Raw genomic sequence first — 89,091 nt, 5'->3', positions numbered from 1 at the left:
TGGCTTCGATCTGGGGCACGCCCCCCACGTCGAACGGTTTGCCCTTCTCGATCCCCTCGAGATAGACCACGACTTCGCGAAACTCGCCGGCCGGTCCGACGTTGAACGGCTGCAGGATACGCCAGCCTTGCCCATCGGAGATGCGGCCGCAATAGAAGGGGTCGGGCAACGTGGTCAGATTGTAGCCCTTCGGCTTGGGGACGGTCCCCTCCAGCTTCACGGTACCCGTGAGGGTGCCTCCCTCAGACACCGCGATTTCTTCATAGGCCCAGGCGGAGGGACTGATTCCGTAAAAGAGTGCGATGAGAGCGATCAGTACAGCGCGCATGGTAAGTCCTCTCAAGACATGAATAGTTGGTACCTGCTATCACGCACCGGCTGTGATGCCCCGGTCGAGCATCATCCGATAACGCGAGGTTGATTATAACGCATTTTCTCCCTCGGGAGGCAATGGCGTGGCTGCTCGCCTTGTCAGCACTCTTGGAGGAATCGTCTCGTGCGGTATCAGCGGCGTGGAGCGAGTTCGAGAACCGCCTGTATTGGAGTTGACGGGTCGGCTGTCACAACATATGTCGCATGCTCCGCTTGTCCGGTTGGACTTGGCGTGGCGACCACTTCCCGGAGTTGTCCGGCACCCGGTCGGTCGAGCAGCGCGGCTTCCTGTCGGCTGACAGGCCCGAAGGGAACGAGAGACACCCGAACAATGAGAGCGGCGGCGTTGTGCTCTGCCGGCAACGGAATGGATTGGCGCTGTCCGGCGGCTACTCTGGCTGAGATCTGACCGCTTCCTTTGGCGGGGAACAGCAGTTGTGTTGTTGAGGGGCCGCTCATCATCCAGACTTGCAGATAGGCATTCTGATTGGTTTGCACGGTCAGGCGCACCGGCTCCGTACCCGCCGCTGTTGCCGCATCCGCTTCCCGGTCCTGCCCGTCGCTCCCGCGCACGACGAAACTACAGCGCAAGCCCAGGGGGGTAGTTGTTGCCGACGCACCGGCGACGTTGCCCAAGGGTGACATCCCTTCCCGCTTCCGCTCGAGCCGGTTGGCTTGGGGGGGCGATTCATCCATGGTCTTTGCGGCCTGTTCTCGTTCTGGGGGCAGGGCTTCTGCGGCCACGCGAGCCGCCAGTCCGCCATAAAACAGCGCACGTGCGCTGATTGTTGGGGCGGCAGCTCCGGCGACCGGGGCCTTGGCCGGGGCTTGCATCGGAACAGGCATCGAAGCCGCAGGTGCGTGAGGGGCTTGCGCGATCTGCTGACCGGTGACGGGGGCCACCTCCTCTGCTGCCTTCCCGCGCATAGTCATTGGGGCTTCGGCTTGGCTGGGGGCTCGGTCTTGCTCGTTGGGTGTGGTCAGGTTTTGACGGCCGGCGTCAGAGGCTCGTGACTCTTTGGAGAGAGGCGGGGCGGGAGGTGCTGGCTTCGCCAACTTGTCGCTCGGGCCATCTTTCTTTGCCGGAGTCACCGCGGGTTCTACCGGCTGCGAGCCTGAGGGTGCCGGAGCCGGTGGTGCCGCAGGTGCGGACTCCTCGTGTGCAATGGACTGAGCAGCCTGTTTGAGGCTGTCTTGATACATCTTCGTGCCGAGCACAATGGCGAAGACCGCCGTGACGAGTCCGCCGGCCAGCGCCAGATTGGGAGGACGGCGGAACCAACCTGTCCAGGAGAGCGAGCCTCCCGCACCTGACGGGCTCGTCTGGTTCAGTGCCTGCAACAGTCTGCGTCGCGCAGCGGGATCGGCCAGCAATTCCTTCAGCGCCTGCTCGTCGGCCAGCGCGTTGAAGAGTTCCTGATCGTGCAGCGCGGCGCTGTAGAGCCGTTGCTTTTCGTCGGGTGTCAGCTGGTCCGCCGCGAAACCGCCGAGGAGATGTTCGAGTTGTGGTTTAGCCATCGTGTATCTCGCGAAATGGTCAGCACCCGGCGCTCAGGACTCAGCGCTTCCCCTCACTCCCATGACCCGCCCATGACGGATAAGAGCTGTTTTCTGCAGCGGAGATCCCACGTATAGATCGTATTGATCGAATGCTGGCCCATCATCTTCTGAATCTCGGGGAAGGTCTTGCCCTCCAGCTTCCATTTGAAGAGTTCCCGGCAGCGTTCGCCGAGTTGGTTCAGGGCGGCGAGCAGCCGGTCGACGCGCTGCTTCTGATCCAGTTGCGTGGCCGGATCGTCGGCCGGATCGGCGATCGGTCTATCCTCGATCGGTTGCTGATTATACTCTCCCCGCCGGAAGGACTTCCGGCGGGCGTCCAGCATCTTGAACCGCAGGACTTGAAAGGCCAAGGGAACAAGTTCGGTCAGGGCTGTGACGTGAGGGTATTTCTCGTGGAGGACTACCAGCACCTCTTGAGTCAGGTCCTCGGCCTGTTCTCTCGATACACGTGAGGTCGCGAAGCCCAGAATCCTTTCGCGGAGCGTTATGAAGACGTGGTTGCGATCCATTAGCGTGAAGTCGATGGAGAACGAGGCAGGAGTCCGGCCAACGAGCGGAAGCCCAGATTCAAACCGGTGCAGACCGCGACCTGCCGGTCGAAGCGGTTCTTCGTGCGGATCATCTTGCGCAAGGTGCCGAGCGCGACGCGTCCCCAGGCGGCGATATGAAAGACGGAGAGGGGATAGTCGGTGCCGAAGAGCAGGCGCTCCTGCACGTCCGGATACTTGCGCAAATGGAAGAGCATCCGGAACCGGTTGGGCAGCGTGAGGGCGGAAATGTCCGCGTAGAAATGCGGATAGCGTTGCACAAGGTCGCGTAGCGTCGGCAGGAACTTCTCGAACAGGATCAGGCCGTAGCTGCAGGCATGGGCGGCGATCACGGTGGCGCCTTCGTCCAGCGCGACTCTCAGCCGGTCGGGCTCGCCGACCGATTGGTCTTTGCCGATCAAGCTGAACTCATAGCCCACGTGGCTCAGAAACGGGAGCTTCCGCTCGGCGAGCGCCCGATAGAACGGCTTGTACTTCGGATCAGCCGGGTCGAACTGCTGCGCGTTCGGCAGCACCTTGACCAGCGTGGCACCGGCGTCTGCGCAGCGGTGGACCTCATCGAGCGCGTCCCGCCGCTGGGGGTTGACGGAGACGCCGGCCAGTAATTCGTTTGGATGGGCCCGGGCGGCCTTGAGCACATAGTCGTTGCTGACGAGGAGGTCGGTATGTTCCAGGCTGAGCGCGCCGCTGGAATCGTAATGCCCGTCCATCCCGAGCAGCACCGCCTTCTGCACGTGACGGGAGGCCCGCAATTCGACGAGCAGGTCTTCGAGATATTTCTCGTTGGCCTCGCGTGGCCGGTCCACTGAGAGCCCATGTTTCCAAAACAGAAAGCGAAACAGCGGGCTCTTCAGCATCCTGGGCGAGATATGGCAGCCGTTGTCTCCCTCCGGCAGCGCGGCCAGATGAACGTGGCAATCGATCAGCGATTTGTCCGTAGGTGCCACTTGTTTTATCCTCGTATCTCGCGCCTCGTCGTTCGTATCTCGCGAGAAACGCTCCACGGGAGATGAGTCACGTGTCGCGTCCCTGCAGCCGCTCCATCGCGATCTGTTTCACCCCGCGCAGATCCAATTTCCCCGTGCCGAGAATCGGGAGGGCCTCGACTTTCACAAACTGATTTTTTGCCGGGAGGAAGAGATTGGGCAACCCGCTGGCGGCCAGCTTGTCGAGCAGCGTCGGGATGGCGGCTTCGTCGATGGTGTAGAGCACGGCCAGCCGTTCGCCTTTTTTCTCATCCGGCAGGCCGGTGACGGCGAAGACCTGCATCTCGGCGCCGGCTGCCTGCTGCAATGCGTCCTCGACTTTGCCGTGGGGGACCATTTCGCCGCCGATTTTGGAAAAGCGGGAGAGCCGGTCGGTGATCGTGAGAAAGCCGTCTTCGTCCAGCGTGGCGATGTCCCCGGTGATGTACCAGCCGTCCTTCACGGCTTTGGCTGTGAGGTCTTCCCGTCCCAGATAGCCGCTCATGACATTGGGGCCCTTCACCAGCAACATGCCGGGCCGGCCCGGCGGGAGAATGGCCCAGGTGTCCGGATCGACGATGCGCACGGACACGCCGGGGAACGGCTGGCCCACGGTGCCGCGTCGCGAAGCGACCTGGTAGAAACCGGAGGCGCGGAAGTCCGGGCAATTGGACGAGATGACCGGCGCGCATTCCGTCACCCCGTAGCCTTCGACCGGCGTGATGCCGAACTTATCCTGGAAGGCCTGCACCAGGCGGAGCGGGAGCTTCTCCGCGCCGGTGAGGACGACGCGCAAATAGCTGAATTGTTCCGGCGTGCAGCGGCGCAGATACAACTGAAGAAACGTCGGCGTCACGACCAACAGGGAGATGCGGTATTTGCTGCAGAGGTCGCCGATGGCCCCGACATCCAGCGGGGATGGATGGAAGACGATGCCGGTGTTATGGCGCGCATAGAACCAGAGCAGCATGTAGCCGAAGGAGTGGAAGAAGGGCAGGATGCCCAGCGCGCGGTCGGCCTTGGTGATGTGAATGACCTGCCCTGCGCCTTCGACGTTCGAATTGATGGCGAAGTGGGAGAGCATGACGCCCTTCGGTTCGCCCGTGCTGCCGCTGCTGAAAATGATGGTGGCGAGGTCGTCCAGGCTGATCGGCGCCGTGCGGCCGCAGGCCCGCTCCAGCAATCCCATCGGTGCGAAGAGGCCCAGCAGCAAAGCCGTCGCTTTGGCCCCGCCTGAAATCGTGTTGGCGATGTCCTCCAAATAGAGCACGGCGACGCCGCCGGGGATGTCGAGCTTGGCCTTTTCAATAAAGAGCCGGCTGGTCAGCACGGTCTTCAGCCCGGCCTGGGTGACCGCGGACTCAAGGCCGGTACGGCCGACGGTGTAGTTCAGGTTCACGCTCGTTTTGCCGGCGAGGGCGGCGGCGACGTTGAGCAGGGCGCCGGGGACACTCGGGGGCAGCAGGAGACCCACATGGCGCTGGCCTTCCCAGTGGGATTTCATGACGCGCGCGAGCGTGATGGTTCCCACCAATGCTGTGAATCCGGTGATGCTGGGGCGAGTGGCGTCGGCCATGGCGAAGGTGAGCGGATGACGGCGCCAGGCCGAGATGACCGGCCGGTGAATCGGCTGCTGGTAGGCTTTGCGCACCCGCCAGGCGGCTTCGCCCAGCTCGCGCACCAGCCGGCGGAGTTCATGCGCCGGGGTCTCGGCCGGTTGCGGCGCGCCGAACGACACGGTGACCGGATAGGGAATCTGCTCCGGGAGCTTCCAGATGAAGCGCCCTTTCACGAAGCTGAACAGGCTGCCCCAGATCCGGTCCAGATGCACCGGAATGATCGGCACGGTCCGGCCTTTGACGATGCGTTCGAACCCGCGCCGAAAGGGGAGGAGCGTGCCGGTCCTGGTAATCTGCCCTTCCGGGAAAATGCAGACGATCTCGCCGTCGTCGAGGGCCTGGCCGGCGCTGCGCAACGCGCGCAGGATCACGCGCGGCCCTCCGGACGAGGAGATGGGGATGACCTGCATGATGTCCATCAGCCACTTCAGCAGGGGATGCGAGGCATACGCGGCGTCCACGACGAAGCGGATCGGCCGGTCGAGGCTGGCGATCAGCAGAAAGCCGTCCACGAGGGACATGTGGTTCGGCACGAGCAGCGCGCCGCCGGTCTGGGGCACATTCGCCTGCCCGAGGATCTTGAGGCGATAGAGGGTCTTGGTCAGCAGGATCAGGACGAGACGAACGAAGGCGCTCGGGACCAGCCACAGCGCCCAGAGCGTTCCAAGAAAGGTGGCCAGAGCCGCCGCGAGGAGAATGCCGGTGGTCGAGAGGCCGAGAGAAGCAAAGACGCCGCCGCTGAGCGATCCCATGAGGACTCCACTATACGTACAAGTGTTGGAGAGGGCAATAACGCTGCCGCGCCGGTCGGCCGGGGCGTGCCACTGGATGAGTGAATTGAGCGGGACGACGAACAGCCCGCAGGACAGGCCGAGGCCCGTCATCAAGATGAGCGTGCCGGCGAGTCCGGGGCTCAGCAGCCCCGGCAGCAGGAGGAAGCAACAGATTCCGAAGGCGCCCAGCGGGATCAGCCCGTATTCGACCCGGTCGCCGGACAGTTTGCCTGCGATCACGGCGCCCGCGCCGATGCCGATTGACAAGAACGCCAGGGGGAGGCCGGAGAGCCCGTCCGAGAGGTGCAGCACCGTTTTTGTAAAGACCAGAATATCCTGCGAGACCAGGCTGGCGACGGTCCAAAAGAACGCGGAGCCAAGCACGGCGAGGAACAGTGTGCGATTGGTCCGTACCGCCTGAACGGCCCCCGCGACGGTCGAGCCCAGGCCGCCTTCCGTTCGTGCGACCGGCACAGACGGGACGGTCAGCGAGGCGCCGAAGCCGATGAGTGACAGGATTGTCAGGACAAGGGGCGCCAGCCATGTGGTCGTTCCCACCCCGTCAAGGAGCAGGCCGCCTATGGCGGTGCCGCCGAGAATCGCGAGAAAGGTGCTGAGTTCGAGAACGCCGTTGCCCTGAGACAAGCGGTCGTGCGGAAGGATCTCCGGGAGAATCCCGTATTTCGCCGGCCCGAACAGCGCGCTGTGCACCCCCAGACAGCCGAGGACGATGAGGGGAAGCCAGCCGCCGGACGGATTGATGAAGAGCGCCAGCGTGCCGGCGGCCATCAGTCCGACTTCCACGGCTTTCATGGCGACAATGACGGTCCGTTTGCTGACGCGGTCGGCCAGCACGCCGGCCACCAGCGAGATCAGCACCAGCGGGAGGGTGAAGATGACGAAGGTCAGGGTGGTCTGTGCTTGTGAGGCGGCTTCCAACTCGGGCCCCGGCGTCATACCGGCCGTCACCTGGCGGATGCCGAGCAGCGCGACCATCAGCTTCCAGGCATTGTCGTTGAAGGCGCCGAAAAACTGTGCGACGAGCAGGCCGCGGAGGGGGTGGGACAGGAGTGTCTTGATCATGTGACAGCGTCTGGGTAAGTGGCAGATGTCCGCATAACTATGGAGGAGGTCCAGGAGAAGGTCAAAGAAAACGTGGCTTGTGACAATGCGGTGAGTCGCGCGGGCGGCAATGATCCGGGGGGCGGTCCCGTGATCAGGGATTCAACGGAGGGCGGGTCGGCAACCCCTCCAACTCCATAATCCGCAGGGCGTTCGTCGTCGGGCAGGGGCCCGGGCGGAGGGTGTAATCGAATTCGAGCGTCCCGGCGGAGACGGTTTCCTGAAAGTGGCTGTTCGTGAGCCCGGGAATCGATTGTTCCAGGTCGGTGAGTTCCAGGTCGTGGGTGGTTACCAGCCCGTACCCGTTGCCTCTTGCCAACCCTTCGATGTACGCCCGGCTCCCGATGAGCCGTTCCCGGTTGTTCGTGCCCTTGAAAATCTCGTCGATCAGGAACAGCGCCGGCGGGGCCGCTTTCTCTTCGGTCGCCGTCAGAATTGTTTTCAGACGCTTCACCTCGGCATAGAAGAACGAGAGCCCCGCGTCCAGGGAGTCGTCCACGCGAATGCAGCAGACGAGGCGGCTCCAGGTCCACTCGAAGTGCGCGGCGCACACCGGTGCGCCGGCCTGGGCGAGGCAGAGGTTGATGCCGATGGTTCGAAGAAAGGTGCTCTTGCCGGACATGTTCGAGCCGGTCACCAGATGGATCGTGCCGAGGCCCGTGAGGGTGACGCTGTTGGTCACACGGTGGCCGGGCTGGATCAGGGGGTGGCCGAGCTCCGTGCCTGAGAGCCTCACGGTCTTTACCGGGGTCGGCCAGGTGTAGGACGGGTGCAGATAGGCAAAGGTCGCCAGCGCCGAGGCGGCTTCGACTTCGGCAAGGCCATCCAGCCACAGCGGGAGCAGCGCCTGCAGCCGATGCTGGAACTGCTGCAGACGGAACGTGAAGAAGAGATCCCATGGACAGAGCGCATTCAAGGCCAGGTGGACGAGCGGATGGGCCTTCACGCTGACTCCATGGAGGACTTGCGCGAGGTGGCGAGTCAGCGCCGACGGAGCGGTGCCGGGTGCTGCGAGGGCGCGACAGGTTTCACCGAGTGCCGATCCGGGCTTCCGGGCACGCTGCTCCAGGAACAGCAGCACCGTCCCCAGTTTCTCGACTTCATGATGGAGGCCGACGGCATGTTCGAGCAATTCCTCTCCCTGGTCGGTCTGCAAAAAAATCAGGGCATACAGCCCGAATGACAGCATCCAATAGGCCGGCAGGAGATTGAGCAAGGCGGCGAAACCGAGCCCCAGCGTGGTGACGGCCAGCAGGGCTTGGACGGGCAGCAGGATGTGAAGATAGGGGAGGTGCACGTGATGCTGCAGGACCGCGGCAATCCGCTGCCCGTTGATCTCCGCTTCGCCCATCCGCAGGGCTTCGACCGTGAGGCGATCCCGGAAGATGGCGAGCCGGGCAAGTTCACGGACGAGGCGTTGCCGGTTGTTCCAGGCCTGTTCCGCCGGGGGCTGTTCCAGCAACCAGGAGGCGAGACGTTCGCGGCCCTGGGTTGAGGTCGATGTATCGAGCAGGTGCATGAGGGAATGCGGGCCAAGCAGGTCGATGTCTCTGGCGTAGAGGTGTCCTTCGGCGGACACGGGGCGGCAGGGAGGGAGTGCCTGCCATTCGAGGCGTAAACGAGTGAGATGGGCGCGTTTCACACCGGTCCACAAACCAAGCCGATGAATCCGCTGTTCGAGCCTGTTATGATACGCGGCGATCGTCAGAAATCCGATGAGGAACAGGACGAGCGACCAGTTACCGGCCGCGTATTCTCCGAGCCGGTAGAGGCTGACCGTCACCAGCAGTCCGATCAGAAACAGCACCCCGCGCCACCGGGACAGTCTTGCGCTGGCTTGTGTTCCCTGCTGATGCAGGCGTTCGCCCCGCCGCAGCAGGCCGGTGAGTGTGCGTTCGCGTTGGAGAGGTGCATGGCCGGTCTTCACGATGAGACCGACCATACTGGGAAGGGCTCGTGCTCGTCAATTGATTGTGAAAGAGGGGCCATGACGCAGGATTGGGTAGACGTCAGCATTCATACTGCGATCGATCCCGGGGAATTGCTCGGGTTGCTGGGCGATCCGCATGTGCAGGGCGCCTGGGAGGATCAGGGGGTGACCCATCTCTATTGGTCTCGCGACCATTGGAGCGGGGAGCAGTTGGGACAGGTCCGCGCGGCGCTCGATCGACTCGATCCGTCCGGGCGGAGCAGCGGGGCCGTACAAGTCGGCGACCTGCCGCACCAGGATTGGAATCGTCAGTGGGCGCAGTCGGTGAAACCATTGCATGTGGGGCGGCGGATCGTGATTCGCCCGAGTTGGGAACCGGTCGCGCTCGAGCCGGATCAGTTTGAGATCATCCTGGACCCTAAACAGGCGTTCGGCACCGGCCACCATGCGACGACGCGCATGTTGCTCGAATGGCTGGAGGACCTGATCCGCGGGGGCGAAACGGTGCTCGATGTCGGAGCGGGCAGCGGGATTCTGGCCATGGCCGCGTTGCGGCTGGGGGCGCGGTCGGCTGTGGGTGTCGAGAATGATCCCGTGGCGGTGGACTGCGCGCGCGATTATGCGCGGGAGAACCGGTTCGGTCCCGAGTTGGAATTGATCTGCGGGACACTTCAAGACCTGGCCGGACGAGTTCGGCCCGATCTGGTGCTGGCTAATCTCGATCGACACACGCTCCTGCTGTTGGCGGATGAACTGGCCGCCTATGGTGCGGAGGGGGCGCGGTTGCTGTTTTCGGGCGTGCTGGTCGATCAAGAAGCCGAAGTGGTGGGGCGCTACTCTGCGCTGGGGCTCTATCCGGCCGGTCGGCGGGAGCAGGACGGGTGGGTGGCGTTGGAATTGTTGAGGGCAGAATCCTGCGAAGGAATCGGTGGATGAGTCCCGCAGGACGACCGCCCTATCCCCATGTGCATCAGGTCAGTGTGTCCGATGGTGGGGTGCCGAAGAAGCCGGTACTCGAAGGCCGCGTGACGGAGCGGGGTGTCGAGGGAGACCGGCAGCGCAATTTAAAATTTCACGGGGGAGCCGACCGCGCCGTCTGTCTGTTCTCGCTCGATCTGATCGAACGGCTGCAGGAGGAAGGCCATGCGATTGAACCGGGCTCGTCAGGAGAGAATCTGACGCTCGCGGGGTTGGATTGGGCGCAGATCAGGCCCGGGGTGCGGTTGGCGATCGGTCCTGACCTTCGACTTGAAGTGACGAGCTACACCGTTCCCTGCGGTCACAATGCCCGGTGGTTTCGTGACGGGGAGTTCAAGCGAATCTCACAGAAGCATCATCCCGGTTGGAGCCGCGTCTACGCCAGGGTGCTGCGGGAGGGCGTGGTCAGAGCGGGAGATCAGGTGACGATAGAAGCGGGGACGGTCAAGGCGAAGGCCAAGCGCGGGGCCCCCTAGCGCTCGGCCTCGACCGTGGAGGGCATGTGTTAGTTGACGGAGTCCTTCAGCGCTTTGCCGGGTTTGAATTTCGGAATCTTGGCGGCTTTGATCTTGATTGCTTTGCCGGTACGGGGGTTGCGACCGGTGCGGGCGGCGCGGCTGCCGACTTTGAACGTGCCGAATCCGACCAGCGACACGTTTTGTTTTTTCTTCAGGCTGGTCTTAATCGCCGACAATGCCCCTTCCAACGCTCTGGTTGCTGAGGCTTTTGAAAGGTCGGCATGTTTGGCGATGGCTTCGATGAGGTCCTGTTTGTTCACGAGATTCCCCTTTCGTTGTGGGTATGAACGTGACGGGAAACGCCTGCAGGCGCTTGTATAGCAAGCTGATGGAGCTTGGTCAAGCAGATAGCAGCGCAGATGGCCGGTGGCGGATAGCCTATGGCCCAACCGCTGCACCGAGGCCTGCTTCAATTTCTCTTGCCTGTTGGCGATACGCCAGCGGTCATCTGCGCTTGTGAGGTGCTGAAATGATGTCGCGCATTTTGGAGCCGGAACTCATGGACGATCCGCTGCAGGCCACGGCCTATGCGGAGGCGGATTTCTCGGCGGAAAACCAGGGATTCGTCGATCGGTTTCGCGAGTACTTTCCTGACTGTACGCAAGGACACATCTTTGATCTGGGTTGCGGGCCGGGAGATATTCCCGTGCGGCTGGCCCTGGCGCTCCCCGAGTGCCGCATTACCGGGGTGGATGCGTCGGCTCCGATGGTGCAACTGGCCGAGCGGACGATTCAGCAAGCCGGGTTGTCCGACCGGGTGCGGGTGCGCTGCGAGCGGTTCCAGGATCTGGCCGGTGTGAATCAGGCCGATGCGGCGGTGTCCAACAGCCTGCTGCATCACATTCCGAATCCCCTCCAGTTCTGGCACAAGCTGCGCTTGATCGTGAAGCCCGGCTCACCGGTCCTGGTCATGGACCTCTTGAGGCCGGAGTCACCGCAGGCAGCGCAAGCCATCGTCGATCAGTACGCAAAGGATGCACCGGATATTCTGCGGCGCGATTTCTACAATTCTCTATTGGCCGCGTTTACCGAAGACGAAATCGCCGCACAATTAGCCCAGATGAATCTGACCAGGCTGCTGATCGATGTGCCGGATGATCGGCATTGGGTGGTTGGCGGCATCATCCATTGAGAAAAATGCTGAAAAAGGCCCCCAACTTTGTTCTCGTCTCGACAAAATCCTCAACGTAGCCCAGAGGCTACGCCTCAGGTTTTCTCTCGCCTGCGGCCGCGTTGGATGGCCTTTTTGAGCATTCTTCTGTTCCTGTCCGGTACGGTCCCTTGTAGCGAGGCGCAGCTTGACCGGCTGAGGCGATCACAGGCTCTGGAACAACTGGCCCCCGCCGAAATGCTGATGGTTGAGATTCCTGAAGGACCGTTCGCCATGGGATCGGACGGGACGCAGGCGCTTGAGGATGAGCGGCCCATGCATCAGGTCTGGCTGCCGGTCTTCTTCATGGATCTGCACGAGGTCACGACGGCCCAGTACGCGGGATTTCTCGCTGCGACCGGTCGCCCGGCCCCCTGGCTGTGGGAGACGGTGAACCTGGCGCAGCATAGTGATAGACCGGTCATTGGCGTGGATTGGCACGATGCCGACGGCTATTGCCGCTGGAAGGGCAAACGTTTACCGACCGAAGCCGAGTGGGAGAAGGCGGCCAGGGGAACGGACGGGCGGCTGTATCCCTGGGGCAATAAGGCGCCCGATAAGGATCTGGCCAATTTCGCCCTGGGGGCGAGGTTCAGCTACAGCCAGGTGCTGATGCCGGTGCAGTCGTATGAGATGGGCCGGAGTCCGTACGGCCTGTTCAATATGGCGGGCAATGTGTGGGAGTGGGTGCAGGACTGGTACGCGACGCACTATTATGACGGCTCACCGGAGCGGAACCCCCAAGGGCCGGAGCAAGGCCAATTCAAAGTGCTGCGCGGCGGGTCCTGGTCGGACCTGCCGAAATATCTGCTGGCCTACGGGCGATTCAAACTGCCGCCGGACACAAAAAATAGTTATACGGGCTTCCGCTGTGTGAAGTCGTGACGGCCGCTTGCTACGCCATGAGTAGGGCGATCAGGAATATGACGGTCAACGAGCCCAGTGTGGTGAAGTAGAGTATCCCCGTCCGGTCGCTCATCCAGTCGCTGGTCCAGGCTTCCGGATACAGCGTCCGATTCTCCATGAAGATGCCTTGTTCGTAGAGCTCCAGCGCCTGTTCCAGGTGAATCAGCACTTGCTTGGCCTGCCGATGGCGGTGCTGCTGCTGCCGGATCAGCGCGCAGGATAATCCACACCAGATCAGGCTTGCGAGACCGACGAGCAGGGTTTCAACCGACGTGAGCCGGTCTTTGTGCTGGTTCAAGGTGAGCGCGACGAGCATCGCGATAAGCCCCGCTGATCCGAAGGCCGTCCAGCGCATCATCTCCTGACGGCGGCGGTAGACTTCTGCTTTGAAGAGGGGATAGAGCGTCAGCAGGGTACTGCGTCGGGCTTCTGCCGTAATCATGTCAGATAGGAGGAGAGCCAGTCCGCGATGAGGGTGGTCATCCGGCGGAAGTCTTCCGCCTTTGTGAATTGATGATCGGCGCCCGGCAACAGTTCCAATCGTTTGGGCGCTTGGAGGGCGTCGTAGAGGTCCCGGCTCTGGTGCAGGGGGACGCATTCATCCTGATCTCCCTGGACGATCAGCGTCGGGGCCGTGATGGTCCGGGCCGGTCCGTAGGCGATCTGCCGCAGGCAGTCGTCATAAAAAGCATACCGGAGCCGGATGCGATCGGGTCCGCCCATGATATTGGGGATGGTGTCGGTGTCCTTCCAGCGGGCCAGTTCCTGTTCGCCGAATGACAGCCGGAGCTCTTCGGCGAAGTCGACGACCGGACACTTGAGGGCCAGGCAGGCCAGATCCTGTCGCTGCGCGGCGGCGAGAATGGCGACGAGGCCGCCGAAGCTGGACCCCATCAGGCCGACTCTGGTGAATCCTTTTTGCCGGACGAGATCGAGCGCGGCCATGGCCTGGCCGACCGCCTGCGTGGTGGTGAGGGCCTCAAACGGACCGTCACTCTCGCCCTGTCCGAAGAAGTCGAACGCGAACGTCGCAACGCCCCGAGCATCCAGCAGACGGCTCAGGGTTGTGTTCGTGGTGCTGCGTTTCCCGGAGAGAAAACCGTGGCAGAACACCGCGATGCGATCGGTGCCGACGTCCGGGGCCGTGAGAACCGATGCGACGCGATGCCCTTGCAGATCGATGAAGGAAAGCGTCTGTTCCGTCATAAGGGAGATTTTATCAGAGTGGTGGCCGTGGTTGTGGAGGCTCCTCAGGTTGTGTGGGGCTGCTCCTCTTCTGGCGACGTGCTCAGCAGGGCGACGAGCTTGACGGAGAAGAGTGTCAGGCTGCCGAGGAGGAGGCCGACGCAGGACCAGGTCGCGACCTGAACGGGCAGCGACGAGAGCGGCATATTCCAGGTGAGGGAGGCGAGGAGCGCGAGCCCCATGGTCCCCAGGCTGAGCCCCCCGATTTGGACCGTTCGCCAGCGGTTGATGATGGTCGTGAGCCGATCAAGATAGGGGCCCCGCTTCTTGTTGCTCTGGACACGTTGTACCGCCAGGGTGATCGGGAGGAGATGCGAGAGCGCCCCGATGATCGTCTGGAACACAAAGCCGATCAGCGCTATATGCGTGTAGGCCATCAGGTGAAGCGAGCCGAACGGCATGACAGGCTGGTCGGAGAGGTTGTTGGCGGCGACCAGGATGCCGAGCACCAGGGTGACCAGCAGAAAAAAGGTGCCGATGAGCAAGTGATCCGAGGCGGCGTTGCCCTTCCGGCTGGAGGCGAGCCAGGTGCGGAACAGATTGATCGCATAGAGCGCGGCCGTGGCCACCAGCACGCCGCCTGCCGCCATTTCGACGATCACGGACGAGTTCAGGAAGCCGCCGATCAAGAGCGCGAGCCCCAGCGGCAGCAGGAGCAACACTGCGCGCGCGAGGGTGGGACTATAGAGCGGCGCATTCAACACGGTCGGGAGCAAGTTGTGCATCGTGCCGACGATGGCCAGCGTGATGAACCCCAGAATGTTGAGATGGATATGGGCCAGCCTGACATATCCGTAGGACTGTTGAGTCAGGTTGAACGCCATGGTTTCCCCGCAGGCGAGCCCGCCGAAGAGGGCGAGGAGGGCGATGGCGTAGAACCACAGGTTCAAGGGCGGCGAGTTCAGGCTCTTCCGGGCCTGAGTCCAGGCGTCCCGCGCGACCCAGAGAAACGACGCGACGACGAGCAGTCCGCCCGCGCCGACCGCCAGGTAGTTGCGAAATCCGAACCCCGCCACCATCCCGAGCGCGCCGCTGTTGATGGCGAGGAAGAGCAGCGGATGGGAGTCCCGCCGTTTCTGCCCGGTCATGAGCAGCGGGGGGATGAAGACCAGAAATCCGCCCAGGATCATTTGCGCGACGCCGCCGACCAGGGCCGCATGCGTGTGGGCCAGGCGCAGCCAGGATGGCAGCGGCGTCCCGCGCACGAGCCCGACCAGAATGGCCGTGCCGACCAGCGACGAAAGCAGGAGCCAGGTAAAGCCTGTCAGGAGAAAGGTAACCGGACGACCAGGGAGCCGCAGCATGCTGTGCCTCTACGATTCAAGAAAGTAAAAGTGATTGGTGGGACCGGTGCCATGCCCGATCGCCAGGCTGTGACGAATGGCTTCAGTGAGATAGGTCTTGGCCGCTTGCACCGCGTCGGGGACTGTCTTGCCCCGGGCGAGTTGCGCGGCCAGCGCCGAGGCAAAGGTGCAGCCCGTGCCGTGCGTGTGCGGGGTGTCGATGAATTCGCCCTTGTAGATGTTGAAGAAGCGGCCGTCGTACAGCAGATCGGTGGCGCGGTCGGCGGGCAGGTGGCCGCCTTTGATCAGGACATATTTGCTGCCGAAGCTGTGAATGATCTTGGCCGCGCGCCGGGCATCGGACAGATTGTTGATGGCGATGCCGGAGAGGAGCTGCGCTTCGTGAATATTGGGGGTGACAACGAGGGCCAGCGGAAACAGGAGCTTCTTCAGCGCCTCGATGGCGTCCGGCTTCAGCAGCGCATGTCCGGTTTTGGAGAGCATTACCGGATCGACCACCAGATTGACGATCTTTTGCGGGGCCAGCATCCTGGCCACGAGTTCAACGATGGCGGTGGACGAGAGCATGCCCGTTTTCACGGCGGCGATGTCGAAGTCGTCGAAGACGGCGTCGATCTGCGCGGCTATGATCGAAGCCGGAAGCTCAAAAACGTCTGTGACTTCTTCCGTGTTCTGCGCCGTCACGGCGGTGATCACCGACAGGGCGAAGACGCCGTTCGCCGACATCGCTTTGAGATCGCCTTGAATGCCTGCGCCGCCGCCGGAATCGGACCCGGCAATAGTCAGAACTTGTTTCATGGTGTTGGTAGTCATCGATGTTCCGTGATGGTTATGGTTAAGGAGTGACGGAGACGGCCGCCGCCGATGGAGTGTCGGCTTTCAATCCTTCAATGAAGAATCCCGCATCCCGTCGGGGTGATTTTTCATGATACGACAGTGTGAAATGCGAGGCAGGGGCCGCGTCGGCCGGGGCGGTGAACGTGAAGACCGTCCGGGCCTTTTCCCGGGGAGACAATTCCAGCCCTCTTGTGCACAGCCCGTCCCGATTATCTTCCACTTGTTGAACCCACTGCGTTCCGTGCTCGTCTTTGAGACTAGTATTTTGCAGAAGGCACAGGATTTTCAAGTCTCCCGGCGAGCGGTTCTCCACCGTGGCCTCAAGGCGGATCTGGTGTCCTTGCGCGGAGAGCGACCGGACCATGAATTCATACAGGTCGTTGCGGTGAAACCCGAGCCCTTCCGGCGCCGGGGGATCTTTCGAAAGCTCGTCCTTGATCGGCGGCGGGGTATTGGCGGCCTTGAGCATGTCGCCCAGCGGGCCGATCTTGGGAATCGCACCCTGTGTCGCGCCGACCGCCTGCCCATTCAAGGGGCTGATGAGTCTGGCCGTGACCAGCACGCTGTCCCGGGACTCCAGGTAGGAACCCACCACAAAGGCATCGGCGCGGATGGCTTTGGCGGCCCCTTTCACCGATTTAGGCGGCGTCGCATCGATCCTCGCAATGTGGAGCTTCTTGAGCGTCGAGTTCACGAGGCGGCGGTCCACCACCGTCAGCTCTCCGGCCACGAGCAATTGTGTGCTGAGTTCCTCCGCCAGAAACCGCCCCACCGGCGTGACCTTTCCCTTGGGGTCAGTGAAGTCCACGATGGCCAGGCGCTCTTTCTTCGCTTTGGCGGACTCGGCCATGATCCCCTCCGCCAATTGCTTGAGACTCTCTTCATAATTGGCGGCAGCCAACCCATAGCCAGGCAGCAACGAACACCATAATAGGAGGCCCGAAATGGCGAGGGAGAATCTCAACATCAGCGTGGCGCCATTATACTCAGGTTGGGCTGGGTGTCCAGACTTCTTGCTGGGGTATGGGAATGCCTCTCACTATACCGGCCACTCTTCTTCCTTCCACGCCATCTCCCAGAACATCCATTCGTAACGGGAGCTGATGATGAACGCTTCTTCCATTCGCCGCTTCTCTTCGGTGCCAGCGGTTTTGGCCCACTGATCGACTTTCTTGCGCATCCAGCGCTGCACTTCGGCGAATTCCGGCGAGGCGTAGAGCATGAGCCAGTCCCGGTAGGGATGGTTGCTCGGCGGCGGGCCTTTCTTGAGGAGATGCTGCCCGACGACGCAGTAGATCCAGGCGCAGGGGAGGGCGACGACGGTGATTTCCGCGGCCGACCCGCTGTGGGCCACGCTGAGCATATGCCTGGTGTAGGCGTAGTTGGTCGGGGCCATGGGTACGGAGGTCATCTGTTTGGCGCTCATCTTCCACTTGGTGCCGTAGCCTTCATGGAGGCTCCGTTCGACCACAATGGTTTCTTCTGCCAGCTTGGCGAAGCGGAGCGCGCTGTCTGAATCCGGAGCCTTGACCGCCCCGGCGGCAAAGACGCGCGAGAGGTCGCCGAGAAACCGGGCGTCCTGCAAAATATAGTATTTGAATTTCCGTTCCGGGAGCGTGCCGTTGCCGAGGGCGACGACGAAGGGATGCGTGAGCTGGGCGTCCCAGGTCGGTTTCGCCAGTGTGCGGAGATGGTGTGAAAACGACATAGGGCTCCTTACTCAAGTACCCGTCGTTCGCAGGATCAGAGCGAAGCGGGATCGCTTGTTTGCGCTTTAGGTTTCACGAACGACGCGTCACGGTCTCACGGGTGCGGCGTCCAGGGTCTGGGCAGCTGATTAATGCCGTCCAGCGCGGCGACTTTATAGCATTCCGCCAGCGTCGGGTAGTTGAACACGGTATCGACGAAGTAGTCGATCTTCCCATGGTAGGCCATGACCGCCTGCCCGATGTGGATCAGTTCCGTCGCGCCTTCGCCGATGGCGTGAACGCCCAGCACTTCCCTGGTCTGCCGGTGGAAGATGAGCTTCAGCATGCCTGTCTCATCGCCGATGAGCTGGCCGCGGGCGATTTCACGATAGCGCGCGATGCCGGTCGCAAAGGGGACCTTGGCGGCGGTGAGTTCTTCCTCGTTGCGGCCGACCATCGAAATTTCAGGAATCGAATAGATGCCGTAGGGCAGCAGGGCGGTGTCGGTGCGGTCCGGCTGGCCGAAGGCGTGACAGGAGGCGTGGCGCCCCTGCTGCATGGAGGTGGAGGCCAGGGCGGGAAAGCCGATGATGTCCCCCGCCGCATAGATGTGCGGCACCGGGGTTTGAAAGTGTTCATTCACCGTCAGCCGTCCGCGGCTGTCCGCGGCGAGGCCCGCCTGCTCAAGGTTCAGCCACCGGGTCGCGCCGACCCGGCCGATGGCATACATCAAGGTCGTGGTGGTGACGGGGCGGGCCTGTTGCAGGGTCACGGTAATGTCCCCGTTCGCGGCCTTCTGGATCCCGACGACTTCTTCGTTGTGATAGAGGGTGACCCCGATGTCTTTCATCTGCCGCTGGAGCGCGGCGATAATTTCCGCATCCACGAATTCAAGCAGCCGGGGACGTTTATCGATGAGGGTGACCGGGACGCCCAGGGTGGCGAGGATGGAGGCGTACTCGGTTCCGATCACGCCTCCGCCCACGATGACGATGGAGGTCGGCACATGGTTGAGGGTGAGCAGCCCGTCGGTATCGATGATGTGGCGATCGTCGAAGGGTATGTGCGCGGGCCGGGCCGGTTCCGTTCCAACGGCGATGACGATGAAGTCGGCGGTATGTTCGACGGCGCCGGCGGCATGGTGAATGCGGAGCCGGTGCGGATCGACAAAGCCCGCCGTGCCAAAGATCATCTCGACGCGATTACGAGCCATCTGGTTCTGGACGATCCGGATTTCGTTCCTGATGACGTGCTGGGAGCGGACGGCAAGGTCTTCGATGGTGATGGTCTGCTTCAGCCGGTAGCCCGCGCCATAGAGGCTGCGCTGACGGAACCCGGAGAGGTAGAGCACGGCTTCGCGCAGGGATTTGCTGGGGATGGTCCCGGTGTTGATGCAGACGCCGCCGACGACTTCATTCCGCTCGATGACCCCGACCTTCTTGCCCAGCTTCGCCGCCTGCACAGCGGCTTTTTGCCCGGCGGGCCCGGTGCCGATCACCAACATGTCGTAATGGGCCATCAGGGTCTCGCTATGAAGATTGAGGCTGAAGGTTAAGGCTGCGGAGAGGCCGGCGTGTCCATCGTACGCTCAAGCGCAGCCTCAACCTCGGCCTTGTGGAAGTCAGCTCGCCGTCACCAGCGAGCGAGCAAATTTGAAAGCGGCATCGAGGTCCGGAAGCTGGGCGAGTTCCGGCGTGATCTGGATGTACCGGATGACATTGTGCGAGTCCACGACCAGGATGGCTCGCGCCAGGAGGTGAGGCTCTTTTAACAGCAGGCCGTGGGATTTCCCGAACTCGGCGCCACGATAGTCGGAGAGAAAGGTGATGTTGCGGATTTTCGCTTCCTCGGCGAAGCGTTTCTGGGCAAAGGGCGTATCGATGCTCACGGTGATGAGTTCGACCATCTTATCCAGGCCATGATTCTTTTCGCTGAGGTGATGGGTTTGTTGCTCGCAGACCTTCGTATCGAGGGAAGGGACGACGCTGATGATCCGCACCTTGCCCTCGCCTTTGGTATGGACGATGTTCATGAGCGAGAGATCGAACTGCGCGAGCTTCACGTCGCGGAGCGTATCGCCCGCTTTGATGCCGGATCCGGACAGGCCCAGGGCGCTTCCCTTGAACAGGACGGAATGGCCCTCCCCTGCGACCGCGCTGCTGGTGGCGACGGGGAGGTTCTGATACATGAAGCCTGTTTCGGTCGAGCCCCCCATGCCGGCGCAGGCAGTCAGAAGGAGGATTGACGTGACGGCGATGATCGGATGCAGGGTCTGAACGGGGTCGCGCATGGTTCGCTCCGGATGGTCGATCGGTATGAGGGTTATTAAAATCCAGTATACTCGGCCCCGTTCCGCCCGCTCAAGGGGCGAGAAACGTCAGAATGGCCTGGTTGACCAGATCCGGGCGTTCCCACTGCGGGATGTGCGCGGCGTTGGGGATGCTCTTGAAGGTGGAACCGGCAATCGTGCGATGGAGCGTTTCGCCGGCCGGGAGGGGGAATACGCGGTCTTCCTCGCCCCAAATGATCAGCGTGCGGTGGGTGATGGCTCCGATACGCGGGGCGAAATCCCGCTCCCACAGCGGAAGGTTGGTGCCCACGGTGAGCAGGGCTCGGAATAGCCCCGGCCGTTGGCGGTTGCGGTTGGACCGGTCCAGCACGGCCGGGGTCAAGAGGGCCGGATCGTGGACGAATTCACGCAACGTGGATTCGAGCATGCGTCCGCCGAAGAGCCAATTGCCGGCTGAAACAAGCCAGGACGGGACATGGGTGGTTAGGGCGCGGCGAAGCGAGGGGCTGCCGAGACACTCCATCACTCCGGGCGGGAGCCCGTCGATGAGGATGAGTGTGGACACGCGCCCGGGGTGGTCGAGCGCCAGGCCGATGGCGATTCCCGCGCCCATCGAATTGCCGACCATAGCGGCCTGCGGAATCTGCAGCGCGTCCATGAAGCCCACGAGAAATTCCAGCAGTTGATCCGGGCGGTATTCGATTTTCGGTTTGTCGGAGAGCCCCGCACCGAGCAGGTCCGGCGTGATGACCCGGAACTGTCCCGCCAGGGCGGCTTGCTGATATTCCCATTGCCACATCGATCCCCCGAAGCCGTGGATGAGGATGACCGGAGGGCCTTGGCCTTGGTCGAGATAGGCGATGCGCTGTCCGTTGACCGTGACGGACTTGAGGGGGAGGCGCTCGATGGAATCGAACCAGGGCGGCAGAGGATCAGGTGCGGCGCAGGACCCGAGCATCATACAAAGGAGCCCACCGATGATGGTTCGAAGGAATTGCGGCACAGAGGACAATGCCCTCGCGGGTGAACGGCCTATTCCAGCTGGATGACGGTTTCGTCGGTTTTGACGTTATCGCCTTCCGCTGCGAGGATGGCCATGACTGTGCCGTCGATCGGGGCCGGTACCCGGCTTTCCATTTTCATGGCTTCGATGATCAACAGCGGATCGCCGGTCTTGACCCGGTCGTCTTTGGCGACCAGGACTTTCACCACGCGGCCCGGCATGGGCGGTGCGACGTCTCCCGGCTTCGACGGCCGCGGCCTTTTGGGCTTCGCGCCGGTGCCGGTCTCCTGGGCTTCCGGAACGCCGGCGAGCACTTCCTGAATCGGCTCGAGCGATACCTCTTCCAGCTTGTCGTTCACCCGGATGTAGTAAGGCTTCCGGCCATCGACCTTGCGGCCCGATCCGGAAAGTTTCACATGATAGGTTTCGCCGTGGACGGTGACGTTGAATTCCACCGGCGCCAGATGCAATTCGCCGGCGACGGCAGGGCCTTTGGGCAACGAGGCTTCCAGCGGTTCCGGCACGAGGTCACCCTTTTCGCGGGCCTCGAAGAAGTCGCGGGCGATCGCGGGGAAGAGCGCAAAGGAGAGCTGGTCTTCCACCGTGGTGGCGTTCCCAGGAAGATCTTTCTTGATGCCTTCCAGTTCCGGTTCCAGACGGTCGGCCGGTCTGGTTTTGATCGGCTCTTCGTTGCCCACCGCGCGCGACAGGACCTCCTGATCGACCTGCCCGGGTGCGCGGCCGTAGAGACCCAGGAAGTAGTTCTTCGTCTCATTGGTGATAACTTTATAGCGCTCTCCCGTGAGGACGTTCAGCGTCGCCTGTGTGCCGACGATTTGGCTGGTCGGGGTCACCAGCGGCGGATAGCCCATATCTCTTCTCACGCGCGGGACTTCGTCGAGCACTTCCCGCATCCGGTCGAGGGCATTCTGTTCCGTCAGCTGGGCGGCGAGGTTCGACAGCATCCCGCCGGGAATCTGGGACGTGAGAATTTCGGCGTCGACCCCGGTGAAATCGCTCTCGAATTGCCGGTACTTCCGGCGCACAGTGCGAAAGTGTTCCGTGATCGGCAGGAACGACGCCAGATCCAGTCCTGTGTCGTACGGCGTATTCTGGAGCGAGGCAACGAGGGTTTCGGTGGCTGGATGGGATGTCCCGCCGGCTAACGGGGACATGGCCGTATCGAGCATGTCGAGCCCGCCGAGGATCGCCATGAGCGAGGCCATCGACGCCATGCCGGAGGTATAGTGCGAGTGGAGGTGGATCGGCACTTTCACGGCGGCTTTCAGGCGGCGGACCAAATGATAGGCGTCCAGGGGAGCGAGCAGTCCGGCCATATCCTTAATGCAGAGGGTGTCTGTGCCCAAATCTTCGAGTCGCTTTGCCATTTCGACGTAGCGGTCGACGTTATGGACGGGGCTGACCGTGTAGCTGATGGCCGCTTCCACATGCTTGCCGCAGGCCTGCACTTCCCGGATTGCGCGATCCATATTGCGCACATCGTTGAGCGCATCGAAAATCCGGAAGACGTCGATGCCGTTGGTGGCGGACCGCTCGATGAAGCGCTCAAGGACATCGTCGGCATAGTGCCGGTAGCCGACCAGATTCTGGCCCCGAAGCAGCATCTGCAAGCGTGTATTGGGCATCGCGGCCCGGAGCGCCCGGAGCCGTTCCCACGGATCCTCTTTGAGAAACCGCAGGCAGGTGTCGAAGGTGGCGCCGCCCCAGACTTCCAGCGACCAGTACCCGACTGCATCCAGTTTCTGGGCGATCGGCAGCATGTCCTCGGTGCGCATGCGCGTGGCAAGGAGCGACTGGTGCCCGTCGCGGAGCGCGACGTCGGTGATGAGAACTTTCCGGCCCGGCGCCGGTTGAAGATGGAGTTCTCCCGCCGCCGCTTTCTTAGTGCGGGATGTCCGTACGACCGGACCCCGGGCTGGTTTCTTGGGCGTTGTCTTTTTCGATCCTGCTGTCCGTCGTGCCGCCATCGTCGTTGCGTGCTCTTTGGTTGAGTGCGTTCGTGATCGGGTGTCCGAGTAACGCCCGGTTAGAGACCTTCGTAGGCGGCAATCGCCGCAGAAATGGCCAGGACCAAGTCCTCAGGCTGTTCGAACTCATCGTAGTTATACAGGTCCTGATGCGTGTCCAGATAGGACGTGTCGAACCGCCCGGCCAGGAAATCGGGATCCTGCATGATCGCCTTCATGAAGGGGATCGTGGTCTTGACGCCGCGCAAGACATATTCCTCCAGCGACCGGCGCATCCGGCTGACGGTTTCTTCCCAGGTCCGCCCGCGCACCGTGAGCTTGGCCAGTAGGGCGTCGTAGTAGGGAGAGACCGTATAGTCCTTGTACACCGCGCCGTCGATGCGGACGCCGATGCCGCCTGGCGACAGGTAGGCGGTGATTGTGCCTGTGCAAGGCCGGAAGTTATTACGCGGGTCTTCGGCATTGATCCGGCATTGAATGGCATGGCCCTGCAGGGTCACGTCAGACTGTTGGATGTCTAATGGTTTGCCGGCCGCGATAGAAATTTGATTGCGCACGATGTCGATCGCGGTGATCTGCTCGGTAACCGTGTGCTCGACCTGAATGCGCGGGTTCATCTCGATAAAGTAGTAGCGGCCTTCTTGATCCAGCAAAAACTCGACGGTGCCGGCGTTGTCGTAGGAGACGGCTCTGGCGATTTTGGTGGCGGCCTCGCCCATTTCGGCCCGCAGGCGAGGGGTCAGGATCAATGAAGGCGCGATTTCGATCAGCTTTTGGTGGCGCCGTTGGATCGAGCAGTCCCGCTCCCCGAGATGGATGATGTTGCCGTGCCTGTCGGCGAGAATCTGAAACTCGATGTGATGCGGCCGCTCGATAAATTTCTCGATGAACACGGCGCCGTCGCCGAAGGCCGCCAGGGCCTCGCGGGAGGCCACTTCCATGTTCTCGCGCAGTTCCGCATCGGTCCGCACGACGCGCAGACCGCGCCCGCCCCCTCCGGCGCTGGCCTTGATCATCACCGGGTATCCGGCGCTCTTCGCAAAGGCGAGGGCTTCTTTGACGTCGGTAACCCCGCCTTCAGTGCCGGGGACGACGGGCACGCCGATGGCTTTGGCCAGGTCGCGCGCTTTGATCTTGCTGCCCATGGCATTGATCGCCTCGGGCGACGGGCCGATGAAGGTAATGCCTGAGTCCTGGCAGAGCTGGGCGAACTCGGCGTTTTCAGACAGAAATCCGTAGCCCGGGTGAATGGCATCAGCGCCGATCCGGAGAGCCAGATCGACGATCTGTTGCTTGTCGAGGAAGCCTTTGACCGGACCCGGGCCGACCAGATAGGCCTCATCGGCCTTTTTGACGTAAATACCGGTCGAGTCGGCCTCGGAATAGATGGCCGCCGTCGCAATATCGAGTTCGCGGCAGGCGCGGATGATCCGCATGGCGATTTCGCCGCGATTGGCAATGAGAATTTTCTTAAACATGAGCCTGTTGGCCTTGGCCACAACAAACCTCGCACAGGGTCAATCCGGCGCAAGGGAGCGGGTAACCTAGCATAGACTCAAAAGTCCTGTCGAGGGAGCGGGAGCCGGAAATGGGCGGATCGCAGGCGATCCGGGGAGAGGCACCGTGCCTCTCCCCGGGAGAAGAGAGTGGGATTACAGCTACTTGGCTTGGACGAGGAATCCTTTTGACCGGGCGTTGCCGCCGCCGGCGACGACATCGATGAACGACATGCCGGGCCGGACATCGGGAACCGTGGCTTCGATGGTCGTTTCGTTCACGAACGTGTAGTCGATTTTGGCCGGTCCCGCTGCGCTGAAGGCCACTCCGTGGAAGCATTCCCTGGTTCCGAAATTCTCGCCTTTGATGGTCACTTTCTGGCCGGGCTTGGCTTCATCCGGCTCGACCTTGAAGATCTTCGGCCGCCTGCTCCGATCGCAGACCGGGTCCCGTTCGACTTTGGCCGAGTCGGATCCCTTGATCGACTCGGTGCCGTAGAGGGTAAAGCCCGCCCCCTCGACGATGGCGCCGGCAGGTTCTTCTGCCTGCACCACTGAGGCAGCAAGAGGGAGCGAAAGGAGCGAACCGATAAGTGCGAATGACCAGAGCGAACGCATGATGACCTCCTTGGATGAGGATCTACTGACCGGGCATGGGAATATAGGTTTCAGCGATGATGGCCTGGCCGGGGGGCGACAGGGCAAACTGGACAAAAGCCTCGATCAACGGGTTTGGTTCCTTCTTCGACAGGATCAAGATCGGCCGGCGGAGAGGATAGCGGCCGTCTCTCACGGTCGGCGCCTGGGGCTCGACGTTGTCGACCGGCAGCAGGCGCACGGCCACCCCGGTTGAGACCACGGAAAGACCGGTGCTCATCGAAATATAGGCGACGGCTGACAAGGGAGGGAGCGTTCCCACAACGGTTTTGACGACTTTTTCGTCTCCTCCGATGACTTTGGCTGAGTCCGGGATTTTCCCGGTGATGCCGAGCTGCGTTTCAAACGCGTCCCGGATGTTCTGATTTCGCGGGCGATTGATGAGAAGGATTTTCGTGTCCGGTCCGCCGAGCTCCGACCATTCTTTCACTGCGCCGGAGAAAATATCCGCCACCTGCTGCTTGGTCAGTTCTTTCGTGAAATTGGACAGGTGCACCAGGATGCCGATGCCGTCCCAGCCGATCTGTCTGGCGGCAAACGCCGGATCTTCCGCCCCGGTAATGGCAATCTGTGCCTGTCCGGACTTCACGAGTTCGAGGGGCTTGGAGCTGTCGTCCCACAGGAGGTCGATATAGGTGCGGGGGTTGGCTTTTTCGAATGCGCGTGCCAGGGATTCCAGCGTGTTGAGCTCCGGTCCGTTTCCGGCAATGACCAGACTTCCTGAAACCTCCGCGTGCGAAGACGGGGGAAGCGAGACCTCACCCATGAGGATGATTCCACACGCGAGCAGCAGTCTGGCGATCATGCTCCATCCTTTCTTGTGAAGCGGTTCCAGAAGAGAGGCGACGAAGAGCGCGGGCGCATCGTTTATGATCCGGTGCCTGTGATGGGGTTTGAGTCGGAGGAGGTGTTGGGCTGCGGCACGTTGCGCTTGGCGTTGAGCGGAGGGAGTTTGGCGAATTTATCCATGCGTTCGTTGATCATGGACTTGGCCTTCAGCTCGGCAAAGCCCGGCTTATGGTCGCCCTTGATTGTGGACGCGAAAGAGGAGAGCAGCCGTGTGGCCTCTTGGGCATGGCAGAAGGGGCATTCGGTATCTTCCGGCCGCGCATGGACGGATTGAGTGGCTTCGAAGTCTTTCGAGCATTTTCCGCAACGATATTCATAGACAGGCATAGCCGCAGTCCCTTTCTCTTCCCGTTCAAGTGACCGGTCTGTTCGGCAAGGCTGCCGACTGCTTCCATAATGGGCGCTCTTGACCGGCCGACAAACTTTGCCTTATTGTAGCATAACCAGATAGTTGAACTGCCAGTGTGATCAGAGGAGGCTGTCGATGTCAGTGTTGATTCGGAAGTACAAAGGGAACAACGGGGTCATGCAGGAAGAGCGGATCGATGAAGAGGACCGGATCGAGCGATACATGCGGCTCTTCGACAAAGACGACGTGAAAAAGCTGGAGACCGGCGTCAAGGTGTTCATCGAAAAAGACGAATGGCAGCTCATTCCTTAGCCTCTGCGCAATCTGTCACGGGATGGGGCGCAGTTGGTTGACGGCCGTCGCGGCGGCGTCTCATCCTCACACCTCTTATTCCCTGATTGGCATTCATGACGTACTGGGTTCATATCGCCCGATCCATTGACCGGGTGACGCTGCACAAGGATCGCTGCTCGGAAGTGCCCTCGAACGTGTCTTCCAGTGATTTCTGGGAGGGAGGATGGTTCGACTATCCCGATAAGGAGCGGGCGCTCCTGGCGATGGAGCAGGCCGGGACGACCTATCAGCGCCGCTGCGCGCTGTGCAAACCGTAGTTCCGTGACCAGTGAGGTGTGATGAGTGACGAGTGGGCGAGATATTTGGTGATCCTTCGGGATCCAGTTCGTCTCGCTCATCACTGATCACCCTTCACCGATCACTCGAAGCCCCCTCCCATGCCACGACTCGCGCTGCTACTCACCACCCTCATCTGGGGTGCGACGTTTCCCGCGACAAAAGCGGTGCTTGAGCAAATCCCTCCCCTCTCGTTCTTATTTTTGAGATTTTTCTTAGGGGCGATGCTGGTCGGGATTTGTCTGCTGCTGATGGCCCGGCCTCTGTCGTGCGATCGGGCGGTGCTGAGGGCCAGTGCCATTGCGACCGGCTGGTTGTTTTTTGGCTATGTGCTCCAGACGGTGGGCTTGCGCTATACAAGCGCCTCCAACTCGGCCTTTATCACTACCCTGTATGTCGTCTTCGTTCCCTTGATCCTCCGCCGGTTCGGGATGCGCTCTTGGCTGGCAACCGGAGTCGCCACCGCGGGGCTCTGGTGTCTCGTGCGGCCGACTGCGGTTCTGAATCTCGGCGATGTTCTGACCCTCGGCTGTGCCATGGCCTTTGCCGCGCATATTGCCTGTCTGGAACGGTTTACCAGGGAGGTGGATGCCACGTCGTTGTTTGCCTGGCAGATGGTGGCGATGTCCGGCCTCATGTTGCTGGCGATGTTGTGGGAGCAACCTCCACTGAGCGCCTTCGTTCCCACGACGGTCCTCTTTATCGGGCTTGCCATCACCGGAGGGCTCGCGACGCTCGCTTTTGCGATTCAGATGTGGGCACAGCAACTGATTCCCGCCCAACAGGTGGCGTTGCTCTTTGCCCTGGAGCCCGCCTATGCGGCCTGGCTTGCGTGGTATTTTCTCGGTGAGTCGCTGGACTGGCAAGGGTGGCTGGGGAGCATGCTGATTTTGACCGGTGTCATTATCGGTTCGCTGGAACCAAACAGGAATGAGGCGGAGCGGGCGGTGGAGGCTTCACCGGCTGCGTAATCGGGAGGCGAGTGGCATGGCGCAAAAATTCGGCAATGGGCGTTGGGTGCAGGAAGGGTTCTTGGACAATCGGGTCGAGGGGACGGTGGTCGGTACGATCACCTTTGCCGCGATCGGGCCGGTCGATGTGTACTTGCGCGGGAACTTCAAGGGCGAGATCGCGGGAAAGGTGATTCAGTTTCGCAACAGCCACTTCGAGGACGAGGATCTGGCCGGGCAGGTGATCGGCGATATGGAAAACCCTCAAGTCGGCGACGTGAATCTGATGTCGTTCGATCCTCACCCCAACCTGGCGCCGCATCCCTACATCGAGTGGTTCTCGACACGTAAGAATCACTATCGAATTGAACTCGATCCTGCGGATGCCTGGATTGTCGGCGATGAACAGGTGTCAGAGTTGGACGGGCAGAGTCAGCGCATCCGCCGGTCATTGGCCGGGCAGGTCGTCACCAAACCTGCCCGCGATGAGTCTGAATGGGTGTGAACAGCGGACACGGAAGCCTGGATTCTTACACCGCGACGGCTTCCTGCTTCGTTTTGCCTTCCCGCACATAGTCGGGCACATCGCGGATATCCCAGACGAGCCCGACCTTCTCCATCAGCTTTAAGCAGTAATACGTCATGTCGATTTCCCACCAGTAGAATCCCTGCCTGGTCGAGGCGGGGTAGTAGTGGTGGTTGTTGTGCCATCCTTCGCCCATGGTGATGAGCGCCAGGATGAAATTGTTGCGGCTGTCGTCGCCGGTGACGTATCGCTGCGAGCCGTAGACGTGCGAGAGTGAATTGATGGTGCATGTGCCGTGAATCAGGGCCACCGTTGAAATAAAGAAGCCCCAAATCAACATCTGCGGGCCGTTGGTGCCCAGGCCCGGCGCATAGGCCTCCAGGAGTTGTCCCAATCCGAACATCCCGAATCCGGCGAGGGTGGGGACAAGGATATCGAACCGGTCGAGGAAACGCAGTTCCGGGTATTTCGCAAAGTCCTGGATGTTCTTGAGGCGCGGTGCAAAATGGGTCTGGGATGTAAACCACCCCATGTGCGACCAGAGAAACCCGCCCTGCCGCGGGGAATGCACATCGTCTGGGGTATCGGAAGCGATATGATGGTGTCGGTGATGGCCGGCCCACCAGAGCGGCCCGCGTTGGGCGCAGGATCCCCCCAGCACGGCAAAGGCGAATTGAACGGCGCGAGAAGTTTTGAACGTGCGATGCGAGAAGTAGCGGTGATACCAGCCGGTGATGGCGAACATGCGCGCAAAATAAAAGGCGACGGCGACGGCGACGGCCGTCCAACTCCATCCCACCCAGATGACCCCGAGGCACATCACATGAACGGCTATGAGAGGAATGCAACGCAGCCAGTCCATCTTGGGCACGCCGTCCGTCTTCATGTGCTCAAGGCCGGCCCAGGAGTCGAACCAGCGCAGGACCGTCAGCCAGAGTTCCTGACCTCGAGTTGGTTGGATGGTGTGTACGTCGGACATTCACTTACCTCCAGGTCAGGGATCGACGCGGCACTTCTTTCAGAAAGAGTGCGCCGGTTTCCCGGTTAACTGCGCAGGAGTGCGGCACTAGGGAAAATCGGGCTCAGGCAGGCCGCAGATGCTGGGTTTCCTCTGTAATGGTTCGTCCAGCGTGGTATTGAGACGTCATTATACATGCCACATTGAAAAAGTAAAACAGTGGTTGCCGATTCCTGTGTGGCAGGCGGTTATTGTATGTGACCGGTGATGCCGCTGTTTTTTACGGGACTGTTCCCCCTAGCCCGGGCGTCACGCACGAGACCGCACCGTCATTTGACACCTCTGCAGTCGCATCCTTAGAATGCGCCGATTATGAATGATCGTTTTCTCAAAGCCTGCCGGCGTGAGCCGGTCGATTGTACGCCGGTCTGGTTCATGCGCCAGGCGGGCCGCTATATGTCTGAATACCGGGCTCTCCGGGCGAAACACTCGATTCTGGAAATGTGCAAGACGCCCGAGTTGGCGACACAGGTCACACTCCAGCCCATCGACCGGTTCCCGCTCGATGCGGCCATTATTTTTGCCGATATCCTGCTCCCGCTCGAGCCGATGGGCATCAGCCTGGAATTTGCCGAGGGGGAAGGTCCGGTCATTCATAACCCGGTTCGCGACCGCGCGGCCGTCGAGCGCCTCAAAGTCGTCGATGGCGATGAGCTGGATTATGTCGCGGAAGCCATCCGGCAAACGCGCCGTGCGCTGAACGGACGCGTGCCCCTCATCGGATTCGCGGGTGCGCCCTTTACGCTCGCGAGCTACGCCATCGAGGGCGGGGGATCGCGGAACTATCAGCACACCAAGCAGATGATGTACGGGGATCCGGCCGCGTGGCACAAGCTGATGGACAAGTTCGCCCGCGTGATCACCGGCTATTTGCGCCGGCAGATCAAAGCGGGGGCGCAGGCGATTCAACTGTTTGACAGCTGGGTCGGCTGTCTCTCGGCGGGCGACTACGCCGAGTATGTGAAGCCGCACGTCCAGCTGATTTTCGACGGACTCAAGCACGAAGGCGTGCCGCTGATTCATTTCGGCACCGGGACCACCGCCATCCTCCGGCAGATGCGCGAGGCCGGCGGGGATGTCATCGGTCTCGATTGGCGGGTCCACCTGGATGAAGGGTGGGCCATGGTCGGGCACGACCGCGCGGTGCAAGGCAATCTGGATCCGCTCGTGCTCTTCGCTCCTCTGCATGAAATCGAACGGCGTGTCGAGGATATCTTGCGGCGGGCCGGTAATCGGCCGGGGCACATCTTCAATCTCGGTCACGGCATTCTGCCTGGCACCCCCGTCGATCATGTCGCGGCTGCTATCGATATGGTCCACAAGCTCAGCCAACGATAGGCAAGTGGCGAGGGGTGAGGGGCGAGAGGTTGAACGTTGGAATGGACGTCTCTTTCCCCTAGCCGCTCGCCTGGTGCCCCTCGCCTAAGGATTGAATATGTCAGGACCCCAGAACATGACCGCAGTGCTGCTCATGGCGATGGGGGGGCCGGACTCCCTGGAAAACGTCGAGCCCTTCTTGAAAGACGTTCGCGGCGGACGTCCGACGCCCCCCGAATTGGTTGAAGAAATTCGAGCGCGCTACCGCGCGACGGGCGGCAAGTCTCCGGCTGTCGGAATCACGCAGGAGCTCGCCAAGAAGCTCGAGGCGAGGCTGAATCAGGACGGCCGGGGCCGCTATCGGGTGTATATGGGACTCCGGCACTGGCATCCCTTTATCAAAGAAACGTATGCGGAATTGCTGCACGAACAGCCGAAGCGCGTGATCGGTTTCTGCATGGCGCCGCAACAGTCGTCGCTGAGCACCGGCGCCTATCAAAAGAAAGTCGAAGAGGCGCGATCCAGCTTGCAGAGCACTTGTCCCGTAAGCTATGTGGGAAGCTGGAACCGCCATCCGCAACTCGTTGCCGCCATTGTGGAAAACATCCGTCAGGGGCTCTTGAAGTTTCCTGCCGATGTGCGAGGCCGAGTCCCTGTTCTCTTTACCGCGCACAGCCTGCCGGAGCGGATCGTGCAGATGGGAGATCCGTATCCTCAGGAGGTGCGCGGAACGGTTGAGGCGGTGACCGCCTTGCTGGGCAGTCAGCCGACCCGGTTTGCCTACCAAAGCCAGGGGCGTTCCGGTGAAGCCTGGCTCGGGCCCACGGTCGAATCGGCCCTCGAAGACCTGCATCGTGAAGGGCGGCGGCATGTGCTGGTCGCGCCCATCGGGTTTCTGTGCGACCATGTCGAGACGCTGTTCGATATCGACATTGAACTCAAACAGCTGGCCGAAACGAAGGGGATGCAGCTGGAGCGGATCCCCATGCTCAATGCGTCGCCGGCGCTGGTCGAGACGCTGGTCTCGGTCATCGATGCGCACGAAGCGGCTCTGACAGACTAACCCGTGGCTATCTCTCGTACAGTGGCGATTGTCGGCGGCGGCATTTCCGGCCTCGCGACCGCGTTTGCCCTTCAGGAGCACGCGGCGGCGGCAGGCCTCTCGCTCCGTTGCACAGTGCTGGAATCCGGCCCGTCCTGGGGCGGAAAGATCGTTACCCACCGCATCGGCGATCTGGTGACCGAAGCAGGGCCGGACTCCTTTCTGTCCCAAAAACCGGCGGGCCTGGAGCTGTGCCGCAAACTTGGTCTGACGGATCAGCTCATCAATACCAATGAGACGGGCAAGAAAGCGTTCGTGCTGCACGGCGGACGGTTGCATGAATTACCCGAGGGGCTCATCACGTTCGTCCCGAAGCAGTTGGGACCCTTTCTGCGCAGCGGCCTGCTCAGCTGGACCGGCCTGGCCCGCATGGGGCTGGATGTGGTGGTGCCGGCGAAGCGGTCGGGCGAAGACGAATCGCTCGCCTCATTTTTCCGCCGCCGGTTCGGGGCGCAGGCGTTTGAGCGGGTGCTGGAACCCTTGATGGCCGGGATTTACGCCGGTGATGCGGAGCAGATGAGCCTCAAGGCGACCTTCCCGCGCTTCCTCGAACTCGAACAGACGCACGGGAGCATCATTCGCGGCATGATGGCGGCGAAACAGCATGCGCCGCCGGTGGCGGCGAAGGGGACCAAGCGGACGATGTTCGTCAGTCTCAAGCACGGGCTCAGCGAGCTTGTTACGGCGCTCGTGGCGCGCTTGGCTCAGCAGGGGGTGGATCTGCGGCTGGGATGTTCGGTGAACGCGCTGCGCGTGCGGTCCCATCAACCGGGACGCTGGATGTATGACCTGATTCTGGACGATGGCTCGGCCTTGTCGTCAGAAAGTCTCGTGCTGGCGACGCCGGCCTATGTCTCGGCCGATCTGCTGCGGCCGCTCACCCCGATCGCCGGCGGTTTGCTGGAGATGATTCCCTACGCCTCCACGGCGACGATCGCGATGGCCTATCCGGCTGCGGCGGTGGCGAAATCCGTGCAGGGGTTCGGCTTCGTCGTGCCGCGCGCGGAGGGTCGTGACTTGATTGCGGCGACCTGGACGTCGCTCAAGTGGCCCCATCGGGCGCCGGGCGATCAGGTCTTGATCCGCTGTTACCTCGGCGGCGTGGGGCGCGAACGGATCCTGGAGATGGATGATGCGGCCTTGGTCAAGATCGTGCGGGGGGAGCTGTCCGCCCTCTGCGGCCTCACGGCGGAGCCGACCTATGTCGAAGTGAATCGCTGGTGGAAGGCGATGCCGCAATACACGATCGGGCATCTTGACCGGCTCACCCAGCTGGATGCGGCGCTCAGCCGGTATGGCGGGTTGGTCCTGACCGGGGCCGGGTATCGCGGCGTCGGCATTCCCGATTGTATCCGCGACGGGGCGGTGGCGGCGGAGAAGGTCGTGCGGTATCTGGCCGGACCGGTCTCCCCGGCCTAGGCTCCCCTCTTGTCATCTTCGGAACCAAACTCCTATAGTACCGCGCATGTGGCAACTGTCTCGTGATCGAATGGATGGTGTCATCGATGGAAGGTAAGCTGACGATTTCCGATGTGAGCGGGCCGTTTCGAGAACCGCGCGAGCCGATCTTTTCCTATGACTATTCTATTCAGCGGCCGACCTGGGCCACGCCGCACGGCGTGCGGGTAAAAGTGTCGATTCCGGATGAACTGGATGTCGTGCGGGAGCAGCTGCTTGGTGCGGTGACCGGGTCGGCTGGGCAGCAGCTCGTGATCGGAAAAATTTTGTCCCGCGCCATTGCCGACGGGAAACTGCGGATCGCCGAAGATGAAGGCATGTTGGCGGAGCGTCGGGATGTGATGCTCGATCCCTTCACCGGCCCCCTGGCCCACCTTTTCCCCAAGCTTCAGCACCTGTTGGCGCAGCAGCAGGCCTCTGTGCGCGACGAGATCAAGAAGCGGGCCGGTTTGTAGCTCGGCGCCGCGCCCTGCCTGCCTCAGAAAATGACGCGATAGTGCTTGGAGTGCACTCCGGACTCGTCTAACAGTCCGAGTGAGCCCTTGTCCGGGGCGCCGGTATCGTTGAGGTCGATACGGTAGTGCCCGCGCACGGCTTCCATCGCGACTTCGAAGGGAATGGCGGAGGGGAGGAGTGTGCCCGGTGCATGGGCGCCGCGAGCCAGTGTTTTGACGGCGTCAGGTCCGGCGAACTGTTGATCTGAAAAAATGTAGATGTCCGCCACGGCATGATCGCCCAGTTTATGGCCGGGGGTCGTGGCGGGCACGTGTTCGCCTAACGTGCCGGCCAGCCGTTCACTCTTCAGCCGTTTGAGAAGGCCGACGACCTGGCTATCCGTTGCCTGCGGCGGGACGACGAGGCTGATGGCATTCATCTCCGGGACGGTGGTCTGGACTTTGAAGATCACCGGGGCGGCTTCCGGATCCTCGACGACCGGGGCGGTCGGCCCCTCGGTGCCGGTCGCCTGCTTGTTTCGCGAACTGGGGACGATCAAGGCCACGAAGAGCCAGAGCCCGAGCAGGATGGCGAAGACCACGAGGAGGGGATGGGCTCCCGCGCGCTTGCCTTCTTCATAGGGATTCTTCTCGTCGCTCATCGTCAGCTCTTCTCCTGGGTCGATGGGGAGGTGCGGGGGTGGGCCTGTTCACGCAGCCGCTGTTTGGCGTTTTCCCAGAGCGCATCCATCTCGGCGAGGGTCATATCGGTGAGCGCTCGATGCTGGGCTGCGGCTTGCGATTCCACCAGCGCAAAGCGCTCGACGAACCGGTCGGTGGACTGGCGGAGCGCGTCCTCCGGATTGACCTTGATGAAGCGGGCCAGATTGACGAGGGAGAAGAGCAGATCGCCTAACTCGCCGGCGATGTCATCGGGACCGGTTGCCGGTGCCGGGGTTGCTGGCGAGTGAGCGAGAGCGGCGCGCAGTTCCCCGATTTCCTCTGTAATCTTCTTGAACACCTCTTCAAGCCCGACGGCATCGTGCGACCAATCGAAGCCCACCCGCGAGGCCCGCGCCTGCACCTGATAGGCGCGCAGCAAGGCGGGGAGCGCCTTGGGGACGCCGTCCAGAGCGGACTGGGGGCCTCCGGCCGCCCGGCGCTCTGCTTTCTTGATTTCTTCCCACTGGCTGAGGACCTGCTCGCCGTTTGCCGGCCTGGCCGCCGCGTTGTCGTCGCCGAAGACATGCGGATGGCGGCGAACCAGTTTGGTCGAAAGCTGATCGACGACATCGTCGATGGTAAACGTGCCGGCTTCGGCGGCGATCTGGCTGTGAAAGATCACTTGCAGCAGCACGTCCCCCAATTCTTCCCGCAATTTGGCATCGTCCTGGTGGTCGATGGTTTCCAGGACTTCATAGGTTTCTTCGAGGAGATAGGGCTTCAGCGACTCATGGGTCTGCTTGCGGTCCCAGGGGCAGCCGTTCGGGGCGCGGAGTGTCGCCATGAGGTCGATCAGTTTTGAAAATCGGTCGGACATGTTGTGCTCCGGAGCCCACTCTATAACGAGGGGAGGCGCGGCTTCAACGGCTGGCTTCGGCTTGCGAGCGAACGAACCCTATGGTAGGGTACCGCGCACGTGAGGTGATACCAGGTGAGTGAGGACGTCATGGCTGCGCAAGAAGAAGGATTTGTCATCCGGGACCGGCGGGGCGGAGGGAGCGAAGCCTCGGCAAGTCCGTCTGCGCCAAACGAACCCAAGCCACCGACCCAATCAGGCGATGCCGGTCCTGCCCGTGAAGCGCCGGCTTTTCCCGTCACGTTTTCCTCGTTTGTCATTTCGCTGGGCTCGTCGTCGCTGATGCTGATGGGCGAGCAGCTCGATCCCCGGCAACAATCCGTGCCCGTGAATCTCCCGCAGGCCAAAGAAATCATCGATCTGCTCTCCGTGCTGGAAGAGAAAACGAAGGGGAACCTGACCGCGGATGAGCAGACGGTGCTGCGCGACATGCTCTATGCCCTGCGCATGAAGTATGTCGCTCTCTCCTCAGGCACCTAATCCAAGGGGGATGCGCCCTCCCCCGGCTGTCATGCCTGCCGGGCTCTCCACACCGGCGTTTTGAGACTCCCCGGTATTTCCGCTATAGTGGTCCCAGCGCCCCTGCAATGTCGCAGCGGGGCGAGGCGAGGGCCATGCCGGACTTAGACCTTCCTCCGCATTCAGATTCTCCTGTTCCGCTTCCGGCGGGGGCCACGCTGCGTCCGGCAGGCCTTCAGTCGAGCGCGCCTGATCGCGACGTGACGCCGGCGTCTGCGGGACCCTCTGAGCCGGAGCGGAAAATGCGTCATCTGCGTCCGGTCTGGATCGTGCTCATCCTTCTGATCCCCTCTCTGGCCCTGACGTTCTACTATTCCCAGATCGTCGTGCCGGGCGGCCAGGAGGCCGACTCTTACCTGCCGACGAAGAGCTACGCGTTCGTGCTCCTGCTGTTGAACCTCGACCTGATCGGCTTTGTCGTGCTGACGCTGCTGCTGTCGCGCAATCTGATCAAAGCGTACTTTGAGCGGCGGCATCGCCTGGTGGGAGCGGGATTCCGGACCAAGCTGATCGCCGCGTTTATCGGATTTTCTCTGATTCCGACCATCCTGCTGGCGATTGTGGCGAGCGGCCTGGTGAATAAAGCGGTCGATGTCTGGTTCAACGAACAGATCGAGCGCGTCATGAAGGACTCCTATGAGGTGGCCAGGATGCAGCACGCCGGGCACATCTCTCTGGCGGTCAACAGCGCGCGAGCCATCGGCCAGGAGCTGTTTCGTGAAGATATGCTGACGCCCGAGCAGCGGGACCTCCTGGTGGCGGCGATGGCGCGGAAACGAATGGAATACGGAGTGGCCGGCATTGAGGTCTTTTCGGCCAAGATGGAGACCTTGACCAAAGCCCTGGATACGGACGTCCCGGCGGGGGTGCTGGACCTGCCCATCAGCCAGCTCGTCTTGCAGGTCATCAACGGGAAGCAGGAATTTACCTCGGTCCAGGAGGCGCAGACCGGTCGGTTGGTGCGGGCCGGTATGCCGGTGGCGTCGGGAAGCAACCGTGGCGTACTTGCCGGCGTGGTGGTGGTGGAAGCCTATGTGCCGGAATCGTTGCTGACCAAGATGGAAGGCATCGGCCGCCAGTACGAAGAATATAAGCAGCTCAAGGCGATGAAAAATCCGATTAAGGCCGGTGCCTACCTCTTCGTCGCCGTCGTGACGGTGATGATTTTGTTCAGCGCCACCTGGTTCGGATTCTACGTGGCACGGAGCATTACGGTGCCCATTCAGCGTCTGGCGGAAGCGACCGAGGCGGTCGCGCAGGGCGATCTCTCGGTGAAGATCGAGGCCAAGGCGACGGATGAAATCGGCACGCTGATCGAGTCGTTCAACCGCATGACGGAGGACCTGCAAGGCAGCAAGTTCAAACTTGAGGAGGCGAACCGGTCTCTCCGGGCGACGAATATCGAACTCGACCGTCGGCGTGCCTATATTGAAACGGTGGTGGATACGATTGCGGCCGGGCTCTTGTCGATCGACCGGAACGGCATCATTACGACCTTCAACCCGTCGGGGGAACAGATCCTGGGCCTCGCCGCGGACCGGGTGCGCAACCGTTCAGCGCACGAGGTGTTCAAGGAATTCGGGCTGGATGTATTTCAAACGGTCGTTGACCGGATGCAGTCCGATGACCGGGACGATTGGTCGCTGGAAGGGCAGATGGACGTGCAGGGCAAGCCGGTGACGATCCGGCTCAACGGCTCGCGCATGCGGGATGACGCGAACAAAGATCTGGGGTTCGTGTTGATTTTCGACGACCTGACGGAATTGATCAAAGCCCAGAAAGTCGCGGCCTGGCAGGAAGTGGCGCGGCGGGTGGCGCATGAGATCAAGAATCCGCTGACACCGATTCAGCTCTCCGCGCAGCGGCTCCGCAAGAAGTTCTTCGAGAAGTCGCCGGACTTCGAGCGGATTTTCGATGAGGCCACGAATGTCATTGTGACCGAAGTGGGCAGCCTCAAACACATGGTCGATGAGTTCTCGAAGTTCGCGCGCCTGCCGGCCCCCCAGATGGCGAGGCAGTCGTTGAACGAGGTCATGCAGGAGGTGCTCACGCTGTATCGATCGGCCCAGAAGGATATCGAGTTCATCGTCGACTTGGATGAAGACCTGCCGCCCTTGAACTTCGATCGCGAGCAGTTGAAGCGGGTGCTGGTCAATCTCTTCGATAACGCCATTCAAGCCATGAACCAGACGGGGCGGCTGTGGGCGAGCACCAGATATGATACCAAGCGCAAGCGGGCGGTCGTGACGGTTGCCGATGAAGGCGTCGGCATCGCGCCGGAAGATCAGGAAAAGCTGTTTGTGCCCTATTTTACGCGGAAGAAGACCGGGACAGGGCTGGGGTTGGCCATTGTGCGGCGGATCATTACGGACCATGACGGGCAGATTCATGCGGGGAACAACCAGCCGAAAGGCGCCGTGTTCACCTTTGATTTGCCGGTGTAGTGGGAAAAGTGATGCGTGATGAGTGACGGGTGATGAGCGGGATGTTGTTTTCCGCTTCACCGATCACACATCATCGATCACACATCACGGGGGACGCATGGCAGCATCGATTTTGATTGTGGATGACGAGGAGCCGATTCGTACGTCGCTGCGCAGCATTCTTGAGGACGAAGGGTACGATGTCGCCGTCGCCGCCAGCGGGACGGAGGCGCTTAAAATTTACACGACGGATCCTCCGGATCTCATGATCCTGGATATCTGGATGCCGGAGCTGGATGGCCTGGAGACGCTGAGGCGGGTCAAGGAGTTCGTGCCCAACGCCCAGGTCATGATGATGTCGGGGCATGGCTCCATTGAGACGGCGGTCAAGGCCATTAAACTCGGGGCCTACGACTACATCGAAAAACCGCTGTCGCTGGAGAATGTCACGCTGCGGGTGAAGCACGCGCTGGATCAATACCGGCTGGAAGAAGAGAACCGTACCCTCAAGACGAAAGTGCAGCGGAAGTTCGAACTGGTGGGGCAGTCGCCCGTCATGCAGCAACTGCGGCAATTGATTGAGACCGCCGGTCCGACCAATAGCCGCGTGCTGATCGGGGGAGAAAACGGAACGGGTAAAGAACTCGTGGCACGGGCGATTCATGCGCATAGTCCTCGGGCGGAGCATCCGTTCATCGCGGTCAATTGCGCGGCCATTCCGGAGACGTTGATTGAGAGCGAGCTGTTCGGGCACGAAAAGGGGTCCTTTACCGGCGCGACCTCGATGAAACGGGGCCAGTTCGAGCAAGCGGACGGGGGGACGCTTTTTCTGGATGAGATCGGGGATATGAGCCTGAGTACGCAGGCCAAGGTGCTGCGTGCCTTGCAGGAACAGCAGTTTACCCGGGTCGGGGGCGCCAAGCTGATGAAAGTGGACGTGCGGGTCCTGGCTGCTTCGAACAAGGACCTTGAAAAGGAAATTGCCAAAGGGCAGTTCCGGGAGGACCTCTACTACCGGCTCAACGTGGTGCCGATCATTGTGCCGCCGTTGCGTGAACGGCGCGAGGACATTCCCGCGTTGGTGCGCCATTTTATGAAGATCCATGCCGAGGAGCAGGGATTGCGTATGAAGGAAGTCACGCCCGAGGCCATGACGGTCTTTCAGCAATATGAGTGGCCGGGGAATATCCGCGAGTTGCGGAATCTCATCGAGCGGTTGATGATCATGGTGCCGGGGCCGGTGATCGAAGGGCCGCAGGCTGCGATGTCCCTGCAGGGGCGTGCCGGAAGCCAGATCGCGCCGGCCGGAGGCCAGGCCGCCAGCCCCCTCCTGAGCAAGTCGTACGATTCCTTGCGGGATGCGCGCAACGCCTTTGAGAAGGAGTATATCGGGCGCAAGCTTCGCGAGCACCATTGGAACATTTCGCGGACGGCCGAAGATCTGCAGATCGAGCGGAGCCATCTCCATCGGAAGATCAAGCTGCTGGAGGTGGAAATGCGGCCGGAGGCCTAAGAGAAGACCGGCCGGTCACCCCTTCGAGCAGTGCGCGCAGAGCAGGTCGTGAAATTTCGAGTCCGGATGGGATGCAACGTAGGTATCGAGGGCGGTTTCAGAGACCTGATCCGTCAGCGCTTTCCTGCAGGCCGGACAGACGGGGATCAGGTGCTGCAGCGTTTCCATATCGTGCAACGCCCGGTCGAGTTCGGTGATGGTTTTCGTCAGTTCCTGCTCCCAATTTTTGCGCGCCTCCGTTTCCTGCTTCAGTCGCAAGGCCGACTTTAACCGTGCGAGCAACTCCATCTGATCGACCGGTTTTCTGATGAAGTCGCTCGCGCCGGCGTCGAAGGCCGCTTGCAGATACTCGTTCTGATTGCGGGCCGTCACCACAATCACCGGGATCTGCTCAAACGCTTCAACGGCCTTGATCCGACGGCAGGCTTCGACCCCGTCCACCTCCGGCATCTTGATATCCATCAGGATCAAGTCCACCTTTGAGGCGCCGGCGCCGGCATGATCGAGATCTAGATAGGTAAACGCATCGCGGGCCGACGCGGCGGAGTGCAGGTCTCGATATCCCGCGCTCTTCAACATGCGATGGAGCAGCAGGCGTTCATCAGGGGAGTCGTCGACGATGAGAATGGCCACCGGAGTATTCCTCGCGCGAAGGGTTGCGTCTGGCTACAGTGCGAGTATAAGGACTTACCAGGAGGAGACAAGAAATTTCGCAGAAGGCCTGATGACGGTCTTAAGGGGTCCGGCGGCCGAAGACTTCTTTCAGGAGGGGTGTGACCCGGGCGGCGGGGTCCTGCCGGATTGCCTGTTCTTCGCGGCCCAGCATCAGGAAGAGTCCCTCCAGGCTCTTCCCCACCACATACTGGTCGATGTCGATCAGCTCGGTCTTGGCAAATGGAATGGCCTTAAATTGGCGGACCAAGTCTTTGTATTGACGGGTAACGCCGACCTCATTCATCGCGCGTGCGACCTGCGGGTGGAACGCCGCGGTCAGCTGAGCGGTTGTCTTGCTTCTGAAGTAGTCGGTCGCGGCGGTCTCTCCCCCTGACAGAATCTGTTGGGCGTCGGCAAACGTCATCGTTGCGATCGCGCCGAGAAAAATATCTTTTGCCTGCGGTGCCGCGCGTTCCGCCGCGCGATTCATACTCAGCACAAACTCATCGACTTGGGGGCCAAACCCAAAGACTCTCAGGCCTTTTTCGAAGGCCTGCAGCTGGTCCGGCATCAGAATCTTGATCGCGGCATTCCGGAAATACCCGTCGGGTTTGCCGGTAAGCGTCGTCGCATTGCCCGTTCCGACCCGGAGCGCTTCCTTGAGACCCGCGGCAGCCTTGTCTTGTGTGAGGGCGGCTGATTGAGGAAGGCCCAAGAGCCGGAGGGACTGATCCAGTTCGGCGCAGCCTGATAAAGCGATCAAGAACAATGCAAGCCATGGACTCAGCTGGCGCACGGCACATCTCCTTTGGCGGGGCAGGGAAAGAAGCAGACGGCCGCAGTATAGTCGAATCGTCGAGAGATTGTCGCGGTCCGGCGCCTGTGCAGCGGGAGGCATGCCGCATAATTGGTGCGTTGACCCCCAGAGGCTGCTCCGTTAAGATGCGCCTTCCGGGTCTGCCGGAGAGCCACCATTCGGCTGCGGTGAGCCATCCGCGGTCGTCCGCGTCGTTCTCGGCCCAAAACAATCCTCGACGTATTGCAGCGAATACGCCTCCGGTTGTGTCGGGCCTGCGGCCCAGCATCCGGCCCCGGTTTCTTAACCTCGCTGCGAAGGTGTGCTCCTCCAGGCTCTTCTTATGACTACCTATCGCGATGCCGGTGTCGACATAGATGCGGGAGACGAATTCGTCGATCGCATCACCCCTCTCGTGCGCTCCACGTTTCGCCCGGAGGTCCTGACGGACCTGGGGGGATTCGGCGGGCTGTTCCGTCTGCAGGCGAAGAAGTACGAGGACCCGGTGCTGGTCTCCGGGACCGATGGGGTGGGCACCAAGCTCAAAGTGGCCTTCATGATGGACCGCCACGATACCGTCGGGATCGACCTGGTGGCGATGTGCGTGAACGATATTGCCGTCAGCGGCGCCGAGCCCTTGTTTTTCCTCGACTACTTCGCGACCGGCAAGTTGTCCGTGCCCAAGGCGCAGGATGTCCTGAAGGGGATTGCCGAAGGCTGTCGCCAGGCGGGCTGTGCCCTCATCGGGGGCGAAACGGCGGAGATGCCCTCTATGTATGCCGATGGGGAATACGATCTGGCAGGATTTGCCGTGGGCGTGGTGGATCGGCCCAAGATCATCGATGGCCGGACTATCCAGCCCGGCGATGCGATTATCGGGCTGGCCTCCTCCGGCTTGCATAGCAACGGCTATTCGCTGGCCCGGCGGGTCTTGTTCGATCAGGCGAAGCTGACGGTGACCAGCCGGGTCCCGGAGCTCACGACGACCGTCGGCGAGGCGCTGCTGGCGCCGACCAGGATTTATGCCAAGCAGATTTTGACGCTCATTCAGGAACAGCCCATCAAGGGCATCGCGCATATTACCGGCGGCGGCATTACCGAGAATCTCCCGCGAGTGTTTCCTGCCGGTGTGCGGGCGCGCATTCACCGTGACCGCTGGACCGTGCCGCCGATCTGCTCGCTGATCGGCCGCCTCGGTTCGGTTGATCGGGAGGAAATGTACCGTGTGTTCAACATGGGGATCGGCCTGATCCTCGTCGTGCCCGCTGCCTCAGCCGATGCGGTGATGGCCAGGGCGCAGGCGCTGGGTGATCGCGGATACCTCATCGGCGAGATCGTGGCATCCCAGGAACATGAGCCGCAGGTGGAGTATGTCGGGTAGTCCCACCACTCCTCTCCGGGTTGCCGTGCTGGCCTCGGGGCGCGGGTCCAACCTCCAGGCCATTATCGATGCGATCGAAGCCGGGCAGGTGCAGGCGACGATCGTCGCCGTCATCAGCAATAAGAAAGATGCCGTGGCGCTGGAACGGGCGCGAAAACACGCCATTAAAGATATTTTCGTCGATCCCAAGCCGTTTGCGGGACAGCCCGACAGCCGGGAAGCGTACGATCGGGCGCTGTTAGCCCTGCTGCAGGAACATAATGTCGAGCTGGTGCTCCTCGCCGGCTATATGAAAATCGTGACAGCGGTCCTGGTCAACGCCTATGCCAATCGGATGATGAATATTCATCCGTCTCTGCTGCCGTCGTTCCCCGGTTTGGACGTCCAGAAGAAGGCGATCGAATGGGGTTGCAAGCTGGCGGGATGCACGGTGCATTTTGTCACGGAGGGCGTGGACGAAGGACCGATCATCGTGCAGGCCGCCGTGCCGATTCTGGATCAGGATACGCCGGAGACGCTGGCGGCAAGGATTCTTGAGCAGGAGCACAAGATCTATCCCCGCGCCGTGCAATTGTTTGCCGAGGGGCGGTTGCGGGTTGATGGACGGCGGGTGTTCATCGACCAGGGAAAGCCGGTTGGTGAGGCGGTTATTAGTCCGTCGTAGCGCTCTCAAAGAGAGAAGTTCCGCTAGAGACTCACGCAGCGGTTGTGTATAATGCGCTCACGTGGGGACGCGAGCCATACTTCCTCCCCGTTCTCTTTCCGCAGCTGACAGTCTGCGCGCTGATGCGCAGCGAACCCTGCGGAGTGTCCGGCTCGCGTATCCCGTTCCCAGGGTGGGGGGCTAGCTCAGTTGGGAGAGCACTACGTTCGCAACGTAGGGGTCGCGGGTTCAACTCCCGTGCCCTCCACCAAACCACACTTCGTGCGTACCGTCCGCTAATTATCGACTTATCGAATTATCGCGGACGGGTAAATCCTTGCAGTGATCCGATCCCAAATATCATGCCCGTTCCGGCGTCTACCCAGGCGAAGCCTTACCTCGTTTAGGTTGCCGGGTGAGCCCCACTTCTGACCTCCACATTAAATTCCCCGTTCAGCTAAAGATTCGGTTGGCAAGCCAATCTTTAGATAAAGGCATTGCTCGGCAATGCCGACGCTAACAGAAGGGGCTTGGTTGGCCTGCCAGCCAAGCCCGTAGCGAAGGTTGTCCCCCGAAGCGCAGTTCTGCGCATCCGCGAAGGGGGACCTTCTCATGAAGTACGTATACCTTCTTCAAAGCCTCTCAGCCCTCAATCAACGGTATGTCGGCATGACCGAGGATCTCGACGCACGGCTTCAAGTCCAGAATGCGGGCGGGTCGCCTCATACTTCCAAGTATCGGCCTTGGAAGGTTGTGATGTATCTCTGTTTTCACGATGATCAGCGCGCGATTGAATTCGAGCGGTATCTCAAGTCAGGATCGGGGCACGCCTTCGCGAAGAAGCGCTTTTGGTAGTCTCCTTTTCAACAGCTTTCTAGAGGAGTTGCTCAGGGGACGGTTTTCATGATCCTGGCTATAGTTTTGGTTAGCAAGCACTTGTCTCTCCGTTGCGATCATCTTCTTACGCATCGCACTTGATGCAGTGATCGGCGCTCCGTACACTCTTGCCCCATGTCTCTCTCCCCCCTCATTCGCTTTGGCACGTCGACCTGGACATACGAAGGCTGGCAGGGCCAGGTCTATACACGCCCCTACGCCAAGACCACGTTTGCCCGGGAGTGTCTCGGAGAGTACTGCCAGTACCAATACAAGGACGAACCCTTGTTCAGAACCGTGTGCAATGATGCCACGTTCTATCGGCCTCCCACGGCCAATCAGCTGCGACGCTACCTCGATCAGATTCCCGAAGACTTTGAGATGTGTTTCAAGGTCTGGGAGGAGATCACAATTCCCCGGTATGCCACACAGGCCCGTTACGGAGCCAAGGCCGGTCAACCGAATCCACGCTTCCTTGATCCGACGCTCTTCAAGGACCTGGTGCTGATTCCCTACCGTGAGGCGCGGTTTGAGCCGCACACGGGACCGTTCCTGTTCGAATTCCAGCGGCATGGTTTGTCTGCTCATGAGTTCTGCGCGAGGCTGGATGAATTCTTTCGGCAGGTTCCGAAGGACTTTCGCTATGCCGTCGAGATTCGCAACGCGGGACTTCTCGGGCCTGACTATCACCAGGTTCTGGAGGCCCATGGCGTGGCCCATGTCTACAATCACTGGTCCTACATGCCCCAGCTCGCGGAGCAGCACAGGAGAATGGGGAGTTTTACGGCCCCGTTTACGGTGCTGCGCCTGCTGACGCCGTTACAGATGCCCTACGAAGCCGCCAAGAAACGGGCGGCACCGTACACGAAGATCGTCGAGGAGTTGCCGGATATGCGGCGCGATACGGTCGAGCTGGTCAAGAAGGCCGTCGTTGAGAAGCGGCAAGCGTATTTATTGGTCAATAACCGTTCCGAGGGGAACGCGCCGCTCACGGTTCAGGCACTGGTGGATCGCTTGTAACGGTGTGCGGTCGGACGAGCTGTCTCGAGAAGAACGACAGGCCGCCGGTCAATGATCCGGCTCGGGGTGCTACCGGAACACGACGGCGACGCGGGCTAAAAAGTCTTCCAGTTGTGAGGTCGATCGCTCAATGGCCGGCTGGTCATGCCGGCCGGCTGCCAGTTCCATGCTTCCTCCGATTTCGCTGATGGCATGGAACCCGTATCCGCCGCCGTCGCCCTTCATCCGATGGCCGAGCATGCCGATCGTTTCAAAGTCTTTTTCAGCTAATGCGGTGCGGATGGTGCGCAGGTCTTTCTGGCGATTCGCCAGGAAGGTGGGGACGAGGTGTTCAAGGTCGCTATCGATGTGGACGGTGATCGGTTCGTTCGCTATCGGCGTCGGTTCGGGGGGTGTCATGTTTGATGCCCTTTGCACGCTTGGATGATCTCGATGAGGGTAGTCTTTTTGACGGGTTTCGTGATGTGCGTATTGCACCCGGCCTCGAAGATCTTGGCGGCTTCTTCTTTGAGGGCAAGGGCTGTCAGGGCGATGATCGGCGTGGGGGGGAGGTCCTGGTCCCGTTCCCATCGGCGAATGGCTTTGGTCGCGGTCAGGCCGTCCATGACCGGCATCTGCATGTCCATGAGGAGCACGTCGTAGTGGCCCTGCTTGAACTTCTCTACGCCGATCGCCCCGTTATCGGCGATCTCCAGCCGATGGGGGCTGTGTTTGAGATAGGAACGAATCAGCAATTGATTGTCGGGTGAGTCCTCAACGAGCAGGACGCGGAGCGAACCGGCGACAGTGGCCCGCCGCGCTTCGGCGATGTCGGATTGCGGCGGGGGCGTTCCTTTCGTGCGTCCCAGCGCAATGCCGATGGTTTGAAAGAGGTCCGATCGACGAAGCGGCTTGACCAGATATCCTCCCAGCCCCAGGTCGTAGGTGCGCGCGATGTCGTCCGCCCAGTGGTCCGACGTCAGCATGATGATCGTGAGCCCCTTTCGCATCGGGGAACCGTTCACGGCTTCTGCCACGGCAAATCCATTCATGCCCGGCATCCGGCAGTCCAACAGCAGCAGCTCGTATGGTGTGCCGGCTTCCGCGGCTCGGCGCAGCTCCGCCAGGCCGGCCGGTCCGCTTTCTGCCTCGGTGACGCAGGAGCCCCAGGCCGCGAGTGTTTCATGAAGGATCAGCCGGTTGGTGGGATGGTCATCCACGACCAGGGTGCGTACGTTGGACAGGTTGATCGCGGGTGCGGGGTTCTCTGCCGGGGAATGCGCCTGAACCTGGAACGCTATGGTGCAATAAAACGTGCTGCCGACACCCACGGTGCTCTCTCCCCAGATGCGGCCCTTCATCCGCTCGACTAGATGCCTGGAGATGGCCAGCCCCAGGCCGGTGCCCCCGTAGCGTCTGGCGGTCGAACTATGGGCTTGCGTGAAGCTTTCAAAGATTGCCGTCAGCTTGTCGGCGGGGATTCCGATGCCGGTGTCACGGACGGCGAATCGGAGCGTCCCGGGCACCGGGGAATCCGGATCGTTGGTGATGCTGACAATGACGGAGCCGGTGTCGGTAAACTTCAGGGCATTCCCGATCAGATTGATCAGGATCTGCGTCAGCCGATGGGGATCGCCGATAAGGGCGCAGGGGACGTCCGGTGCGAGGTGGCAGGCCAGTTCTACTCCCTTTTCACTCGCCCGCATGGCGAGGATTTCGATGGCTCGGTCGAGCACTTCGTTGAGGTCGAAGTCGATGGACTCCAGTTCAAGATGGCCGGATTCAACCTTCGACAGATCAAGAATGTCGTTGATCAGATTCAGCAGATTGCCGCCGGCCCGGCGGAAGATGCGCAGGTACTTGCGCTGTTCCGGTGTCAGCTGGGTTTCCCAGAGCAGATCGGCCATGCCGATGATGGCGTTCATCGGGGTGCGAATTTCATGGCTCATACTCGCAAGAAATTCGCTCTTGGCCTGGCTGGCCACCTCGGCGGCGTCCTTGGCCACACGGAGGGCTTGCTCGACCTTGCGCCGCTCTGCGGTTTCCAGGGCCAGTGTGGCCATGGTCGCCATGGAGCTGGCGAGATGTTCTTCGTACACCGTCCATCGGCGCGGGCCGCCCGCATGTTCGGCGCACAAAATCCCGACGACCCGGCCTTTTTGTATGATGGGGGCGTCGAGCATCGCGCCGATGTTGAGTGGGAGCAGGTAGCTTTCGGTAAACTCTTTGGTTCGCGGGTCCTGCCGGGCATCGTAGGCTGAAATGACCCGTTCCTCGACGGCCAGTGCCTGGAAGTAGGCCGGATAGTCGATGGCTTTCAGGACCATATTCGAGCGATGGCTGCGCGAGCCGGCTTCATAGAGATCCACCAGGCTAATCGCCTGACGGTCCTTGTCGAAAAGCCAGATGCTGGTCCGTTCCACGTTGAGCAAGGTTCCGCAGGATTCGGTAACCGCCCGGCAGGCGAGGGGCCAGTCTCCGCTGGTGAGGGCGTCGCTTTGGGCCAGTTGTCGCAAAGCGTCCTGGTATTGATTGAGGAGCGTCAAGGGGTGGCTGAGGACGGGGTGGAGAGCGTGGCCGGTGGTCGGGCTGCTGGATTCCGGGACCGGTGGTGCTGGGTCGTGAGCCGTTTGGCGAGGGGCGGCAGTCAGCTTCCTTGAGGGCTTTTGCCGTGCGAGGCGGTGATGACGTGGCATATCGGTATATGGGGCTCCACTCCGGAATGTCTAATGTCTATGGGTCGTGTGTATCTTGCACGAGCGACAGGAGAGCGGCCGGCCTGGCCCGGTTGCGCCCTTCCTGTTTTGCTTGATAGAGGGCCTGATCGGCCGCCTTGATTAAATCGGTCGGAGAGGCATGCCGGGTCGGAATCAGGCTGGCATAGCCGACGCTGATGGTCACCTGTGTGCCGTCGGCATGGGTGATCCCCAGCGATTCGACGCGTTGGCGAAGGACTTCCGCTACTTGCGCCGCCCCCTCCAGACCGGTTCCCGGCAGGACAATGACAAATTCATCACCGCCGTAGCGGGCGACAAGATCGCCGGGACGGTTGACGGCGCCGGAGATCGCGGTGGCGATATGTTTGAGGCATTCGTCTCCGGCCGTATGTCCTTTGGCGTCGTTATAGGACTTGAACTGGTCGATGTCGAACATGATGAGCGAGACGGGAGTCGATTCGCGCGTCGCCCGCCGCCACTCCTGGTCGAGAAAGTCGTCGAACTGACGACGGTTGGTGATCCCCGTCAGTCCGTCGAGGCAGGACAGCCGCAACAGCATTTGATTGGCTTCTTGCAACTGCCGCATGACTTCCAGCAGTTCTTGCTCCCGGGCGCGCCGCCGGTCGATCTCGTGGACAAGCCGGAGGACGGATCGGACCCGCGTGAGCAATTCAATTTTGTTGATGGGTTTCGCGACGTAGTCCATGGCGCCGGCGGCAAAGGCCAGCTGGAGCTCGACCGGGTCGGTTTTGACGGTTACCATGATGATGGGGGTATCGCGGAACCGGTCGTTGGCCTTGATCTGGCGGCAGGCTTCGATGCCGCTCATCCCCGGCATGAAAATGTCCATCAGAATCAGATCGACACGGGGGGCGGCCTGGGTGCCGTTGTTGACCCCGATCAATTCGAATGCCTGGGCCGCGGAGTCCGCCGCGAATATCTGCTCGTATCCCGCCGTGGACAGGATCGTTTGGAGCAGCAGGCGGTCGTCTGGTGAATCGTCGACTATAAGGATGCCCATAAATCGGACGCCCTCTCGGTGAATAGCTGAAGAAATCGTATCAGCTAGTCCTGGTAAACACCAGGATAAAGCTTCTTAATGCAGGGGTGGCAGAGGCCGTGGCTGAATTCAGCCTCAGAATGATCACTTAAATATTCTTCCAGCTGTTGCCACAATCCGCCGTCGTTGCGGATTTTCTTGCAGGACGCGCAAATCGGGATGAGCCCGCGGAGGACTTTGACCTCCTTCAGCGCGCGCTGGAGGTCTTCATTGCTGCGGCGAAGCTCGCGCTCCCGTTCTTTGCGGCAATCCATCTCCTGTTTGAGCGCCAGCGCGGAGGAGACCCGCGCGAGCAGTTCGACGCTGTTCACGGGTTTATTGAGGTAATCCATGGCGCCGGCGGCAAAGGCCTCCTTGAGGTTGCCGAGATCGTTGTTGGCCGTGACCATGATGACGGGAATGTCGCGCAGATGTTCAGCCTGTTTCAGTTGCCGGCAGGCCGAGACGCCATCGAGGCCCGGCATCAGGAGATCCATCAGGATGAGGTCGATGTCCTTCGGGGGTTCCGGTCCGGCCAGATTGAGCTGGTCGAAAGCGGCCTGAGCAGAGTCGGCGGTCAGCACGTCGTTGTGTCCGGCTTTGGTCAGCAGCGAGCGAAGCAGGAGGTGTTGGTCGGGGGAGTCATCGACGATAAGGATTGCCATGTCACACTCTTAACGGATACCTGGGAGGAAATCTGAAGCCGAGGGCGCGGTATCTCCGCCGTGCAGATCGAGCAGCAGAATGACGCGCCGGCGCTACTGCAGCTTGGCGCGCACCAGATCGCTGATCTGCTTCCCGTCAGCCGGCTGTCCGGCCAGGCGGGTCATGACCGCTTTCATCACGGCTCCCATGTCTTTGAGCGAGCGGGCGCCCGACTCGGCGACCACGCTATCGACGATCGCCGCCAGTTGCTGGGGAGAGAGGGCCTGCGGCAGGTAGGCTTCGATGATCGTGATTTCCTGGCGCTCTTTGGCGGCCAGCTCGGTGCGCTGGGCCTTCTCAAACTGTTCGACGGATTCCCGCCGCTGCTTGATGAGCGTGGTCATGATCTTGCTCATTTCCGCATCGTCCAGGTCTTTTTTGAGTTCGACTTCTTTATTCAGGATGGCGGCCTTGATCATGCGGATGACGTCCATCCGCAGTTGGTCTCTGGCCTTCATGGCCAGCTTCAGGTCTTCAGTCAGCCGATCGCGTAACGACATGGTCACCTCAATGAAAGAGCCCCGGCACGTGAGAGGAGAATACCCCGCCCTCACGGTTGAGTCAATGAAACGGCGGTCATGGCATTCATCAAGACGGGGGCGTATGATGCGGTCGCTGGCGGGCTGGAGGCCTCTGAGTGAGTACGGGTTTGCTGTTCCACCGCGCTGGTGCGGGCGATTCAGGCTGTGGGGAAGACGGTCGAATGACGGATCATCATGTCTCTGGAGGAGGGACGGAAATGACGGATCGAGTCCGGTGTGCTGCTGTGCGTGAACGAATCCTGTCCGCGGGTATTCTGGCCGTGGTGCTGATAGGGGCGAGCGGCTGTGCCAGCGAGCCACCCAAGCCTGCGCAGACGGTCACGCCGGATCAGGTTCGCGGTCATGCCGACAAAACGTTTGAAAGACTGAAACAGGATGAGCAAGGGCGGTCGGTTGATTCGACGGCGCCCCGCTAGCGGCGGGACTCTTTCAGGCGTTCGAGAGTCCACCGGCTGAGGGGTGCTATCAGCGGAAGCTCGCAGAGAAGTCGCGAGGGAGGTCGGTGTTCGACCTGGCGGGGTTCGCGGAATGTCCTCAGCAGCGCGATCGAGGTCGCGAGCCGCAGGACTCCGGAGATGAAAAAGATAAAGGGCAGATTGGAGGCCGGGTGCAGGCTCAGCGCTCCGAATTCCATGCTTCCCGGGACGGTGCTGATCAACCAGCTGCCGGTCATTGTCCCGATGGCCCATCCGGTCGCATTGACCGTACTGGTCACGGCGACGCCGTTGGCCCGATCCGCCGGACGCACGGCATCAAAGACATAGTTGTTCAACCCGAGCGACAGCCCTGCCCACACGACCCCTCCGAAAAAGTTCAGCGTGATAAGAAAGCACCAGGCCGAGCTGACGAGATAGAGCATCGGCAGAAAGGAAACCAGGAATCCCGTAAAGGTGAGCAGCGCCTTGTTTCCGAAGCGGTCGCTGAACCGGCCCCAGCCGGGGAGCGTGATGAATTGGCCGATGATCGCCGCGGCCAGCCAGGTGCCATATCCCCAATAGGGGAGGTGCAAGTCCTGGAGCAGATACATGACAAAAAAAGGACCGGAAATCAGTACGGCGACATGCATGAGTCCTGAAAAGACGAGAAACCGGCGAAAGTCTCTTGACGTTCCGATCCGGAGAAAGGCCATCAGGTTTTGGTGCGCCGGCTCGTCGTGCTGCACGGGAAGATCTGTGACCTGAGCCAGGGAACGGACGGAGAGACTGCGGAAAAAACCGGCTGTCATGAAGAGCAAGGCGAACCCAATCAGCGGGCGCTGCTGCTCGAAGAGGCTCAGAAGGATGCCGCCCAGGCACAGTGCGGCAAAGCTGGTGACGGCCATGAGTCGGGAACGTCGCGCAAAGTAGGCACCCCGCTCGTTGGCTTCGAGCAGGTCGGTGATAAGGCTGTTCCAGGACGGGGCGGCGAAATGCGCCGAGCCGAAGTAGAGGGCCGCGCCGGCGACGACCAGCCAGGGGGCCCATTCGGGGAACAGCAGCGGAAGGGTAAGAATAGGAATCCAGGCGAGAGATTGTCCGATGATCCCCCAGCGCACCGGAGCGGTGCGGTGGGAAAACCAGTGCGCCACATGGACGGAAAGGAGCTGTGCTCCTGTGCCGAGCAGTTGAGGGAGGGCAGAGAGCAGGCTCAAGTGAAACGGGGTGGCGTGCATCAGGAGTGCAAAGGCGGAGAGGTATTGCTCGCCGGATCCCTGCGTGACGGCTTGGAATACGCCATCACGCAATCCGAAGCGTTTTCCCGATTCGTGGGCCGACACGGCCTGGGGCGGATGACGCGGAGGTTCTTGCAGGCTCATGTGTTGTGAGCGTTCCTGATCGGACAGGAACTCCTGTCGCACTCTACCACAGGCTGTCGTCCGCGATCAGTGACCGGGCGAATGTGCGAAGCGGTTGACCCCTGTCAGGAACTCTCGATACCATGGCGATCATGGGAAAGCGGGTGGCGCAATGACCAGCCAGAGTGGAAACGTTCCGTATCGCCGGGGTGGGACCTTACCTCTCTGGGCCTGTGGTCTGTTTGTGGGTCTGTTGGTTGTTGCGGGGGCCAGTGCGAAAGATTTGATGCCGCAGAAAGAACAGGAAACCACCGAGATCGGCTCGACTCAGAGCCCCTCCTTCGACGATCAGAAAAAAGGTATCCCCCAGTCGCTGTTCACCTGGATCAAGATGGCCAAGGGGTATGAGGTCGAGTGGGATACCTTCGGGCGAAAGGGCTGGTATACGCAGGACCCGCGATTGAAGCCCGTCGATCCGACATCCGAGTTCCCGCCGGAAACGCCCGCCGTCTATATCGTGTTCGAATCAGCTCCATTGGAAGACCCCACGCAGTTCAGCGCGCAGTGGTTTCTTGAGGGAGAGGGTGGAACGCTGCCGTCGAAACCGTTGGGCAAGGACATTCTGGAGTTGCCCGGCTATGAACGGTACGGGTTTCTTGAACTGAAGCGGCCAGGGGAGAAGTGGCCCCTGGGTACCTACCTGGTAAAGCTGTACATTGCCCCGCTCGGACAACAGTCGTTCCATGCTGTCAATCAAGTGGGCACCTTGCGGTTTACCATCACTGACCGGCCGCCTACCCCGCCTCGCCCGTAGCCTCCAATAGAGGACTGACCGGGAAGGCAAGGAAACCAACAAGGAGAGAGCACGACCATGGGAGATCGCATCAAGATCACCGAGCCGGAAAAGTTGACCCTGCTGTTTGAACGGTTCCGGGACGTCTGCCTGGTGGAGAAAGAAGTATGGAAAGAAATCTTTATGCCGCGGGATATCACGCAGGGGCCGGTCAGAACCAACGTGCAGGATCGCTATGAGGTGGAGATCGACGATCCGGCCATCGAAGATACGCTCGACGTCAACATTCCGCGTGGCAGTGCGGCATTAGGCGCAGCGATTCAGGAATACCGCCAGCATATTGCCTTTTACCGCAAAGCGTGACGCCGTCTACCTGACGGCCAATGCCCGTTCCACTTCTTTGACGATCTCGGGCGACGACGGCTTCATCCGGTGAGGGAAGCGGGCCACGACGTTGCCTGACCGATCAACAAGGTATTTCTGGAAGTTCCATTCCACCTCGCCGGGGAAGGGGCTTTGCTCCGTGAGGTAGCGGTAGAGGGGGTGCTTGTCTTCACCCTTCACGCTGATCTTGCTGAACAGGGGGAAGCTGACGCTGTACTTAGTGAGGCAGAAGCCCTTGATTTCCGCGTTCGTGCCCGGTTCCTGCTGGCCGAAGTTGTTGGCGGGGAAGGCCAGCACTTCAAACCCCTTGTCGCGATACTGCTCGTAGATCGACTCCAGATCCGTATATTGCGGGGTGTTGCCGCAGAAACTGGCCGTATTCACCACAAGCAGGACCTTGCCTTTGTATTGGCCGAGGTTGACCGGTCTGCCGTCGATGTCGCTCATCGTGAAATCGTAGAATCCCGTCGTCTTCGCGGCCATCAGTCGTCCTTTCTGTTCGGCCTGTGCGTCCGGGACGGCCATCATGAGACCGCCCGTGAGCGCAACGATTGATGCCGCGGTGAGCAGAGTCTTCATGATGGCCTCCATGCCGGTTACAGCTGCTCCAGCGCCGCGATGCGCTGCTCAATTGGCGGATGAGTGGCGAAGATATGCATGAATCCCGAGGAATTGCCGGAGATCTTCATCGTCGCAAGCGCATCCTGCGTCGAGTATTCGACCTGTGAACGCGTGACCCATCGATCGATCGCGCGCAGCGCAGATATCATCGAGTCTTTGCCGTACACCTTGGCGGAAAAGGCATCGGCGCCGTATTCACGATGGCGTGAGAACCAATTGATCACGACGGAGGCGAGGATGCTGACGACGATCTGCAGCACGATGGACAGCCCAAATCCCAGCGCGGCTTGATCCCGCTCCGCGAAGAAACGGCGTACCCACATGGAGATGTAGTAGACAAACGTGTTCATTAATCCGGCCAACACGGTCGTGGCAAACATGTCCCCGTTGTACACATGGCCCATTTCATGAGCCAGGACCGCCTTGACCTCGTCTTCCTTCAAATTCTGCAGCAGACCGGTTGAGACAGCCACCATCGAGTTGTTCTTGCTGGGGCCTGTGGCGAAGGCGTTGGGATCCGGGGAGTCGTAGATCCACACTTCCGGCATGGTAATGCCCAGCCGTTGGGCAATCTCCTGAACGGAGCCATAGATGACGTGCTCAGCCTGGGAGCGGGGCTGGGTAATTTGCTGGCAGTCGAGCATGGCACGTGCCATTTGTTTGGAGAAGGCCAAACTGATGAAGGCTCCGCCAAATCCGAGGACGAGCGCCCAGACTAACGAACTCAGATCGACCGATCCGCGCAAGTCGATTCCGAACATGGGCAGAATGAAATTTATCAACAGCGGCACGGTGAGCGAGAGCGTCACCATGATCAGAATGTTGGAAGCGAACAGCAGGAACATACCCTTCAACCACTTCATCGAGATCCTCCTTGGAGACATGCACCCGCGTTATACAGGTGGCGAGTGACTGACTGAGTTGCCTTGATTATACACAAACCGCTTGCGTGAAATGCACCGGCGCCGATCTGTTCGGCGCTTGGTGGAACAATAAGGCCGTTCCGGGAAAGGTCAAGACGGCAGAAGCCTTTGATACTGTGAGGCAAAGTTGACCGGTTCTCGGTCTTCCTGTTAGAAGATGCTCATCTTGGGGGATGCGGTATGAGCTCCTTTCGTCTCATGTATCTGGCCGGATTATTGCTGGCGATGCAGCTGTCGAGCGCACTGGCTGCGGATGCCCCCTCATTGGGTCCTCCGTTTGTTGTTCCCGTGGACGCCGACGGGGTGCAACGAGCGACAGTCACCCTCGATAGCTATTCCTATTCGCCTAACCACTTGGTTGTTCAATCCGGAAAGCCGGTGGAACTCACCCTGACCAGTGTCACGACCATTACGCCGCACAATTTTGTGATCAAAGAGTTGTCGGTTGAGCAGGATGTGGGCGCCGGGAAGACGGTGACCATCAAGTTTACGCCGACTCAGCCGGGAGTCTTTCCGATCTACTGCGATAAACGTCTCTGGCCTCTGCCCAGCCATCGCGACAAGGGGATGGAAGGCAGGTTGGAAGTGAAGCCGTAGGCCTGTGACGCGTACCACTTCCTCCAAACGCGAGTTGCTTGGCGAACTCCTCAAGGGAGTCTCCCGTCTGTTCTATACGACGTTGGCCGTCGTGCCAGCCAATGTGCGGGATCAGGTCGGCTTGGCCTATCTGTTCGCCAGAGCCGCCGATACGATTGCGGATACCGAGCTGATCGAGCGATCGCGCCGCCTGGAATTTCTGAGCCAGCTCAAGGGGCAGTTTCTCGACGATCACATCGCTCTGGCGCAGGTGCAGAACATTCAGCGGGCCGTCGGGCCGCTTCAGCAGGATTCAGCGGAGCGCCTGTTGCTCGAACGGCTGGAAGATTGCTTTCGTGTCTTCGAATCATTCTCCCAGGACGACCGTGCCCGGGTGCAGCGGCTCATGAGGACGCTCACGCAGGGGATGGAGATGGATCTCAGTGCGTTTCCTGGGAAGTCCGCTGAAGATCTCGTGGCGCTGAAGACGATCGATGACCTGGACCGCTACACGTACTACGTGGCCGGGTGTGTGGGCGAGTTCTGGACCGATCTCATGTGCGCGCACCGAAGGGCGCTCGCCTCATGGAACGTGCGGCACATGTCCGAGGTCGGCGTGCGATTCGGCAAGGGATTGCAGTTGACGAACATCGTGAAGGATATCGCGCACGATCTGCACAAGGGGCGTTGTTACATTCCGGAGGCGATGCTTGCCGAGGCAGGACTCAAGCCCCGCGACTTGCTGGACCAGCAGAATCTTTCGCGTCTCAGGCCGGTGTTGAACAGGCTTGTGCGCATGGCCACGGAGCACCTTGATCAGGGCTGGCTCTACACGATGTCGATTCCGCGCTACGAAACGCGGTTGCGGCTGTCCTGCATGTGGCCGATCCTCTCTGCCGGCGAGTCCCTCAAGCTGGTGCTTCATTCGCCGGATCTTCTGAATCCCGCCGTGAAAGTGAAAATCCCCCGCAGCAAGGTGTACCAAATCATGGCGGTGACGACCTTTACCGGCGCCTGCGGGTATGTGGGGACGGCCTACTGGGGACGACTCCGGAAGCAATTGATCTAGAGGCGGTTCCACTGCTTCCTGCGGCGTCAGTCCTGAAGTGAAGTTGGCGCGCTCTTCTGCGTTGGGCCGCTTATTGTTATCCCGCGTGACAGGCAAGGTATCTCTCCCTCGTCGCTCATACACCCAGCACAGGCAATTCAAGTTTCCAGATGAAGGCTGGCGCTGGAGACACACTTTCATGAAATGGGAAAGATCGTAAAATGGCGGAGCTTAGCGTGTAGGGGGACGCCTGCACAGTGTCGCTTACTAAAGTGGAAGTGAGAAATAGCCCATAAGAATGCAAGCCTTTGAGCAATATAGCTCATCGTTTGAGCTGTAAAGCGAGTAAGTTGTTCGAATATTGGCCATGTGATTTGCGTAGCGACTAGCTCTTCAGTCGTCGAGGTCACAATGTAAGTTCTCGGCATATGGTCAGGTCGGTCGGATTGTGAACAGATCGGCCGGATCGTGAGATGGTGTCTGAGGTTATCAAAAGAGAGGGCATGCAACATGCGAAAGTACGAGAACTCTTCCAAACCAGTTCTATGGGCGATGGGCGTGGTGCTGACGGGTTTAGTCGCTGGATGCAGCGGCGGTGACGGAGGGGGCGGAGGCGGAGTCACGGCGAATGCGCAACCCGGCACGCTGAGCGTGTCGCTCACGGATGCTCCGGCCTGCGGCTACGATCAGGTGAACGTCACAGTCAGCAGGGTGCGGGTGCATCGAAGCAGCTCAGCTGAGCCTGGAGATGCTGGCTGGACCGACATCCCTCTAGATCCACCGCAGAAGATCAATCTGCTGGACCTGAATGATCCTACTCAGCCCGATCTCGCGCTTCGAAGACTTGGTCAAGAGACCGCGCTTCCAGCGGGTCATTATACGCAAGTGCGTCTTGTGTTGGTTCGCAACGAGAATTCGGTGGTTCTCACAACTACTCCGCCCAATCAGACTGAAATTCCGCTTGATACGCCGAGTGGAGTGCAGTCTGGGATCAAGCTGGTCAACGAATTCGATGTGGAGCCAGACCAGCATGTTGATCTGTTGCTGGATTTTGATGCCTGTAAGTCCATTGTGAAGACGGGGAATGGGCGATACAAACTGAAGCCTGTAATCAAGGTCATCCCGTACGTGCTAAACGGGATCGAGGGATTCATCGATCCAGCCCGGCTGAGCAGCTACGCGGTCGTGTCGGCACAGATCAATGGTGAAATCGTGCGTGCGACGGTGCCGAACGCACAAACCGGCAAATTCTTTCTGGCCCGCCTCCCTGGCTATCCGCTACCCGGGGACTTCCCGGTACATTACGACGTGGTGATCACGGCACAAAACAGCCCGACCAATAATTGTTGCGCGACAGCGGTTATTGCAGGAGTGCCGGTCTCAAGCAGCACGAGGACCACCACAATCAGCACTCAACTCGCGCCGTTCCAGTTGCAGTCTTCCGGATTTCACACGATTGGCGATACGGTGACGTTGATAAACCCGCCTCCTGTTGATGATCGTGATGATGCCACCGTGGCTGTTGCGGCGAAGCAAGCCCTTTCTGGCGGGCCGACTGTAACGGTGAGATCGCAGGTCGCTACGGTCAATGACGGCACGGCGCCAGTTGGCGACTACGGATATGGGTTGGTTCTGCCCACTGCAGCGCCTTCGCGGGCTTCGTACGGGCCTTTGCCGATTGTACCGAGCGCAACGGACCAGGGCTCAGCAGCCGGTATGTATACGGTTCACGGTTCGGCCCAGACGCCCACCGCGACGTACGCAACACAGGCTCCAGTCCCCGCGTCCGTGAATATTTCTGCGGTTGATAGGCTAGGCCAGGACTTTACATTGGCACCGTAGGGCAATGGCTGCCGGCAGCAGGCAATCGTCTGCTGCCAGCCCATCACACCTATTTCTTCTGCGGCTCCAGCAGCTTCTCGCCCTTTTTGAATACACCGAAGATCGCTTGCGAGGGACAGGCGTCCAGGCACAGGCGGCAGCTTTCGAGGCAGCGGGAGGGATCGAACTTGTAGGGCGGCGTCGAGAGCCAGGCGCTGGTCGGGCAGATGGGGATACAGATCCCGTTATGCATGCAGCGGTCGGGATGGCGGACGAGGTGATCGCGAATGACCATCATAGGCTTGACTCCTTCGAAGAGACCTTGGGAAAAGATCTCGAACATGTTTTTATTCGGCAGACTGCTCACTTCCACTCCTTCACGAGTTCCTTCAATCGCTCTTTGAGTTCGGGGATCTGTTCCAGATTGTTCTGAATCGCGCCGACAATCTTTTCCACCCTGGCGGATTTCAGCGCATCCCGGTCTTTCTTCACGAGACGATCATACTCGATGTAGGCGTCTGTGTGCGTCGGTTCAAGGTGGGCGCGAGCGTCGACGAGGGCCTGGCCCAATTCCCAGGGTTCCGGCATGAGCGGGGGCACGACGGTAAATGAACCATCGGTAAACACGACCACCGCGGCACCTTGTTTGCCGGTCAAGGGAATGACGGCCCGGACGGTCTTGCCTTCACAGCCCTTCCAGTCCAGCGTCAGACCGGGAAACTGTTTGGTGAAGGCCACTTTTTCCTGGTTGGCTTTCCATTTTTCTTCAACAGCCATAAGGTCCGTTTGACGCGCTAGCTGGTGAGCGGAGGAAGCTTCGCCGGAGCGGGATGATCAGGCATGATCAGCCGGGTCACGACCTCGCCCTGCAGCACGTGGCGCTCCATGATTTCTTTCACGTCGGCTTCGGTCTTCACGGAGTACCAGACGCCCTCGGGATAAATGACGACGCTCGGCCCCTCGGCGCAGCGGTCGAGACATCCGGCCTTATTGGCCCGGACGGTCCCCTTCAAATTCAGCCGCTTCGTCTCCTGCTTGAAGACCTCATGCAGGGCCTGTGAGCCGAGCTTGGAGCAGCTGCCGCGCGGATCATCTTCCGATCGCTGGTTGGTGCAGACGAAAATATGGCGCTTGAAACCAGGCATGGGTGGATTCCAGGTTAGGCCGGCATGGTGGCCGTATTGAGCCGTTCCATGAGGAGCAGCACCTCACTCTCCGATAGAAACGGGGAACGGCCGGGTTGTGCGTTCAGGATCGTCAGGATCTCCCGGAGGCGCAGGAACGCCCGGCGAAATTCTTCTCCCTTGGACAGCTCGGAAGGCTGCGAGACCGTCAACTTATCGTATTCGGTGCGAATATCGCGGAAGTCCCGCTGCAAGGTCTTGTGCATGGAGCAGGTCTCGCAATACCACTTTGGACTCTGGTCCGCGGAAGGCGAAAGACGGTCGTAGGGACGACCGAACAAATCCTTCCCCAGCGAGTACTTGATAACGGGGCCTGTCGAGTCGTGACAGGCATGACATGATCCAGCCGCGAGGTCCATGTGTGCCTCCTTGGTCGAGACGAAAACATTCAATGGGCGGGCGCATCTTACACCAGGGGTTTTTCGGCTGTCCAGCCGCGCGGATCGCTCTGCTATAGTTAGGGAAGGAACAGGGAGGGATTCGATCATGGAACCCCGACGGTTGTGCGCGGCAGCCGGGCTGATTGCGGTGCTGCTGCTGATAGGAGAGAACGGGTGGGCGGGGCTGTGGAAATGCGCGCAGCCGGACGGCAGCGTCCTCTTCAGCGACGGAGGCGGACCGGGCTGTCGGGAGATCAATGCTCTGCCGGAACTCCAGTCGGCCCGATCTCGATCAGCGCCCGGCCCGGCTGGACTCAGGCCGGATGAAGAGGCCGCGAGTGTCGTGCCTCTCCCGACCAAGCAGGCCGGACCACCGTTGTCCTCACGCCCGTTCGGGCCGACGGTACGGGTGGTCCCTTCGCTGAGTTATCGGGATCTTCCTGCCGGCATGCGCGCGAAGGGGTGGAGTATTCCCAATAAAGGCGATATCACAATGGCTCAGATCGATGTCACGTATCTCCCGGCCGGGAACGGCCCGCAGCTGTCGACCGACCACCATTTCATGGCTGAAGCCAGGGATGCGTTTGGAGCGGCGGTTCTCGCGGCTGCCAGGGCCACGCAGTATGACCCGCGATTTCTCAGCGTTCGCCTGACGATGCCGGTCGGGTCGATTCTTCATGCGGGCGTGCGCGTTGACGGCCCCAGTGCGGGAGTCGCCTGGACCGTCGCCGTCACGTCGGCGCTGCTGGGGGACTCGTTGCGGCAGGATGTCTGTCTTTCCGGAACCATGGACAGCAATCTGCGAGTCGGCTGGGTCGGTGGATTGGAACATAAGATCGAAGGGTGTCATCTGCTGCCCGGCTTCCGTGAGATGCTGCTGCCGGCCGGGCAAAGCACATTTGCTATTACCGACAAGGGAATGGCACGATCCATCAAAGTGACGGAAGTGGCGACGTTCGCTGAGGCGTACGAGATTACCACGGGCCAATCGCTGAGGCCTGCTCCGTAGGAGTGCCATGATTATCGGAGTTCCAAAAGAAGTGAAAGACCATGAATATCGGGTGAGTCTCACGCCGGACGGTGCGGCGGCACTCCGCAAGGCCGGGCATGCGGTCTGGGTCGAGCCGTCTGCCGGAGAGGGGAGCGGGTTCCCGGACGAGGAATACCGGCGGGCGGGGGCGTCGATTGCCTCGTCCAAAGGCGAGGTGTTCCAAAAGGCGGAGTTGATCGTCAAGGTGAAGGAGCCGCTGTTGTCCGAGTGCTCCCTGTTTCGTCCGGGCCAGGTGCTCTTCACCTATCTTCATCTCGCGGCGCTCCCGGAACTGACCAAAACCTTATTGGACACGAAGATCACGGCGATCGCCTACGAAACGACGGTGGCAAAAGACGGCAGCCTGCCCATGCTCAAGCCGATGAGTGAAATTGCGGGACGGATGTCGGTGCAAGTCGGCGCGCACTATCTTGAAAAACTCCAGGGGGGGCGCGGAGTGTTGCTGGCCGGAGTGCCGGGGGTTGAACCGGGCAAGGTCGTGGTGCTGGGGGCCGGAATGGTCGGCGCCGCAGCCACACGGATTGCCGTCGGGCTGGGCGCGCAGGTCACGGTGATCAATTTGGATGTCGATCGGTTGCGTTACCTCGACGATCTGTATCAGGGGCGAGTGGTGACGCGAGCAGTCAGCGAGGCGGCGATTGAACAGGCGGTGTGCGAGGCGGATCTGGTGATCGGCGCCGTGTTGATGCCGGGAGCCAAAGCCCCCACGCTGGTCTCGCGTGCGCTCCTGTCTGGCATGAAGCCGGGGGCTGTGGTCGTGGACGTCTCCGTCGATCAGGGGGGCTGTTTCGAGACCACCAGGGCGACCACGCATTCCGATCCTGTCTATGTGGTCGATGGCGTGCTGCATTACTGCGTGGCGAACATGCCGGGCATTGTGCCGCGGACATCCACGTTCGCGCTGACCAATGCGACGCTGCCCTATCTCATGCGGTTGGCGGCGGAAGGCGTTGATCGGGCGATACAATCCGATCCAGGTTTGGCCAAGGGTGTCAACCTTAAAAATGGCCAAGTCACGTGTCCGGGAGTGGCGGAATCTCATGGCTTGCGTTTTACCCCCATCTTGTAAGACAATCCGGTTCCCGTTTTGATTCTCACGCCATGTCGGGGCGTAGCGCAGCCCGGTAGCGCACTGCGTTCGGGACGCAGGGGTCGGAGGTTCAAATCCTCTCGCCCCGACCAAACAGAGCTTGCTCGTACCGGCGAGCTCATCAGGCGAAGCCTCTCCTCAATAATAGCCGCCGGATAAACACCTCAAGTTCTTTTCTTTGATCTGTAGTCAACCCGGAGCCTCTTTTCTCCTTGCGGCGATGAGAGCGTTCCTCTCAAAAATTTTCCATCACTCGCGATATCCGGCCGGATTCGCTGCGTCGAATGTGAGGCGAGTGGATCGGCCGCGTTGCGGTGTAGGCGCCGGCGTATGTGCGCAGATTTGTAAAACGCGTGACGGGCCTGAGGAGGTGTGAGAGTATGCCCTCGTGTTATGAGGAGTGTTCGAGTCCGGCATGACGGATCGCAGGGCGACATCCCGAGTTCGAGCGCACATCCTGGTGAGCGGGCGGGTGCAGGGTGTGGGGTATCGCGCGTTTGCGGCCCGGGTGGCGACGCAAAGGAAACTTGTCGGTGGTGCGCGCAATCTGGACGACGGGCGAGTCGAGCTGGATGTTGAAGGGGCAAAGGATCTCATCGAGAGCCTGGTGGCCGATCTGCATGTCGGGCCGCCTGCCGCGCGCGTGACGGGTGTGATCGTAGAATGGAATCCGGCAACGGACCGATTCACGGATTTCCAAGTGTGGTACTAGCCGGGCGCCTCAAGGACGACACGCGATATGAGCCGGGGAGAAGACGAACTGCAAGAGATGAATGAAGCCCGCCGGCATGTGGCCGAAGACGGCGATGTGGCGGATGCGGACAGCGCGCCCGATCAGGAAGAGAAAGCTTCGAACCGGTCCGAAGGGCTCGATACGCTGAAGAGCTATCTCCGGGAGGTGCGGCGCTCGACGCTGCTCTCCTTCAAGCAGGAACAGGAACTGGGCAAGCGGGTGTTGGCCGGGGATGAGCAGGCCCGGCAGCAGATGATCGAGTCGAACCTGCGGCTGGTGATCAGCATCGGGAAGCGCTACATCAATCGGGGATTTCCCTTTTCCGATATCGTCGAAGAGGGCAATCTCGGATTGATCAAGGCGGTCGAGAAGTTCAACTACAAGCGCGGCTTCCGGTTCAGCACCTACGCGTCCTGGTGGATTCGTCAGTACATTGAGCGCGCCATCATCAATCAGGGGCGGTTGGTCCGGTTGCCGGTGCATGTGGTGGAACGGCTGAATCGCTACTTGGGGAAGACGGAGCAGTTGGTGCAGGAGCTTGGCCGGGAGCCGTCCGCGCAGGAAGTCGCGCGGAAGATGAAGACCGACGAAGAAGAAGTCATTGATCTGAAACAGCTGGTCAGGACCACCTGTTCGCTGGACAGCCCCATCAACGACGGCACGGATATGTTCCTGCGCGACGTGATCGAGGATCCCCTCTGCCAGTCTCCCGACGAGACGGCGGACGGGGTTCGGCGACGGGCTGATCTCATGAGCTGGGTGCAGGAGTTGCCTGAGAAAGAGCAAACTGTTATTGTCTCGCGGTTCGGGCTCGATGGCGATGAATCCAAGACGCTGGAAGAAATCGGCCGGGAGATGGGGCTGACCCGCGAGCGGGTGCGCCAAATCGAAACCACGGCGCTGGTCCGGCTTCGAGGGACCATCCGGCGAAAGACCATGACGCAAGCCGATTTGCTCTGATGTTGTGACTGGCATTAACTACAAAGCCCTGATCCGTGAAGTGCCGGATTTTCCGAAACCCGGCATCCTCTTCTACGACATCACCACGCTCCTCAAAAATCCGGATGCGTTCCGGAGCCTGACGGAGGAGTTGGCGGCCCGCTATGAGGGGCGTGGCATTGCCAAGGTCGTCGGAATCGAGTCGCGAGGATTTATTTTCGGCGGGGTGCTGGCGGGTCGCCTCGGAGCCGGTTTCGTTCCCGTTCGGAAGCCGGGGAAGCTCCCGGCTGATCGTTTTGAAGTGAAATATAGCCTCGAATATGGATCGAACTCCCTGGCGATCCACCGTGATGCCGTGACGATCGGGGAACGAGTCTTGATCGTCGATGACTTGCTGGCAACGGGGGGAACGGCCGAAGCGACCATCAGCCTTGTCCGCCAACTGGGCGGCGAAATTGTCGGGCTCGATTTTCTGGTCGAACTCAAAGGCCTCCATGGACGGGAGAAGTTGGCCGGGTACGACGTCCATTCGACCATCCTCTATCCGTAGGGCCATCAGGGTCCCTCCCCACAAGCCCTTGTCAAACCCCCCATGCCGTGATATAGATGCCCGACTTTTTTGGCTCCCAGGCTCACCCCAAGGAGTACAGCCCGTATGGCAACCAAAGCATCCGCGAAGAAAAAACCGGTCGCCAAAGCAAAAACAGGATCATCGAGCAATCATATGAAGAAACCTAGTTCCCCTTCTGCACGCGTCGAAAAGCCGGTTTCGGCTGAAATCGAAGTTGAGCCGGTCCGTCCGAAAGAGTCCGCCAAGGAGCGCGAGGAGCGCGAGCGTCGGCAGGAAGTCCTGTATCAGATGCTGATGACCAAGCGGCAGGAAATCCTGAAAGAGATCGAGGGGAATCTCGGCCAATCGCTGACGGAAGACCAGCAGCGCCGGCTGGAATCCGCGCGCGACGTCGGGGACCAGGCGCTGATGGATCTGGATCGAGAACTCGGCATCTCGCTTATGGAGATGCGCAATCGCCGGCGTCAGGCGATCGACGAGGCGCTCAACAGGTTGCGTGACGGCACCTACGGGATGTGCGCCGAATGCGGCGTCGAGATCAGCGAAAAGCGGCTCCAGGCCGTTCCCTTTGCCAAGCTCTGCGTGGAATGCCAGTCGAAGGCCGAGCTCCTGGAAAAGATCGAGAAGGAAGAAGACCGCGACTAGCACCTGTGCCGGCCCTTCTTTTGTATGCCGCCCTGCCAGCGTGGCCGCGCTCACTCACATCCGGTTCTCTGGACCTTGATGCCGTCCTGCGTCCTGCGCAGACGGCGGCGGGAGTCACGTGCTTATGAGTGACGCGGGAGCTTCACCTCAACCTCAGCGTGCCGTCGTGCTGGCCAGTGGAGGCTTGGATTCCACGGTCACCGCGGCGATGGCCAAACAGGACGGGTTCGAGCTGTTCCTCCTGACGATCGCCTACCGGCAGCGGCACGCGATAGAGATCGAGCGGGCCCGGCAGGTCGCGGCCGCGCTAGGGGCGCAGAGCCATCTCGTTGTCGAGGTCGATCTCCGGGCCTTAGGCGGGTCGGCGTTGACCGATGAGCTGGCCGTGCCCAAGAATCGCCCGGACGGTGAGCGGGCAGCCGGCATTCCCATTACCTATGTGCCGGGGCGCAACCTCATCTTCCTGTCCCTCGCGGCCGCGCATGCGGAGGTGGTGGGGGCGGGCGTGATCTATTTCGGCGCCAACGTTCTCGACTATTCCGGCTATCCGGATTGCCGCCCGGAGTTCATTCGAGCGTTCGAGCAGGCGGTCGCGATGGGAACGAAAGCCGGGGTGGAGGGACGACGCATCGAGGTGCGGACGCCGTTGCTCATGCTGTCGAAGGCGGAGATCATTCAAGCCGGAACGAAACTGCACGTGCCCTTTGAACTCACGCACAGCTGTTATGATCCCGTTGGAACCGTCGCGTGCGGGCGCTGTGATAGTTGCCTGATTCGCAGGCAGGGGTTTGCAAAGGCGGGAGTTGAGGACCCCATCGCATATGCGGTAGGGTAGCCCTCGGCAGAAACGGAGTGGGCATGTCTCCTGAAGAGTTTTTCATGTATCTGACCATCGGATTGATCGTGCTGGTTCCGGTCGGCGCGCGAATGTACCGTCGTGTGACCCTGGCGAAGACCCAGGCGATGCTCAAGGAACAGTTCGGCCAGTCGCCGGCGCCACCCGATCAGACGTCTCGCAAAGGATAGACCGCATATGAAGATTTCCCGCTCCGTTGGACTTGCGCTGCTGCTCTTCTCCGTAGGCGTCGCGCCGGCCTGCAGCCAGGGGGAGCCGCCCGCGAAGCAGGTGAGCGGCGCGGTGCCGGCCGATCTGCAGCCGGGAGAAGCCAAATTCAAGGCGAACTGTTCCGCCTGCCATGGCGCGGCCGGAGTGGGGACCAGCCAGGGGCCGCCGCTCGTCCACAAAATCTATGAGCCGAATCACCACGGCGACGCCGCATTTCAGCGGGCGGCGGCCAATGGGGTGAAAGCGCACCATTGGGAATTCGGGAACATGCCCAAGATCGAGGGCGTCACCCCTGACGATGTGGACCAGATCATCAAGTATGTGCGCTGGCTCCAACATGAGGCCGGCGTGTTTTAACCCCATCTCCTGCATGCTGTTCCGCGCGATTCCCTCCGTTCTCTCTCACTGAATGCCGCCCTAGCAGCAGCGCCCGGCGCTGGTTTGACAGCCAGCCGGCGCGCTCCGTAAGGTATCTCCATGAGCAAGCGCGAGGGGGAGATGGGGGCCGGCCATTCAACCATGCCGTCTCTTGCGGGACGGGGCAATCCAGAGGAGGATGGTATGAGGAGTCTGATGCGAGGAATAGCGGGAATACTTCTGGCCGCCGTGATGGCCGGGGCCGGGACCGGGTGTGTGGCCATCGAAGCCGGGCATGAAGGGGTGGTGGTCGAGCAGCCGGCATTCTTCGGCCACGGCGGAGTCGATCCCGTTCCGATCAAGACGGGGCGTATCTGGGTCGCCCTGACGACCCAGGTCATTGATGTTGATGTCCGGCCGGTTCAATACGCAGAACACTTCGACATCATCTCGGCCGAGAATGCCCCCGTCTCGTTCGACGCCTTCCTGATCGCCAACGTCATCGAAGGCCGCTCGCCTGAACTGGTCAGCAAGTACGGGCCGCACTGGTATGTCAACAACGCCAAGGAAGCGTTCCGCACGTTCGTCCGGGAAGAAGTGCAAAAGTATCCGCTGTTCCAGCTGACGACCGATCCCACCACCAGACAGAAGTTGCAGGATGCCATCGCCAAAGAGGTCCAGACCAAGCTGATCGAGAAGCAGGGCATTCCGGTGCGCCTGAATCGCGTGGTCGTCGGCAGCATTCTCCCGCCCAAGGGCGTGGTCGAGCAGACCACCCAGACCATCATTCAAGAGCAGCGCAAGATCACCATGGTGGAGTTCCAAAAAGCCGAGGAGTCGCGTGAAAAAGCCGAGCGGCAGCGCGGCATTGCCGATCGTGCCTATCGGGAATCGTTGGGCCTGACCGCGCCGGAGTTCGTCGACCTGCGCCGCATCGAAGTGCAGAAGGAAATCGTGCAGCACTCCCCGTCGGCCCTGACCGTCATCATGGGGCTCGAGCGCGTCGGCATCAACCTCCCGCCGCTGGCGGCAGGCCAGTAGGCGTTCGCCTCTCCCCTCTACGGGACGCGGGCCGGACAGGCTTCCTTCCGGCCCGCCCCAGCCAGCCGCGTTTTCTCTAAACTCAGGACTGTGCACTTCCAATCGCCATTACCTGGAAGCCATCAGCTCTTTCCCCTTCTCCAACTCAGCACCAAGCACTCAACGCGCAGGACTGCCTTGGAGGACTCAGCGCTACTTTCTCCCTCACAAGAGGGCGTGATTTCTCGCGGGGAAAGGGGTATTCTTCGGCGCATTTTCCGCTCTGCTTATTCCGGGAATTGACTCTCCTATGGCGATTAAGAAATCCGAACTCTATTCCTTTCTCTGGTCCAGTTGTGATGTGCTCCGCGGCGGCATGGATGCGAGCCAGTACAAGGACTATGTCCTCGTCCTCTTGTTCATCAAATACGTCAGCGATAAATATGCCGACGTGCCGTATGCCCCGATTACCATCCCCAAGGGCGCGAGCTTCAAGGACATGGTGGCCCTCAAGGGCAAGCCGGACATCGGCGACCAGATCAATAAGAAGATCATCGCGCCGCTGGCGAACGCCAACAAGCTCTCCGACATGCCGGACTTCAATGATGCGAACAAGCTCGGCAGCGGCGATGAGATGGTCAAGCGGCTGACCGACCTCATCGCCATTTTTGAAGACAAGCGACTCGACTTCTCCAAGAACCGCGCCGAAGGCGACGACATTCTGGGCGATGCTTACGAATACCTTATGCGGCACTTCGCCACGGAGAGCGGCAAGAGCAAGGGCCAGTTCTATACGCCGGCCGAAGTCAGCCGCATCATCGCGCAGATCCTGGGGATTCGTGAGGCCAAGACCAGCCCGGACACCACCGTCTATGACCCTACATGTGGGTCCGGCTCTTTATTGCTGAAAGTCGCGGACGAAGCGCGCACGCCGGTGACCATCTACGGCCAGGAGAAAGACGCCACCACCGCGGGCCTCGCGCGGATGAACATGATCCTCCACAACAACCCCACGGCGTTGATCGCGCAGGGCAACACGCTGGCCGATCCCAAATTCAAGGACGGCGAGCCCCTCAAGACCTTCGACTATGTCGTCGCCAATCCACCTTTTAGCGACAAACGGTGGAGCACAGGCCTCGATCCGCTCAACGATCCCTACGAGCGGTTCCAGCCCTTCGGGGTGCCGCCCCACAAGCAAGGCGACTACGCCTACCTGCTCCACATCGTCCGCTCGCTCAAGAGCACCGGCAAAGGAGCCTGCATCCTGCCGCACGGCGTATTGTTCCGGGGCAATGTCGAGGCCGACATCCGCCGCAACCTGGTCCGCAAGGGCTATATCAAGGGCATCATCGGCCTGCCTGCCAATCTGTTTTACGGCACCGGCATTCCCGCCTGCATCGTGGTGGTGGACAAGCAGGAGGCCCACACCCGCAAGGGCATCTTCATGATCGACGCCAGCGCCGGCTTTATGAAGGATGGTCCCAAGAACCGCCTCCGTGCCCAGGATATTCATCAGATCGTAGATGTCTTCAACAGGCGCCTCGACGTGCCCAAATACTCCCGTATGGTGAGTGTGGACGAGATCGAAAAGAACGAGTTCAACCTCAACCTGCCTCGCTACATCGACAGCCAACAGGCAGAAGACCTGCAAGACATCGAAGGCCACCTGAACGGCGGCATCCCGCAAGCGGATGTGGACGCGCTTCAGCGGTATTGGGATGTGTGCCCCAAGCTCCGGCAGGCCCTCTTCAATGCCAACCGGCCCGGCTACCTCGACCTGGCCGTGGAGAAGTCAGCGATCAAGTCCGCGATCTACGAGCATCCTGAATTCGCCGCCTTCATCGGCAGGATGAACGCCCACTTCGCGACGTGGAAACAGAAGACCGCCAAATCGCTTCGTGGGCTGAAGAGCGGCTGCCATCCGAAGGAACTCATCGCTGCCCTGTCCGAAGATCTGCTCGCCCACTACGTCGGACAGCCGCTCATCGACAAGTACGATGTCTATCAGCACCTCATGGACTACTGGGCCGGGACCATGCAGGACGACTGCTATCTCATCGCCGCCGACGGCTGGAAGACCGAGACCTCCCGCATCATCGAGAAGGACAAGAAGGGCAAGGAGAAGGATAAGGGCTGGACCTGCGATCTCGTGCCCAAATCGCTCATCGTCGCCCGTTATTTCGCCAAGGAACAGGAGGCCATCGATCAGCTCACGACTGAATTGGAAGGTGTCACCGCCCGCCTCACTGAGTTAGAGGAAGACCAGGGTGGCGAGGAGGGGGCTTTCTCCGAACTCGATAAGGTGAACAAGGCCAACGTCGCCGCCCGGCTCAAAGAGATCGAGGGCGACAAGGACGCGAAGGACGAAGCAGCCGTGCTGAGCGACTGGCTGAAGCTCAACGGTGACGAGGCTGATCTCAAGAAGCGCCTCAAGGAAGCCGAGGCATCGCTCGACGCCAAGGCCTACGCCAAGTATCCGGCGCTCACAGAAGCCGAGATCAAGACGCTGGTCGTGGACGACAAATGGCTCGCCGCGTTGGATCGTGACATTCACGGCGAGATGGATCGCGTGAGCCAGCAGTTGACCCAGCGCGTGAAGGAACTGGCCGAGCGGTATGAGACCCCAATGCCGCAGATGGCCAATCGCGTGGCCGACCTGGAAGCCAAGGTGAACCGGCACCTGATCAAGATGGGGTTCTCGTGGAAGTAAGATCCGGCTACAAGCAGACGGAAGTGGGGGTGATCCCGGAAGACTGGAGCCAAACTACCATCCAAGACATCGCTACAAAGGTTGGGAGCGGGGTTACACCCACAGGTGGGAGCAAGCGGTATAAAGAATACGGCCGCCCTTTTGTGCGAAGCCAGAATGTCGGATGGGGTAGCCTACTACTTGACGACTTAGCTTTCATCGACGAGGAAACGCACAATGGTTTTCCTGCTACGGAATTGAAGAGCGGTGATGTTTTGCTAAACATCACGGGAGCCTCAATCGGTCGCACCGCTTTAGCTGATGAAATGCTAGTTGGCGGTAATGTAAATCAGCACGTTTGCATAATCAGGTCAGATGCAAACAAAGCGGTTCCCAAGTTCGTCAATCTGTTACTGCTTTCTGCATTAGGGCAACGTCAGATTGACAGTTTCCAAGCGGGCGGAAATCGGCAAGGACTAAATTTTTCTCAAATCAGTTCGATCAAACTCCCCCTCCCATCCACCAAGGCCGAACAAGAAGCCATTGCCGAGGCGTTAAGCGATGCGGATGCCCTCATCGAATCCCTGGAGCAACTCCTCGCCAAGAAGCGCCAGCTCAAACAAGGCGCCATGCAGGAACTCCTCACCGGCAACAAGCGCCTGCCGGGGTTCGAAAGTAAGCCAGGCTATAAGCACACCGAGGTGGGTGTGATTCCGGAGGATTGGGCTGTTAACCCTCTGGGGTCGTTCTGCGAAATTTCGGCTGGCCGCGATTTGGTCAAGGAAGATTTCTCTCCGACGCCTGACCACAGGCATGAGTTTCCAGTCTACTCCAATGCGCTAACAAACGGGGGGGCTCTACGGCTACTCGAAGTCCTACCAATATGGACCCGAAAAGATCACGGTCACGGCCAGAGGAGATGTTGGTCACGCGGTTTATCGCACTATACCCTTCTGCGCCATCGGCAGGTTGCTCGTTCTCTCCTCGACGTATCCGTGCGATCTCCGATTCGTCACTGAGTTTATAAACCAATCCGTCGATTTTGCGCTTGAGAGTACTGGTGTTCCACAGCTAACGGCACCTCAGATTTCAAAGTACACGGTCGCTCTTCCCCCCACGAAGACCGAACAAGAAGCCATCGCCGCCATCCTCTCCGACATGGACGCCGAGATCGCCGCGCTGGAAGCCAAGCTCGCCAAAGCCCGCCTCCTCAAGCAGGGCATGATGCAGGAACTGCTGACGGGGAGGATCAGACTGGTATGAGGTGGTAATCATGGTAGACGGCTGTCTACAGTGCCAGCGATGAAGCCGATCCGCATTTTTATCAGCAGCGTGCAGAAGGAGTTCGCGCAGGAACGGGCCGCCCTGCGGGATTATCTGCGCGGCGATGCGCTGATGCGCCGGTTCTTTGAGCCGTTTCTGTTCGAGGAGGTGCCTGCTGCCGATCGTCGGGCGGACGAGCTGTATTTGGATGAGGTGGAGCGGTGCGATCTCTACGTGGGTTTGTTCGGCAACGAGTACGGGGTTGAGGATGCCGAGGGTCTTTCGCCCACCCAGCGGGAGTTCGACCTGGCAACCCGCCTGCACAAACATCGGCTGATTTTCGTCAAAGGAGCCGACGACCGGCAGAAGCACCGGAAGATGCACGCGCTGATCCGGCAGGCCGGGGCGCAGGTGATCCGCCGCCGGTTCGTGAGCGCCGCCGAACTGATCGCCGGACTCTATGCCGCGCTGGTGCAGTACCTCGAACGCCGGGAGCTGATTCGCACTGGTCCCTTCGACTCGGCTCCCTGTCCGAAAGCCACCCTGGCCGATCTGAACGGGGAGCGGATGGCGTGGTTTCTGCGCCAGGCTCGCCGCGCCCGGGGCTTTCCCTTGCCGGAGGAGGCGACGCCGCAGGAGTTGCTGACTCATCTCAACCTGCTCGACGATGGACGCCTGACCCACGCCGCCCTGCTGCTCTTCGGCGCGCAGCCGCAGCGCTTTCTCCCTGCTTCCGAAGTGAAGTGCGCCCATTTCCACGGGACGGAGGTGGCCAAGCCGATTCCGTCCTATCAGGTCTACAAGGGCACGGTGTTCGATCTGATGGATCAGGCGGTGGACTTCGTGATGTCGAAGATTAATCTCTGGGTCGGCACCCGCGCGGCCGGCCCGCAGGCCCCGGTCGCGTATGAGATCCCCCGTGACGTGGTGGCGGAGGCCCTCGTCAACGCCGTGGCGCATCGCGATTACACCAGCACCGGCAGTGTGCAGGTCATGCTCTTCGCCGACCGGCTGGAAGTCTGGAATCCCGGCGCGCTGCCGCCCTCGCTGACGCTGGATATGTTGCGTGAGGCCCACGGCTCGGTGCCCGGTAATCCGCTCTTGGCGGAACCGCTGTATCTGACGAAATACATCGAGCGGATGGGGACCGGCACCGGAGATATGATCCGGCGCTGCCGGGAGGCGGGGCTCCCGGAACCGGAGTTTTCGCTGTCGGACGGGTTCGTCATCACCATCAGGCGCACGGTCCTGCAGAAAATCGGCGAAGTCAGGGGCCGGCCAGAGTCACAGCCAGAGTCGCGGCCAGAGTCACAGCCAGAGTCGCTGGAACGGCGGGTGCTGGGCTTGCTGTCCGGCGGTCCGTTATCCAAGTCTGAGTTGTCCAGGCGGTTGGGGCAGAAAGAAGTGTCGGGCCATCTCAATCAGGTGATCCGGATCTTGCTGGCCGATCAGACCCTGGAATACACCCGCCCGGAGAAGCCGACCAGCCGGTTGCAGAAGTATCGACTGACGGACAAAGGAACCGCCTTGCTGGCCCAAGCTCGCCGGAAAGACGAGCCGATATGAGTGTGCACGATGTTCGCGAGAAGCAAAGAGACGTACAGGGGACAAGGGAGACATTGAAAGGGCTCACAATCGGGTCATCCGAAACCTGCCATAAACCCGACAAACCCGTCATCCGGGAACCCGACATGAACCGGACAAAGCCGACATCGGTCATAGTGACACTGGTCAGGCTGAACAAACGGGAGTCAGCGCCATGAATACCGTCGGTCAACCTGAACGAGCCACGCAGAGCCGGGTGATCGCGCTGTTCTGCGACGAGCTGGGCTACCGCTACCTGGGTGACTGGACCGACCGCGATGGCAACAGCAATATCGAAGAAGGACTGTTGACCACCTACCTGACCAAGAACGGCTATTCCCCCGCACAGATCAGCCGGGCGCTGTACCTGCTGAAGACCGAAGCGGATAACCATAGCCGCAACCTCTACGGAAACAACCAGGCTGTCTACAAGCTGCTGCGCTACGGGGTGCCGGTCAAAATCGAAGCGGGCAAGGTTACGGAGACCGTTCATCTCATCAACTGGCACGAGCCGGGCAAGAACGACTTCGCCATTGCCGAGGAAGTGACGCTCAAGGGCAACCACGAGCGGCGGCCCGACCTCGTGCTCTACGTTAACGGCATCGCGGCCGGCGTGATCGAGTTGAAGAACAGCCGCGTGTCCATCGGCGACGGCATCCGGCAGAGCCTCTCCAACCAGCAGCCGGAGTTCAACGCCTGGTTCTTCAGCACGGTGCAATTCATCTTCGCCGGGAACGACTCCGAGGGCCTGCAATATGGCACCATCGGCACGCCGGAGAAATATTTCCTCAGATGGAAAGAGGAGGAGCAGGACAACCGCCGCTTCAAGCTGGACAAGTATCTGCTCAAGATGTGCGCGAAGGACCGGCTGATCGAACTGATGCACGACTTTGTGCTCTTCGACGGCGGGGTGAAGAAGCTGCCACGGGTGCACCAGTATTTCGGTATCAAGGCGGCGCAGGACTCTGTGCGCCAGCGCAAGGGCGGCATCATCTGGCACACCCAGGGCAGCGGCAAGAGTATCGTCATGGTGCTGCTGGCCAAGTGGATTCTCGAAAACAACCCTCACGCCCGCGTGGCCATCGTTACCGACCGCGACGAGCTGGATAAACAGATCGAACGAGTCTTTACCGAGGCGGGCGAGTCGATCACACGCACCAGCAGCGGCCGCGACTTGATGAGCCGGCTCGGCCAGGCGACGCCCCGCCTCATGTGCTCGCTGGTCCACAAGTTCGGGCGCAAGGACGTGGACGACTTCGACGCCTTCATCAAGGAGCTGGAGGCCCAGCCCAGCCGGACGGTGGGAGAAGTGTTCGTGTTCGTGGACGAGTGCCACCGGACGCAGAGCGGCAAGTTGCACCGGGTGATGAAGGCCCTCATGCCGAATGCCGTCTTCATCGGCTTCACCGGAACCCCATTGCTCGCGAAAGATCGAGCCACGAGTCTCGAAGTGTTCGGCCGGTACATCCACACCTATAAGTTCAGTGAGGGTGTGGAGGACGGGGTGGTGCTCGATTTGGTCTATGAGGCGCGAGACATCGACCAGCACCTGGGCTCACAAGAGAAGATCGACGCCTGGTTCGAGGCCAAGACCAAAGGGCTGAACGACTGGCAGAAAGACGAGCTGAAGAAACAATGGGGGACGATGCAGCAGGTGCTCAGCTCCAAAGCCCGCATGGACCGGGTGGTGAACGATATCGTCTTCGACTTCAGTGTGAAGCCGCGCCTCTCCAGCGAACGAGGGAACGCCATTCTCGTGGCATCGAGCATCTACGAGGCGACCAAGTATTTCGGGCTCTTCCAAAAGACGCCCTTCAAGGGCAAGTGCGCGGTGGTGACCTCCTATAACCCGCAGGCTCAGGATGTAACGAAGGAGGAAGTCGGCGCGAATACGGAAACCGACAAGCAGTTCATCTACAACACCTACATGGAGATGTTGACAGACATCGACCCGAAGCCGGGCATGACCAAAACGGAAACCTACGAGGAGCGGGCGAAGGCCCTCTTCACGAAGGAACCGGCCAACATGAAGCTGCTGGTGGTGGTGGACAAACTGCTCACCGGCTTCGACGCGCCGCCCTGTACCTATCTCTACATCGACAAGTCGATGCAGGACCACGGATTGTTCCAGGCCATCTGCCGGACCAATCGGCTCGACGGCGAAGACAAGGACTTCGGTTATATCGTGGACTACAAGGACCTGTTCAAGAAGCTGGTCAATGAGAAGGGCACCGGCGCGCTACAAGTCTATAGCTCCGAGCTGGATCACAGTGCCGGGGGAGTTGCTCCCGAGGTGCTGCTGCAAGACCGGCTGAAGAAAGGCAAGGAACGGCTCGACCATGCCCTGGAGACACTCGACCTCCTGTGCGAACCGGTGGAACCGCCGAAAGGAGAGCTGGAGCACATCCACTATTTCTGCGGGAACACGGAGAGCCCGGCCGATCTCCAGGAACGGGAGCCGCAACGGGCCGCACTCTACAAGGCGACGGTTGCCCTGGTGCGTGCCTACGCCAACATCGCCGATGAGCTGGAGCCAGCCGGCTACAGTGCGGCCGACATCGTCCGCATCAAGCAGCACATGGATCGGTATCTGAATGTCCGCGAGATTGTTCGCAAGGCCAGCGGGGAAAGCCTTGATCTCAAGGCCTACGAAGCCGATATGCGCCACCTCCTGGATACCTATATCGAGGCCGATGAGCCGAGAAAGATTTCCCCCTTCGATGAGATGCCCTTACTGGACCTGATCGTGAAGACTGGGATCGGGAATGCTATCGCCACGCAACTCGGTGGTTTGAGAGGCAACAAGGACGCGATTGCCGAGACTATTGAGAATAACGTCCGCCGCAAGATCATCAAGGAGCACCTAAGCGACCCCGCCTACTACGAGAAAATGTCGGCGCTGTTGGACGAAATTATCACCGCTCGCAAGGCCAAGGCCATCGAGTACGAGCAATACCTGAAACGCATCGCCGAACTTGCGAGGAAGGTGGAAGCTGGGCAGGCCGAGGACACGCCGGAGCCGCTCAAGAAGAGCCCGGCCCTGCGGGCGCTGTACAACAACTTGAAGAAGACGCAAGGAGCACCCCCGGAGGCAGATCGCGCGGCGGAAGCGCAGGCCGAATATCACGCTGCCGGCGACCCGACATTGCGGCTGGTGCTGAAGATCGATGAAGCGATTCGAAAGGTTCGGCCCGATGGCTGGCGCGGAGTCCAGGCACGCGAGCAAGTGATCAAACAGGCGTTGTACGACGTGCTGCGGGACGTGGCCGAGGTGGAACGTATCTTTCTCATCGTCAAGGCTCAGGCGGAATACTGATGATGGCACAGGTGCAGCTTGGCAATATCGCGGTGGATGTGGTGCTGAAGGACATCAAGAATGTCCATCTCAGCGTCTATCCTCCGAGCGGCAGAGTCCGAATCGCGGCCCCCTCGCGCATGAGCCTCGACACGATCCGTGTCTTCGCCATCTCCAAACTGGGCTGGATCAAGCAACAACAGAAGAAGTTGCGGGAGCAGGAACGGGAAACTCCCCGTGAATATCTGAATCGAGAAAGCCATTACCTCTGGGGCAAGCGCTACTTGCTCACGGTGCGGGAAGACAATCAGGCGCCGTCTATTGAGCTGAAGCACAGCCGGATCATTTTGCATGTGCGGCCGGAAACAGACAGGCAGAAACGACAGGTGTTGATTGATGAATGGTATCGCGAGCAGCTCAAGAAAGCTGTGCTTCCTCTCCTCGCCAAGTGGCAGCCACTCATGGGCGTGACTGTGAACCGCTTCTTCGTTCAACGGATGAAGACGAAATGGGGAAGCTGCAACCCCACGGCGCGTCATATCCGCCTGAACACGGAGTTGGCGAAGAAACCGCTGGAATGTCTTGAATACATCGTCGTACATGAGATGCTGCACCTATTAGAGCCCACTCATAACAGCCGCTTTACCGCCTTGATGGATCGCTTCATGCCGAAATGGCAGTTCCACCGCGAGGCACTCAAGCGGTTGCCGGTTCGTCACGAGACGTGGGGCTACTAAGCCGAGAGGAAATAGGACCGGGGCTTGCCGTCGCACATCCTGCGCGAGGCTAGCGGAAGTCTCTGATAGCTCCCCTCTTTGTTACTTCACCAGCCACACGCGGTAGGTCTTGGCGGACATGGGCTTGGCGATTGTGAGCACGGCGACGGCGCTGATACGCTGGACGGCGGCTCGGGCGACAACCAGCTGCTGGGCTGTCTCCGGTACGGACCGATCCCTTCAGCATTTTCGACACCCGCCTGACCGCCTCCCAAAATCTGCTGAGCCTCAGCCTGATTCAGCCGTGGCGCGCCTCCTCAATCGAGGTCTTGGCCAGACAGGCTGGGTAAGGTCTCTGTACGCATCCTGGGAAAGTAGCTTCCAGCAAGATAACGCCCGATGCGCCACAGGCCTGGCCATGGCTCTGCGGGTGACACTCGCGGCACGCGTCGTCCCCACATTGCAAGCTTTCTGGGAGTGAAGGGAGTGCGCTATGGACGGACGGGCCTCAGCCTTCTGCCGGGAGACTGGCCTGAAGGAACATGCGGCACCATCCTTGACTCATCGCGATGTAGTCCGTGGTCTTTAATATGCAACCATTCTGATCGTTACGGAGAGCTTGACGGATGGGCATGGATGTCGGTACATTCCGCTCGTTATTTGTTAGGAATGCAGATATATTGGAAGTATTTGTGGCTATGCAGGCGAGCGCCTCAACGCTAGGCTGGGAGAAGGAGTGGCTCAACATGAGCGATGCGAAAGACAAGGCCCTTCAATTGAATATCCGTTTGAAGCCAAGCGAGCCGACCGCGCATCCCAAGGCGACGAATTATACAAGTGTCGGCGTCTCCCAGGGCATCGCCTATGTGGATTTCGGCTTCATCGAGCCCGGGCTGCTTGGTGACATTGCGAAGACGGTGAAAGAAGGCCAGGCTGCACCAAAAGGATTGGAAGGCCATCTCGTCACCCGCGTGGCGATGGGGGTGGACGTGTTGGCGCGGTTGCATCAGCAGATTCAGCAAGTGCTGGTCAGCGTGCGTGATGCGCAGCAGTCGAGGCCGAAAGGCTAGGGCTAGAGAGGAGCGGCATATGGGCATTCACAAAGTGATTATGAGTTTCGGGCTGAGCATTGTGCTGGCAGGCGGCAGCGGCTGTGTCTCGCTCGCCGAGACGCCAGGTGAGCGGTTCGACCGGAGGATGAAGGAGTTTGCGGCCACCTGTGCTCAGGCAAAGTTGCAGCCTAATGATACCGCCTGTGACATTCTGGAACTCAAACCCGCCGATCCGCTTGCAACCGAGGAAGGCCGCTTTGCGCATAGCATCAAGATACCGAATCCAGTTCCGGCCGACAGCGGCTACAAGCCGGGCATGACCCCCGAAGAATACTTTAACCATCTTTGTAAGACCGAAGCAGGGGAGTTCATCTACAAGACGGTAGAGAATGTAGAAGGACTTTACATGATGCGGCCACGGGAGTCCGCTAAGAATGATTATCTTCTAGAGCATCTCTACGCAATGGAGGATCCATACGGGTTGGCTGTAGGGGTGAGAGACTCTCCTCAGGACTATTTTGTCCAGCCTGCAATAGGTAAATACCAATATCTCGAGAGCCCCTTGCCGCCATCCTCCAAGAGGGAGGCGCATCATCAGTATAGGCGGTATTACCGCGACGAGAAAGCGCATCCAGGAAGGCGGTTTAATACTGCAATCAATGGTCAGTTTGTTCATGTGCCTTATATCGTAGCCATGGCCGATGTTTCTATACTCCGAAGTCAGTACGGCTATACCTGGCGGGGCATTACCCGCCCGCATGATCGTGAACTTGGAATCGCGGGCGGAGAACTCATCATTCTGGATTTACAAAGCAATGAGGTGCTTGCAGTTAGACGGAGTTATGTCCGAAGTGGTTCTGTTCGGAATAGTCCAACTGGGGTTTGGTGGCTCACCGCTGGGAAATGTTCGAAAGAGTCTTTGAAGATGGACGCGCAATTCATAAATGAAGTGCTGAAGCCAGCTTCTCAAGAATAGGAGAAGCGCAATGAGTCAAGGGAATATTTCGACATGGCTCCAATTTGCGCTGCAGCAGATGGCTGCGGAATCATACCTTGATCAACTCACCTCTGGCAGGCAGTTAAAGGACATATTGACAGATGGCAATAACGACATCCGTGTGATTTCATCTGAGCTATTCTCTGGGAAAACACGATTCACGGATCAGTTAACCTCATATTTTGTTCCCACGCCTGGCTCATCAGCTAGATATCAGATTGTCGACCACCATGCCAACGACGCGAGCGGCTTTTCAGCCACTTTAATCTTTGACCGAGATACTAACAGTTACACTCTCTCCTTCCGGAGCACTGAGTATCGACATCAGAGTGAGGGGGGCGATTGGGAACGTGATGGGCTGTTTGCCGCCGACGGGGAAATTGGGGCACATGGATTTGCCTTCGGACAATTGGCTGCCATGGAGAGTTACTATCTTCAACTGAAGTCCAGCCAAAAGCTCCCCTCGGGTTCCACATTGAATGTCACAGGGTATTCGCTGGGCGGGCATCTGGCGACCGTGTTTACCGAGCTTCACGCTGCAGAGATCGATCACACCTATATCTTCAACGGAGCCGGACGGGGACATGTTGAGGGAGCGGATTCCAGTCTGGTTGCTGAGGAAGCGCGTATCCGGGCGATGTTGGATTATTTTCGCGTGGTCTTGAACGATCCCGATATGGCAAATCCCCGCTTCTCTCGGGACAGCCCTATTTACGATGCGGCAATAGTCAGCCATGCGGCCGATCCAGGATGGGATCCGTTTGATCAAGGGACTCCCAACTTCTACTCGGACCCTCGGTATCAGTGGGCCAAGGCGGCGACGCTGTGGCAATTTGATACTGAGGGAATCTCCAGTATCGAATTGACTACGAACTTTCTCGGAGAGCCGAGAGCGTCCGGGCCCTTCTCCAAGATTACAGCCCTGTATGGCTTAGCCGCGACGGGGGATCTCAACGTTGTCGCAAACTCTGGCGTCCATGCGGCTGGAGCGCAGCCCATCTTGATCGAAGGTCAACCTCAGATCGAAGGCGTCCTACTCTTCCAAGATCAAGCCGTCTTTGGCAACACACACTCCATCATTCTGATTGTCGACTCATTGGCAGTCCAGGAACTGATTCACACAATTGATTTCCGTTATGGCCAGGCCAGTGCCGAACTCTTAATCAAAGCTGCGTCGAATGCAAAGGCTCATGCAATCGCGCCATTGGTTACCCCGGGTTTGGTCGAAGGTGATTCGCTGGAGAGAACGGTTGATACCTTTCGCAAACTGTTTCTGGGGCCTACGCTTCCAGAGCCCTATCCGTTGCCGGTCGATTCTCAGGTGGGCGGATTTGGGAATTTAGCCAATCGCAATGAAATGTATGTCGCGATGGCCTCGGTTCGTCAGGCTCTGCAGGGCTGGCAGGAGGCCGGTGCGATCTTCACGCTTACTGACCTAACGGATATGTCGTCCCTGCAGAGCAGTGAGGCGACCAGCCCGGAAAACATTGCGCAAGCGGAGACGGCCCAAGGGCTGGCCTATCGGTATGCGCTGAAAGAATTGAACCCGTTTGCACTCTGGGCCGATGATGATCGTGTGACTGATGTGCTGTACGAAGCACACAATACGGCAGGCGAGTTGGACCTCTTCAATGAGGCCACCGGCACCGGCACATTGACTGCCCAATACCTGGCTGACCGGGCGCAGTTCTTGGCGGAGAAAATTGCACTTAATCTGGGAGATCGGGAGACCTCTTCCGGCAACATCCATTTCGCAGACTATGTCGTGGGTAATGATGATGCGATCAGTCAGATTCGCTATCAAATCGAAACCGGCGGGAATATTCAGACGCACCAGGAATTTCTTTTTGGCTCCAATGGGCTTGATCGATTGGAAGGTGGCAGCAACGAGGACCATCTCTATGGCGGGGGCGGGGTGGATCTACTCATCGGCAACGGAGGAAACGATTATCTGCAGGGCGATGGCGGTGGGGATCAACTCGATGGCGGCGCGGGGATCGATAGGCTCCTGGGTGGCGTCGGGAACGATATCCTCGAAGGGGGAAGTGAAAACGATACGCTCGATGGAGGACTCGATAACGATACTCTGAAAGGCGGTGAAGGGCTGGATCGGTACATTTCCAACTTCGGGGCTGACAGCATTGAGGATTCCGACGGCAAAGGGGTGGTGGAGTTCGACAACAAGATCCTGGTCGGCGGGTTACGCCGCAATGGCGAACCGGCCAACGTCTTTCACTGTGCCGATGGGACGCTCACGTTCACAATAATTGGGACCGATCTCCAGGTCACCGGGTCGGGGTTCCTGACGATCAAGAATTTTGTTAATGGCCAGTTTGGGATTCGATTGGTCAGTGAAGCCGACTCTACTCCTGCGATCCGTACCGAGTTCCAGAAAGTGGATCACTTTATTCAGGTGGGCAATTTGCCCGACGGCACGCCCATTTATGAGCCGGTCTATGCCGCGTTTTTCGATGACAATGGCAATGATACGAGGAACACAGCCCCCATCGGCGGTTTAATCCCCGGGATCGGTGAGGAGCACAATCTGATCTATGCGTTGGGAGGAAACGACTTCGTTCTCAGCGGCATGGGGGACGATCAGCTGTATGGCGGTGGGGGAAACGACGAGATCTATGGTGGTCTCGGTAACGATCGCCTATACGGCGGGGCCGAGGACGATCAGCTCTACGGGGACGATGCCGCGGGTTCGACCGGTGGCGGGAATGATTATTTGGACGGCGGTGAGGGGAATGATGCGATACAGGGCGGCGCGGGACGGGACATCGTCCTGGGTGGAGGCGGTAACGATCAATTGGAAGGGGACGATCCAGATTCCATTCAGTTGGGGATCTACGGCAACGATTACTTGGATGGGGGAGACGGCGATGAGGAGCTGCACGGTGGGGGTGGCGCCGATGTACTCATAGGAGGGGCGGGGAACGACTTTCTTCTAGGGGATGCGGCGATATCGCAAGGGGGGACTCCTGATGCCGGCGGGGGTGATTCCCTGGATGGCGGCAGCGGCAATGATTGGCTCGACGGACAATTTGGCGACGATCTGCTGGTTGGCGGGCTCGGCCAGGATACGTTGAATGGGGGGGACGGGGCTGATGTCTTGCTCGGTGGGGATGGAAACGATCAACTCTCGGGAGATCTTCGATTTGAGTATGCGGTAACGGAACTTGTGTTTGCGATGTCCGAGTATCGTGGCGCAGGAGGGGCGGATTGGTTGATCGGTGGGCAAGGGTTCGACTATTTGACCGGTGGGGACGGCGCAGACATCCTTGAAGGAAATGACGATAACGATGTGCTGTTCGGTGATTATGATCCGAGCAGGATTCCAGTAGGATTTGGCGCGGCGCTCCACGATGTCGGCGGGAACGATATTTTAGACGGTGGTGCGGGTGCGGATGCGCTGTATGGAGGGGTGGGGGACGATGATCTTGATGGCGGCTCGGGAGATGATTCGCTTGAAGGCGGGACCGGAGCCGACATTCTCCTTGGTGGAGTCGGGAACGATACGCTCGAAGGAGAAGCGGGCAATGATTTTCTTGATGGTGGGGCCGGGATCGATCGGCTGGATGGGGGAGCGGGGTTCGATACGATTTATGGGGGGGAAGGAGACGACCGTCTGGAGGCTGGTTCTCGAACGATCGGGAGTTCGGGCAGTCAGACGTTTTCGGTTGCCGCATTTAGCAGTGAACCGGTCAGCGAGGGGGCGGAGTTGCTGCTGGTTTCAGAGCCCGCCGGCGTCGATCAGCTATTCGGGGACGCTGGGAATGATGATTTGATCAGCGGAAACGAGAATCTGGATACGGACGATAGCCTGCTTGCGGGAGGACCCGGCGACGATACATACGAAGTCGATAGTCCCGGTGATGTGGTGGTCGAATCTGCTGAGGGCGGGAATGATACGGTCATCAGTTATATCAGCCACAGGCTTTCCGACCACGTTGAGAATCTCGCTCTCCGCGGTTTGATGACGGCCGGCGTGGGGAACAATCTCAATAATGTAGTGACGGGTGGTAATTGGCTTGAGGGACTAGCAGGGGATGACGTCTTAACTGGCGCTGGCCGTCTCGACGGTGGAGTGGGCGACGATGTGTTGCACGGGCAGTCCGGCATCTCGTTCTTCAACGACGACACGGGGCAACTCGAGTATCTGGCCAACACCTATATATTTCGACTGGGGGACGGTCGCGACACGATTCAAGAGAATGATGCTCTCTTCAATTCTGCATATTACCAGAATGAGGACACGGTGCTGTTTGCGGATGGTCTTGCGCCCTCCGATGTCACATGGGAGCGAGCGGGCAACGACCTCAACCTACACATCGGTGGGGGGGCGGACCAGATTACGGTGGTCTCGTTTTACGACCTGCGGCTAGACCGCGGGGGCTATCTGTTGACTGGAGCCTATATGCCTTCTGATGGGGAGGTTTTTACGCCGGGCGGTGGGTTGTCCGCCTACGTGGCCCCTTCGCGCGTGGAGCGTATGCAGTTCTCCGATGGCACGGTCTGGAACGCCGATCATTTCGGTGCGCCGCTCCTCGGTGATTTTCGTGCGAACACATATCGCTTTGGACGAGGATCCGGCGAGGTTGCCGTGTTGGATCTGGACGTGACCCAATCGAATCTCGACCGGGAGCAGGATCGGATTCTGATCGGGGCGGGTGTCTCGCCGGGCGAAGTGACCCTTGCGCGCACGAACGGAGACGATTTGGTGTTGTCGATCGACGGCACGAACGATCGTCTCACGATTCAATCTTTTTTCAAGACCGTGGGCGTCACTCCACCGTTTTCCTCCAGCGGGTATTCGGCGGCCGCCTATCGGGTTGAGCAGGTTCAGTTTGCCGATGGCACGCTCTGGACGGTCAGTGACTTGTTCAATCGCATCTCCACATTTGCGGGGACTTCTGGCCCCGATACCTTGTTTGGGAACCCATTGGACAATCTTATCCAGGGCTTGAGCGGCGACGACTATCTGTCCGGCCAGGATGGCGACGATAGACTCGATGGCGGCGCCGGGAACGATCGCCTGGTTGGCGATGCGGGGGACGATATCTACATATTCGGTCGAGAGGGGGGGCAGGATATTCTCGTCAGCTACGATGCGTCCGGGACTAACACGGATGTAGTTCGCTTGGGGGCAGACGTCCTGCCGTCCGATGTGACGATTCAGGTGGTGGGCAGTAGCAATGATCTGGTGGTGCGTATCAATGGCACCGCCGATCAGCTTCTGCTGGATGAGTTTCTGTGGCGGTCCGAATACCAGATCGATCGGTTGATCTTCGGCGACGGGACAGTCTGGGATACTGGGATGATTCTTGGTCGGGCAATCGGCCTTACCCTGACGGGAACGGAGGCTGATAACGCATTGCGTGGGTCGGTGCTTGATGATGTCCTGGTCGGTCTAGGCGGCAACGATGTGTTGGTCGGCAACGCGGGTGATGACCAGTTGGCCGGTGGGCTCGGAGATGACATTCTGTCAGGAGATGAAGGGCACGATACCTATCTGTTCACCCCCGGCGACGGGATCGATACGATCTATGACGATGTCACGCTTGGAGGAGCCAATCGCATTCTCTTTGGATTAGGGATTGGCTCAGGAGATCTCGTCTTCCTCCAAGCTGGAACGACGCTCACGATTACCGTGGGAAGTGGAGGCGACCGAATCGTTCTCGAAGATTTCGATCCCTTGAATCAAGATGGTTCGCTGGTGGTTTCGACACTCGAGTTTGCCGATGGGAGTGTCGTGGACCTGGCAGAGCTGTTTCCCCCAAACCAGGCACCGATGCTGTCAGTGCCGCTGGTTGATCAGACCGTCCGGGAGCACGTGCCCTTTACGTTCGTCGTGCCCCCCGGTGCTTTTGCCGATAACGATCCAAGTGATGTGCTGACGTTGAGCGCGAGCTTAGCCGATGGCATGGCCTTACCGGCATGGCTCGCGTTTGATCCGGCGACAGCGACGTTCAGCGGCACCGCGGATGATGCGCATGTCGGCAGCCTCGATCTGCGGGTGACGGCAACCGATAGCGGGAATCTCACCGCATCTGATGTTGTTACCCTCACGGTTATGAACGTGAATGAGGCCCCGACGGTGACGACTCTGCTGGCCGATCAGATCGCCGTGGAAGATGCGGCCTTCTCGTTTACGATTCCTGCCTCTACGTTTGTGGATGTGGATCGCGTGCAAGGGGATCAGCTGTCCTATAGCGCCACTCTCGCCGATGGGAGTCTCCTTCCCACATGGCTGAGTTTCGATCCAATCAGTCGTACCTTCAGCGGCACGCCGGACAATAATAACGTGGGGACGCTGGCCCCGGCGGTGACGGCGACCGACCAGGGCAACCTGAGTGCCTCGACCGGTTTCAGTCTGGTCATTCAGAATGTGAACGATGCGCCGACCGTCGCGATGCCGATCGCCGATCAGACGGCGGCCGAAGACGACCCGTTCTTGTTCACGGTTCCCGGCACTACCTTTGCCGACGCCGACGTGATCCATGGCGATATGCTGACCTACAATGCGACGCTCGCCGATGGGAACCCGTTGCCGGCCTGGTTAAGCTTCAATCCGACCACGCGCACCTTCAGCGGCACGCCGGACGCAGGCAATGCCGGCACCATGCTGGTAGAGGTCACGGCGAGTGATGCGGGTTACCTCAGTGCGAGAGACGAATTTGCCATCGCGATCTCCGGTCCCTTACCTAAAACATTCGTCGGGACGGAAGGCAACGATGTGCTGACTGGTGCCCGCGGCGACGATACTCTCAGCGGTCTGGGCGGCACTGATGTGCTGTCTGGCGGGGAGGGGAACGATCTACTTGACGGTGGCCGTGGGGCGGATGCCATGACAGGAGGAAAGGGCGATGACATTTATATCGTGGATGTCATCGATGATGTCGTAACCGAACTCGCGAGCGAGGGGACGGACACGGTTCGCACCGGGCTTCTGACTTATACGCTCGGCAGCCATATCGAGAATTTGACCTTGACGGGGTCTTCCACAAGTGCCGGGGCTGGGAATGCGTTGAATAACCTGTTGCTCGGTAATGAGGGAGCGAATCTGCTGCTCGGCGGAGACGGGAACGATGTCCTGCAAGGCGGGGGCGGGAGCGATGTTCTGGAAGGTGGCGCGGGCGTCGATACCCTGGCCGGCGGGGCTGACAATGACATGCTCATGGGAGGGGTCGGCAACGACGTGTATCGGTTCTATCGCGGCGACGGGCAGGACGCCATCCGCGACAAGGATACCACCGCCGGTAACAGCGATCGACTGGCGTTTGGAACCACGATCAATCCGTTGGATCTGGTGCTGGAACGCCAAGCGAACGATTTGCGCCTGCAGATCCACGGAGCGAGCGAGGGGGTTACGATTCAAAATTGGTACAGTGCGGGCGCCACCAATCAAATTGAGACGCTGCAAGCAGGTAATGGACAAATTCTACTCAATACCCAGGTGGAGCAGCTGATCCAGGCGATGGCGAGCTTCTCGCAGCAGACGGGGCTCACCTGGGATCAAGCGATCGATCAGCGGCCGCAGGACGTACAAGCAGTCTTGGCTGCCAGTTGGCAGTAGCCGGCGATTGCCGACATCGCCACCGAGCGAACCCTGCAATCTGGCTTCACGAATTGCTCGTCTCCCGTCCAACCTCTCGTTCAGACGGTGGGACAGAACGCGGTTCCACAGTGTCTCCATTTCGGCTGTGGATGTTTGCGGCAGTCGACTCTTATGCAGTTGGGGCATTACGCCCCTCTTTCCGAGCGTCCCAATCGGGCCATCCAAAGAAGCGGTCACTAAGCATCGATATTTCGGCAGATATCATCCCTCTAGTCCACGGCACTAGCATTGCACCCAAAATAACGCGACGCATTAGGACAGGAAGGAGTTCAAGCGCATCCTATTCACGGCATGATACGAATGGGGGGGATAGCTTATGGCACTCATTACCGGCTCAACCACTGTCGACTGGTCTGGCATCGCGCTGCAGGCTCCCACTGATCTCCAACAGGCGTTCAACGAATTTGCAACTCGGTTCGATCAAGTAGGCACAGCAATCGACAACGGTTGGTTCCATTTTAACTCGCCACCCACTTCGACATTTCTTTCAGTAACACTGGATGCCCCCGCACCGGATGCCGGGGCAATAGTAACAGCGAGCGGGTCCGGATTCTTTGGCCTGAATGACCCGGTCATCAACGCGTTCACCTACCGCAATCCCTCCACCGGCGATGTTATGCGTTTCACCGGTACCATTGATGGCGTCGGCAATGAAGTCGTCACCAGTCTCACGATTGGCATCCCGGGCTATGAAGCAACGATTATCGGCAACATCCTGGTAGATCCAAACGGTAATGCATCGGGGAGCATCACGCAGTTGCAGCAAACGATTGGTGCTACCAAAGCGACACTCAAGGGCAGCTTAGTCCTGTCCGGGGATGACATTAGCGGAACTGTCACCCAGATCTCGGTTCTGTCGGGAGCCAACACGATCTCAATGAGCGGACTGTCGGTGCCATATAGTGCACTTGAAACAGTTACCACGGCCAATGACCTTTTTTCCGTGGTCGGCAGCCTGATGCCGGGCAATGACACGATCACCTATACCAATAACTCGGGTGTCGGGATGACGTTCTCCGGCGGTGCCGGGAACGATACGATCACCATCAGCGGACCCAACGCGGACACGCTGAATGGCGGCGCCGGGAATGATATTTTAAATGGCGGGGCGGGCGACGATACGCTGCACGGCGAGGATGGCAATGATGTGTTCCTGATCGGGAGGGCCGCTGAGCATGGCGTGGGCGAGGTGATTGACGGGGGCGCGGGTAGTGATGTCATTCGCTTCACCAGCACTAGCGCCGGCGAGACTCTGATTACAGCTCCGGGAGTCACGGCGGTTGAGGGTGTGGTGATTGGAACGGCCGCGGGCGTGACCACGGGCATCACTGCTCTTAATGTGGACGCTTCTGCCATGGGTAGTGGTCTGTCTCTCACCGGCAACAATGGCGCCAACGCGCTCACTGGCACTGGCTTCAACGACGTGTTGACCGGTAATGCCGGCACCGACAGTCTCACTGGCGGGGCGGGGAACGACACGCTCAACGGGGGGCTGGGCGCTGACAGCATGACCGGGGGGCTGGGCGACGATACTTACGTGATTGACAACCTCGGTGACAGCCTCACCGAGCTGGCCGGCGAAGGCACCGACACGATTCACATCAACCGCAGCGTCGATCTGACCCTCGCTCCCTTTACGGAGATCGAAAACGTGCAACTGACCGGGGCGGGGGCGATCAACGCCACCGGGGACGGCGGCGACAACCTCCTCGCCGGCAACAGCGCCGCCAATATTCTCAATGGCGGAGAGGGCACCGACACGCTCACGGGCAATGCCGGGAACGACCTCCTCAACGGCGGGACGGGCGACGATGCCATGGCGGGCGGGGCGGGCAATGACACCTATGTGGTGGACAGCCTGGGCGACACCGTCATTGAAACGCTGGCGGGCGCCGCAGGGGGAGTGGACCTGGTGCAGAGTGCGGCGGCAAGTTTTACGCTGGGCGACAACATTGAGAAACTGACCCTTCTGGGCGGCGCCGACAGCACCGGCACGGGCAATGCGCTCGCCAACATTCTCACGGGCAACAGCGGTCACAACACGCTCTCCGGCCTGGCCGGCAACGACACGCTGATCGGGGGGCTGGGCAACGATACCCTCGATGGCGGGGCCGGTACGGACACCATGGTCGGAGGTCTGGGGGACGACACCTACACGGTGGACCTCGCGACCGACGTGGTCAGCGAAGCGCTGAACGCGGGCACGGACACGGTAGTCGCCTCGCGGAACTACGCGCTGGGCGCCAACCTGGAGAACCTGGCGCTCGCGGGGAGTGCCAATCTCACCGGCACGGGCAATGCGCTCAATAACATTCTGACGGGCAACAGCGGCCATAACACGCTCTCCGGATTGGCGGGCACCGACACGCTCACTGGCGGCGCGGGCAACGATACCCTCGATGGGGGGCTGGGGCAGGATACCGTCACCGGGGAGGCGGGCGATGACCGGATCACGATGCTGGTCACGGCCGGCAACGGGGATAGCATCGATGCCGGCGCGGACAGCGACACCCTGGTCCTCAGTGGGATTGTCCCGGGGAACCATATCGTAGAGGTGGATCTCTCCTCGACGACCGACCAGGTGGTGTCAATCGGGGGCGCACCAGACGCCCTCGCGCAGATCAGCTTCGAGAACCTCGATGCGTCGGGGATCGGCAGTTTTGTGACCGTCATTGGGAGCGCTGGCGACAACGTCATTATCGGCTCGACCGGCACCGACAGTCTCAATGGTGGCGCGGGCAACGACACGCTCAACGGTGGGCTGGGCGCCGACAGCATGACCGGGGGGCTGGGCGACGATACCTACGTGATTGACAACCTCGGTGACAGCCTCACCGAGCTGGCCGGCGAAGGCACCGACACGATTCACATCAACCGCAGCGTCGATCTGACCCTCGCTCCCTTTACGGAGATCGAAAACGTGCAACTGA

General features: G+C 60.3%; 81 protein-coding genes, 2 tRNA genes and 2 pseudogenes. 47 read left to right on the top strand and 38 right to left on the bottom strand.

Going from position 1 to position 89,091, the window contains the following annotated elements; all coding sequences use genetic code 11:
* The 6 genes and pseudogenes from ACO9S2_RS17025 to ACO9S2_RS17000 form a co-directional block, all read right to left on the bottom strand.
* Positions 1-328 (bottom strand): annotated as a pseudogene (locus ACO9S2_RS17025) (carboxypeptidase regulatory-like domain-containing protein); the annotation flags it as partial.
* Positions 329-504: 176 nt separating this feature from the next.
* The gene (locus ACO9S2_RS17020; protein WP_423723605.1) at positions 505-1,890 is read right to left on the bottom strand and encodes a hypothetical protein; all 1,386 of its coding nucleotides are present in this window, start codon (positions 1,888-1,890) and stop codon (positions 505-507) included.
* A gap of 53 nt (positions 1,891-1,943) precedes the next feature.
* Positions 1,944-2,441, bottom strand: a complete 498-nt coding sequence (locus tag ACO9S2_RS17015; RefSeq protein WP_423723604.1) for an RNA polymerase sigma factor — start codon at positions 2,439-2,441, stop codon at positions 1,944-1,946.
* Complete coding sequence (locus ACO9S2_RS17010; protein WP_423723603.1) at positions 2,441-3,427, bottom strand: amidohydrolase family protein; 987 nt, start codon at positions 3,425-3,427, stop codon at positions 2,441-2,443. The genes ACO9S2_RS17015 and ACO9S2_RS17010 overlap by 1 nt, the downstream gene beginning before the upstream one ends.
* A gap of 67 nt (positions 3,428-3,494) precedes the next feature.
* Positions 3,495-6,920, bottom strand: coding sequence for an acyl-[ACP]--phospholipid O-acyltransferase (locus tag ACO9S2_RS17005; RefSeq protein ID WP_423723602.1), 3,426 nt, complete (start codon positions 6,918-6,920; stop codon positions 3,495-3,497).
* A gap of 133 nt (positions 6,921-7,053) precedes the next feature.
* Positions 7,054-8,901 (bottom strand): MutS-related protein, encoded by a 1,848-nt coding sequence (locus tag ACO9S2_RS17000; RefSeq protein ID WP_423723601.1) that lies wholly within the window; start codon positions 8,899-8,901, stop codon positions 7,054-7,056.
* 45 nt (positions 8,902-8,946) lie between these two features.
* Between ACO9S2_RS17000 and ACO9S2_RS16995 the strand changes: the two genes are divergently transcribed.
* Complete coding sequence (locus tag ACO9S2_RS16995; protein WP_423723600.1) at positions 8,947-9,825, top strand: 50S ribosomal protein L11 methyltransferase; 879 nt, start codon at positions 8,947-8,949, stop codon at positions 9,823-9,825.
* On the top strand, positions 9,822-10,343 hold the full coding sequence (locus ACO9S2_RS16990) for an MOSC domain-containing protein (protein ID WP_423723599.1): 522 nt from the start codon (positions 9,822-9,824) through the stop codon (positions 10,341-10,343). The genes ACO9S2_RS16995 and ACO9S2_RS16990 overlap by 4 nt, the downstream gene beginning before the upstream one ends.
* 29 nt (positions 10,344-10,372) lie before the next feature.
* Here ACO9S2_RS16990 and ACO9S2_RS16985 read toward each other — a convergent pair whose 3' ends face one another.
* The gene (locus ACO9S2_RS16985) at positions 10,373-10,645 is read right to left on the bottom strand and encodes an HU family DNA-binding protein (protein ID WP_423723598.1); all 273 of its coding nucleotides are present in this window, start codon (positions 10,643-10,645) and stop codon (positions 10,373-10,375) included.
* A gap of 209 nt (positions 10,646-10,854) precedes the next feature.
* On the opposite strand from ACO9S2_RS16985, the gene ACO9S2_RS16980 reads away from it, so the two are divergent.
* Both ACO9S2_RS16980 and ACO9S2_RS16975 read left to right on the top strand, forming a co-directional pair.
* Complete coding sequence (locus ACO9S2_RS16980; RefSeq protein ID WP_423723597.1) at positions 10,855-11,517, top strand: class I SAM-dependent methyltransferase; 663 nt, start codon at positions 10,855-10,857, stop codon at positions 11,515-11,517.
* A 114-nt stretch (positions 11,518-11,631) separates the two neighbouring features.
* Complete coding sequence (locus ACO9S2_RS16975; RefSeq protein ID WP_423723596.1) at positions 11,632-12,420, top strand: formylglycine-generating enzyme family protein; 789 nt, start codon at positions 11,632-11,634, stop codon at positions 12,418-12,420.
* 10 nt (positions 12,421-12,430) lie between these two features.
* On the opposite strand, the gene ACO9S2_RS16970 is transcribed toward ACO9S2_RS16975, so the two are convergent.
* From ACO9S2_RS16970 to ACO9S2_RS16905, 14 genes are all read right to left on the bottom strand, one after another.
* A complete protein-coding gene (locus ACO9S2_RS16970; protein WP_423723595.1) occupies positions 12,431-12,883 on the bottom strand; it encodes a hypothetical protein in 453 nt (150 codons plus the stop codon).
* A complete protein-coding gene (locus ACO9S2_RS16965) occupies positions 12,880-13,647 on the bottom strand; it encodes an alpha/beta hydrolase family protein (RefSeq protein ID WP_423723594.1) in 768 nt (255 codons plus the stop codon). The genes ACO9S2_RS16970 and ACO9S2_RS16965 overlap by 4 nt, the downstream gene beginning before the upstream one ends.
* Positions 13,648-13,691: 44 nt before the next feature.
* Positions 13,692-14,990, bottom strand: a complete 1,299-nt coding sequence (locus tag ACO9S2_RS16960; RefSeq protein ID WP_423723593.1) for a cbb3-type cytochrome c oxidase subunit I — start codon at positions 14,988-14,990, stop codon at positions 13,692-13,694.
* A gap of 9 nt (positions 14,991-14,999) precedes the next feature.
* Positions 15,000-15,788 carry a bifunctional hydroxymethylpyrimidine kinase/phosphomethylpyrimidine kinase gene (gene thiD / locus ACO9S2_RS16955; RefSeq protein ID WP_423723592.1) on the bottom strand — a complete coding sequence of 263 codons (789 nt, stop codon included), beginning with the start codon at positions 15,786-15,788 and terminating at the stop codon, positions 15,000-15,002.
* A 37-nt stretch (positions 15,789-15,825) separates the two neighbouring features.
* Positions 15,826-16,794, bottom strand: a complete 969-nt coding sequence (locus ACO9S2_RS16950; RefSeq protein ID WP_423723591.1) for a FlgO family outer membrane protein — start codon at positions 16,792-16,794, stop codon at positions 15,826-15,828.
* A gap of 72 nt (positions 16,795-16,866) precedes the next feature.
* Positions 16,867-17,535: a thiaminase II gene (gene tenA, locus ACO9S2_RS16945; RefSeq protein ID WP_423723590.1), complete on the bottom strand. Its 669-nt coding sequence runs from the start codon at positions 17,533-17,535 to the stop codon at positions 16,867-16,869.
* Positions 17,536-17,630: 95 nt separating this feature from the next.
* Positions 17,631-19,034, bottom strand: coding sequence for a Si-specific NAD(P)(+) transhydrogenase (gene sthA / locus ACO9S2_RS16940; RefSeq protein WP_423723589.1), 1,404 nt, complete (start codon positions 19,032-19,034; stop codon positions 17,631-17,633).
* Positions 19,035-19,136: 102 nt separating this feature from the next.
* Positions 19,137-19,805, bottom strand: coding sequence for a thiol peroxidase (gene tpx, locus ACO9S2_RS16935; protein ID WP_423723588.1), 669 nt, complete (start codon positions 19,803-19,805; stop codon positions 19,137-19,139).
* A 70-nt stretch (positions 19,806-19,875) separates the two neighbouring features.
* On the bottom strand, positions 19,876-20,766 hold the full coding sequence (locus ACO9S2_RS16930; RefSeq protein WP_423723587.1) for an alpha/beta fold hydrolase: 891 nt from the start codon (positions 20,764-20,766) through the stop codon (positions 19,876-19,878).
* Positions 20,767-20,837: 71 nt separating this feature from the next.
* Entirely contained in the window at positions 20,838-22,796 is a 1,959-nt protein-coding gene (gene oadA, locus ACO9S2_RS16925) for a sodium-extruding oxaloacetate decarboxylase subunit alpha (RefSeq protein WP_423723586.1), read from the bottom strand.
* 59 nt (positions 22,797-22,855) lie between these two features.
* Entirely contained in the window at positions 22,856-24,274 is a 1,419-nt protein-coding gene (gene accC, locus ACO9S2_RS16920; RefSeq protein WP_423723585.1) for an acetyl-CoA carboxylase biotin carboxylase subunit, read from the bottom strand.
* 180 nt (positions 24,275-24,454) lie between these two features.
* Positions 24,455-24,910: an IPT/TIG domain-containing protein gene (locus ACO9S2_RS16915; protein WP_423723584.1), complete on the bottom strand. Its 456-nt coding sequence runs from the start codon at positions 24,908-24,910 to the stop codon at positions 24,455-24,457.
* A gap of 22 nt (positions 24,911-24,932) precedes the next feature.
* Positions 24,933-25,754, bottom strand: a complete 822-nt coding sequence (locus tag ACO9S2_RS16910; protein WP_423723583.1) for a substrate-binding domain-containing protein — start codon at positions 25,752-25,754, stop codon at positions 24,933-24,935.
* Positions 25,755-25,816: 62 nt separating this feature from the next.
* Positions 25,817-26,125 (bottom strand): FmdB family zinc ribbon protein, encoded by a 309-nt coding sequence (locus tag ACO9S2_RS16905; RefSeq protein WP_423723582.1) that lies wholly within the window; start codon positions 26,123-26,125, stop codon positions 25,817-25,819.
* A 157-nt stretch (positions 26,126-26,282) separates the two neighbouring features.
* On the opposite strand from ACO9S2_RS16905, the gene ACO9S2_RS16900 reads away from it, so the two are divergent.
* The 4 genes from ACO9S2_RS16900 (at position 26,283) to ACO9S2_RS16885 (ending at position 28,232) form a co-directional block, all read left to right on the top strand.
* Positions 26,283-26,459, top strand: coding sequence for a hypothetical protein (locus ACO9S2_RS16900; RefSeq protein ID WP_423723581.1), 177 nt, complete (start codon positions 26,283-26,285; stop codon positions 26,457-26,459).
* A gap of 95 nt (positions 26,460-26,554) precedes the next feature.
* Complete coding sequence (locus ACO9S2_RS16895) at positions 26,555-26,758, top strand: hypothetical protein (RefSeq protein ID WP_423723580.1); 204 nt, start codon at positions 26,555-26,557, stop codon at positions 26,756-26,758.
* A 120-nt stretch (positions 26,759-26,878) separates the two neighbouring features.
* Entirely contained in the window at positions 26,879-27,748 is an 870-nt protein-coding gene (locus ACO9S2_RS16890) for a DMT family transporter (RefSeq protein WP_423723579.1), read from the top strand.
* Between the two features lie 16 nt (positions 27,749-27,764).
* Entirely contained in the window at positions 27,765-28,232 is a 468-nt protein-coding gene (locus ACO9S2_RS16885; RefSeq protein WP_423723578.1) for a hypothetical protein, read from the top strand.
* A 25-nt stretch (positions 28,233-28,257) separates the two neighbouring features.
* Here the strand turns inward: ACO9S2_RS16885 and ACO9S2_RS16880 are convergent, their stop codons facing one another.
* Positions 28,258-29,232, bottom strand: a complete 975-nt coding sequence (locus ACO9S2_RS16880; protein ID WP_423723577.1) for an acyl-CoA desaturase — start codon at positions 29,230-29,232, stop codon at positions 28,258-28,260.
* 351 nt (positions 29,233-29,583) lie between these two features.
* On the opposite strand from ACO9S2_RS16880, the gene hemE reads away from it, so the two are divergent.
* The 4 genes from hemE (at position 29,584) to ACO9S2_RS16860 (ending at position 33,603) form a co-directional block, all read left to right on the top strand.
* Complete coding sequence (hemE, locus tag ACO9S2_RS16875) at positions 29,584-30,609, top strand: uroporphyrinogen decarboxylase (protein WP_423723576.1); 1,026 nt, start codon at positions 29,584-29,586, stop codon at positions 30,607-30,609.
* A 115-nt stretch (positions 30,610-30,724) separates the two neighbouring features.
* Positions 30,725-31,651 carry a ferrochelatase gene (hemH, locus tag ACO9S2_RS16870; RefSeq protein ID WP_423723575.1) on the top strand — a complete coding sequence of 309 codons (927 nt, stop codon included), beginning with the start codon at positions 30,725-30,727 and terminating at the stop codon, positions 31,649-31,651.
* Between the two features lie 3 nt (positions 31,652-31,654).
* Entirely contained in the window at positions 31,655-33,109 is a 1,455-nt protein-coding gene (gene hemG / locus ACO9S2_RS16865) for a protoporphyrinogen oxidase (protein WP_423723574.1), read from the top strand.
* 86 nt (positions 33,110-33,195) lie between these two features.
* On the top strand, positions 33,196-33,603 hold the full coding sequence (locus tag ACO9S2_RS16860) for a hypothetical protein (protein WP_423723573.1): 408 nt from the start codon (positions 33,196-33,198) through the stop codon (positions 33,601-33,603).
* Positions 33,604-33,626: 23 nt separating this feature from the next.
* Here the strand turns inward: ACO9S2_RS16860 and ACO9S2_RS16855 are convergent, their stop codons facing one another.
* Positions 33,627-34,244: a hypothetical protein gene (locus ACO9S2_RS16855; RefSeq protein WP_423723572.1), complete on the bottom strand. Its 618-nt coding sequence runs from the start codon at positions 34,242-34,244 to the stop codon at positions 33,627-33,629.
* A gap of 2 nt (positions 34,245-34,246) precedes the next feature.
* A complete protein-coding gene (gene mazG, locus ACO9S2_RS16850) occupies positions 34,247-35,122 on the bottom strand; it encodes a nucleoside triphosphate pyrophosphohydrolase (protein ID WP_423723570.1) in 876 nt (291 codons plus the stop codon).
* 129 nt (positions 35,123-35,251) lie between these two features.
* Between mazG and ACO9S2_RS16845 the strand changes: the two genes are divergently transcribed.
* The 3 genes from ACO9S2_RS16845 (at position 35,252) to ACO9S2_RS16835 (ending at position 39,616) form a co-directional block, all read left to right on the top strand.
* Complete coding sequence (locus ACO9S2_RS16845) at positions 35,252-35,641, top strand: DUF1844 domain-containing protein (RefSeq protein WP_423723569.1); 390 nt, start codon at positions 35,252-35,254, stop codon at positions 35,639-35,641.
* Positions 35,642-35,775: 134 nt separating this feature from the next.
* The gene (locus ACO9S2_RS16840) at positions 35,776-38,124 is read left to right on the top strand and encodes an ATP-binding protein (protein WP_423723568.1); all 2,349 of its coding nucleotides are present in this window, start codon (positions 35,776-35,778) and stop codon (positions 38,122-38,124) included.
* 97 nt (positions 38,125-38,221) lie between these two features.
* Positions 38,222-39,616, top strand: coding sequence for a sigma-54-dependent transcriptional regulator (locus tag ACO9S2_RS16835; RefSeq protein ID WP_423723567.1), 1,395 nt, complete (start codon positions 38,222-38,224; stop codon positions 39,614-39,616).
* Positions 39,617-39,631: 15 nt separating this feature from the next.
* Here ACO9S2_RS16835 and ACO9S2_RS16830 read toward each other — a convergent pair whose 3' ends face one another.
* The gene (locus ACO9S2_RS16830; RefSeq protein WP_423723565.1) at positions 39,632-40,249 is read right to left on the bottom strand and encodes a response regulator; all 618 of its coding nucleotides are present in this window, start codon (positions 40,247-40,249) and stop codon (positions 39,632-39,634) included.
* A gap of 100 nt (positions 40,250-40,349) precedes the next feature.
* Positions 40,350-41,066: a DUF4197 domain-containing protein gene (locus ACO9S2_RS16825; protein WP_423723564.1), complete on the bottom strand. Its 717-nt coding sequence runs from the start codon at positions 41,064-41,066 to the stop codon at positions 40,350-40,352.
* A gap of 343 nt (positions 41,067-41,409) precedes the next feature.
* On the opposite strand from ACO9S2_RS16825, the gene purM reads away from it, so the two are divergent.
* From purM to ACO9S2_RS16800, 5 genes are all read left to right on the top strand, one after another.
* A complete protein-coding gene (purM, locus tag ACO9S2_RS16820) occupies positions 41,410-42,447 on the top strand; it encodes a phosphoribosylformylglycinamidine cyclo-ligase (RefSeq protein ID WP_423723563.1) in 1,038 nt (345 codons plus the stop codon).
* The gene (gene purN, locus ACO9S2_RS16815) at positions 42,437-43,111 is read left to right on the top strand and encodes a phosphoribosylglycinamide formyltransferase (protein WP_423723562.1); all 675 of its coding nucleotides are present in this window, start codon (positions 42,437-42,439) and stop codon (positions 43,109-43,111) included. Before purM ends, purN begins: the two co-directional genes overlap by 11 nt.
* 174 nt (positions 43,112-43,285) lie before the next feature.
* A tRNA-Ala gene (locus ACO9S2_RS16810) sits at positions 43,286-43,361 on the top strand.
* A 341-nt stretch (positions 43,362-43,702) separates the two neighbouring features.
* A complete protein-coding gene (locus tag ACO9S2_RS16805; protein WP_423723561.1) occupies positions 43,703-43,945 on the top strand; it encodes a GIY-YIG nuclease family protein in 243 nt (80 codons plus the stop codon).
* A 156-nt stretch (positions 43,946-44,101) separates the two neighbouring features.
* Positions 44,102-44,986, top strand: coding sequence for a DUF72 domain-containing protein (locus tag ACO9S2_RS16800; protein ID WP_423723560.1), 885 nt, complete (start codon positions 44,102-44,104; stop codon positions 44,984-44,986).
* Positions 44,987-45,055: 69 nt separating this feature from the next.
* Here the strand turns inward: ACO9S2_RS16800 and ACO9S2_RS16795 are convergent, their stop codons facing one another.
* The 5 genes from ACO9S2_RS16795 to ACO9S2_RS16775 all read right to left on the bottom strand — a co-directional run bounded on the left by ACO9S2_RS16795 (position 45,056) and on the right by ACO9S2_RS16775 (position 49,926).
* Positions 45,056-45,385, bottom strand: coding sequence for an Hpt domain-containing protein (locus ACO9S2_RS16795; protein ID WP_423723559.1), 330 nt, complete (start codon positions 45,383-45,385; stop codon positions 45,056-45,058).
* Positions 45,382-47,661, bottom strand: a complete 2,280-nt coding sequence (locus ACO9S2_RS16790; protein WP_423723558.1) for a response regulator — start codon at positions 47,659-47,661, stop codon at positions 45,382-45,384. Before ACO9S2_RS16790 ends, ACO9S2_RS16795 begins: the two co-directional genes overlap by 4 nt.
* A gap of 37 nt (positions 47,662-47,698) precedes the next feature.
* Positions 47,699-48,703, bottom strand: coding sequence for a diguanylate cyclase domain-containing protein (locus tag ACO9S2_RS16785; protein WP_423723557.1), 1,005 nt, complete (start codon positions 48,701-48,703; stop codon positions 47,699-47,701).
* A gap of 44 nt (positions 48,704-48,747) precedes the next feature.
* The gene (locus tag ACO9S2_RS16780; protein WP_423723556.1) at positions 48,748-49,386 is read right to left on the bottom strand and encodes a response regulator; all 639 of its coding nucleotides are present in this window, start codon (positions 49,384-49,386) and stop codon (positions 48,748-48,750) included.
* Positions 49,387-49,479: 93 nt separating this feature from the next.
* A complete protein-coding gene (locus ACO9S2_RS16775) occupies positions 49,480-49,926 on the bottom strand; it encodes a GatB/YqeY domain-containing protein (RefSeq protein WP_423723555.1) in 447 nt (148 codons plus the stop codon).
* Between the two features lie 239 nt (positions 49,927-50,165).
* On the opposite strand from ACO9S2_RS16775, the gene ACO9S2_RS16770 reads away from it, so the two are divergent.
* Entirely contained in the window at positions 50,166-50,384 is a 219-nt protein-coding gene (locus ACO9S2_RS16770) for a hypothetical protein (RefSeq protein ID WP_423723554.1), read from the top strand.
* Here the strand turns inward: ACO9S2_RS16770 and ACO9S2_RS16765 are convergent.
* Positions 50,381-51,763: an MFS transporter gene (locus ACO9S2_RS16765; RefSeq protein ID WP_423723553.1), complete on the bottom strand. Its 1,383-nt coding sequence runs from the start codon at positions 51,761-51,763 to the stop codon at positions 50,381-50,383. The two genes, ACO9S2_RS16770 and ACO9S2_RS16765, sit on opposite strands and share 4 nt — an antisense overlap.
* A gap of 265 nt (positions 51,764-52,028) precedes the next feature.
* On the opposite strand from ACO9S2_RS16765, the gene ACO9S2_RS16760 reads away from it, so the two are divergent.
* Together ACO9S2_RS16760 and ACO9S2_RS16755 are read left to right on the top strand one after the other, a co-directional pair.
* Entirely contained in the window at positions 52,029-52,556 is a 528-nt protein-coding gene (locus ACO9S2_RS16760; protein WP_423723552.1) for a hypothetical protein, read from the top strand.
* Positions 52,557-52,613: 57 nt separating this feature from the next.
* Positions 52,614-52,898: a hypothetical protein gene (locus ACO9S2_RS16755; RefSeq protein WP_423723551.1), complete on the top strand. Its 285-nt coding sequence runs from the start codon at positions 52,614-52,616 to the stop codon at positions 52,896-52,898.
* A gap of 6 nt (positions 52,899-52,904) precedes the next feature.
* Here the strand turns inward: ACO9S2_RS16755 and ACO9S2_RS16750 are convergent, their stop codons facing one another.
* Together ACO9S2_RS16750 and htpX are read right to left on the bottom strand one after the other, a co-directional pair.
* A complete protein-coding gene (locus tag ACO9S2_RS16750; protein WP_423723550.1) occupies positions 52,905-53,498 on the bottom strand; it encodes a glutathione peroxidase in 594 nt (197 codons plus the stop codon).
* Positions 53,499-53,515: 17 nt separating this feature from the next.
* On the bottom strand, positions 53,516-54,403 hold the full coding sequence (gene htpX / locus ACO9S2_RS16745; protein ID WP_423723549.1) for a protease HtpX: 888 nt from the start codon (positions 54,401-54,403) through the stop codon (positions 53,516-53,518).
* 240 nt (positions 54,404-54,643) lie between these two features.
* On the opposite strand from htpX, the gene ACO9S2_RS16740 reads away from it, so the two are divergent.
* The 3 genes from ACO9S2_RS16740 to ACO9S2_RS16730 all read left to right on the top strand — a co-directional run bounded on the left by ACO9S2_RS16740 (position 54,644) and on the right by ACO9S2_RS16730 (position 57,929).
* On the top strand, positions 54,644-55,060 hold the full coding sequence (locus ACO9S2_RS16740; RefSeq protein WP_423723548.1) for a cupredoxin domain-containing protein: 417 nt from the start codon (positions 54,644-54,646) through the stop codon (positions 55,058-55,060).
* A gap of 4 nt (positions 55,061-55,064) precedes the next feature.
* Positions 55,065-56,108, top strand: coding sequence for a phytoene/squalene synthase family protein (locus ACO9S2_RS16735; RefSeq protein WP_423723547.1), 1,044 nt, complete (start codon positions 55,065-55,067; stop codon positions 56,106-56,108).
* Positions 56,109-56,597: 489 nt separating this feature from the next.
* Positions 56,598-57,929 carry a DUF4382 domain-containing protein gene (locus ACO9S2_RS16730; protein WP_423723546.1) on the top strand — a complete coding sequence of 444 codons (1,332 nt, stop codon included), beginning with the start codon at positions 56,598-56,600 and terminating at the stop codon, positions 57,927-57,929.
* 49 nt (positions 57,930-57,978) lie between these two features.
* On the opposite strand, the gene ACO9S2_RS16725 is transcribed toward ACO9S2_RS16730, so the two are convergent.
* From ACO9S2_RS16725 to ACO9S2_RS16710, 4 genes are all read right to left on the bottom strand, one after another.
* Positions 57,979-58,206: an ATP-binding protein gene (locus ACO9S2_RS16725; RefSeq protein WP_423723545.1), complete on the bottom strand. Its 228-nt coding sequence runs from the start codon at positions 58,204-58,206 to the stop codon at positions 57,979-57,981.
* Positions 58,207-58,271: 65 nt separating this feature from the next.
* A complete protein-coding gene (locus tag ACO9S2_RS16720) occupies positions 58,272-58,685 on the bottom strand; it encodes a transcription factor IIS helical bundle-like domain-containing protein (protein ID WP_423723544.1) in 414 nt (137 codons plus the stop codon).
* A gap of 17 nt (positions 58,686-58,702) precedes the next feature.
* Positions 58,703-59,053, bottom strand: a complete 351-nt coding sequence (locus ACO9S2_RS16715; protein WP_423723543.1) for a (2Fe-2S) ferredoxin domain-containing protein — start codon at positions 59,051-59,053, stop codon at positions 58,703-58,705.
* 14 nt (positions 59,054-59,067) lie between these two features.
* Positions 59,068-59,451: a hypothetical protein gene (locus ACO9S2_RS16710; protein ID WP_423723542.1), complete on the bottom strand. Its 384-nt coding sequence runs from the start codon at positions 59,449-59,451 to the stop codon at positions 59,068-59,070.
* Positions 59,452-59,578: 127 nt separating this feature from the next.
* Between ACO9S2_RS16710 and ACO9S2_RS16705 the strand changes: the two genes are divergently transcribed.
* The 21 genes and pseudogenes from ACO9S2_RS16705 to ACO9S2_RS16605 all read left to right on the top strand — a co-directional run.
* Positions 59,579-60,481: a S16 family serine protease gene (locus tag ACO9S2_RS16705; RefSeq protein ID WP_423723541.1), complete on the top strand. Its 903-nt coding sequence runs from the start codon at positions 59,579-59,581 to the stop codon at positions 60,479-60,481.
* A gap of 7 nt (positions 60,482-60,488) precedes the next feature.
* On the top strand, positions 60,489-61,592 hold the full coding sequence (gene ald / locus ACO9S2_RS16700) for an alanine dehydrogenase (protein ID WP_423723540.1): 1,104 nt from the start codon (positions 60,489-60,491) through the stop codon (positions 61,590-61,592).
* Between the two features lie 36 nt (positions 61,593-61,628).
* A tRNA-Pro gene (locus ACO9S2_RS16695) sits at positions 61,629-61,705 on the top strand.
* Positions 61,706-62,028: 323 nt separating this feature from the next.
* Positions 62,029-62,325 carry an acylphosphatase gene (locus ACO9S2_RS16690; protein ID WP_423723539.1) on the top strand — a complete coding sequence of 99 codons (297 nt, stop codon included), beginning with the start codon at positions 62,029-62,031 and terminating at the stop codon, positions 62,323-62,325.
* A 27-nt stretch (positions 62,326-62,352) separates the two neighbouring features.
* Positions 62,353-63,306 (top strand): sigma-70 family RNA polymerase sigma factor, encoded by a 954-nt coding sequence (locus ACO9S2_RS16685; RefSeq protein ID WP_423723538.1) that lies wholly within the window; start codon positions 62,353-62,355, stop codon positions 63,304-63,306.
* Positions 63,307-63,319: 13 nt separating this feature from the next.
* On the top strand, positions 63,320-63,835 hold the full coding sequence (locus tag ACO9S2_RS16680) for an adenine phosphoribosyltransferase (RefSeq protein ID WP_423723607.1): 516 nt from the start codon (positions 63,320-63,322) through the stop codon (positions 63,833-63,835).
* Between the two features lie 105 nt (positions 63,836-63,940).
* Positions 63,941-64,501: a TraR/DksA family transcriptional regulator gene (locus ACO9S2_RS16675; RefSeq protein ID WP_423723537.1), complete on the top strand. Its 561-nt coding sequence runs from the start codon at positions 63,941-63,943 to the stop codon at positions 64,499-64,501.
* 124 nt (positions 64,502-64,625) lie between these two features.
* Positions 64,626-65,336, top strand: coding sequence for a 7-cyano-7-deazaguanine synthase QueC (queC, locus tag ACO9S2_RS16670; protein ID WP_423723536.1), 711 nt, complete (start codon positions 64,626-64,628; stop codon positions 65,334-65,336).
* A 23-nt stretch (positions 65,337-65,359) separates the two neighbouring features.
* Positions 65,360-65,527, top strand: coding sequence for a hypothetical protein (locus ACO9S2_RS16665; RefSeq protein ID WP_423723535.1), 168 nt, complete (start codon positions 65,360-65,362; stop codon positions 65,525-65,527).
* 7 nt (positions 65,528-65,534) lie between these two features.
* Positions 65,535-65,924, top strand: coding sequence for a c-type cytochrome (locus ACO9S2_RS16660; RefSeq protein ID WP_423723534.1), 390 nt, complete (start codon positions 65,535-65,537; stop codon positions 65,922-65,924).
* Between the two features lie 204 nt (positions 65,925-66,128).
* Complete coding sequence (locus tag ACO9S2_RS16655; RefSeq protein ID WP_423723533.1) at positions 66,129-66,965, top strand: SPFH domain-containing protein; 837 nt, start codon at positions 66,129-66,131, stop codon at positions 66,963-66,965.
* A 289-nt stretch (positions 66,966-67,254) separates the two neighbouring features.
* The gene (locus ACO9S2_RS16650) at positions 67,255-69,654 is read left to right on the top strand and encodes a type I restriction-modification system subunit M (protein ID WP_423723532.1); all 2,400 of its coding nucleotides are present in this window, start codon (positions 67,255-67,257) and stop codon (positions 69,652-69,654) included.
* Positions 69,645-70,175, top strand: a pseudogene (locus ACO9S2_RS16645) (restriction endonuclease subunit S); the annotation flags it as partial. The gene ACO9S2_RS16650 and the pseudogene ACO9S2_RS16645, both read left to right, overlap by 10 nt.
* Before the next feature lie 355 nt (positions 70,176-70,530).
* Positions 70,531-70,896 (top strand): restriction endonuclease subunit S, encoded by a 366-nt coding sequence (locus tag ACO9S2_RS16640; RefSeq protein WP_423723606.1) that lies wholly within the window; start codon positions 70,531-70,533, stop codon positions 70,894-70,896.
* A 39-nt stretch (positions 70,897-70,935) separates the two neighbouring features.
* Complete coding sequence (locus ACO9S2_RS16635) at positions 70,936-72,462, top strand: DUF4062 domain-containing protein (protein WP_423723531.1); 1,527 nt, start codon at positions 70,936-70,938, stop codon at positions 72,460-72,462.
* Between the two features lie 193 nt (positions 72,463-72,655).
* Entirely contained in the window at positions 72,656-75,796 is a 3,141-nt protein-coding gene (locus ACO9S2_RS16630) for a type I restriction endonuclease subunit R (protein WP_423723530.1), read from the top strand.
* Complete coding sequence (locus tag ACO9S2_RS16625) at positions 75,796-76,512, top strand: M48 family metallopeptidase (protein ID WP_423723529.1); 717 nt, start codon at positions 75,796-75,798, stop codon at positions 76,510-76,512. The genes ACO9S2_RS16630 and ACO9S2_RS16625 overlap by 1 nt, the downstream gene beginning before the upstream one ends.
* A gap of 725 nt (positions 76,513-77,237) precedes the next feature.
* Positions 77,238-77,561 (top strand): hypothetical protein, encoded by a 324-nt coding sequence (locus ACO9S2_RS16620; protein WP_423723528.1) that lies wholly within the window; start codon positions 77,238-77,240, stop codon positions 77,559-77,561.
* A 19-nt stretch (positions 77,562-77,580) separates the two neighbouring features.
* Positions 77,581-78,519 carry a hypothetical protein gene (locus tag ACO9S2_RS16615; protein WP_423723527.1) on the top strand — a complete coding sequence of 313 codons (939 nt, stop codon included), beginning with the start codon at positions 77,581-77,583 and terminating at the stop codon, positions 78,517-78,519.
* A 439-nt stretch (positions 78,520-78,958) separates the two neighbouring features.
* The gene (locus ACO9S2_RS16610; RefSeq protein WP_423723526.1) at positions 78,959-86,119 is read left to right on the top strand and encodes a putative Ig domain-containing protein; all 7,161 of its coding nucleotides are present in this window, start codon (positions 78,959-78,961) and stop codon (positions 86,117-86,119) included.
* A gap of 358 nt (positions 86,120-86,477) precedes the next feature.
* Positions 86,478-89,091 (top strand): beta strand repeat-containing protein (locus tag ACO9S2_RS16605; protein WP_423723525.1); only part of this gene is annotated, 2,614 nt, incomplete at its 3' end.

Source organism: Nitrospira sp. NS4, assembly GCF_049546785.1.
Lineage (GTDB): Bacteria > Nitrospirota > Nitrospiria > Nitrospirales > Nitrospiraceae > Nitrospira_D.
Note: the sequence above shows the minus strand (reverse complement) of the source record. Positions and strands in the feature narration are given on the sequence as shown.

Excerpts from the sequence above, each read along its gene's own strand:
- ACO9S2_RS17020 (WP_423723605.1), bottom strand. The coding sequence starts at position 1,890 with ATGGCTAAACCACAACTCGAACATCTCCTCGGCGGTTTCGCGGCGGAC.
- ACO9S2_RS17015 (WP_423723604.1), bottom strand. The coding sequence starts at position 2,441 with ATGGATCGCAACCACGTCTTCATAACGCTCCGCGAAAGGATTCTGGGC.
- ACO9S2_RS17005 (WP_423723602.1), bottom strand. The coding sequence starts at position 6,920 with ATGATCAAGACACTCCTGTCCCACCCCCTCCGCGGCCTGCTCGTCGCA.
- ACO9S2_RS17000 (WP_423723601.1), bottom strand. The coding sequence starts at position 8,901 with ATGGTCGGTCTCATCGTGAAGACCGGCCATGCACCTCTCCAACGCGAA.
- ACO9S2_RS16995 (WP_423723600.1), top strand. The coding sequence starts at position 8,947 with ATGACGCAGGATTGGGTAGACGTCAGCATTCATACTGCGATCGATCCC.
- ACO9S2_RS16990 (WP_423723599.1), top strand. The coding sequence starts at position 9,822 with ATGAGTCCCGCAGGACGACCGCCCTATCCCCATGTGCATCAGGTCAGT.
- ACO9S2_RS16980 (WP_423723597.1), top strand. The coding sequence starts at position 10,855 with ATGATGTCGCGCATTTTGGAGCCGGAACTCATGGACGATCCGCTGCAG.
- ACO9S2_RS16970 (WP_423723595.1), bottom strand. The coding sequence starts at position 12,883 with ATGATTACGGCAGAAGCCCGACGCAGTACCCTGCTGACGCTCTATCCC.
- ACO9S2_RS16965 (WP_423723594.1), bottom strand. The coding sequence starts at position 13,647 with ATGACGGAACAGACGCTTTCCTTCATCGATCTGCAAGGGCATCGCGTC.
- ACO9S2_RS16960 (WP_423723593.1), bottom strand. The coding sequence starts at position 14,990 with ATGCTGCGGCTCCCTGGTCGTCCGGTTACCTTTCTCCTGACAGGCTTT.
- thiD (WP_423723592.1), bottom strand. The coding sequence starts at position 15,788 with ATGAAACAAGTTCTGACTATTGCCGGGTCCGATTCCGGCGGCGGCGCA.
- ACO9S2_RS16950 (WP_423723591.1), bottom strand. The coding sequence starts at position 16,794 with ATGTTGAGATTCTCCCTCGCCATTTCGGGCCTCCTATTATGGTGTTCG.
- tenA (WP_423723590.1), bottom strand. The coding sequence starts at position 17,535 with ATGTCGTTTTCACACCATCTCCGCACACTGGCGAAACCGACCTGGGAC.
- sthA (WP_423723589.1), bottom strand. The coding sequence starts at position 19,034 with ATGGCCCATTACGACATGTTGGTGATCGGCACCGGGCCCGCCGGGCAA.
- tpx (WP_423723588.1), bottom strand. The coding sequence starts at position 19,805 with ATGCGCGACCCCGTTCAGACCCTGCATCCGATCATCGCCGTCACGTCA.
- ACO9S2_RS16930 (WP_423723587.1), bottom strand. The coding sequence starts at position 20,766 with ATGATGCTCGGGTCCTGCGCCGCACCTGATCCTCTGCCGCCCTGGTTC.
- oadA (WP_423723586.1), bottom strand. The coding sequence starts at position 22,796 with ATGGCGGCACGACGGACAGCAGGATCGAAAAAGACAACGCCCAAGAAA.
- accC (WP_423723585.1), bottom strand. The coding sequence starts at position 24,274 with ATGTTTAAGAAAATTCTCATTGCCAATCGCGGCGAAATCGCCATGCGG.
- ACO9S2_RS16915 (WP_423723584.1), bottom strand. The coding sequence starts at position 24,910 with ATGCGTTCGCTCTGGTCATTCGCACTTATCGGTTCGCTCCTTTCGCTC.
- ACO9S2_RS16910 (WP_423723583.1), bottom strand. The coding sequence starts at position 25,754 with ATGATCGCCAGACTGCTGCTCGCGTGTGGAATCATCCTCATGGGTGAG.
- ACO9S2_RS16905 (WP_423723582.1), bottom strand. The coding sequence starts at position 26,125 with ATGCCTGTCTATGAATATCGTTGCGGAAAATGCTCGAAAGACTTCGAA.
- ACO9S2_RS16900 (WP_423723581.1), top strand. The coding sequence starts at position 26,283 with ATGTCAGTGTTGATTCGGAAGTACAAAGGGAACAACGGGGTCATGCAG.
- ACO9S2_RS16895 (WP_423723580.1), top strand. The coding sequence starts at position 26,555 with ATGACGTACTGGGTTCATATCGCCCGATCCATTGACCGGGTGACGCTG.
- ACO9S2_RS16890 (WP_423723579.1), top strand. The coding sequence starts at position 26,879 with ATGCCACGACTCGCGCTGCTACTCACCACCCTCATCTGGGGTGCGACG.
- ACO9S2_RS16885 (WP_423723578.1), top strand. The coding sequence starts at position 27,765 with ATGGCGCAAAAATTCGGCAATGGGCGTTGGGTGCAGGAAGGGTTCTTG.
- ACO9S2_RS16880 (WP_423723577.1), bottom strand. The coding sequence starts at position 29,232 with ATGTCCGACGTACACACCATCCAACCAACTCGAGGTCAGGAACTCTGG.
- hemE (WP_423723576.1), top strand. The coding sequence starts at position 29,584 with ATGAATGATCGTTTTCTCAAAGCCTGCCGGCGTGAGCCGGTCGATTGT.
- hemH (WP_423723575.1), top strand. The coding sequence starts at position 30,725 with ATGACCGCAGTGCTGCTCATGGCGATGGGGGGGCCGGACTCCCTGGAA.
- ACO9S2_RS16860 (WP_423723573.1), top strand. The coding sequence starts at position 33,196 with ATGGAAGGTAAGCTGACGATTTCCGATGTGAGCGGGCCGTTTCGAGAA.
- ACO9S2_RS16855 (WP_423723572.1), bottom strand. The coding sequence starts at position 34,244 with ATGAGCGACGAGAAGAATCCCTATGAAGAAGGCAAGCGCGCGGGAGCC.
- mazG (WP_423723570.1), bottom strand. The coding sequence starts at position 35,122 with ATGTCCGACCGATTTTCAAAACTGATCGACCTCATGGCGACACTCCGC.
- ACO9S2_RS16845 (WP_423723569.1), top strand. The coding sequence starts at position 35,252 with ATGGCTGCGCAAGAAGAAGGATTTGTCATCCGGGACCGGCGGGGCGGA.
- ACO9S2_RS16840 (WP_423723568.1), top strand. The coding sequence starts at position 35,776 with ATGCCGGACTTAGACCTTCCTCCGCATTCAGATTCTCCTGTTCCGCTT.
- ACO9S2_RS16835 (WP_423723567.1), top strand. The coding sequence starts at position 38,222 with ATGGCAGCATCGATTTTGATTGTGGATGACGAGGAGCCGATTCGTACG.
- purM (WP_423723563.1), top strand. The coding sequence starts at position 41,410 with ATGACTACCTATCGCGATGCCGGTGTCGACATAGATGCGGGAGACGAA.
- purN (WP_423723562.1), top strand. The coding sequence starts at position 42,437 with ATGTCGGGTAGTCCCACCACTCCTCTCCGGGTTGCCGTGCTGGCCTCG.
- ACO9S2_RS16805 (WP_423723561.1), top strand. The coding sequence starts at position 43,703 with ATGAAGTACGTATACCTTCTTCAAAGCCTCTCAGCCCTCAATCAACGG.
- ACO9S2_RS16800 (WP_423723560.1), top strand. The coding sequence starts at position 44,102 with ATGTCTCTCTCCCCCCTCATTCGCTTTGGCACGTCGACCTGGACATAC.
- ACO9S2_RS16795 (WP_423723559.1), bottom strand. The coding sequence starts at position 45,385 with ATGACACCCCCCGAACCGACGCCGATAGCGAACGAACCGATCACCGTC.
- ACO9S2_RS16790 (WP_423723558.1), bottom strand. The coding sequence starts at position 47,661 with ATGCCACGTCATCACCGCCTCGCACGGCAAAAGCCCTCAAGGAAGCTG.
- ACO9S2_RS16785 (WP_423723557.1), bottom strand. The coding sequence starts at position 48,703 with ATGGGCATCCTTATAGTCGACGATTCACCAGACGACCGCCTGCTGCTC.
- ACO9S2_RS16780 (WP_423723556.1), bottom strand. The coding sequence starts at position 49,386 with ATGGCAATCCTTATCGTCGATGACTCCCCCGACCAACACCTCCTGCTT.
- ACO9S2_RS16775 (WP_423723555.1), bottom strand. The coding sequence starts at position 49,926 with ATGTCGTTACGCGATCGGCTGACTGAAGACCTGAAGCTGGCCATGAAG.
- ACO9S2_RS16770 (WP_423723554.1), top strand. The coding sequence starts at position 50,166 with ATGACGGATCGAGTCCGGTGTGCTGCTGTGCGTGAACGAATCCTGTCC.
- ACO9S2_RS16765 (WP_423723553.1), bottom strand. The coding sequence starts at position 51,763 with ATGAGCCTGCAAGAACCTCCGCGTCATCCGCCCCAGGCCGTGTCGGCC.
- ACO9S2_RS16760 (WP_423723552.1), top strand. The coding sequence starts at position 52,029 with ATGCCGCAGAAAGAACAGGAAACCACCGAGATCGGCTCGACTCAGAGC.
- ACO9S2_RS16755 (WP_423723551.1), top strand. The coding sequence starts at position 52,614 with ATGGGAGATCGCATCAAGATCACCGAGCCGGAAAAGTTGACCCTGCTG.
- ACO9S2_RS16750 (WP_423723550.1), bottom strand. The coding sequence starts at position 53,498 with ATGAAGACTCTGCTCACCGCGGCATCAATCGTTGCGCTCACGGGCGGT.
- htpX (WP_423723549.1), bottom strand. The coding sequence starts at position 54,403 with ATGAAGTGGTTGAAGGGTATGTTCCTGCTGTTCGCTTCCAACATTCTG.
- ACO9S2_RS16740 (WP_423723548.1), top strand. The coding sequence starts at position 54,644 with ATGAGCTCCTTTCGTCTCATGTATCTGGCCGGATTATTGCTGGCGATG.
- ACO9S2_RS16730 (WP_423723546.1), top strand. The coding sequence starts at position 56,598 with ATGCGAAAGTACGAGAACTCTTCCAAACCAGTTCTATGGGCGATGGGC.
- ACO9S2_RS16725 (WP_423723545.1), bottom strand. The coding sequence starts at position 58,206 with ATGATGGTCATTCGCGATCACCTCGTCCGCCATCCCGACCGCTGCATG.
- ACO9S2_RS16720 (WP_423723544.1), bottom strand. The coding sequence starts at position 58,685 with ATGGCTGTTGAAGAAAAATGGAAAGCCAACCAGGAAAAAGTGGCCTTC.
- ACO9S2_RS16715 (WP_423723543.1), bottom strand. The coding sequence starts at position 59,053 with ATGCCTGGTTTCAAGCGCCATATTTTCGTCTGCACCAACCAGCGATCG.
- ACO9S2_RS16710 (WP_423723542.1), bottom strand. The coding sequence starts at position 59,451 with ATGGACCTCGCGGCTGGATCATGTCATGCCTGTCACGACTCGACAGGC.
- ACO9S2_RS16705 (WP_423723541.1), top strand. The coding sequence starts at position 59,579 with ATGGAACCCCGACGGTTGTGCGCGGCAGCCGGGCTGATTGCGGTGCTG.
- ald (WP_423723540.1), top strand. The coding sequence starts at position 60,489 with ATGATTATCGGAGTTCCAAAAGAAGTGAAAGACCATGAATATCGGGTG.
- ACO9S2_RS16690 (WP_423723539.1), top strand. The coding sequence starts at position 62,029 with ATGACGGATCGCAGGGCGACATCCCGAGTTCGAGCGCACATCCTGGTG.
- ACO9S2_RS16685 (WP_423723538.1), top strand. The coding sequence starts at position 62,353 with ATGAGCCGGGGAGAAGACGAACTGCAAGAGATGAATGAAGCCCGCCGG.
- ACO9S2_RS16675 (WP_423723537.1), top strand. The coding sequence starts at position 63,941 with ATGGCAACCAAAGCATCCGCGAAGAAAAAACCGGTCGCCAAAGCAAAA.
- queC (WP_423723536.1), top strand. The coding sequence starts at position 64,626 with ATGAGTGACGCGGGAGCTTCACCTCAACCTCAGCGTGCCGTCGTGCTG.
- ACO9S2_RS16665 (WP_423723535.1), top strand. The coding sequence starts at position 65,360 with ATGTCTCCTGAAGAGTTTTTCATGTATCTGACCATCGGATTGATCGTG.
- ACO9S2_RS16660 (WP_423723534.1), top strand. The coding sequence starts at position 65,535 with ATGAAGATTTCCCGCTCCGTTGGACTTGCGCTGCTGCTCTTCTCCGTA.
- ACO9S2_RS16655 (WP_423723533.1), top strand. The coding sequence starts at position 66,129 with ATGAGGAGTCTGATGCGAGGAATAGCGGGAATACTTCTGGCCGCCGTG.
- ACO9S2_RS16650 (WP_423723532.1), top strand. The coding sequence starts at position 67,255 with ATGGCGATTAAGAAATCCGAACTCTATTCCTTTCTCTGGTCCAGTTGT.
- ACO9S2_RS16635 (WP_423723531.1), top strand. The coding sequence starts at position 70,936 with ATGAAGCCGATCCGCATTTTTATCAGCAGCGTGCAGAAGGAGTTCGCG.
- ACO9S2_RS16630 (WP_423723530.1), top strand. The coding sequence starts at position 72,656 with ATGAATACCGTCGGTCAACCTGAACGAGCCACGCAGAGCCGGGTGATC.
- ACO9S2_RS16625 (WP_423723529.1), top strand. The coding sequence starts at position 75,796 with ATGATGGCACAGGTGCAGCTTGGCAATATCGCGGTGGATGTGGTGCTG.
- ACO9S2_RS16620 (WP_423723528.1), top strand. The coding sequence starts at position 77,238 with ATGAGCGATGCGAAAGACAAGGCCCTTCAATTGAATATCCGTTTGAAG.
- ACO9S2_RS16615 (WP_423723527.1), top strand. The coding sequence starts at position 77,581 with ATGGGCATTCACAAAGTGATTATGAGTTTCGGGCTGAGCATTGTGCTG.
- ACO9S2_RS16610 (WP_423723526.1), top strand. The coding sequence starts at position 78,959 with ATGGAGAGTTACTATCTTCAACTGAAGTCCAGCCAAAAGCTCCCCTCG.